Source organism: Streptomyces composti (genome assembly GCF_012034205.1).
Classification (GTDB): domain Bacteria; phylum Actinomycetota; class Actinomycetes; order Streptomycetales; family Streptomycetaceae; genus Streptomyces; species Streptomyces composti.
In genome coordinates, this window is record NZ_JAATEM010000008.1 from 1 (window position 1) to 110,501 (window position 110,501).

Below are 110,501 nucleotides of genomic sequence, written 5' to 3' on the forward strand. Positions count from 1 at the left end.
ATCATGACCCGCTCCTGCAGGAGGCGATCGAGACCATCGACGAAGCGCTCCGGCAGATCTCCTCGGGCGGAGAGGAGCTGCGCCGGACGACCGAGTATCCGCTGCCTCTGTCCGACCTGGGGACGCTGCTGGTCGCGCTGGGCGGCCGCCGGGGCAGAAAGAAGGACTCCGCGAGCAGGGCGCAGGCACGGCGTGATTTCCTGCGCGCCAGAGACGTACTCGCGGATGCGATACGGCTGTTGCCGCCACGGCACCAGTCCCTGCCGAAGATCCAGGCGCAGTACGGTCAGGCCCTCAGAGCCCTCGGCATCCTCGAGGACGACCGACCGCTTCGGCAGCGCGGACTGACTGTCCAGCGCCGGTCGTTGGAGAATGTGCCCGAGGACAGCCCCGACTGGGCGCAGCAGGCGCTGCTGCTCGGAGAGGATTTCGTCGACGAAGCCTGGGCCGCCGCCACGCCCGAGGAGATGAACGAGGCGTTCGACCTGTTCATGCGGGCCGCGAGACAGCCGTCAGGAGCCGCGTCCGTCCGGTGGCAGGCCGCCCTGGACGCAGTCGAGCTTCGTGTGGCGCAGCAGGACTGGAGCTCCGCCCTCCAGGCGTGCACGGCGGCCATCGACGTCCTGCCCCGACTCGCCTGGGGCGGCCTGGGACTGGACGACAAGCTGCGTGCGCTCGGCGACACGTCCCAGACCGTCTCCCTCCTCGCCTCGGTCGCGCTCAACGCCGGCGCACCGGAAAGGGCCCTGGAGATTCTTGAGCACGGACGTGGCCTCCTGCTGTCGCAGGCACTGGACCGGCGCGCGGACCTGGACGCGGTCCGCCGTCATGCACCTGAGCTGGCCGCCCGACTGGCACAGCTCAGTGAGGAGCCGGCCCACGGCGGAGACACGGCCGCCGCGGGGGTGCGGCGCAGACGCCTTCAGTACCGCTGGGAGGAGACGGTCGAGGAGGTACGCCGCCTGCCGGGCCTGGCCGACTTCCTGAAGCCACTGCCGTACCGGGAACTGGTGGCGGTCGCCGAGCACGGTCCGGTCGTGGTCCTCACCTCCAGCCCTCTCCGTTCGGACGCCCTCGTCCTGTACGAGGGCTCGCTCTCCGTGGTGCCGCTGCCCCTGTTCCGCCACACCCGGGCGGTGCGACGTGCCGGGCATCTGTCCCTGCTGCAGCAGGCTTCCCGACGGGACGAGACATCGGGAGCGGCAGACGGGGGTCTCGACGACCTGCGGGACTATCTGACCGACCTGCTCGGCTGGTTGTGGGCGGCCGTGGCCGAGCCCGTGCTGGCGGCGCTGCCGGACAGGTGCCGCGCGGTCCCCGACCCGGCGCGGATCTGGTGGTGCCCCACCGGCGTCTTCAACCACTTGCCGGTACACGCCGCCTCCCGGCTCGACCTGCGCGACCCCGACCACGTCAACCAGGAGAGCCTCGCCGACACCTTCGTCTCCAGCTACACCCCGACCCTGCGCGCCCTGAGGACTGCGCGCCGGGCCGAGGCGGCGCAGCCGTCCACCGCCGCTTCCCCGGTTCTGCTGGTCGGGGTGGGCAGGACGCCACCGGGCTCGCAGTTGCCGCCGATCGCGGACGCCACCGAGGAGATCGAGGAGGTGGCCCGGCTCTTCCCCGCGGATCCGCGGCCGCTGTGCGACGAGGAGGCGACGCGCGACCTCGTGCTCCAGCGGATCCGGGCGGGCGGCTGGTTCCACTTCGCCGGGCACGGTGATCAAGGCGCCGAGGAACCCGACGGCCGTCTGTACCTGTGGGACTGCCGGAGCAGCGGCCCCCTGCTGATGCGGGACATCGCGGGTCTGCGCCTGCAGCGGGCGGAGCTGGCCTATCTGTCGGCCTGCCGCACCCATGTGACCCCGCGGGCCCACTCCGACGAGCCCGTCAGTCTGGCGGGCTCACTCCAGCTCGCCGGCTACCGGCATGTGGTCGCCACCCAGTGGGAGGTGCAGTCCTACCGGGCCAGAAAGGTCGCGGCACGCTTCTACAGGGAGCTTCTGGAAGGGGACGTGGGGAGCGGGGCAACCGCTCCCGCGGCTGCCCGCGCCGCACACGCGCTGCACGTCGCCGTGGGAGAACAGCGGCGGAGATTCCCCGAGCGGGTCGAGGTCTGGGCCTCCTACATCCATCTCGGTGCTTGATCCCCTGATCCTGCGGTGAGTGCCGTCGTGCCGGTGCGGAAGTGCCTGCCGGCCGCGCGGGGCGGAGGGCCCGCCGGAAAAACCGGTTGACGGGCAGGGGCCGCCGCGGACTACCGTGAGCGCGGATCACACGGCCCCCGTCAGGGCTGCCGTACCGGAGCGTCGCGAGGGCGACGCGTGTGCGAGTGAGGAGGTGTCGACAGATGGCCGTCACCGTGCCGGGCGCTGCCCGCATCCAGGAAACCGTCAAGTCCACCTCCGTGGCCGCCGGCTGACTCACCCTTTCCTCCTCCGTGCCCCGCACGAGGCACGGCCGCCGGAGCCACCCTTGTGAAGGGTCACCCGTTGACTTCCAGCTCCAGCCCCATGTCCGTCTCCGGCTCCGGCTCCGGCCGGGGTGCCGGCTCCACCCCCACCGACACCGCCACCGCGCTCGCTCCGTACGGCTGGGACGAGGGGTGGGCCGAGGCGTTCGCCCCGTACTACGCGCAGGGGTTGCTGCCCGGGCGCGTGATCCGCGTAGACCGCGGCCAGTGCGACGTCGTCACCGCCGAGGGGACCGTGCGCGCCGACACGGCCTTCGTCACCCCGCACGACCCGATGCGGGTCGTCTGCACCGGCGACTGGGTCGCCGTCCAGCCCGAGGGCAACCCGTGCCACGTGCGGGCGTACCTGCCCCGCCGCACCGCCTTCGTGCGCTCCACCTCCTCCAGGCGGTCCGAAGGGCAGATCCTCGCCGCCAACGTCGACCACGCCGTGGTCGCCGTCTCCCTCGCCGCCGAACTCGAACTGGCCCGGGTGGAACGCTTCCTCGCCCTCGCCTGGGAGTCCGGGGCGCAGCCGCTGGTCGTCCTCACCAAGGCCGACCTGGTGCCGGACCCGGTCACCCGGTCCCATCTGGTGGCGGACGTCGAGACCAGCGCGCCCGGCGTGCCGGTGTACGCCGTCAGCGCCCGGACCGGGGAGGGCCTGGACGTGCTCGCCGCGGTCGCCGCCGGCGGCACCTCCGTGCTGCTCGGCCAGTCCGGAGCGGGCAAGTCCACCCTCGCCAACGCGCTGCTCGGCGAGGACGTCATGGACGTCCGCGCCGTCCGTGACGCGGACGGCAAGGGCCGGCACACCACGACCACCCGCAACCTGCTCGCCCTGCCCGGCGGCGGCGTCCTCATCGACACACCGGGACTGCGCGGCGTGGGCCTGTACGACGCCGCCACCGGCGTCGGCCAGGTGTTCGCCGAGATCGAGGAGCTCGCCGAGGGGTGCCGCTTCCACGACTGCGCCCACGAGAGCGAGCCCGGCTGCGCCGTCCAGGAGGCCATCGCCGAGGGTGAGCTGCCGCACCGCCGCCTGGAGAGCTACCGCAAGCTGCTCCGCGAGAACCAGCGCATCGTCGCCCAGTCCGACGCCCGGCTCCGGTCGGAGATCCGCAAGGACTGGAAGCGCAAGGACGCGCAGGCCAGGGCGGCGATGGAGTTCAAGCGGGGTGGCCACTGGCGATAGCGGGACGGGAGCCGGGCGGGGCCGGACCCGGGCGAGTTCGGACCCGGGCTGGACTGGACCCGGGCGAGTTCGGACCCGGGCTGGACTGGACCCGGGCGGGTCCGCCGGGCCGCCGGGCTCACTGGGGCCACGTCCATGTCCGATTTCCGCCAGCCGCGGGTCCCCGCAGGGCGGAGACTGGACCCTGTGACGGACGAAACCAGCAGGTACGAGGCGGTACGCAGCCGCGACGGGCGTTTCGACGGCGTGTTCTTCTTCGCCGTCGAGACGACCGGCATCTACTGCCGGCCCAGCTGCCCCGCCACCACCCCGCGACGGCGCAATGTGCGCTTCTTCCCGACCGCCGCCGCCGCGCAGAGCGCCGGATTCCGGGCCTGCCGGCGGTGCCGGCCGGACGCCGTCCCCGGGTCCCCCGAGTGGAATGTGCGCGCCGACGTCGTGGGCCGCGCCATGCGGCTGATCGCCGACGGCGTGGTGGACCGCGAGGGCGTCGCGGGACTCGCTGCGCGGCTCGGCTACAGCCCCCGCCAGATGCAGCGGCAGCTCACCGCCGAGCTGGGCGCCGGGCCGGTCGCGCTGGCCCGGGCACAGCGCGCCCACACCGCGCGGGTCCTGCTGCAGACCACCGGCCTGCCGATCACGGAGATCGCCTTCGCCGCCGGATTCGCCAGCGTGCGGCAGTTCAACGACACCATCCGGGCCGTCTACGCGGCCACCCCCAGCGAACTGCGCGCCGCCGCGTCCGGAACCCCCGGCCGGTCCGCACGCACCACCACCAGGTACGGCCGCCGGGCCACCCCCGAGGCCGGTGTCCCGCTGCGCCTCGCCCACCGCGGCCCCTACTGCGCCGGGCCCGTCTTCGACCTGCTGGAACGGGAGGCCGTACCCGGCGTCGAGGAGGTGAGCGGAGAGCGGGGCGCCCGCACCTACCGGCGCACACTGCGCCTGCCCTACGGCACCGGCATCGCCGCCGTCGAGGAGCCCGGCGAGGCCGGCCGGAGGGGACGCGCCCCGTCCGGTGCCCGTCCCGGCGGCTGGCTCGAGGCGCGCATCCATCTCACCGACCCGCGCGACCTCACCACGGCCGTGCAGCGCCTTCGCCGCCTGTTCGACCTGGACGCCGACCCGTACGCCGTCGACGAACGCCTCGGCGCCGACCCCGGCCTCGCCCCGCTGGTCGCCGCCCGGCCAGGACTCCGGTCACCCGGAGCCGCCGACCCGGAGGAGCTGGCCGTACGGGCCCTGGTGGGCCGCGAGGAGGCCGCGCGGCTGGTCCAGCGGTACGGCAAGGCGCTGGACGCCCCTTGCGGGGGCCTCACCCACCTGTTCCCCGAGCCCGCCGTCCTGGCCGGCGCGGAACCGGACGGCCCCCTGGGCGCGCTCACCGCCGCCCTCGCCGACGGAACCCTGCGCCTCGACCCCGGCGCCGACCGGGAGGCCGCCGAGGCCGCCCTGCGTGCATTGCCGGGCATGGACGGCCCCACCATCGCCGAGATCCGCATGCGCGCCCTCGGCGACCCCGACGTGGCGCCGGACGGCCCGGACGCCACCGACGCCGCCGACGTCCCCGACCGCCGGCGCCCCTGGCGCTCCTACGCCCACCGTCACCTGCGCGCGGCAGCCGAGTCCGCGGCAGCCGAGTCCGCGGCAGCCGAGTCCGCAGCCGGCGAGCCCGCGGCCACAGAGCCCGGGGCCACGACGCCCGCGTCCGCCGAGCCCGCGGCGGCCGGTCGCACGGCACTCGGACACGCGAACGCCGACCTCCCGACCACCGAACCGGAGCACTGATGAGCACCTACTGGACGACCCTCGACAGCCCCCTCGGGCCGCTCCTCCTCACCGCCGGCCCCGACGGCGAGCTGACCTCGCTGTCCCTGCCCGGGCAGCGGAACGCCCCGGCCGTACCGCCCGACGGGCGGCCGGACTCCGGCCCCTTCCGCGAGGCCGAGGAGCAGCTCGGCGCCTACTTCGCCGGCGACCTGAAGGACTTCCGGCTGCCGCTGCGCACCACCGGCACACCCTTCCGGGAGAAGGTCTGGGCCGCCCTCGACGCCATCCCCTACGGCGCCACCACCTCCTACGGCGAGATCGCGGCCCGGATCGGCGCGCCCAGGGCGGCCGTGCGGGCGGTCGGCGGTGCGATCGGCGCGAACCCGCTGCTGATCGTCCGCCCCTGCCACCGCGTGATCGGCGCCGACGGCTCCCTCACCGGATACGCGGGCGGCCTGGAGAACAAGGTGCGGCTGCTGACGCACGAGGGGGTGCTGCAGGCGGCGGCCTGACCACAGACCGCCCCGACGGCCGTCGCCGCCGTCGGGGCGGTCGTCGTCAGCCCCAGAAGACCGCGCCAAGCCAGGCCGCGGTGATCAGCAGGCAGGTGAACAACTCCGTCAGCAGGCTCCAGCCGCCCGCCCGCATCGTGGTGCGCAGCGACACCATCGCCTCGCCGTGGCGGCCCAGACGGATCCGCTCACAGAGGTAGATCCCGGCGAGGAACCCGGGGATCGCGCCCACCACCGGCAACAGCACGAATCCGGCCAGTGAGCCGGCCCCCGCGTACGTCATCATCCGGGCGTCGTCGCCGGCGGGCCACAGGCGCCGGGGCGGCAGGGCCCAGCGGATGACCTGGGAGAGCAGCAGAACCGCCGTCGCGCCCACCAGCACCCACCAGGCGACCGGCCGCGGGTCCTTCAGCGCCCACCACATGACCGCCGCCCACACCAGCCAGGACCCCGGCACTCCGGGCAGCAGCACTCCGCACAGACCGAACAGGATCACCAGTCCGGCCAGCAGGAGTTCCCACGCTCCCATCTGTCCAGGGTGCAGGAGGGTGAGGGGCGGCGCAGAACGGCGACGAACAGCTGTACCGGCCGTCACCCGAGGTGCGGTCCCTGGCCGGGGAAGCGACGGGGATTTTCCGGATGCCCCGTTTTCATCGGGGCTGTGCGGTGGACAATTGGGGGCATGAGCCAGCAGGGGGGAAGGCCCACCGGCCCCGAGGACGACTGGTGGGCGCAGCTGTACGACGACTCCACGGGCGACACGGGCGGCACACCCGCCCCCGACTCCCTGGACGACCGCTTCGCCTCGGCGAAGGTGACTCTGAACGGCCCGCCACCCCCGAGGGACGCCGCCCCTTCACCTCAGCAGGCCACACCACCACTGCCCCCGCCGCGCGCCCCCCGGGAACCCTCGTCCCCGGACGCCACGTCCACCACCACCCACCCGACCGTCCCGCTCACCTCCGCGTCCTCTGCGCCGCTCTCCTCCGTCCCCTCCGGCGCGGCGCCTCCGGCAACACCGGCCGACGCGCCACCGGGCCCCACGCCACCCGACGGCCCGCCGGACGCCCCGTCCCGCGAGGCTTCGTCCGCCGGCCAGCAGGCCCAGGGTTCGCCCCGCACCGCCACCGAGCCGTCCGACCCGTCCGACCCGTCCGAGCCGCCCGGCACGGCCGATACGACGGAGACGACCGAGGCGGCCGACCCGGCCGAGACGACCTCGACGGCCGACCCAGCCGGTACGGCCGACCCGGCCGATACGGGCGGCCCGGCTGATACGGGCGGCCCGGCCGGCAAGGCCGACACGGTCGGCACCCCGCCCGTCCAGGTGCCGTCCCCGGCACCGCCCGCCGGGGCACCGCAGCCGTCACCCGAGGACGCGCCCCAGCCCGTCCCCTCCGGCGCCGCACCCGACACCGGCCCCCGAACGCCCCTTCGTACGGACTACGACCCCCGAACGCCCCCACTCACGAGCACCGACCCGCGCACCGACCCCCGCGATGCCCAGCCCTCGGGCCCGGCGTCGCCACCACCCCCCGCCACCCGTGCCTACGTCGGTTCCCGGCCGCCCACCTACGATCCCGAGCCCACCGCGCTGCCCGCCGCCGATCCCGAGCGGCTGGACGACCTCGTTCCGGACACCGTCCTGGACGGCGCCCGGTACGGGGCGGGCACCTTACGGGCCGCCTCCGTGCGCGGGGACTCCGCCCGGTACCGGGGCGAACCGCGCCGGGACGCGCTGCTCACCGCCCGTTTCGGCAGCGGCGACCAGGCGCTGCTGCTGGTCGCCGTCGCGACCGGTGCCCGGACCGCGCCGCTCGGGCATCGCGCCGCCGCCGAGGCCTGCCGCTGGATCGGCAGAGCGGTCGGCCGCAGTCACCCCCGGCTGGTCGAGGACATAAGAGCCGCCCGGCGCGGCGACCTGAAGTCCGGACTGCAGCGGCTCACCGACCGCAGCCTCGGCCGGCTCCGCGCCGGCGCCGCCGAACAGGGGCTCCAACCGGAGGAGTACACCGCGACCCTGCGCTGCCTGCTCCTGCCCGCCGACCCCGAGTGCCGCACCCGGGTCTTCTTCGGCGTCGGGCCCGGCGGGCTGTTCCGGCTGCGGGACGGGATCTGGCAGGACATCGAACCGCAGGCCGCCGAGGTCAAGGGCGAGCCCGTGCTCGGTTTCGGCTCGCCGCCCGCCGAGACCGCCGAGGGCGACCGTCTCACCATGGACCTCGGCATCCCCACACCCCCGGGCCCGTCCTACGAACCGGCGCCCGAACCACCACGCGAGCCCTACCGATTCCGCACCTCGATAGCCCGCCCGGGTGACACCCTGCTGATGTGCTCTGCCGGGTTCGCCGAACCGCTGCGCGGCGAGGAGGAGCTGCGCGCCCACCTGGCCGCCCGGTGGTCCCACCCCGAACCGCCCGGCCTCGCCGCGTTCCTGGCCGACACCCAGGTGCGGGTCAAGGGTTACGCCGACGACCGTACGGCTGTGGCCGTCTGGGAGGCGTGAGCGTCCGCCATGTGAATTCATGGATTCCATGGCCAAACAGAACGTCGCGGAACAGTTCGTCGACATCCTCACCCGCGCGGGCGTCAAACGCCTGTACGGCGTGGTCGGCGACAGCCTCAACCCCGTCGTCGACGCCGTCCGCCGCAACCCCGCCATCGACTGGGTCCACGTACGGCACGAGGAGACCGCCGCCTTCGCCGCCGGAGCGGAGGCGCAGATCACCGGCCGGCTCGCCGCCTGCGCGGGCTCCTGCGGGCCGGGCAACCTGCACCTCATCAACGGCCTGTACGACGCCAACCGTTCCATGGCGCCGGTGCTCGCCCTGGCCTCCCACATCCCGTCCAGCGAGATCGGGCTCGGCTACTTCCAGGAGACCCACCCCGACCAGCTGTTCAGGGAGTGCAGCCAGTACTGCGAGCTGATCTCCAGCCCGCGGCAGATGCCCCGGCTGCTGCAGACCGCCATCCAGCACGCCATCGGCCGCTCGGGCGTCGCCGTCGTCTCGATGCCCGGCGACATCGCCGACCAGCCCGCACCGGAGCAGACCGGGGCGTCCGCCCTCGTCCCCGCCCGGCCGACCGTCCGCCCCGGCGACGCCGAGATCGACCAGCTGGTCGACATGATCGACGCGGCCGGGAAGGTCACCCTCTTCTGCGGCAGCGGCACCAAGGGCGCCCACGCCGAGGTCATGGAACTCGCCCAGCGCATCAAGTCCCCCGTGGGCCACGCCCTGCGCGGCAAGGAGTGGATCCAGTACAACAACCCCTTCGACGTCGGCATGAGCGGCCTGCTCGGCTACGGCGCCGCGTACGAAGCCACCCACGAGTGCGACCTGCTGATCCTCCTCGGCACCGACTTCCCCTACAACGCCTTCCTCCCCGACGACATCCCCATCGTCCAGGTCGACATCCGGCCTGAGAACCTGGGCCGCCGCTCCCGCCTGGACCTCGCGGTGTGGGGCGACGTACGGGAGACGCTGCGCTGCCTGATCCCCCGGGTCCGTGAGAAGACCGACCGGCGCTTCCTCGACCGGATGCTGAAGAAGCACGCGGACGCCCTGGAGGGGGTGGTGAAGGCCTACACGCGCAAGGTGGAGAAGCATGTGCCGATCCACCCCGAGTACGCGGCCTACGTCCTCGACGAACTCGCCGACGACGACGCCGTGTTCACCGTCGACACCGGCATGTGCAACGTCTGGGCCGCCCGCTACATCTCGCCCAACGGCCGCCGCCGGGTGATCGGTTCCTTCTCCCACGGCTCCATGGCGAACGCGCTGCCCATGGCGATCGGGGCGCAGTTCACCGACCGGGGCCGGCAGATCGTCTCGATGTCCGGCGACGGCGGATTCGCCATGCTCATGGGTGACTTCCTCACCCTCGTCCAGTACGACCTGCCGGTGAAGGTGGTCCTCTTCAACAACTCCTCCCTCTCCATGGTCGAGCTGGAGATGCTGGTCGCCGGCCTCCCGTCCCACGGCACCGCCAACAAGAACCCCGACTTCGCCGCCGTCGCCCGTGCCTGCGGCGCCTACGGCGTCCGCGTGGAGAAACCCAAGGACCTCCCCGGAGCCCTCAAGTCCGCCTTCAAGCACAAGGGCCCCGCTCTCGTGGACATCGTCACCGACCCCAACGCCCTCTCCATCCCACCCAAGATCAGCCGCGAAATGGTCACCGGCTTCGCCCTCTCCGCCTCCAAGATCGTCCTCGACGGCGGAGTAGGCCGCATGCTCCAAATGGCCCGCTCCAACCTGCGCAACGTGCCCCGGCCCTGAAAACCCGTCGTCAAACCCGTCGCCGCCGCCCCGTGGCCACCGCCCACGCCCGGCGCCGTGGTGGGCGCGCCCGCATCAGGCGAGGCCGGCATCCTCCGCAGGCGACGGAACCCCACGGGTGTCACGGGCAGGGACGGTCGTGCTCGCTGGGGTCAGGACTCGAGTCGTGGGTGGCGGCAGTCGGGTGCGCTGGTGTCCGGGTCAGGTGGAGCGCGGGCGCCAGCGGCGGTTCAGGGTGTCGTACTCGTAGTGCGGGAGGCCGTCGACGGCGGAGGTGCGGAACGGGCGGCCGTGGTCGTCGATGCGGACGGTGCCGGTGCGGCCCTGGGAGGACCAGTCCAGCTCCAGGTACCAGCGGCAGTCGCAGGTGCCGGTGCGGGCGGTGACCAGCAGGACCTCCGGCTCCTTGGAGGAGACCCGGTAGGGGAGGCGTACGGCCGGGATCGGGGTGCCGGCGTCGTTGCCGGGGACCGCGCGGGCGACGGGGCGGTCCTTGTCGAGGTCCACGTCGAAGGAGCGGGGCGTCAGTGCGCCGCCGCAGCCCTGGTCCATGGCGTACGCGTTGCCCGCCACCGGCTCGGCCCGGCCGGCGACACGGACCCGCAGCGCGGTCAGGACGACCGCGGCCTCGGACTTGCCCTGGACGGACACCTCCACCTGGGTCTTCCCGCCGTGCACCGCTCCCTGCGCGGCCGCCCAGGCGGGGGCGTCCTGCGCGGCGGGCGGCGGCGGGACCTTGGCGGGCGGCTTGCCGATGACGTAGTCGTGCCCGCAGCCGCCTTCCCAGACGTGGGAGTCGAGGGTCCAGACGAGCGGGGAGCCGGCCGAGCCGCCGCCGGGGGCGTTCCGGGCGGTTCCGCCGTCCTCCGAGGCGGGGGAGGAGGGCTTGGTTCCCGGGCGGAGCCCACCGTCCTCGGTGCCCCGGCCGCTGGCGGAGTTCTCGGCGGGGGAGCCGGAATCGGCCGTGGAGGGGGACGCCGACCGGCCGTGCCGCGGGCCGGTCGCGGTGCTGCCGGCCGTCGGCCCGTCGGTGGCCCGGACGCCCTGGGAGGCCGGGCGCTTTCCCGCGTCGGGCAGGGCGGAGAGGCTGCCCACGACGGCCAGGACGGCACAGACGGCGGCGACCAGGACGCGCTTGCGGCGGTACCAGCGACGTCGTCCGGGAGCGGCGCCGTGTGGTGCCTCGGCACGGTCCGACGACGGGCGGCGGGTGGTGGAGGCGGTGGGGGTGAGAGGGCCCTGGACCACGCCGTCCAGGACGTGGCCGGTGCCCTGCGCAGGCTCGGGTGCGGGGGCGTCCGCGGGGGCGGGGGGCGGGGTGTCGGTGTCCGCCGGGGGCCGGGGGCTCGTCGGCCCGGCGCCTGTCTGTTCGGAGCCTTCCTGTCCGGAGCGCTTCGGTTCGGGGTCCTCGGGCGCGGAGGGGACGTCGGGTGCCGGTTCCGGGCGGTCGGTCGCCGCCTCCGGCCGCTCCGTGGCCGGGGCGTCCGCCTCCGGGGCGGAGCGGGGCGGCTCGCCGGCCGGTCCCGGTTCCGTGGTCGTGCGCTGCTGCCGGTCGCCCGTCCCGGCCGTGCCCGTACCGCCGGAGCCCTGCGCGGCGGCCGTCGCGGATCCGCCGTTGCCGCGGGGGCGCCGGCGGGCCGCCGTGGCGCTGAGCCAGCGGCGGTGGAGTTCGAGGCGTTCCTCGGGGCTCGCCCCGCACAGCGCGGCGAAGCGTTCGATGGGGGCGAAGTCGACCGGCACCGCCTCACCGGCGCAGTAGCGGTGCAGGGTGGAGGTGTTCATGCCGAGGCGGCGGGCCAGCGAGCCGTAGCTGCGGTCCGTCCGTTCCTTCAGCTCCCGGAGCAGCGCCGCGAAGCCGGTCACCTCGTCCTGGCCGCCGCCCTGTGCCGACACCGTCACCCTGCCTCTCGTCGCCTCACGTTCACCCGTTCGCGGGGTCCCAGAGCCTGGAACGGCATCCCAGGCACCCCATATATCTGCACGTCAGACGGGCTGGGATGGTTCCATGCCCGCCGAAACGCCACCGCCGCTTGCACCGGCCGCCCGGGACGTCCGATGCTCATGGCACCTGGCCGCGCCGCACCGACGGCCACCGGACGGACCGCACCGGCCGTCGCGGTGACCCCGGTCCGCGCGCACCACGGGGACCCTACGGTCCCCGCACCGCGCGCCGCGGTCATTTCCGTCGATCCACGCACTCCGTACGGGGGACACGTATGACCAACCGCACCCGGGCCCGGGCTCTCGCCGCGCTCGCCGTAGCCGCCCTCGCCGCCGGCACCGCGCTCACCGCGGGGACCGCACCGGCCGGAGCCGCCTCGGCCAAGAGCAAGCAGCCGCGGTTCCTCTCGGCGTCCCAGCTGCCGCCGCACCCGTCGTCGAGCTGGACCGCCGGCCCTGTGACCGACGGCTTCCCCGAGCAGCTCGCCTACTGCCTGGGCGAGGGCGTGCCCGCCTACGACTACCGGCACCGCCTGTTCCACACCGACCTCGACACCCAGGCCGTGCAGGTCACCACCGTCACCGGCTCGGCCGCCAAGGGCAAGGCGCTGGCCGACCACCTGGCCAAGGTGATCCGCGGCTGCGCGGACCGGCTGGAGCAGCAGTACCCGGACGTCGAGGCCGAGGGCCGCTACTACGGCGCGCTGAAGGTCGAGGAGGGCGCCAAGGTCTTCGGCCTGCAGACCAAGACCTCCTACGGCGCCGCGGACATCAACCTGCTGTCCGTCGGCCGGGACGGCCGGACCGTGACGATCGTCGGCTGGGGCCAGATGGGCGGCTTCAAGGACGCCCCCGTGGCCGCCTTCAAGAAGACGACGAAGACCGCCGTCAACAAGCTCTACTGACGGACTCTGCTGACGGCGAGCGCCGAAGGCTCTGCTGACGGCGAGAGCCGGCGGCCCACCGCACACCCCCACGACCACCGCGAGGAGCCGGGGTCGTCCTCCCGCCACGGGGGTCGGGAGGACGACCCCGCGCAGACCGGTGGCCGTCGCACTTCGGCCAACAACCGTCCGTGACCACCCCGGCATGCGTGCCGCCCCGCCGACGGGGCATGGATTCCCGTGTACGTGTTCGAGACGCCGGGGGAGCCGAACGGCACACGGACGGGGGGTCATGACGAGTCAGGTGCGAGAGGGCAGGCCCGGCACGGGCGGTTCCTCGGTGAGAAGGGGGCAGGACCGGCCCGGTGGACGACGGGGCCCGGCGGCCCAGCTCCGGCGCAGACTGGGGCGCGCCGACCTACGGGCCGTGCCCGAGTCCCGCCGGGCGCTGCGCGAGCTGCTGCGGCACTGGGGCCGGCCCGGCCGGTCGGAGATCGCGGAGCTGCTCACCAGCGAGCTGGTCACCAACGCCCTGGTGCACACCGACCGCGAGGCGGTCCTGACGGCCACCGTGGGGCCGCGCCGGCTGCGCGTGGAGGTGCGGGACTTCGTGGCACGCGAGCCCCGGCCGTGCGTACCGGGCGCCGGCGACGGCACGCACGGCCGGGGCCTCGTTCTGCTGGAGTCCCTGGCCGATCAGTGGGGGGTACGGCCGCACGCCGTGGGCAAGGCCGTCTGGTTCGAACTCGGTGCCGACGCCGCCTGAGGGACCCGCGGTCACGCGCACGTGGGGACGCGGGGTCAGCCGAACTGCTGCTCCAGGTCCTTCAGCTTGCGCTCCAGGGAGTCCAGCCGCGGCAGCGCCTGCGTGTCGTCCTCCGCGGTCAGATCCACGGTCGTCACCGGGTCACTGCTGCCGCGCACCGGCGCGAGGGAGGGCCGGGTGCGCATGGGCAGGGGCTCCGGCGCGGATATGGCAGGCTCCGCCGTGACCACCTCGTCGTCCCGCTCCACGGTCGCGGTCGCCGTCTCCAGCTGACGCCCGCCACGGCCCACGAAACCGCGGTGCCCGCGGCTGATGGCCTTCAGCTGGGCCCGTTCCACCCGCTCCTGCTCCCGCCTGCGCCGGCGGGCCTCCTGCTTCTGCCGCTGGTCCTCGCGGACCTCCTCGACCGCCTCGTCGAGGCTGCGCACGCCCTCCAGCAGCATCAGTGACCAGGCGCGGTAGGTCTCCCGGGGAGCCCGCAGCCAGCGCACGATCCGGATCTGCGGCAAGGGGCGCGGCACCAGGCCCTGTTCGCGCAGGGCCGCCCGGCGGGTCTGCTTCAGCGCGCGGTCGAACAGCACCGCCGCGGACAGCGACATGCCCGCGAAGAAGTGCGGGGCGCCCGCGTGCCCGGCACCGCGCGGCGCGTGCACCCAGTTGAACCAGGCCGCCGCGAACGCGAACGTCCATACGAGTATGCGTGAGCCGAGGGCCGCGTCGCCGTGGCTGGCCTCGCGCACGGCGAGCACCGAGCAGAACATGGCCGCTCCGTCCAGGCCGAAGGGGACGAGGTACTGCCAGCCGCCCGACAGGCCGAGGTTCTGTTCACCGAAGCCGACCAGGCCGTGGAAGGAGAGAGCCGCGGCCACTGCCGCACAGCAGAACAGCAGGACATAGGAGACGGTGCCGTAGATGGCCTCCTTGCGCCTGCGGCGCTCCTCGCTGCGTTCCCACGAGTCCTCCACGCTCGTGTCCTTGACCGAGGAGCGCTTGCCGCGCGCCAGCACCGCCACCGCCGCCAGCATGCCCAGGAGCAGCACGGCGCCCGGAAGCAGCCAGTTCAGCGATATGTCGGTCAGTCTCATCTAGGGGTCCCTTGCATTGGGATAGGGCGTAACGCCCGTCATAGTGGCCCAATCCCCACAGCTCTCAGGGTGTTTCGGGGCAACAGGCCGCCAAGGAGGGGCAAGGGGCCCTCCCAGACGCCTCGAGTCTCGAACTCCCGCTTGAAATGCGGCAGTTGTGTTCGAACAACGGTGACCGTGCGAGTGGTTCGTGCGGCGGATGGTTGCGGTGGCCACGGTGATGCGTGAGGCCGCCTGCGGGTGAGCGGGAAGCCGTCAGGGAGTGACGCGGAGACTGTGCGGAGGCGATGCGGGAGACTGCACGGAGGGATGCGGGAAGCCGTCCGGAGGGGGCGGTCAGCCGGCCTTCGCCAGCTCCCGTGCCGGGGTCCGCCGGGGCGCACAGGTGCGCGGGCAGGTGGCGCACACCTCGTCCGGGCGCAGCGTGTAGAACATGCAGCAGCTGACCCGGTCGCGGGTGTGCGCGGTCTCACCCGCCGGGCCGGTGGCCGGGCGGAAGGCCGCGGCGCCCACGTACGGCTTGGTCGTGCCCGGCAGCAGCAGCTCCAGCTCGCGCCGCGCCCGCTCCTCCTCGCCGAGCAGCTGGGCCACGTACCACAGGCTCTCCACGACCTCGTCGGTCGCCATGCCCCACAGGGCCCGGCCGCGCCGCCGCATCCGGGGGCCGAAGGCGGTCAGCACGGGTTCGAGGTGCTCGGAGACCGCCGCTCGCACCTCGGCGCGCAGCGCGTGCTCGTCCGGGACGACGCGGGCGCCGGGCAGGTCCGCGGCCGGGTCGCCGGGCAGGCAGGCGAAGCCGGCCGGGCGCACCGCCATGCGGCCGACGGCGAGGCCGGGCGCGGTGCGGTCGAAGGAGACATGCGTCACGGGGTAGCGCGGCACCCGGCGCAGCAGGAACCACGGCACGGTGATCAGCAGACAGGCCGGCCAGGCGTAGCGGTGCAGCCCGAAGCTGGCCACCACGTCGGGGCGGGCCCGCACGCCGTAGTCGCGCCGCACCTGGCTGTCGTCCCAGCTCAGAAAGCTCTCCAGATCCGCACCGCCCGCGGCGAGCCCGGCCGCGGAGACCCAGCCGCCGCCGGCCGGCGCCTCCTCGTCCGCGCGCAGCTCGGTGACGGCGAGGGCCGGGAAGGCCGCGGCCAGACGGTCGTAGGCGTCCGTGACGGCCGAACCGGGCACAGGCATGGGACCACCCATTCACACATCGTGGGACCGAGTCGTTGCACGAGCCGGACAAGGTAAGGCTCACCTTACCCAAACTCGGTGAGGTGTGAACCGGAGGGTCCGGTCGCTTAGGGTGCTTGACGGACGGACAGCAACCCGCCGTAATGGCCCGAAGTACCGATACGTCCGCCGTCCGTCCCCCCAGCCCGCCGTCCCGTCCGTAGCCGTCAGGAGGCCCCCGTGAAGCAGGGCACCCAGGGCTCCGCCGAGCCCGGCATGCGCCGCGCGCGGGTGCCCGCCCAGCCCGGACGGGAGGACGTGGACCGGTCCTACCGGCAGCACCGGCCCGAACGCCGGACCGGCCAGACGCAGACGGCCGGACCCGGGCACGACACGGCGGCCCGCGGAGAGCACACTCACAGCGAACCGGCACCGGTGCGGCCCGCCACCCGGCCCGTGGTGCAGCGCACCTCGGTCCGGGAGCAGATCCTCACCGCACTGCGCACCGCGCTGGTGAGCGGGGAGCTGCGGCCCGGCGAGGTCTACTCGGCGCCCGCGCTCGGCGAGCGGTTCGGCGTCTCCGCGACGCCCGTGCGCGAGGCGATGCAGCAGCTCGCGCTCGAGGGCGCCGTCGAAGTCGTCCCGAACCGGGGATTCCGGGTCGTCGAGCGGGACCGCCGGGAGCTGGCCGAGCTGGCGGAGGTCAGGGCGCTGATCGAAGTCCCGGTGATGCTGCGGCTGGCCCGCTCCGTCCCGGCCGAGCGGTGGGCCGAGCTGCGGCCCCTCGCCGAGGCGACGGTCCGCGCGGCCTCCTCCGGCTGCCGGGCGACGTACGCGGAGACCGACCGTGCCTTCCACCGCGCGGTGCTGTCCCTGGCCGGCAACGAGCAGCTGGTCCGCATCGCCGAGGACCTGCACCGCCGCGCCCAGTGGCCCCTGGCCGGCACCGCCCCCGGCGCCCGCAGCCGCGCCGATCTCATAGCCGACGCCCACGAACACACGGCCCTCCTGGACGCCCTGATCGCCGGCGACGCCGACCTCATCCGCGCCCTGGTGGAAGAACACTTCACCGGCGCCCGCTGACGCCGGGACGGCAGCCGGGCGGACCGCAACCTTCTCGCGGGTGCGGGAGCCCGCGGCGCGATCCGCCCAGGCGGTCCGCGAGTCCCCTCCCGGGGGCGCGGGGAACTCTGCGAGCCCCCCTACGCGCCCGCCACCCGGCCGGGCGCCGGAACCGCCCCTACGCGCTGGCCGCGCCCTCCGCCGGAGGCGCCTGCACCTGAGCCGGAACCTCCCCCAACTGCCCCGCCAGCCACGTCGGCACACCCCCCAGCAGCCGGAACAACCGCCGCGCCTCGTCCCGCAGCCTGGACGCCTCCGGCTCCTTCTCCGTGTCCGCCAGCGACACCAGCGCCGGCGCCGTCCCGACCAGGTACCCGAGCTCCTCCCGGATCCGCAGCGACTCCGCGAACCCGTGCCGCGCCTCCGCCAACTCCCCCTCCCGCAACGCCAGCCCCGCGAGATGCCGCCAGGTGGCCGACAGCAGCAGCGGATCCGCATGCGCCGTGGCCCCCGCGTGCGCCCGGCGGTAGGCCGCCCGCGCCGCCTGCGGCGACCGCGTCAGGTTCTCGGCGATCAGCCCCCGCCGGAAGTCCAGCAGCGCTCTGCCCGCCGCCCCCGGCGCGATCAGCGCCGCCGCCCTGCCGAGAGCCGCCCGCGCCTCGTCGGCCCGGTCGCGGACCTGGAACAGGGTCGCCGCGTAGGCCAAGTACCCGCGTTCACAAGCGGCCGCACCCCGCTCGTCGTCGGTGTGGGCCATCGCCTCCGCCGTCCGCAGCGCGTCCTCCGCCTCCTCCCAGCCGGTCTCGGTGTACAGGCACCGCTCCACCAGCAGGGACGCCCGCTGCAGGGCGGCGGCCGGAGTGGTCGGCGTGATCATGGCGGCGGCGTCGGCCCAGCAGGCGCGCGAGCGCAGCCGCCATACCGCGGTCTGGAGGGGATCGTCTTCGGCGGTCGTTCCGTTACCAGACATGGCGGTATGCGCCACGTTGCCCTCCCCGAGCACGCCATCGAGCTGTTGAGTGGTGGCCGCATCTCAGCACGAACAACATGGCTCGGCCAAGAGGGTGGGTGAAGGATTTCACAAAGTCATGGGGCAAGGACCCGGAACGCGGAAGCGGGCCGGGTGGCGCACTGGATCACTCGCGCCCCTCGGCCCGCCCCTGCCCCGCCAACTCCCCCCTCAGCAGGGCCCGACCGGGATGTACCCGGCGTCCGGGAGACCCGGCACAGCGGCCGCGGGATGCTCCTGCCCGCGCCGTGTCCGCTGGTCGGTCCCCAGGATGCCGGGCGCGCGGGACCGCGGCCTTGTCCGTGCGCGCACCGTTGTTGACAATGCGTGCAGGAATGTTGATCCGAGGGATGCCAGGGGATCACAGGGACGCCGGGCCAGGCATGTGACCGAAGGTCAGCTCGACCGCGGGCACCGGCCCGTGCCAGGTGCCGGGCGGGCACGGACGAGCGGGGGGCTACGGGGACCGGAATGCTGGTGACGGAGTTCAGCACGCAGGCCGTGGCGCCGCCCGAGCGGTTCGCGCTGTTCGAGGAGGTCTCCGCGGGCACCCACCTGCGCAACCTCCTGCGCAGCGACGACCGGGAGGATTTCCGCGCCCGGCTGCGCGTGGTCGACCTGGGGGAACTGCAGCTGTCCGCGCAGTCCTTCCCGCATCTGGAGGTCGTGCGGACGGCCGAGCAGATCCGGCGCGCCGACCCCGAGGTATACATGATCAACTGCGTCCTCCACGGGCAGGCCGGGCTGTCCCACACGGGCCGTCACACCACGCCCCGCGTGGGCGACCTCGTGGTGCTGGACAGCAGCCGTCCCTTCGAGGCCCACCGCCGCACCGTCCCGGACGGCTGGTCCCAGCTGACGGTGCAGCTGCCGCACCGGATGCTGCCGCTGCCGGAAAGGACGGTGCGGCAGGTGCTCGCGCTTCCGATCGACGGCCGCAGCGGCATGGGCGGGGTGTTCGCCCGCTGGCTCGGTGATCTCAACGCGCGCGCCGACGAGTTCACCGCGGCCGACGTCCCCGCCCTCACCTCGGTCATCCTGGACCTCCTGGCCTCCGTCATCGCCGGCTGCCTTCAGGCCGAGGAACGGCTGAGCCCGAAGACCCGCAGGACGGCGCTGCGGGCCCGGATCCAAGCGTTCGTCGAGCGGCACCTCGCCGACCCGGACCTGACGCCCCGGGCCGTCGCGGAGGCCCACCACATCTCGCTGCGCCACCTGCAGCAGCTGTTCGCCGAGGACGGCACCTCCCCGGCGGCCTGGATCCGCCACCGCCGCCTGGAACGCTGCCGCCGCGACCTGGCCGACCCCGGCCTGGACGCCCGCCCGGTCCAGGCCATAGCCGCCCGCTGGGGGTTCACCGACCCGGCCCACTTCAGCCGCCTCTTCCGCGCCGCCTACGGGATGCCACCGCGGGAGTACCGGACCATGACGGGCGCACGGCGGAACCGGCGGGCGGACACCTGAACCCGGCGGCGGGCGCCCCGCGGCTCAGCTCATCCGCAGCGCCAGGAAGAAGTCCAGCTTGTCCTCCAGGCGGGACAGGTCACGTCCCGTCAGCTGCTCGATCCGGCCCACCCGGTACCGCAGCGTGTTGACGTGCAGGTGCAGCCGCGAGGCACACCGGGTCCAGGAGCCGTCGCAGTCCAGGAACGCCTCCAGCGTGGAGATCAGCTCCGCGCGGTGACGCTGGTCGTACTCGCGCAGCGGGTCGAGCAGCCGGGCGGTGAAGGCCCGGCGCACGTCGTCCGGCACGAAGGGCAGCAGCAGCACGTGGGAGGCCAGCTCCTGGTGGCCCGCCGCGCAGACCCGGCCCGGGCGCGCCGCCGCCACCCGCCGCGCGTGCCGCGCCTCCTCCAGCGCACCGCGCAGCCCCTCCGCCGAGTGCACGGCCGCGCTGACGCCGAGCGTGAGCCTGCCGTCGCCGTCGAGGCCGGCCGACAGCGGGCCCCGCACGGCCTCGAGCAGCACGTCCGCGGGCACGCCCTGCTCGGAGCCGTCGTGCTCGCCGGTCACCGCGGGCAGCGGGACCAGGGCGATCGCCTCCTCGCCGCTGTGCGCGACCGCGATCCGGTCGGAGGGCTCGGGCCCGGTGGCCGACGGGTCGACCAGGATCTCCTCCAGCAGTGCCTGGGCCACCGCCTGGCCCTCGAGCTGCGCGTCGTCCCACTCCACGCGGGCCACGACCACCTGCCAGTGCGGTGCCGCGCCGAGACCGGGCAGCAGCACGGGCGCCGCCACGCGCAGCCGGGCGGCGATCTCGGCCGGCGGCGCGCCCGTCTGCACCAGCTCGAGCACCTCCTGCGCCAGCCGCCGCCGCACCGTGCGGGCGGCGTCCCGGCGGTCGCGCTCCACCGCGATCAGCTGGGTGACCCCGTGCAGCAGGTCCAGGCGCTCCTCGGCCCACTCCCCGGCGTCCGCCTCGACCGCGAGCAGCCAGTCCGACAGCATCGTCTCGCGCACATCCCGGGCGGGCTGCGGGTCGCGTCCGGTGCTGCGCACCGGGAACAGGCTGTACGTGGTCGGCCCGAGCGTGACCCGGTGCGGCCCCCGCCGCCCGGTGCGGGCGGCGGCCAGCTGCTCCGTCGCCAGCCGCGCGCACACCTCCGGGGGCAGCGCAGGGCCGGCCTCCTTGGCGCCGGCGATCAGCCGACCGGTCGGCGACAGCACCCAGGCCCGCAGGTCCAGGTCGGAGCGGAGCAGGTCGAGCACCACGTCGGGACCGCCGCCCGCGGGGCCGGAGGTCATCATCCGCCGGTGCCGGTCCACCACGGCCGCCAGGTCCCCGGCCCGCTCGCCCGACACCTGCCGCACCACGTGCTCGGTGATCGTCGCGAACGCCACCGACTCGTGCACCGCGAACAGCGGCAGCCGGTGCCGGGCGCAGGCCACCACCAGGTCGTCCGGGATCTCGTTGAGCTCCGCCTCGCCCGCCGCCAGCGCCGCCACCCCGGACTGCACCAGGATGCGGACGAACGGCTCGGAGTCCGCTGCGTCACGGCGCCAGGCGAGGCCGGTGAGCACCAGCTCCCCGCCCGAGAGGTAGCGGCTGGGGTCGCGGAGGTCGGTGGTCATCACACCGCGCACGGTGCGGTCCAGTTCCTCCTCGCCGCCGAGCAGCTTCAGGCCCAGCGCGTCGGTCTCCAGCAGTGCGCGCAGCCGCATTCTCGTCGCCGCCGTTCCTTGTCTCGATGTCTACGCTGAAACGTCAGGGGTCTTCCACGGATCCTCGGGCCGGATCTCCGGAGCCCGGGTCGGTCTCCGGAGATCCGGGGCTCCGGAAATGGCCCGTCGGTGGCTGAGCAGCGCTGCCGGCCGTCTCCAGGACTGTGTCCTCAGCTTTCCGGGGAAAAGCGGGAGGCCGTCGGGGCCTCCTTTCATATGAATCTACAAGATGTCCCGGCTGGCCAGCCAACTCCTTCATGTTTTCCGTGACTGACCCGTGCGGACACACGGCGGTGTACTGAGTCCGATCCGAGTGAACAGCACATGAACGAGCCGCCCCCCACCGCAGGCGGAGTGGCTCGATTCTTACGCCCCATATTCCAGATCACGGGTGCAGTACCGGGCCGTCCCCCGGGTCTGGCACCTCCCAAATCCCGGCACGCCACACCGCCGGGTGCCCCTATGAACCTTGGGAGACGGCACCATGACCCAGCAGTCCGTGGAGCCCAGGACCACCGCCGAGGACGCGGGCGCGGGAACCCGCGTCCCGGCCGGCCGGTCCTGGCTCGACCGGTACTTCCACATCACGCACCGAGGATCGACGGTCGCACGGGAAGTGCGCGGCGGCATCACCACCTTCATGGCGATGGCCTACATCCTCCTGCTCAACCCGCTGATCCTTTCCGGTGAGGACGCCGCGGGCAACACCCTCGGACACACCGCGGTGATCACGGCCACCGCGTTCGCCGCCGCCCTCACCACCCTGCTGATGGGATTCGTCGGCAAGGTGCCGCTCGCCCTCGCCGCCGGCCTGTCCGTCTCCGGAGTGCTCGCCGGCCAGGTCGTGCCCCAGATGACCTGGCCGCAGGCCATGGGCATGTGCGTGATGTACGGCGCGGTGATCATGCTGCTGGTGGTCACCGGCCTGCGCGAGATGATCATGAACGCGATACCGCTCGCCCTGAAGCACGGCATCACCATGGGCATCGGACTGTTCATCGCCCTGATCGGCCTGGTGAAGGCCGGATTCGTGCAGGAGAACCCGGCCCCCGGCGGCGGCCCCGTCGTGCTCGGCCCCGACGGTGAACTCGCCGGCTGGCCGGTGCTGCTGTTCGCCGTCACCCTGCTCGCCATCTTCATGCTCCAGGCCCGAGGCGTCCCCGGCGCCATCCTGATCGGCATCGTCGGCGGCACGGTCCTCGCCGTTGCCCTCAACGCCTTCGGCGTCATCGACCCCAAGCAGTGGGTCGGCGGGGCGCCCGAGCTGCACGGCAGCGCGGTCTCCATGCCCGACTTCTCGGTCTTCGGCCAGGTCGAGTTCGGCGGCTGGGGAGAGGTCGGCGCGATGACCGTCGGCCTGATCGTCTTCACCCTGGTCCTCGCCGGGTTCTTCGACGCCATGGCCACGATCATCGGCGTCGGCACCGAGGCCAGGCTCGCCGACGACAAGGGCCGCATGCCCGGCCTGTCCAAGGCGCTGTTCATCGACGGCGCGGGCGGCGCGATCGGCGGCGTCTCGGGCGCCTCAGGCCAGACCGTCTTCGTCGAGTCGGCCACCGGCGTCGGCGAGGGCGCCCGCACCGGCCTGTCCGCCGTGGTCACCGGGCTCTTCTTCGCCGCCTGCCTGTTCTTCACCCCGCTCACCGCGATCGTGCCGGGCGAGGTCGCCGCGGCGGCGCTGGTGGTGATCGGCGCCATGATGATGATGAACGCCCGGCACGTCGACTGGGCCGACCGCGCCACCGCCATCCCGGTCTTCCTCACGGTCGTCCTGATGCCGTTCACCTACACCATCACCACGGGCGTGGCCGCGGGCGTCATCTCCTACGTCGCCATCAAGGTCGCCCAGGGCAAGGCACGGGAGATCGGGGCGTTCATGTGGGGTCTGACCGTGATCTTCCTGATCTACTTCGCGCTCAACCCGATCGAGAGCTGGCTCGGCGTCCACTGACCGGCCGGCCGGCTCGCCGGCCGTGCTCACCGCCGCCGCCCAGGGGAGGCGGCGGCGGTACGGACCGCCTGCCTCGGCGGACGCGCCGGCTTCAGGAGGCCCGGGCGATGGCGGCGATGGCCCCGCCCACCTCGTCCAGCAGGCTGCCGAGCGCGTCCGCCAGCTCGTCCTGCTGCCGGGGGTTCTGGCGGGCCGTGAGCGTCTGCATGCGCAGCACCGGGTTGACCAGGAACTGATGCAGCGGCTTCGCCGCCGCCGCCACGTCGTGCAGCAGATCCTTCACCCGGCCGAGGGCGCCCGCCCCCGCCGCCGGCGGCGCCTCCATCTGGGCCCGGGTCAGCTCGGTCCGCAGCTGCTGGGCCCTGCGCCGCACGAACAGGACCACCTCCGGCTGGAGCTCGCCGAACGACAGACCGGACACCTGCCGCGTCGGCCGTTCGAGGGTGGTCCAGATCTCCTTCAGAACGTCCACGACGAGCCGCCCACCGGCCGGGTCCGGAACCAGGGCGGGCGCGGACACCGCCACGGCATCCGGCTCGGTCCGCTGCGACACCACCGAGACCCTGGGCGCGGCACCGGATCGGGACGCCTTTTCCCGCGATCCCCCTCCCGGCTCGCCCGGGATCACCACTTCGGGGGATCCGGAACGCTCCGCACCCGCGAGATCCAGATACGCCCCGCACGCGTGCGCCGCGAGTCGGAAGAACCACGCACGGTCGCCGTCCGGGTACCGCTCGCGCCCGGTGAACATCAGGGCACACGCCTGCAACGCCAGCAGCCACTGAGCACGCCACGCCTGGGTGACCCGCCGGGTGGCCGCCCAGTCGGTCAGCTGCGTGCGCACCCCGACGACCAGCGCGGCCAGCCCTTGCGGAATCAGCAGCCCCGCGCACCGGGACTCCGCCTCCGCACCGGTGCCGGTGAGGGCGCCCACCAGTTCGGCGCGGGCCTCCTCGGACAGATGAGGCAGGTAGTGGTCGGCGATCAGGCACAGCAGCAGGTGCACGGGGTCGCGCGCCAGGAGCGCACCCTCGCTGAACCGGGACAGGTCGATGAGCCAGAAGGCGTCCTCCGGGGCGTCGTCGCGCACCGGCACCATGATGTTGCCCGGATGCAGGTCGCCGTGCCCCCTTCCCCGGGCGGCGAGCTTGACCGGCAGCCGGACCAGCGGCGAACCGTCGCCCAGCGCCAGGGGATTGGGCAGCACCGGGCCGCGGTCCTCCGCCGCGAACCAGACGCAGTCGTGCACCCCGTCACCGAAGCGGCTCCTGACCCAGGTGCGCAGCGGGCCGTCCTCCTCGCAGCGCGCACCGAGGAGCTCCCGCACGAAGGCGGCGGCCGTCAGGCCCTGGTCGATCTGCGGATCCTCGGGATTCCAGCCGCTCAGCAGCCCCTTGACGATCTGCGCCGCGAGGCCGGGCAGGCGTGCGCTGCGGCCGAGCGCCGCGAGCGTGACCGTCGGGTCCTTGCCGTCCCCGGCGGGCTCCTGAAACATGACCCAGTACTCGCCGAGGCGCCAGGGCCTGCCCGCAAGTCCGACCAGGTGCCGGCCGACGAATTCGGCGTTGCCCGGGAGGCCGCTGCGCAGCGCGGCCTTGTGGTTGCGCGGCTCGGCCTGCGCGTCCGGTGAGGGAGCCACCAGCTTGATGATGCGCATGCCCCCGGTCTGCCCCTGGTCCAGCTCCCGGAGGAAGGCCGACACCAGCCGGCCGCCGCTCTGCCCGGTCTCCAGCAGCTCCGGGTCCACCAGCTCGAGTTCGTTGGCGTGCAGCCAGTCGCCGAGGGCCCGGTCGACCTCGGGCAGGCCGAAGACCCGTAAGGCGTGCGGCGACTGGGACGGGAAGCATTCCATGAACCCAGTATGACCGGAGTGCCCGCATGGTCCGGATCTGTGTCCGGCGCGGGCCCGCGGATGTGATATTCCATCCCGTTGGGACGGCAGAGGGGGACCAACGTGGCACGGCTCGAGGGAAGTCGGCGCATGCGCCGCGCGCTCCGCTCCGGCGAGATCGACGCCGGAACGCTGTGCGACCTCATCACGGAACGCGGCACGGACGACGGGCAACCACCCCAGCGCTACCAGGGCTTGCGCGTCACGGGCGCACTGCGTCTGGACCGCCGTCGCATCACCACCGCGCTCTCCCTCGTCGACTGCGTCTTCGAGGAGCCCGTCGACCTGACCGAACTCACCGTCCCCGCACTGGATCTCTCCGGCTCCACCCTCCCCGCCCTGCGAGCCGACCGCCTCACCGTCGACGGCGAACTCCGCCTGGCCGGCACGAGGGCGGGCGACGGCACCGCGGGCCCCCGCCCCATGACCGACCCGACCGACTCCCGCACCGGGCGACGCGCACCGCGCCGCCTCCATGAGGACTCGGCCACCGCCGCCGTACGCCTGGCCGACGCGCACATCGCGGGCAACCTCGTCGCCCAGGGGCTCACCGTCGCCGACGGCAGCCCCTGGTCACTGCTGGCGCCCCGCCTCACCGTGGGCGGTTCGCTGCACGGCCGCGGCCTGACCGCCAACGGCGCCCTCCACCTGCGCGACGCCCGCGTCACCCACGCCGTCAATCTGCACGCCGCCGACGTGGGCGGCATCGACGCCACCGGGGTCGTCTGCACCGGCTTCTACGCCGACTGGGGCTTTCGCAGCACCGGCCAGGTGCTGTTGCGCGCGGCCGAGGTCGCCGGGGTGGTCACCTTCCACGACGCCGTCCTGGCCGCGCCCGCCGGCTCCCTGCTGTGCGGGCGGCTCCGCGTCCCGCGGCTGCGCCTCGACCTGCGCGAACCGCCCGCGGGCAAGGTGGTGCTGCAGGACGCAGCCGTCGACGTCCTGGTGGACTCCGAGGCCACCTGGCCCGCCCCCGGTTCCCTCTCCCTGGAGGGCTTCACCTATCAGCGCCTCGAGACCGGACAACCCGTCGCCCTCCGCGCCCGCATCTCCTGGCTCACCCGCGACCCGCGGGCCGGCGCCCGCGCCTTCGAGCAGCTCGCGAGATCGTACGAGAGCGGCGGCGACGAACGCTCGGCCCGCGCGGTGCGGCACGCCAAGGAGCGACACCTCAGCCGCAACGACCGCCTCACCGGCCGGATCTGGGGCCTGCTGCAGGACGTCCTCTTCGGCTACGGCTACGCGCCCCGGCGGGCGCTGCTGTGGCTGCTGTCCCTCGTCGCCCTGGGCTCCGCCTGGTTCGCCACCCATCCGCCGCGCCCGGTCGGCGGAGACCCCGAACGCGCCTGGGACCCCGTCCTCTACAGCCTCGACCTGCTCGTCCCCGTCGCGAGCCTCGGCCACCGCGGCGCCTGGGACCCCACGGGCCCGAGCAAGGCCGTCGCGCTCTTCCTGGTCGTCTCCGGCTGGGTCCTGGCCACAGCCGTGATCGCCGGCGCCCGCAGGGTGCTGGGCCGGAGCTGACCTTTCGCGCACAAGCCACCACAGAACGGGTGGCAGCCGGTACGCTCGACGCGGCCCGTCGCCCCCGTGGTGCATCAGGCGGTGCCGGGTGTCTGGCTGCCCGGCTACGAGGAACAGCGGCACTACTGGGAAGGCATGTTCATCGAGATGACGGAACGCTGCCTCCGGCACCGGGCGTGGGTCGCCGAACGGCAGCGACCCGGCTCACGCGTCTGACCGCATGTCAGCGGCACGCCGCCGCAGTCACATCGGCTCCGGACCCGGCCGCTGATCGAGCTGGTGGTCCGCCCACACGTACGTCTCCGGCAGCAAGCCGGCGACGGGACGGTGCGTCGGGCGTTGCCGTTGCCGACGACGACCTTCAGGGACGGGAAGTAGTCGAGGAGGACCTGGCGGCAGCGACCGCAGGGCGGGACGACGCCGCGGTCGCGGTCGCCCACGGCGACGACGGTGGTGAGCTCGTGGGCGCCCTGGGCGGCCGCCGCGCCGATGAGGACCAGCTCGGCGCAGGGGCCGCCCGTGAAGTGGTAGGCGTTCACGGCGGTGATGATCCGGCCGTCGGCGGCGCGGGCCGCGGCCGCCATCGTGTGGTTGTCGCCGCGGCAGCGGGTGCGGGCGATGTGCGCGGCTGCCTGGACGAGTTCGTGGTCGACGGGGTGCGGCGGCTGCGGCTGGGGCTGCGGCTGGGAATGGTCGGTCAACTCTCTGCCTTCGTACGGGTGTCGTGCGGACGTTCCGCTCACGGCTGTCGCAGCAGCCGGTTCACCGTGCGCCCGAACACCCGGCGGCCCGCGCGGGCCAGGACCGGGTCCAGCGCGCCGGGGACCGCGCGCACCCACATCTGCTCGCGCCAGACCACGCGGGCCCGGCCGCCGGGACCCGGCCGCACCTCCAGCTCGGCCCAGCCCCTGACGATCCGTCCGCGCTTCTCCAGACGGCACCGGCCGGGCAGGTCGCCCTGGGGCGGCCGCCAGACGGTCACCTCCATGGGGTCGTCGAAGGCGAGCGGGCCGATCCCCGTGCGGGCCACGATGCGGGTGCCCTCGCCGGTGGGCGGGGGAGTGGTGACGGTGACCCGGGTCAGGGGGACCGCTTCGCCGTGCCGGTGCCACCGGGTGAGCCTGCGCCAGGCCTCGTCGAGGGGGAGCGGCACGGTGCGCTGGAGCTGGAATTCGGCCACATGAAGATCTTATGGAATCCGCCCCGGCCCGCTGCCCGCCCGTTCGGCCGTCACCCGGTCGGCGCAGTCACCGGCGCGGAAGCGGCCCGCGGTGCGGGTCGCTCGCGCGGGTGCGCGTGGGCCGCCTACCCCGCTCGGCGGGCCGTGAGCGCCTCCACCAGGCGGTCGGCACCGTCCGCCGCCCGGCCCTCGCGGAAGGCGTCGCGGGCCTGGCGCGCGGCCACGCGGCCCGAGGTCAGGCACCAGTCCCACCAGCGTTCCAGCCGCCGTTCCGTGAGCTCCTCGACGGGCACCAGAGCGGGCCAGCCGCACACCCGGGCCTGCGCCGTCACCGTCGCCCCGCCCGCCACCGGGTCGATGGCCAGGACCGGCGTGCCGACCCGCAGCGCCAGCACCAGGCCCTGCAGCTGGTCGGTGACCACCAGATCGAGCCGCGCCAGCACCGACTGGACCTGGGCGGGCGTCGCGCTCAGATGCCAGTCGCGGGTGTCCAGCCGGGTGTCCAGCTCCAGCCGGGCACAGTCCTTGCCGGCCAGCCAGCGCGTCACCTCCCGGGCGACCTGCTCGTGCCGCCGCTGCTCTCCGTACTCCTGCTCGCCGTGGGTGAGGATCACGCCCACCACGGGCCGGGCCGGGGCGGCCGGAGCGCGGGCCGCCAGATCCTCCGTCGGCTGCACGTCCGGGGCGTCGCGTGCCAGCACCCGGTGGAACCCGCGCACCGCCTCCGCACCCGGGTCGATCACCGAGGCCCCCACCGCGATCCGCGTACAGTGCGCGAACCGCCGGTGCAGCTCCTCGATCTGTGGCCCCTCGAGCGGGCCGCACACGAACACCAGATGCGAGTAGTCGCGCGGTCGCACATCGTCCAGATGCCGGGCCTCGGGCCGGAAGCCGGGGCTCCATGCCACGTCGTACGGGATCCCGGCGCCCCGCAGCACCTCCTCCACCCGCTGCAGCGCCAGCACGTCCCCGGCGGTCGCCTCCCCGTCCCGGAAGCTGAACCACCCGGTCAGCAGGACCCGCTTCGGTCCCATGAGCTCACTCACCTGCACAATGCACCCCGAGTGCCCCACCCGCCCCCGCCGCAACCGTCCTCCGGCCACGGACCGCCGGACCGGAAGCGGTGGCGCCCGGGGCCGGGATCGGGGGGAACGAGTTCTGCGTCCCGCGCAGCGATTCCGACCGGGCCGAGCAGGAGCCGCCGCGTACGACGGCCGCTGAAGCGGGCTGCCGAACCCCGGGCCGCTCAGCCCAGGGCCGCAGGACTGCTGACCCCAGGACTGCTGACCTCAGGGCTGCTCAGGGGCGGCCCGGGCCGGGGCTACTGCCGGGGGCCGGAGCGCTCTCCAGGACGGGACTGCCCCTGCGGGCCCGGCCGCCCCTGCTGGCCAGGCCCGCCCTGAGGAGCGGGCTGCCCCTGGGGACGGCGGCCGGGGAAGGGCTGCTGGGGACGCCGGCCGGCGGGAGGCTGCTGCGGGCCTCGGCCGGCGGGGGGCTGCTGGGGGTGTTGATCGGTGGGGGACTGCTGCTGAGGGCGGGGACCGCTGCGGGGCTGGTCCTGAGGGCCGCGCCCGTCGGGGGACTGCTGCTGCGGACCGCGCCCGTCCGGCGACTGCTGCGACTGCCGCGGGCCGGGCCCGTCCTGCGACTGCTGCGAGCCGGGCCCGCCGAAGGGCTGCTCCTGGGTGCCGCGCCCGTCGACGTGCTGCTGGGGACCGGGACCGGCGGGGGACTGCTGCCGGCGCTCGTGAACCGCGAAGGGCTGGTGGGGGCGGTGGTGGCCGGAGAGGGCCTCGTGGGCCTCACGCTGCGTGCGCTCGGCGACCTCTCGGGTCTCGGTGAGGACGTCGCCGAGTTCGCGCACCAGGCTCTCGTAGACGGGCAGGCGGTCGGAGGCCGAGGGAGGGCGTGTCACAGAGCTTGGTCCTTCGTGTGGGAGGTCGTTCCGATCATGGGCGCCACCGAGGGCCCTAGAGATTCAGCGTCCCGCGGAGCCCCGGATGTCACGGGCGTTGCGAGATGTCCCGGAAACGGGCACACACTCTCCACTTCTCGTCCTCTCGCCCTCCCGTCGCGGCTCATGGCGGTTCCCTGCACCCCTCGTTGCGGACGGAATCTGACCGCGAGCGGCGCTAGCGTGCCGCCATGACCCAGACGAAGCGCACCGCGGGCCCGGCTGGCGGCCCCGTACTCGGCACCCGCGCCCTCAACCGGGCCACCCTCGCCCGCCAGCTCCTGCTGACCCGGTCGCCGATGTCCGCGAAGGAAGCGGTGGAGCATCTCGTCGGACTGCAGGCCCAGGAGGTGAAGCCGCCGTACCACGCGCTCACGGCCCGCCTGGAGAACTTCCGGCCCGAGGAGCTCTCCGGGCTGCTGGAGCGCCGCGAGGCGGTGCGCATCGTCACCCTGCGCTCCACCATCCATCTGCACACACCGGACGACTGCATGACGCTGCGCCCCCTGGTGCAGCCGGTGCGCGACCGGGAGATCGGCATCTTCCGCAAGGGACTGACCGGCGTCGACCTGGAGCGGCTGGCCGCGCTCGCCCGCGCCTTCGTGGAGGAGGAGCCGCGCACCATGAAGCAGCTGCGGGAGATGCTCAACGCCGAGTGGCCGGACGCCGACCCGCAGGCGCTCGCCATCGCCGCCCGCTGCACCCTCCCGCTCGTCCAGGTCACCCCGCGCGGCATGTGGGGCCGCAGCGCCCAGGTCGCCCTCACCACCGCCGAGCACTGGCTGGACCGCCCCACGGAGCCCGCCGCCCCGCCGGACACCGTCGTGCTGCGCTACCTGGCCGCCTTCGGGCCGGCCTCGGTGAAGGACATGCAGACCTGGTCGGGGCTCACCCGGATGCGCCCGGTCTTCGAACGGCTCCGCCCGCGGCTGCTCACCTTCCGCGACGAGAACGGCGTCGAGCTGTTCGACCTGCCCGGCGCGCCCCGCCCCGAGCCGGACACCCCGGCGCCGCCGCGCTTCCTGCCCGAGTTCGACAACCTGATGCTCTCGCACGCCGACCGCACCCGGGTGATCCCGCCCGCCGACCGCCGCAGCACCTGGCAGGCGAACACCTTCTACTGCCCGCTCCTGGTCGACGGCTTCCTCGCGGGCGTGTGGCGCATCATCGACCGATCTCTCGTCATCGAGCCGTTCCGTGAGCTCCCGAAGGCCGTGCGCGAGGAGGTCCTGGAGGAGGGCGCCCGCATGCTGGACATCCTCTACCAGGGATCCTCCTACGACATCCGCTTCGGCACGGTGCGCGCGCAGGTGGCGCCTCGGTGACAACGGCGGCGAGCGGGAACGGCTGCGCCCGGCGACAGCGGACCGCGGGGACCGGGCGGGAACGGCCGGCGGGCCCTCAGTCCGCCCGCCCCGTGACCGCCACCGACACTCCCAGGCCGATCATCGTGCAGCCGCCCGCGCCGCCGATCAGGGACAGGCGCCGGTCCGAGCGGGCGACCCAGGCGCGGGCGGCCGAGGCCGTCAGCCCCCACAGGGTGTCCGTGACCAGGCCGATGAGGATCGGCATCAGGCCCAGCACCAGCATCTGTGCGGGCACATGCCCCGCCGAGTGGTCGACGAACTGCGGCAGCACGGCGGCGAAGAACACCACGCCCTTCGGGTTGGTCGCGCCGACCAGGATCCCGTCGAGCACGGTCCGCAGATCCCCGCGCGCCGGCCGGCCGCCGGCTGCCGTGATCTGCTCGGTCCCCAGCTTCCTGCGGTGCCGCAGCGCCTGGACACCGAGGTACACCAGATACGCGGCCCCGGCGAACTTCACCGCCAGATAGACCGTCACCGAGCGCTCCACGACCGAGCCGACGCCCAGGGCGACCGCCACGACCAGCAGATAGGAGCCGATGACATTGCCGAGGACGGTCGCCAGCGCGGTGCGCCGGCCATGGGCGAGCGCCCGGCCGATCACGAACAGCACGCTCGGCCCGGGTATCACGATCACCAGCACGGACATCGCCGCGAAGGCGGCGAGGCGTTCCGGGGACACCATGTACGGGATTGAAGCACGGGCGGGGGTGTGCTCGTCAGTGCCGTGCGGCGACATCGTCGTGCGCAGCCGCGTGCGGCGCAGCGGCACCCACGGGACGAGCATTGGAGAGGGGGCGTTGCGGGCTGCTCGTGGAAGCCCGCAACGCCCCCTGGTCCTGGCCCGGGAGGCAGCTGCCTCCCGGGAAACCGGTGGGACCTACGAGTTGACCTGGGCGGTCACCTGCGCGGAGAAGGTGGTCAGCCGGGTGTAGACGCCGGGGGAGCCGGCCGCCGCGCAGCCGTCGCCCCAGGAGGTGATGCCGGCCAGCCGGCCGCCTATCAGCAGCGGGCCGCCGCTGTCGCCCTGGCAGGCGTCCACGCCGCCGGAGTCGTACCCGGCGCACACCATGTCGCTGCTGACGTAGCGCGAGCCGTAGGAGCCGCTGCAGCTGGAGTCGGAGACGGTCGGCACGGTCGCGGTGCGCAGCTGGTTGGAGGAGCTGCCGCCGGAGGAGGTGGTGCCCCAGCCGAGGATGCGGGCGGTGGTGCCCGGTGCGTACACGGAGGTGTCCGAGGAGGAGACGTACGGGGCCGTGGCGTACGGCATCGAGGTGGACAGCGTCAGCACGGCCACGTCGTCGCCGCGGGTGACGCTGCGGTAGTCGGGGTGGATCCAGATCTTGCTGACCCTCGCCACCGTGCCGTCGGTGCCGTTGCGGTAGGTGCGCCCGCCGACCACCCGCACGCTGCTGGTGGTCTCGCCGACCATGCAGTGCGCGGCCGTGACCACCTTGGTGGGAGCCACCAGGGTGCCGCCGCAGAACTGGCGCTGCGAGGAGTCGGTGATCTGCATCATGAACGGGTACGCCGACGTGGTGGTCGTCGTACCGCCGACGATCGGCTGGGGAGCGGCGCCGGCGGCCGGGGCGGTGAACAGCGCGGTGGCGGCGGCCGCGGCGGTCGCGGCGGCGAGGGCGGCGGTGCGTCTGGCACGCGTGAGGCGGGACATGGGTCTCCTCATGGGTTGCCGGTGGGGGGTCGCACGGGGTGGGGGTGGAGCACGAGGGCCTGGTTCACCGGCCCTCGTGTGCCCGGGCGAGCGGCACGCACTTACGCTACGACCCGGAGCGTGGCGCCCCAATGAGGGACTCCCCTAAGGGAGTTGTGGAGGGAAAACCCTATGTCCCGCCGGGCGGCGCGCGGTGTTCGGGTCCCGGCCACGGGTGACGGACGCCCGGACTCCCGGGCCGACGGACGCACGGACGGACGCCCGGACTCCCGGGCTGACGGACGCACGGACGGACGCCCGGACTCCCGGGCTGACGGACACACGGACGGACGCCCGGACTCCCGGGCCGACGGACGCACGGGTGCCCGGGCGCGGGCGATCCGTCCATGACCGGGGTCTCTTCGCTGAGCAGACGTCAGGTCAGCTTCCGGCCGCGTGAGTTGGCGGGCCCGGCGCCGGACACCGGAACGGCCCCGGACCTCACTTCGTGTTGCGCCCCGCCGCCAGCCGGACGATGTCCACCCGGGAGCGGATGCCCAGCTTGCGGTACACCCGGGTGAGGGTCGCCTCCACGGTCTTGACGCTGATGAACAGGCGCGCGGCGATCTCCCGGTTGGTCGCTCCCTCCATCACCAGCGCGGCCACCTGGCGTTCCATGGCGGCGAGACCGTCCAGCGCGGCCGGGGCAGCGGCCGGTGCCGCCTCCGGCTCCGGCGGGCCCGCTGCGGCCGCCGCCTCCACCTGGCGCAGCCAGGGCAGCGCGCGGCAGCGCCGGAACAGGCGAGCCGCCTCGTCGTAGGCCCGCGGGCCCGGGCGGCGGGAGCGCAGCCGGGCCAGCGCGAAGGCCGCCCGCGCCTCCTCCAGGCCGTAGCCCAGCTTGCCGAGCCGGTCCCGGGCGGAGGCCAACTGCGCCTCGGCGGCGTCGTGTTCGCCGCGTGCGGCGCGCACCAGCGCCTCGGCGCGGTCGAGCACGGCGAGCACGCCCGCCCGGTCCAGTCGCAGGGCGTGCACCCGGGTGAGGTTGATCAGCTCCTGGGCCTCGCCCGGCTCGCCGATCCGCACCAGCGCCTCGGCGAGGTCGCCGTGCCAGCGGCCGCGGGCCGGGTCGCTGATGCCCATGCCCTGCTCCAGCTCCCGCACCCGCCTGAGCGAACGCACCGCCGCCGCCGCGTCCCCGCAGACCAGCTGGGCGTAGCCGAGCGCGGCCAGCGCCCGCGAGAGGTACATCTGGTCGCCGTCGACCTCGGCGTGGTCGGCCGCCTCGCGGGCCAGTGCCAGCGCGCGGTCCACGTCCCCGCCGGACGCCTCGGCGAGCGAGGCCAGCATCGCGGAGGCGCCCTCGCCGATGCCGGAGTCGCGGGCCAGGCGCAGGCTCTCCCTGGCCAGGTCCAGGGCCCGGCCGCAGTGCCCGGAGCGCAGCTCGGTGTCGGCCAGGAAGCGCAGGAAGTGCACCTCGCTCTCGACCATGCCGCGCCGCCGCGCCTCGCGCAGCAGGGCGGTGATGGACATCCGGGCCTGGGGCAGCTGGTCGCTCATCAGCAGCCAGCGGAAGCGGGCCATGCCGGCGCCGTTGTGGTGGCAGGCGACGTACGGGTCCTGCGGCTCGCGCAGGGCCCGCTTGATGGTGACGGGGGCGTCGGGGTGGCCCATCAGCGTCTCGGTGGACGCCTGGAAGGCCAGCGACATCAGCTCGGTGCGCCGGTCCCCGCCCCGCGCCGCCAGCTCCGCCGCGTGCGCGGCCTCCCGGCGCGCCTTGTCGAAGTCGCCGTCGACGACCAGTTCCCGCCAGGCCAGCTGGTAGTGGACCAGCGCCAGCAGCCGCGGGTCGTCGCCCGCGTCGGCCAGCACCTGCGGGAACACCGCGTCGACCTCGCCGAGCGCCTGCCCGGCCGCCTCGATGACCACCATCCAGGCCCGCACCCGCTCCGCCGGCACGGTGGCCCGGGTGAGCACCTCGCGGGCGATGTCCCGCGCCAGGTCGGCCTCGCCCGCGGTGATCGCGTCCTCCGCGGCCTGCAGCCGCCGCTCGTCCGGTCCCGGTGAGCTGCCGGCGGGCGTGTGCCGGGCGGCCAGCAGCCCCAGCGAGGCGGCCACCGAGGGCGCACCGCGGTCCCGGGCCAGTGCGGCGGCCTCCGCGAGCCGGGCCGCCACCTCCGGGTCGGTGCCGGTGGTCGCCAGTGCCAGATGCCGGGCCCGCTCGATCGGGTCGGAGGCGGCCCTGGACAGTGCGGTGTGCACCGCCCGCCGCTCGTGCGCCGGGGCCTCCGCGTACAGGGCCGCCGAGATCAGCGGGTGCGCGAACCGCAGCGCCGGCTCCTCCGGGTCGGTGGCGAGCAGACCCAGCGCGGCGGCCTGCGCGGTCTCCGCCTCGGCGTTCTCCCGGCCCGCCGCGTGCAGCAGCGCCAGCGTGGGCCGGGCGCCCGCGCTGGCCACCAGCAGCGTGCGGCGTGCCTCCGCCGAGAGCAGCTCCAGGCGGCTGAGGACCAGGGCGCGCAGCGAGGTCGGCACCGGCAGCGGCTCGCCCGGCCGGGGCCTGGTGGGGCTCTCCGCGAGGGCGCGGCCCAGCTCGAGCGCGAACAGCGGGTTGCCGCCGCTGGTGCGGTGGATGTCGCGGGCCGTGGAGCGGGACAGGCCGGTGTAGCCGCGGTGGTCCAGCAGCGCCGAGACCTGGGCGCGGGTGAACGGGCCCAGCCGCACGGCCAGCGTGTCCGGCGGGCAGGACCGCAGGTGCCGGTCGTACTCCTCGTCCTCGGTGCGCACCGCGCACAGCATCTGCACCGGTGTGCCGCCGAGCCGCCGGGCGGCGAAGCCGAGCAGCTCGGCGCTGGCCGAGTCCAGCCACTGCAGATCGTCGGCGACCACCAGCACGGGACCGTCGGCGGCGAGCGCGCGCAGCGCGGACAGCACCGCGAGGCGCAGCGCGAGACCGTCCCGCTGCAGTGTGGACTCGCGGCCGGTGAGCGCCGACTCCAGGGCGGTGCGCTGGGCGGCGGGCAGCCGCGGGGCGACCCGGTCCAGGACGAGACCGAACAGGTCGGCCAGCGCCAGGAACGGCAGATGCGATTCGGACTCGGTGGCCGAGCAGCGCAACACGGTGCGCGGCGCGGCGGCGTTTTCCGCCGCAAGTGCCCGCAGCACGGTCGATTTTCCTATTCCGGCGGGGCCGTGCAGCAGCACGCTGCCGCCGCGGGCCAGCTGCTCGCGGGCGTCGGAGAACAGCTCCTCCCGCCCGATGACCAGGTCGGGGCGGCTCCTGGCAGGCTCCTGGAAGTCCCGTCGCACGGTCACCGCTCCCCTCCGTGTGGCGTGTCCCGGCCAATATTAGGCAACGGGCTGTTTATTTCGGACGGACGGTCTCGTGAGGGAAATAACAGCGGCCGCCGCAACGGTAAATCCAAAACGCTCGTCGGCGGTAATCACGACCGTGCAACGATCGCGGACGGAAATCGCCGCAAACCTACGGCAACCACCCGGCCCGGCGGGCCGCCACGACGGCCTGGCCGCGGGTGCGGGCGCCCAGCTTCCGCATCGCGGAGCGCAGATACGCCTTGACGGTTTCGGCCGTCACGCCCAACTGCCGTGCGGCCGCCGCATTGGTCGCGCCGGCCGCCACACAGGCCAGCACGTCCAGCTCGCGCGGCGCCAGCCGCACCGGCGCCGCGGGGTCCGGCCCGGCCGTCAGCAGGGAGCAGGCCTGCAGCAGCTCGGCCCGCAGCGCCGGGTCCGCGATCCGCGGGGCGAGCGCCCGCAGCGCCGCGTGCGCCTCCCGCACCTGCTCCCAGGCGGCCCCGGACGCCGAGTCCGGCCCCGGCTGCGGGCGGGCCGCCGCCAGCAGCTCACCGGCCTCCTCCCGCACCACCAGCGCCTGCTCCACGTCCCGCGCTGCCTGCACGGCCAGCCCCAGCACCCGGTCGCCGAGCGGCTGCGCCGCGCGCAGCGCCCCGTAGAGCACGCCCCGCACCCGCCGCCGCACCACCACCGGGACGGCCACCACCGCGCGCAGGCCCTCGGCGGAGACGGGGCCGTCGTACTCGTGGCTGATCTGCCGGGACGACGAGTAGTCGGTCACCGCGCACGGGCGGGCCAGCGCCAGCGCCTTGCCGCCCAGGCCGTTGCCCGCGGTCACCGCGAGCGAGCTCAGCGCGGGCGTGGCCGTGCCGCTGAGCTCGCTGATGCGCACCTGCTGCCGTCCGGGCTCCACCAGGCCGCCGAAGGCCACCGGCAGGCCGGTCGTACGCCGCAGCCTGGCGAGCGCACCGCGGATCTCGGCCGCACCGTCGACCGCCGTCATCCGGTCAGCTGTCACCTGTTCGCCCCTCCACCGCGGCTTCCTGCGGGCGCACCCCCCCTTTCGGGGGTAGTGAGACCTGCATCACGGATTACACGATGGCGGCGAGCCGCTCGGCAAGGCTCCGGGACAGGCCGGGGAGAGTCCGGGACCGAAGGAGGACACATGACGGCGACGGAGGAGTTCCGCAGGGCCAGGGACTTCCTGCTGGAACACCGGGAGGACTACGCCACGGCCTACGAGCAGTTCCGCTGGCCCCGGCCGGAACGGTTCAACTGGGCGCTGGACTGGTTCGACGTGATCGCCGACGGCAACGACCGCACGGCGCTCCACCTCGTCGAGGAGGACGGCAGCCGGACCCGGCTGTCCTTCGCCGACCTCGCCCGCCGCTCCGACCAGGTCGCCAACTGGCTGCGCGACCAGGGGGTGACCGCCGAGGACCGGGTCCTGGTGATGCTCGGCAACCAGGCGGAGCTGTGGGAGACCGCTCTCGCCGCGATGAAGCTGCGCGCCGTCGTCATCCCGGCCACCCCGCTGCTCGGTCCCGCCGACCTCAGGGACCGCGTCGACCGGGGCCGGGTCCGGCATGTGATCGTGCGCGCCGCCGACACCGCCAAGTTCGACCAGGTGCCCGGCGACTACACCCGCGTCGCCGTGGGCGAGGGGGCCGGCGACGGCTGGCTGCCGTACGCCGACGCCTACGGCTCCGCCGAGCACTTCGCGCCGGACGGGCCGACCCTCGCCGACGACCCGCTGATGCTGTACTTCACCTCGGGCACCACCGCGCGGCCGAAACTCGTCGAGCACACGCATGTGTCGTACCCGATCGGCCATCTCGCGACGATGTACTGGATCGGCCTGAGGCCCGGCGACGTGCACCTCAACATCTCCTCGCCCGGCTGGGCCAAGCACGCCTGGTCCAATCTCTTCGCCCCGTGGAACGCCGAGGCGACCGTCTTCCTGCACAACTACACCCGCTTCGACGCGGCCCGCCTGATGGCCGAGATGGACAAGGCCGGCGTCACCACCTTCTGCGCCCCGCCGACCGTGTGGCGCATGCTCATCCAGGCCGACCTCACCCAGCTGAGCACCCCGCCCCGGGAGGTCGTCGCCGCGGGCGAACCGCTCAACCCCGAGGTCATCGAGCAGGTGCGGCGGGCCTGGGGCGTGACCATCCGGGACGGCTTCGGGCAGACCGAGACCGCCGTGCAGGTCTCCAACAGCCCCGGCCAGGTCCTCAAGACCGGCTCCATGGGCCGCCCCAGCCCCGGCTACCGCATCGAGCTGCTCGACCCCGTCTCCGGCGCGCCCGGAGCCCACGAGGGCGAGATCGCCATCGACCTGTCCCAGCGCCCGGTGGGCCTGATGACCGGCTACCACGGCGACCCCGAGCGCACCGCGGAGGCGATGGCCGGCGGCTACTACCGCACCGGCGACATCGGCTCCCGCGACGCCGACGGCTACATCACCTATGTGGGGCGCGCCGACGACGTGTTCAAGGCGTCTGCACCAGGTGCAATTTCTTTCCGATTGGAACTAGCCGCCTGACCTGCACAAACACCGAGGCCCCCGCGAGTCGGGGGCCTTTGTCGTGGGAGGAACCGTGTCCGAACCGGACTGGAAGGCCGCCCTGCGGGCGGATCTGGGCGAGGCGTTCGACGCTGCCATGCCCCACATCGAGGCCGCCTTCAAGCGGGGCTTCGACAGGGGCAGGAGCCGGGCCGGCTACCGCGTGCTCCGGGAGAACGAGCGGCTACGCCGCGAGCTGGAGCTTGCGCACGGAGAGAGAAAGGAGGAGCCGTGCAGAACGGACACTGCTGGTGCGGCAGGCCCTACCCCTGCCTCGCCCACGGAAGCGGGCGATGACTCGTGATCGTCCTCACCCGCCTTCAGAAAGTGATCATCGTGGCCGCCTTCACGGCGGCCTTCGTCATGTCAGGGGTGCCGCACTGGTGGTGAAGCACAGAGTGAATTCGTGGAAGAGCCACCTGACCTCATTCGGGTGGTCGGTGGCCTCCGGCGTCGTCGGGTCGGGCATCGGCCTTCTGGCCGCAGCCCTCTATCTGCGCGTGCGGGGATGGTGATGGTGCTCTATGACCCGCACCGCCGATGGGCGCACCGCGGCATCTGCCGCTGGGAAGACCGCGCCCTCTTCTTCGCCGAGGGCGGCATGCCCCATCGCCGCCCGGCGGAGAACGTCCAGAAGCTCTGGGACCAGGCCAAGGAAATCTGTGCCATGTGCCCGGTGCTCGCCGAGTGCCAGCGAGACACGCTCGGTGAGGAATACGGCGTGTACGGCGGGCGTGATCCCTACGAGCGCTGGCGCATTCGGAAGGTGATGAACCGGTCCATCGTCCGATGGCCGGAGGAACGGCGCCTCGCCTGGGCGAAAGAGATCTACTTCCTGCGCAAGGAGCTGGGCATGGGCTGGCGGGCGATCCAGACCCGGACCGGGATGCCGGAATCGGCCGCACAGACCCTCTACGCCCTCTGGAAGGACCGCCTGGCCGAGGAGAAGGAGAAGGCGGCCAAGGCCGACATCATCGACCTTGACCTTCCCGAGCCGGAGCCGGCCAAGCCGGATTTCCCCGAGCGCCCCGGACGACGCCACGCATGGGTCCGCAATCACGGGCTCATCGCCGACGGCTGGTACCGGGGCGAAACACCGGACGGCCAATGGATCAATCTCACCGTCTTCAGCGGCCGGGGTCAGGTGCACAAGTGGTTCCGCAAGGACGACGTGCACCTGTACCGCCCGCAGGCGGTGGTCATTCTCAACTACGCCGAAAGGCCGGACGATCATGACCTCACCGCCTGAGCTGAGGTTGCCCGACCACATCTCTCATTCGTCCCGTGAGGCCCTGGAGCGCTGCGCCAAGCAGTACTTCCTGACCCGCGTGGCGAAAGCCCCGCAGACGCCCGCCCTGTGGCTGGCAGGGGGGTCCGCGGTGCATGAGGCGACCGAGAACTACGACCTTCTGGCCTTCGCGGGAATGCTGGAGGACTTCCAGGCCGAAGAGGTCTGGAACGCCTTCTTCGACTCGCAGTTGGCCGAGGCCCGAGAAAGGGAGGAGAACGAGAATCTGTGGCGCCAGGCCGCCACCGAGCCCATCGAGGTCTGGCGCCGCATGGGCCTGCAATTCGTGCAGGCGTACGTGGACTGGCGCGAGCGTAGCCCGTGGGAGATCTGGACGACACCCGACGGGTTCCCCGCCATCGAGCTGGATGTGTCGGGCAAGCTGCCCGGCTGCGACGTCGAGATCAAGGCGTACCTTGACCGGGTCTTCTGGGACCCGGTGCTCAAGCGGCTCGTGATCGTCGATCTGAAGACGAGCAAGAGGCCGCCCAAGACGCCGGCCCAGTTCGAGACGTACGCGGCCCTGCTGAAGGCCAAGTACGACGTCCAGGCGGACCTGGGCGCGGCCTTCATGAACCGCAGGGGCACGCTCGGCGCGCCCTTCGACCTGTCCGGCGTGACGCCTCAGGCCGTGGGCGCCGTCTACGGCGAGGCGTGGCGGCAGATCCAGGGCTACATGGCTGCCGGGAACTTCCCGGCCGACACCTCGGACTGCTTCCTGTGCGACGTGAAGGCCGCCTGCCACGCCCAGAACGGGCCGCTGGCCCACCTCTACGACCCGGCGTCGCCGGGCTACCCCATTCCCTTCTGAGGAGGACTCATGGCCGACAGGAGTGCCAAGGACAAGGCCATGGCCGCAGAGCTGAAGAAGCGCGGCGTGCAGCGCACCACCGGCATGTGCCCCATGGGCTGCGGCCGTGCGCTGCCCAACGGGGGCGGGGCCCTGGTGGTGCACCTGGGCCACTGCCGCGGGCGTACGAAGCGTGCTGCCTGACTGTGACTGTGGCGCCTGCTGCGAGCAGTGCGGCCACGAGCCCGACTGCATCCGCAACGAGCCTCGGGAGGACGATGCCGATTCTTAGCCTCTGCACGGGCTATGGAGGGCTGGACATGGCCGTGGAGGCCCTGACCGGTGACAAGGTCGCTTACGTCGCGGAGAACGACGAAGCGGCCTCTCTTGTGCTCGCGCACCACTGGCCCGAGGTGCCCAACCTCGGGGACATCACCACGTACGACTTCACGCAACTGGCCGGCGAGGTGGACATCATCACCGCCGGCTTCAGTTGTCAGGACATCTCCAACGCCGGAGGCAGAGAGGGGATCAATGGCAGCAAGTCCAAGATCTGGAAAGACGTCTGCCGGGCCGTACGCGATATTCGACCTCGCTACGCGTTCCTGGAGAACGTTGCGGCGATCCGCTCGCGGGGCCTCGACGTCGTCGCTGAAGACCTGGCCAGCGTCGGGTATGACCTCTGGTGGACGACTCTTCGAGCTTCCGACGTGGGAGCCGCCCACATCCGCTACCGGTGGTTCGGTATTGCCGTTCCCCACGCCGAAGGCGTCCGACGGCCCCCATGGAGGGCCGAACCAACGCAGCAGCAAGGGGAAGTACGACGCTCTGCCGGGGATGGTGGTCAACCTTCTGCCGACCCCGATCGCCCGAGACTGGAAGCCCGGGACGCTGACGCTGGGCACCAGGGGCCGCCCGCTGGGGGAAGTCGTCCTGCTGCTGAAGACCCCTACGGCCCAGCTCGGGACGAACGGGGCAGCGCAGCACCCGGACAAGAGGCGAGGGGGGGGCACGGACCGACCCTTGACGACGAAGTCTCCTTCCTTCTTCCCCACGCCCACGGCGGCGGACGGGAGGGGAGGGCCGGGGACGAGCCCGAACCGGAAGGGCGGGATGAACCTTCGGACGGCAGTTACTCACCTGCCGAATGGTGGGGGGAGTACCTGCCCGCTATCCGTAGATGGGAAAAACTGAGCGGGGTTCCCGCCCCCGCTCCCACAGAGATTGGACCCCGAGGAGGCCGCCGATTGGCGGCCCCTTTTGCTGAGTGGCTGATGGGCGTACCCGGCCATGTCACCGGGGTCCCGGGCCTGGATCGGGCCCAGCAACTCCACAAGATCGGCAACGGCGCCATGCCGCAGCAGGCGTACGTGGCGTACGAGCACATCTTCAACCTGATGAAAGAGGCCGTGTGACCGACACCCCTGACTCTGTTGATGTTGATGTTGAGGCCGAGGGCTGGGACGAGCCGCAGGCCACCTACCCGGAGTTTCCGGCGAACCCCCACAACCACCGCTACACCATCTCGATGAACGCCCAGGGCCCGATGCTGGTGATCCGGGCGAACACTGGGGAGGAGATCAAGGCGGCCTCCGAGGAACTGGAGGACGCCGCCGTGGGCGCGGCCATCGGCCGCGCGTGGTCCGCGTTCAAGGCCGGTGCGGCCCTCGGGAACGGTCTGGGAGCCACGCCCGTCCAGGGCCCGCCGGCGGCCCCGCAGGCGCCCACGCCGCCCCCGTTCGGGCCGAACGTGAGCGTGCCGCAGGCGCCGGGCTACCAGGGCCCGCCGGTGCCCCCTCCTCCGCCGCCCGCTCCGGCGGCGCACAACAACGCGGCTGAGTTCTCTCAGGCCGGCTGGTACCGGCTGAACGTCCCGTTCAAGCAGAAGAGCACCTTTGACGGCATCGTGGCGCAGTACCAACTGCGCAAGGGCCGCCCGTCCGAGGGCGGGCAGGTGTCGTTCAACAAGGCGGACAAGAGCTGGTACGTGGACCCGCAGTACGCGGGCGCCTTCAGCCAGTTCAACCCCGTGCCTGCGTAGGGTCCCGTGCTCACGCTCTCACGGTCGGTGAAGCGGGCGGCCAGCGGCAAGGAGCCGTTGCCGCCCGCTTTCGCTTCGTGGGCAGCGCACGGGATACGGCCCCGGCGGGCGTCGGTGTCGATGCTCGCCGGGGTCCCCGGCACCCACAAGACACGGATCATGCTCAACGCCGTGGTCAACATGGGCGTGTCCACGCTCGCGTTCTCCACGGACTCCGATCAGGACACGATCAGCTCTCGCCTGCTGGCGAGGGCGACGGGTACGCCGACGTCGGTCACCGAGGAGTGGCTGAGGACGGAGCCGGACAAGTGCGCCCGGCTGCTGGCTCAGTACGACTTCATCCGCTGGGACTTCCGTCCCGATCCGACCATGGATGACATCTGGCTGGGGCTGTACGCCTACCACGAGACGGAGGGGCGCTACCCGGACCAGACGGTGATCGACATTGCCTCCGACGTCGGGCACGACGCCGGGGACGAGTGGGCGTCTCTGCGGGACCTGATGCGCCAGGCGAAGGTCATTGCCCGGGAGACCGGGACGCATCTGTGGCTGGTGCACCACTGCTCCGACTCGCCGAACACCAAGCGGCCGTGTCCGCGCCGTTCGGACATCCATGGCAAGGTCGCCGCCATTCCCGAGCTGATCGTCACCGTCGGCATGGACAACTCAGGCGGCCTGTACGCCGCGCCGGTGAAGAACCGACACGCCAAGGCATCGGCGGATGCCGAGATCCGTATCCCCATGACGCTGAACGCGGAGACGTCCTACGTCGGGGACTACGTGCCCCAGACCCCCGCCTACGGGGGCTGGAGCGCAGGAGAGGAGGACTGGGGTTGAGACACATAGTCATGTGGTCCGGCGGGATCACATCGTGGGCAACGGCCCGCATCATCGTTGAACGTCACGGCCCAGATGCCGTGACGTTCTTGTTTGCGGACACCAACGCGGAAGACGAAGACCTCTACCGCTTCAACGAGGAGGCCGCCGCCAAGCTGGGCGGCCAGGTCGTACGCGTGGCAGATCCGCGGGAGCGGGACCCCTGGGACGTCTTTGAAGACGAACGCTATCTAGGGAACACCCGCCTGGCCCCCTGCTCGAAGCTGCTCAAGCAGGCACCCGCACGACGCTGGGTCGCCGACAACACCACTCCGGAGGACGCCACCCTTTACATCGGCATTGACTGGACAGAGACCCACCGCATCCCGGCGAACCGGGCTGGCTGGGCGCCCTGGCCTGTTGAGTATCCATTGACTGAACCGCCCTACCGAGACAAAGACTTCTGGATCGAGGAGGCCCGCAGGGCTGGCCTGGAGCCCACCAGGATGTATGACCTTGGCTTCAGCCATGCGAATTGCGGGGGAGCCTGCGTCAGAGCGGGGCAGGGCCAGTGGGCCCATCTCCTGAAGGTCTTCCCTGAGCGCTACGCCTACGCGGAAGCGCGAGAGGAGCGACTGCGCCAGAAGCTCGGCAAGGACGTCTCGATCCTGCGAGATCGCCGGGGCGGAACGCTCAAGCCGTTGACTCTCAAGGCGTTCAGGGAACGCATCGAGGCCCAGGAGGCCGATGTGGACGCCGACGACATCGGCGGGTGCGGATGCTTCACGGAGGCCGCATGACCTGCCGCTACTTCCACCGCTGGAGCGAGTGGAGCACCGAGTACGAGGAATGCCCGGACGGCGAGATGGGGGTCTACGAGTACAGGTCCCGCCGCTGCAAACGGCGGGGCTGCGACATGATCGAGGAGGACTTCCGATGCGTGTCATTGTCACCGGAAGTCGTGCGTGGCCGGACCCGGTGAGGGTCGCCCACGAGCTGAACAAGCTCTACCTACAGCACGGCCCGTTCGTGCTCGTGCACGGCGCCTGCGCCACCGGCGCGGACGCTGCCGCCCACCACTGGTACGAGACGGCCGGCGAAGACCTCGGCTGCATCGAGGTCCGCTATCCGGCCGACTGGGAGCAGTACGGCAAGAAGGCCGGGCCTATCCGCAACAAGGAGATGGTCAGCAAGGGTGCTGACCTTGTGCTGGCGTTCCCGCTGCCCGGCGGCAGCGGGACACAGATGACGATGGAACTGGCCCGCGAAGCGGGCATCCCGGTGCAGGAGTTCGTCCATGACCGACACACACACGGGCCTGCCGCATGACCTGCCGCTGGCCAAGGTCCGGATCTACAAGCAGGGCGTCTGGTGGTACTGGGAGCACCCCTGTGTCTGGCGTCCGGCGTCCACGCCGTACAACAGCTACCCCTGCGTCTCGCACGCCACGGCTCTGCAAGGGGCGTTGAGGCATCTGGAGCGGTGTGCATGACCGCGTCCAAGAAGAAGGGCACGGCCGCCGAGCGCGAGGTTGTGAACTTTCTGAAGATCTGGTGGCCCGCCGCTGAGCGGCGGGCCCTGTCCGGCAACAAGGACAAGGGCGACGTCGCCGGGATACCCGGCGTGGTCGTGGAGGTGAAGGCGGCCAGCCGCCTGGAGCTGGCCAAGTGGCAGCGCGAGACGTACGCGGAGTTGGCCAACGCCGGCGTGTCCGCCTGCGTGCTGGTGGTGAAGCGGGCGTACAAGGCCGTCGGCCAGTGGGACGCGTACGTTCCCGCGGATCAGATCCCTTCCGTGCTCCGCTGGGGCGGAGAGCAGGCCGTGACGAAGGACGGGTGTGTATGGGTGCGTATGGATCTTCTGCTCGCCGCCACGCTCTTGAAGGCCAACGGGTACTGATGCCGCTTGCGCCGATCCTCGCCCACTACGGCGTAGACCTCCATGAGGGGCGGTGGGGCAACGAGATGGTGTGCTGCCCCGTCCACGGCGAGCGCCGGGCCTCCATGTCCGTCTCCGTGCAGAAGGGCCTGTTCCACTGCTTCGCCTGCGGCGCCTCGGGCGACGCCGTAAAGCTCGTCAAGTTGATGGAGGGGTGCGACTTTGCAGACGCTCTCCGCCGAGCAGAGGAGATTCTTCGAGCAGGCGGCCACGACCTACCGAGCCGATCTCGCGGCCGATACCGCCGCCCAGGGCTATCTGACGAGCCGGGGGCTGGGCGGCGCACTCGATACGTTCCGCCTGGGCGTCGTGAGGCGCCCGCTGGTCGGCCATGAGCAGTACCAGGGACGCCTGGCGATCCCGTACCTGACCCCTGCGGGGGTCGTGAACATGCGTTTCCGCTGCCTCCAGCCGCACGACTGCAAGGCCGTGGACTGCCCCAAGTACCTGTCCGCCGACGGGGCGGGGACCAACCTCTACAACGTCCTGGATCTGAAGAAGGACTCGCCCTTCATCGTCGTGTGTGAGGGCGAGATCGACGCCATGTCCTTCTCTCTGGCCGGCATCCCGGCCGTGGGCGTGCCCGGCGTGGACGCCTGGCAGAAGCATTTCGCCCGCTGCCTGGAGGACTTCGAGGTCATCTACAGCGCCGGGGACGGCGACAAGGCGGGGTCCAAGTTCAACAGCCTTCTGTCCCGCGAGGTCAAGGCCCGTCCATTGCGCTTCCCGCGAGGCATGGACGCCAATGCTCTGTACGTAAAGGAGGGAGCCGGTGGGCTCCGACGACTCATCGAAGGATGACCGCTGCATCTGCGGGCACATCCGCTTCCGCCATGAGCGGGAGGGCTCGCAGGATACGCACTGCTCGCATCCGTCGTGCGCCTGCACGCAATACCACCAGGACGACCCCCGGACCAAGCCCTGCACGTGCGGGCCGGACGAAGCATGCGGTGACCCGCGCACCAAAGAGCCCCAGTGTCCCCCGGCTTGCTCCGAGGGGCACACGTACAGCGGTAGCTGCGTGCAGCGGGCCTACGGCCCGGGAGAGCCCCCGCTGACGCCGGAGGAGGAAGGGGAGGCACCGGAGGACAGCGCCCCGTCGGAACCGCCCCCGCCCCAGCCGCCGAGGCGGCCACCGTTCGCCGTGAACTACTCCGTGCAGGGCCACCTGTACCAGCTCGCCGTCCCCGGTGACGCCACGGTGACGGCCGTGGACGGGGCCCTGGTCATCCAGCACCACTGGGGCCCGGTCTCCGGGATCGTCAAGGTGCTGCCGATCATCAGTGAGGAGAGCCATGCCGCTGAGGCTGACCAGTAAGGGAGCCGTCCGCTTCAGTTGGGCGGACGAGACGATGGAGGCCATCTGGACCCTGCGGCCGGAGGACACGCAGGACGAGCTGATGTCCAAGATGAAGCAGATTGTGGCCTTCATCGAGAGCCAGGGCCCCAAGGCGCCCCTGCCGGAGCGCACGCCGGGCCTGGCCCTGGAGATGACCAAGATGGCCCACCCGGCGCCACCGGGCAACGGGTGGGCGGCCATGGTGCCGCCGGAGCTGCCCGAGGACCGCAAGGGCGAGTGGGAGCTGATGCCGTCGGAGGAACAGGACAATGGCTGACCGCGAGTTCTTCATCACCGATCCGGACAGGACGGCGAAGGAGTATCCCAACCTGGAGCAGGCCGACAGGGCGGCCCGTGCCCTGATCGAGGACGGAGAGAGCGAGGTCTTCGTCATCCGCTGCACGGCCACCAGGCTGCGCCGCTACCAGCGGCAGGTGTCCGTGGCCGTCGAGGACGTCACCCGCCCGGCGTAGCATGTGGAGGCCGTCCCGGCCTCCCGGCTTCATCACCCGGGCACCTCTCCTCGGGACAGCAAAGAGCCCACCCCTTCGGGGGTGGGCTCTTTTGTTTGCCCGCAGGGGACCTTGCGGGCAACTGCTGCCGTCTTCGACGATACCGGACGCCACTGACAGATGGGTCAGTCCGTGACTGATCCCTTCCCGACCGCCTTGCGTACGGCTTCCTCGATGCGCTTGGTCAGTACACCGTTGGTGTTCTCGTGGATCTCGTGCAGGACTTCGTCCTGCTTGCCCAGGCGGCCCTGGAGGATCACCACGGCCAGCACAGGGCCGATCAGGGTCACGTATTCGGCCGTCGGCTCGCCGCCGATGGCGAGGCCCACATAGCCGGCCACGCAGATGGCGAAGACGATCACCTGCATCAGTCGGTCGCTCATTCGTCCTCCCTCAAAGACGGGTGCTTCAGCCTGTCCAGGACCTCGGCCGTGGCCCTGTCCAGGACGCCTGTCACCGGGAGGCGGAAGAGCTTCTGCACGCCCCGCAGAGCCGCTTTCGTGGCGTCGTCCATCGCCCCGGTCACATCGAGGTTCAGAGCCCGCTGTGCGGTCCTCACGGCCTCTCTCTCGCCCTCGTTGGCGGGGGCGATGATCACCCGGTCAGGGGGCCAGTTCGTCATCACACCACCACGTCCGCGATCGTCCGAAGCTCCACCCACAACACCCCGCCGTACACGGACTGGTTCGCGCCCGGCTGAGCCGCCTGCTCGAACCGGTAGTCGTCGATGACCACCAGGTCCGATGTGCCGTTGCGCAAGTCCTGCCAGGCCACCGCGTCACCGCGGGCGAAGATCTGCTCAAAGGCCGCCAGGCGGTCAAAGGTGCGCCCCTCGTAGCCGACGCGCTGGCCGGACTGCGTGGTCTCGAAGTCCCAGCAGGCCAGGGGCACGGTGATGATGCGCTGGCGCACGGCGCCGGGCATGGCCTTGAGCTGCCAGGCGTTGACCTCACCACCCTTGGTGGTGTCGGTGCCCGAGCGCATGAGCGTCAGCTTGAGCTGCACCCACTCCGTGGCCGACGACGGGGCGGGCATGACCACGTTCTCGATCGTCGTGGAGCCGCCCTGCGACACGGTAAGGATCGAGGTCTCGCCACCGCCCGGATCGAGCACCGCCACGCCCACAGAGCCCCACAGGGGGCTGGGCGTGCGCACGGTGGCGAACTTGAAGATCTTCGGTTCGAGCGTGTTGAAGCGGACCCGGCCCGTGGTCAGGTAGCCGGAGGGCTCGAGCGTGGAGGCGGACTCGAGATAGGCGCCCTGGCCGGCCACGGCCAGGACCATGCGGTCACTGTTGCCGAAGTTGGTCACGCCGGTGACCTCGCCCGCGACATGCGCTTGCAGGTCCGTGGCGTAGGCGAAGCGCACCGAGGGGGAGATGTCCCCGCCCTGGAGAGGCTGGCCCAGGTCCACCCGGTACAGGCCCGAGCTGCCCTCGATGCCGTTCGTCGCGGCGACGAAGAAGAATCGATCGTAGGCCGCGATGGCCTTGACACCGCTGCTGTTCTCGATCAGCAGCGGCCCGTACTGGATGTCACCGTTGTCGTCTATCTGGCCCACGCGGAAGCCGCGGTTGGTGCCGATGCCGACGAACGCGCCCAGGTAGGTGGTCAGGGCGTGCACGATCTCCCCGCGGGGGAGCTGGGCGGCAAGGATGCCGCCGGAGGACAGCGTGGGTACCGAGCCGGAGGTGTCCAGGCCGAACTTCAGGATCTCGCCCTGGCTGCCGGCGTTCCCGGCCGCGTAGATGGCGTTGGTGCCCTCGGCAAAGCAGGTGAAGGTGAAGGCAGGGTTGAGGTGCGTGAACTTCGCCGTGGGCAGGGCGGGCGGAGTCCCGCCCACCAGCTCGTACACCTTGTTGTCGATGGCCGCCATCAGGCGGCCCTTCACCCACGCGATGACCACGTTCACCGAGCCGGTGTCCCACAGCTTCGCCCCGGCGCTGTTGCCCGCGCCGGAGTAGATCCCGACGTCATCGGCCGCGTAGTAGTTCGTGCCGTCGCTCGTCAGGGAGCGGATGGTGTTCGCTCCGCCCCACGTGATCGTCGTGGTGGTCGTGCCGTCATCGCTCTTCAGGGCGGTGCCTACGGCCGACCAGAAGCGGTCCGTGCCGTCGTTCCAGCCCACCACGTGGTGGGGGTTGGCGGTGCCGTCGGCCACGCGCAGCGCCGTGGTGCGCAGCAGCGTCAGGCGGCCGTTCACCCACGGGTTGACGCCCACCGACTCGTGGAAACGGATGGCGTACTGGTTGTCGTTGGACGGGTCCTGGTACAGGACGCCGGCGCCGCCGATGAACGACGACTGAGAGCGCAGCCACCAGGACGCAAGAGACTGCTCACCAGGGATGGTCTGCTGGTCCACCTGCTCCTTGCGCACCGGCGCGCCGGAGCGGGTCATGCGGCGTTCGTCGTTGATGGCCGACAGCCAGGGCATGCCGCCCAGCGCGAAGTGGTACTGCACCCCGTCCAGGCCGAAGGTCGTGGCCGCGGCCGTCGTCCGCCCGGAGAGGGCGAACGGTATACGGCTGACGATGCCGGCCATCTACTCCTCCCGGTACCAGCCCTGAATGGTGATCAGGGTGCCCACTTGCAGGTCGGAGCCGTCCATGCTGCCGCCGTCGTACAGGCGGATGCGGTCGAAGACGTTGCCGGAGCCGCCCAGGAACGTCATCAGGGTGGCCGCGCCGACGGCCGGCGTCGGCCCCTCGATGTTCACCGGCATCACCTGGCGGATGCTGCGGTCGATGTTGCTCGGGGCGGAGATGGTGAGCGTGTCAGTGCCGGAGCCCGCTCCGGAGACCGAGATGTAGATGGTCAGGAAGACGAGCTTGCCGATCTTCCAGTAGTAGCCGGCCCTGTTGCTGTAGGTGGCGCCGCCGGCGTTGCCGACGGTGGGGGTGTAGGTGGTCCAGGTGGGCCCGCCCACCACGGTCAGGCCGCCGTTGACGTAGAAGTCGTCATCGGTGCGCAGCACGTTGGCGCCGGCCCTGTACAGGTTGGTGTCCACCGTTCCGGCGCCGGAGCCCCACCAGTGGCGGCCGTCGGCCTGGATGAACATGCGGGCGGCGGAGTCGCCGGCCTGCCGGGTCTCCCACTGCGAGTCAGTGGCCACGGTGCGGGTGCCGCGGAACAGGTTCTGGTGCACGATTTCGCCGGTCACCGTCATGGACGTGGTGGTGCCGGAGAACGTGGTGTTCGCCGAGAAGGTGGGGTTGCCGGAGAACGTGGGGTTCCCGGAGAAGGTGGGCGAGCCCGTGAAGGTGCCCGTCAGAGCGCCGCCCCCGGACAGGGACACCGCGCCGGAGAACGTGGGCGTGCCGGAGAGGGTGCCGCTGAGGGCGGCACCGTTGATCACCGGGGCGGTGAGCGTCTTGTTCGTCAGTGTCTGCGTGGACGTGGCGCCCACCAGGGCGCCGGTGACGCCGTGCACGTCCGTCGTGGCGGCCTCATGGGTGCGGAAGTCCGTCAGGTCCACGGCGTTGACCACATGCCGCACCACGGCCCCGAGACTGTGGCTCTGGGCGGAGGTGCCGCCGAAACCGCGTTCGATGGTCAGCGAGGTCCCGGCCACGCCGGTGACCTTCACCAGCTCCTCCGTGGCCGCCCCGTAGTCCACGGCCAGGACGTACGGCGTGGAGCCGGGGAAACCGGTGGTGGCGTCCACGGTCATGGTCGTGGCCGCGCCGGAGATGCTGCCGGTCAGCGTCGTCTGGATCGCCGTGTTCGAGTAGTTGTAGGCGTTGGCCATCACGACCCCTGGAAGTAGGCGTAGTTGGGGATCTCCGCGCGCTGGATCGCCTTCTCCTGCTCCAGGCGCTCCGCGTACAGCGAGGCGAAGAGCTGCGCTGTCTTCGTGGCGCTGGTGGGCGGCACGAGCGGGGCCCGCTCGGTGGTCTCCACGGACTGGAGCTGGAGCCGTGCGGCCTCAAGGGCCGGGACCAGGCGCTTGCACGCGCCGTAGACCACCAGGTCCGTGCACCGCTCGGGATAGCCGGTCAGGGTGAAGTCGTCCGTGCCCGCGGACAGTGTGGAGGGCTGCTTGACGTACACCACCTTGATCGGCTGGCCCGGGGTGACGAAGTCGAAGATCTGAATGGACTTGCCCGACGGGAACACGGAGGTGCGCGCCTCGGGGTTGTAGCGCCAGTTCGGCATGGGCGTGGCGGCCTGGGACGGGCCGATGGTCTGGCCGACCAGGTACCAGACGTCGTCCACGTCCGCGGGCAGCTCGTATTCGACCACCGGGGCCAATTTGGTGATCTCCGTGGAGTCGAAGACGACCAGATCCGGGTACAGGCCCCGGATCGTGTCATTGATCGCCTTCTTGATCCTCGCCCTGGGGAAGGCGGGGTTGGAGGTCACTATGGCGTGCTGGTCGTGCGCGGCCGGTGTGGTGCCCTCGTAGCCGCGCCCGTTGCCCAGGCCCATCACGGAGACCACGCCCGACTGGGCGTCGTACGCCTTGACCAGGATCAGTTCGTCGTCGATCTCCACCAGGCCGCGGGAGAGGTTCTGCACCGTGCCGGGATCGCACGTGAAAGTGGTGTCCGTGTCCGACATGGCCACGGCCAGCTCACTGACCGACTCCTGGTTCATGGAGTAGCCCAGAAGCTGCTGGCGCACCTCGTTGACGAGCTGATCGAAGGTGGTCATCTCACATCGCCTCTACTCCGGCGGGCAGGGGAGCAGCCGCCGAGAAGTCGCGGCCGTAGGCCGCGCCGGCGGCGTCCGAGGCCCGCAGGGCGGCCTCGATCTGGTGGGCCTTGGTGCCGTCGGGCTGAATGCCCTGCGCCCGCGCAGAGCGGTACATGGCCAGCTCCTGGTCCCACTTCTTCTGTTCGGTGGCGTCGCCTCCGCCGATGCCGCAGTACGCCACACGCAGATTCGCCGCACGGGCGCACTCGCCCCACGTGCGGTGGTCCTGGGTCGGGCAGCCGGTGCGGCACATCAGTGGCGTCCCGGCTCCTGCATGCCCTCGGCACGCACGGCGCAGCCCTGCGTGGTGGCCTCCAGGATCATCCGCTCGTCCTGGTTGGTCACGGTGCTGGTGCCGCCGTCGCCCTTGGGGCAGACCTTCTCGTATTCCTGGCTGTAGCCGTATCCGGCCATGACCGCTCCTTACGCGGGTTCCAGCAGCAGCCAGCCGACGGTGGACGTGTCGGTGCCGGAGCTGGAGGTGATGGTGAAGCCGGCGCCGGCGGTGCGTGCCGACACCCGCAGGAATCCGGGCGTGCCGCCCGGGGTCTGGCATGTGAGGAAGATCCTCGTATTCGCCGTCACGGAGGTGTTGTTCACGGTGACCGTTCCGGCCGTGAGTGTGGCCACGCCCATGCGGGGTGCCGTGCCGCCCTCGGAGATGGCGATACCGGCATTGCCGGTGCCCAGGCGCAGGGCGTTGGGCTGGTTGCCGAAGATGGAGAACTGGCCACCGGACTGGCCCGAGCCCATGGCGAAGAAGCCGGGCGTTTCGATGGCGCCCGCGCCGCTGCGGTACATCTCGGCATCGGTGGCGCCGGTGCCCGAGCCGAACTTCAGGTGGCCGTTGGCGGCCACTTCGACCAGGGCGCCCGTGCCGCCGTTGCGCAGGTGCAGCAGCGGGCCCGTGGTGCCGCCCGAGGTGGAGGTGAGGAAGATTCCCTGGGCGGCCGTGCCGGTGCCTGCCAGGTCGATGGACAGGGCGGACGCGTTGGCGTCCGTCCCGGTGCCGGTGTGCGTGACCTTGATGGTGCCGCGGCCGGTCTCCTGGCCGCTCACGCCCAGCGCACTGTGGGCGGTGTTGTTGCTCGCCACGTTCAGGGCGGAGCTGGCGGAGCCCGTGCCCTGGTGGTTGATCGAGACCGCATGCGAGGTGCCGGTGTACTCCGCGTAGATCGCCGCCTGATTGAACGTCGCGGAATTCACCCGGCTCACGATCAGGTGGCCGCTCGGGGCCGCCTGTTCGGAGTAGACGACGATGCCCGCGCCGGTGCTGGACGTGTTGGTGACGTTCAGAGCGCCGCCGACAGAGCTGGACGCCGCCGCATTCGCGGTCGGTGTGATGCGTAGCTGTGCCGTGGAGGCGCGGCGCAGCGAGGTGTCCGCGCTCGCCGAACCGCTGGAGAAGAACAGATCGCCGTCCGCCTGGACCTGGAGGCGGTCCACGCTGTCCCCGGACACCCGCGTGGCCAGCGCCGTGTCATTGGCGCTGGCGCGGGTGCTGGTGAGGCCCGCGAACGTGGCCACGGCCCCGCTGACCGTGAGGGCGTCGTCCGCCGTGAGCGTCCCGGTGACGGCCAGGGGGCCCTGGACGGCCAGGGCATCACTCAAGGTGCCGCCCGTGAGCGGCAGCTTGGCGTCCACGGCCGCCTGAAGCTCGTCCAGGGCGGCGTTGAGGACTTCTCCCCACCCCTCGGACCCGAGTTCCGGCTTCGTGACCATCACACGCCTCCGTACGGCCCGTCGCCGTAGCCGCCGGCCCCGTAGGTGCCGGCAGGCAAGGAGAAGTTGGCTGAGGTGACGCCCACACCGGCGTTGATCAGCGCCGTCTTCGTGGCGTCGTCCACCTCGTACTCATGGCCACCCATGTAGAAGGTGACCGCAGCGGCGATCTCGTCCTGGGTGGGGAACCGCAGGGCGCGATACGTGCCCTGCGGCAGCTCCTGGATCGAGATGCCGCGGGCCAACTTGACGCGCAGGAAAAGCGGGTCGTCCCAGGACGCCGGCCCCTCATCGACTGTGGGGGGCCGGAACGTCCAGGTAGCCATGGTCAGTCCGTCGTGATCTGAATGAGCGCGACATGACTCCACGGGAACGCGTACTTCGTCGAGGAGACCTCCGCCTCGATGTACGCATCCGTGAGGTTCGTGACCGTAGCCGTGCCGGTGGTGCTGTAGTTCCCAGGCGAGTTCTCGTAGGTCACAGAGACCTGGGAACCTTCGCGAAGGTGCTGAGCCATCACACAGTCCCTTACGCGAAGTTGATGGAAGAGGTCGTCTCGGCGCGGATCAGCGCCTCGTTCCTGTAAATCTTCCAGCCGGCCACTCCGTACCAGCCCAGAGGCCGGAACCGCGCAAGCTTGTCCACGATGGGACCGGCCACGATGTGGAACTCGTCCGCCACGGCCTCCGCCAGGGCCTGCTGGCCCGCGTAGTACGTACGGAAACGACGCACCGTGTTGTCACCGGTACCGGCGTCCACGGCGTTGAAGCAACGCGGGGACTCGATGTAGAAGGCGCCCTCGTACGCGCCGATCTCACCGGCCCAGATGTTCCCGGCCGCGCTGTAGTTGTGCGGGTCACGCCAGGCCGCCTGACCGGTCTCCGCCCGCAGGTCGTGGGAGACCTCCGGGTGGATGGCGCACCAGTACAGCGAGCCCTTACGCGGCACGGCCTTGTTCGCGCGGAGCTTCGCCGTCGCCAGGCGGGCAATCGCGCTGTTGAAGGTGTCCGTGGTCACCATGGTCGTGGCCGCCGGGGTGGACACGGTGCCGTTGGTGACGTACGAGACGGTGCCCGCCTTGCGCTGAATCACGTTCGTGCCCGAGCGCAGCTCGGTCTGCACGATCGTGTCCACCGAGTCGGCCATGTTGTAGGCGACGATGTTCGCGATCGCCGGGTCAACGTCCGTCAGCGAGTACAGGAACAGCTTCCGGGTGCGCAGCACCGGGTTGCCGTACTCGTTGAGCGTGATGGTGACCGTGGTGGGGTTGCCCAGGGCCACGGAGTCCGGGTCAGTGGTCTCCGTCAGGGCGGAGGTGGCCACCGCCAGGTCCTGGAAGCGCTCCAGGACGATGGAGCCGCCGGGGCCGGTCTGATTCACGGGGCGCTTGTCGGCGACAGCCCGGAACATGGGCTGCGATCGAAGCGCGAATTCGAAAGTCTTGTCGTACGCGGTCTGTACCGCGTTGGACATCGCTGAAGTGTCGGTGTACGCGTTAGCCATGGCCTCTCACCCCCCAGTGGGGTGCCGTAGGGACAGGGAGAGGTCAGGAGGCGGCGCCAGTGCCCCAGTCGTAGGGGTTGCCGTGAGCCTGCATCAGCTTGGCGAAGTCTTCGTAGCTGGGTGCGGCCTTCAGGGCCTGCGCCAGCTCGTTGTCCGTGCCCTGCGGAGGGGCCACGCCCTGCGTGCCCTGCTCCTGCATGCGCTGCATCTGCTCCTGACCGTCAGCCGGAACGGTGGACGGGGGCGGGCCCTGCGGGGCCGGCTCGCCCGGCTGCTCGCCCCCCTCGGGGGTGAGCTTGGCCAGGGCGGCGCCATTCGCCGTCAGCCACTCGTCCAGCTTGTCGGGCTCGCCCTGGAACAGGCTCGCGGCCTGCGGTGCGTAGCCCTTCGCCCTGAGCGCTTCAGCCACGGCCTGCTGCTTCTTCTCGGCCTTCAGCCGCTCGTTCTCCGCCTGAATGGCCTTCAGCTGTTCAGAGACCTTGTCCATGTACTCGCGGAACCACTTGGGGCCCTGCTGCACGGACTGCTGCTCTCCAGCTCCCGACAGGTCGTCGGGGTCGAAGTCGCCGAAGCTGTATTCGCTCATGCGCGTACTCCCATTCATCCCTTGCGCGGCCTGCTCACCCCCCGGGGAAGGGGTTCGCGCTCCACGGCTACCGGGCTTGCTCGGGACGGGGCCGGCCGATCCGTCAGTGCACGACTGTAAACCGAACATGTTCACATCTGCGAGTCGGTGGCGCCCAGGGTGCCCCGCTGCTACAACACGGCCATGAGAAACGTGCTCTTCCTGGTCGGGCTGCTCCTCTTCGCCCTCGCCTGCGTGGCCGCACGCAGCGCCTACATGCACGGCTGGGACGTCTTTGAACTGCTGATCTCGGGCGGCCTCCTGGCCGGCTCTGTGGCCGTTCTGCGCAAGGCGGGAACGCTCATGGACAGCACAAAGCCCCCGCGCTGAGCGACGGGGGCTGAGGCAGTCTGCGCGCTGGGCGACGCATTACGTCTGAGAATACCCCGCGTTGAGGCCCTGCACGGTGGCCCCACGGCCACCGGCGAACAGTGCGCGTTCCTGGGACTTCAGGCGCTTGCCCTTCTCGGCCGCGGACTCGCCGCCCACCGACGCGGCAGCACCCGGCGTGAAGATCTCCTGTTCGGCCTCGCGCTGGGACCAGGTGGACCCGTACCGGCCGGCGATGCCCAGCATGGCTTCGAAGCCCTCGGAGATCCGGGCGTACGCCTCCTCGGCCTCCTCCGGCGTGATCCCGAGCGTGGCGTAGCCCTCCAGGTCCAGCACGTTCGCCGCGAAGCCCCGGCGGATGGCGGCTGCGCCGATGGCGCCCGCGGCGGCCTGCTTCTTCAGGATCGGCTCCGCCTTCTTCCGGTCCAGGAAGTACGCGGCAAGGTCGGCCTCACCAATGCCGTACATCTGCCACAGGGCCCGCTTGTACTCGGGGTTGGCCTGGCTGGTGGCGGCCACCGCCATGTCCACCCGCGACTTGATCTCGGTCGGCGAGACGTCGTCGGCAATCCACCGGGTGAAATCGGCGGGATTGTCGTAGAAGCCCTTGGGCAGCCCGGCCGCAGACAGGATCTGCCGGTACGCCTGCTCCGTGGCCAGGTAGTCCGCCGGGCTCAGCACCGGCAGACCGGCCTTCGCCCTTGCCTCGTTCGCGGCGAAACGAGCCTTGTACTCCTTGGTGTCCTGAAGATGGATGGCGATGGTGTCGGCGCCGAAGCCGAGCTTGACATAGTCGAAGATCTTCTTCGCCAGGCCCTCCAGGCCGTAGCTCTTGAACAGGGACGTCAGCGCCATGTACGCATCGCGCTGCTCACCCCACAACAGCTTGTCGTACTGGCCCTTGGCCTCGTAGATGTCCTGCTGATAGGTCGTCTGCTTCGCCTGGGACTTCTTCTGCTGCGACGCCTGCGACTTGGCCCGTGCCTGGTAGGTCTTCAGCTCGGCCGTGAGCTTGGCCTTGCGCGACTTCGACAGCCCCTTGATCTTGAGCTGCCCCTGAAGCGACTTGATCTTGGTGTTGGTGGCCTTGAGCTGGGCGGCCACCTTCGCTTCGTTGGCCTTCTCCTTCTTCATGGCGGCCTCGGCCTTGGCCAGGGCCGCCGCGTCCACCTGGTCCGGGACGGGAATGTCGATCTCGCCCCGGAACTCTTCGGGGACGTTCTGCTCAACCGGCGTACTCATCAGTAGCTCACCCCGAAGTCCTGCAAGATCTTGTGCGCCACGGTGAACATGGACTCACGGGCGTTGTTCGTCTTCCGCCACCGCGGATCGTTCTTGACGGCCTTCTCGAACTCCCACAGGGGGAAGTTCGCCCCGCCGTGACCGCCGGACATCGCGTTGTAGACCAGCTTCTCGTTCAGGTCCACATCACTCTCCGGCAGCTCCAGAAGCTGCGCCACCGACTTGATGTACGGGGCCGCAAGATCGAGAACATTCTGCCCGGCGCGGATCTGCTCCGCGTACGGCGCGTAGCGGGCCGCGGCCTGCCGGCGGATCGTCTCCTCCACGTTCTGCATCGTCGTCTTGCCCGAGACGACGTCCTTGGCCCGCTTCGCGTACCAAGAGGTGGAGTACTTCATGCCGTTGAGGTAGGCGATCTCGTGCATTTCGTCGAACGCTTCGCCGGCCTCACCCCACATGCCGCCGGAGTGGACGGACACCTTCGTGCCCATCCAGTCCTTGATCCGCGCGTCGGTCCAGCCGAGCGCCGTCTTCTTGTAGACGGCATCCTTGAGCAGCTTGGACGCCTTGCCGCCCTTGATCTGATTGCCCAGGCCGACAGCCACCGCGAGCTGGTTGACCGCGTACGTGGCCGCGGACTGCTGTTGCTTCCACGTGGCCGGGTCGGTGTACTTCGTGGTGAGGTACTTCCGCAGCGTGCTGCTCTGGTTCTTCCACCACTTGGAATTCTTCAGCGCCGCCTGGAAACGGGCGGCGCTCCAGCTCCCGGCCACGGCCTTGTTGAACAGGCTGCGCAGCTCCTTCGAGCTATTGATCAGCGAAGCGGACAGCCCGTACTGCTCCATCAGCTCCTCTCGGCTCAGTGCCACCTTGACCGGCCCTCCGCTCGTATAGCCGCCCCCGCCGCTTGCGCCCACTCCGATCTTCTGGCCCCGGTAGCTGCCCATCCGGCTGACCACCGAATTGACGTACTGGTACACGGGCGGGTTGCCGTACGTCTTGTTCGGGTTGGGCTGGCCCGAATACCACATGGCAGCGGCGCCACGGGCGCCGTACTTGCGGTAGTAGCCGCCCAGCACACCCCGCACCACCGCGTCCTGGGCGGCCGGGTTGTTCAGGAACTGCTGCGGGGTCAGCCGCTTGCCGTAGTACTTCGCCGTCCACGGGCCCACGTTCGGCGCAAGCACCTGGTAGCGGCCGTACGCGCGCCCGTACGGCGTGGGCGGGCCGACGGCCCGGTAGTTGCCGCCGGACTCCTGCATGGTGATGGACCACAGGAACGCCTCGAAGCCCGCGTCAGCCATCTCAGAACCCCAAGCCCATGTCAGCCAGCACCTGGCGGCCGATGTTCATGGTCTTCTCAGCCACGCCGGGCGTCTTGCGCCACCGCGGGTCGTTGCGCACGAGCATGGTGAACTCGTGCAGGGACATCGGCTCCGGCTCGCCCTTCTCGTTCGCCCGGTTGAGCGCGGCCTTGATCTTCGGGGTGAAGACGTTGACATCCGTCTCGGGCAGACCCAGTTCCTCGGCCAGAATCTGGACGTAGGGCTGCGCCAGATCCTGGATCGACGCCCCGGCCTTGATCTGCTCCGCGAACGCCGGATACAGGCCGATGGACTGCTCACGGATGGACGCCTGGATCTTCTCCATGGTCGTCAGGCCGCGGACCAGGTACTGGGCGTTGTTGAGCACGGACTGTTCCGTGACGGAGACGCCGTACTTGTACGCCTCCTCCTTGATCGCCTTCGCTGCGGCGCCGGCCATGCCGCCAAGGGTCTGCTCCGAGGTGAACTTCACGTACTGACCCAGGAAGTTCTGCACCTGGGCGTCGTTCCAGCCGAAATGCACCATGTTCTTGGCCAGCTTCTCGACGTTCTTGTCCGAGAGGATCGCGCCGGCCTTCACCGCGAGCTGCTTGGCCGCCACCCGGGCGGCCTCCATCTGCGCCTTGTAGGTGGCGGGGTCCGTCTTCTGGAGCACCTGCGCCTGACGGGCCGTCTCGCTGTTCTTCTTCCACCACTTGCTGTTCTTGATCTCGGCCTGGAACTTCTCCGGCGACCACTGCTTCTCAACGGCTTGGTTGAGCATCTTCCACAGCTCGGGCTGCGACTTGAAGAACGAGTACGACATGCCGTACGTCTCGGCCAGCTCGTGCGCATCGAGCCGGGGGGCCACCTCTTCGGCGAAGCCTCCGCCGGAGGACGGCGAGGCGGACACGCCGGAGACCCGGCGCCCGCCCATCCACCGGTCCATGTAGTAGCCGTCAGCCAGCGAACTGATCTTCACCGGCTGCCCGGTGCGGGCGGAGTGGATGAACTTGCCGCCACCGATGTAGACACCCACATGGTCCGGACCCTTACGGGACCGGTCGGTGTCGAAGAACACCAGGTCACCCGGCCGAAGCTTGTTCACCGGCACCGACGCACCCACATTGATCATGTTGTAGGTGGTGCGCGGCAGTGTGATGCCGTGCTTGCCGAACGCCCAATACACCAGCCCCGAGCAGTCGAAGCCCGTGTTCGGGCTGGAGCCGCCCCAGGCGTACTGAACGCCCAGCGCCGAGCGCAGCGTCTCGACGATGTCCTCACCGCGCGCCATGGCCTACTCCGGTGCTCCGAACACCAGGGACTCCAGCGCGTTCTGGTAGGTGGTCACCGCCTGGAAGACCCCGTATTCCTTCTTCTTCTTGATCTGCTGCTCGCCGATGTACGCCCTCGCCTCAGCCGTGAGACCGCCGGACTGCTGCGTGGAGGAGCTGACGGGCTGGCCGGTCTCCAGGTCGTACTGGGTCGTCGTGGTGGACACCACCGGGTTGGCCTGCTCCGCCTGGTGCAGGGCGGAGGCGAACGCGCCCAGCTCCCCGGCGCCGGGGTCGCGGCCCATCATGTCCTGGAACAGGCGGGTGGCCACCGCGCGGGCGGTGTCCGGGTCGGTCAGATCCACCCGCGTGTCCACCTGCTGCGCCTTGCCGCCGCCCAGGTAGGTTCCGGGGCCGACGTAGCGGCGCTCACCGGTGACGGTGTTGATCTCGAACACGCCGGCCTGCTTCCACGCGTTGGCGCCGCCGTGCGCCTTCACGTAGGAGGCCATCAGGTCGATCGGGGAGACCTTCTTCCCGGCCTTGCCGTACTGACCGGCCTCCTTCACGAGCTTCTTCCACAGGGCCGCCCCCTCCATGGGGCCGTCCCCGAGCTTGAGCAGCCCGCTCAGGATGCCCTGGTCCACGAAAGCCTTCTGCTGCCTGCTGGACCACTTGTAGTACTCCTGCTCGGCCTCCCCGGTGGACATCCATATGTCCTTCGTGCCGTACATCTTCCGGCCGCGGGGCAGGGCCTGCCCGCTCGACTTGTCGATGCCACCCTTGGTGTACCGGGTGGAGCCCATGTAGACCTTGCCGCCCGCATCGGCGGCAGCACCGGACCCGATGGCCTGCTTCAGGGCCTTCAGGAACGGATCGTCATTGGCGCTGCTCGATACGAGTGCCATTACTCCTCCAGCTCCAGGTCCACGTTCATGTCCCGGCTCAGGTACCGGTGGTACAGGTCCCCGAACGAGGTGTCGGACTCCACCAGCGCGTCCACGATCCGCCGCCACGCCAGGCGCAGGTCCGCATTCGACTTGGCGCCCAACCAGGCGGAGCCGCCGGCCTTGTCCCTCTCGCCGAGCACCGTCACGATCGCCCGGCGGTAGCCCAGGTACTCCTTCAGACGTCGCAGGTCCGACCGGCTCTTGAGCTTGGCCAGGTCGCTGTTGGCCACGGTCGTCAGGCCCAGGATCAGCCGGTCATGCCGCTTGGGGTCGATCGTGTAGTAGTCCTTCGACCAGTGCTCGTTGTAGAACCGGTTCTTGTTTCCGTCGGGCAGGAGCGGGTCCCCGAGCAACTTGGCGATGTTCGACCGCATCGCCTTGAACTCCTCCGCCCCCTCGTCCTCGAAGGAGTCGAAGCCCGCCTTGTGGAGCATGGCGGTCACCAGGTTGTTGTACTTGGTGAACTTCGCCCAGCCCAGCCGGCGCTGGTTCTCCGCCATGGCCTCGTCCGCGCTCATGCGCGTGCGCTGCATCTCCGCCCCGCCGGGGATGAGCGGGACGGAGAGCTGGTAGGCGTACGCCTCGGGCGAGAACGGCCCGTTGCCCTCGGGGCCGATGATCAGTGCGGCCAGCTCCGGGGCCTTCGCGATGACGTCGGCGTACTTCTGCGACAGCTCCACCGCCTTCTGAGTGGCGGGGATGCCGCCCTCGTTCTCCGTGGTCGCCTGGGCGAACACGAAGTAGCTCTCGCCGAACCGCTCGAGGAACTCTTCATCCGCCGTGAGCGGGTCCTTGCGCCGCAGAGCGTTGTACTGGTCCCGGAAGAACTGGTACTTGTCGGGCTTCTGCGTGGCGAAGGGCTGCGTCCACGCCGACACCGCGGAGAACAGCCAGTAGTCACGGGTCATGTCGGCGATCTCCTTCGCCGACGGCATGGGCTTGCGCATGTTGGCGTGCTCGTAGGCCGCCCGCTGCATGATGTGCAGCTTGATCCGCTGATACCGCTCATCGCTGGTGTCGAACGCGGTCAGGAAGTTCCGCGCGTACAGCGGCAGGCTCTGCTGCACCAGCGTGTCCCCGATGCCGCCCGGGGTGGGCCCGTAGGGCAGGACGCCCATGTGCCGCAGCAGCTCGGCCTGCTTCGGCTTGTCCTTCACCAGCAGCGAGGCGGGGATGCTCACCACCGGGCCGGTACCCGGGTTGAACCACGGGTCGCCCTGCGTGATCAGGTGCATGGAGTCCTGCGAGATCCGCCAGTTGCCGGAGGAGTCCATGCCCCACGCCTTGCCGATCGGCCCGTCCGCGATGAACTTGGGCACCCGCGCCATGATGTACCGCTCGGTCTTCGGCACGAGCCTGGGGACCAGCTTCTTCTGCTTCTCGTCCCACACCATGGCCGTGCCGTCCCGGCCGATCCGGTTGCCGTCGGCGTCCTGCATCCACCCCACGGAGATGGGGGCGTTGAAGAACATGCTGGCGTAGCCAACCGTCTGCGGCCGGTCGGCGATGATGCGCGCCCAGCGCTGCCACGCCTCCGTGGTGGCCGCGAAGAACGGGCTCATGAAGCGCAGCGCGTGCGCGGCATCCGAGCGGTGGGCGATGTCGAAGACGAGCTTGCGGGTGTCCTTCAGCGCCAGGCGCCGGGCCGTCTCCGCGATCCGGTCGGCGTCCTTCTGCGTGACCTTCACACCCTGCTTCAGCTCCTGCGACACCAGCGCGCGGGCGTGCCCCTCGTAGAGCTGGTTGAACAGCGGATGACGCGACATGCGGTCGGCCGGGATGGAGGCCGCCCACTTGTACCACCAGTCGATCACCCGGTCCGTGGCACGGGAGACGTGGTTGGACCCGGCCAGGGCCTCCCCGAGCTGGTGCGAGTGCACGTACTGCGGGCGCTGGCCCGTCTTGGCCAGCTCCGTCAGGTAATCGACGTCGGCCTCACCCTTCAGGGCGGCCTCGCGCACCCCGGACATCGCGGGCATGTACTCGTCCACCTCATGCCACACCGCAGCCGCGATGCGCTCCGGGGTGTCGTACTTGATGCCCAGCCGCTGACGGTAGCGGCGCCCCGCCGCCGTCTTCGTCAGCCAGTCGGTCATTTCCTCGATGGACTTGCCCTGCACCGCCATACGGGCGAACTCGTCCTGCATGATCTGGTGGTTGATGGCCTTGTGCCACGCCTGCACGAACAGGTTCTCCGTGCCTGGATACGAGATCGGCGCGGCAGCCTTGGTGCTGGCGGCCCGCTGAAGGTTGGAGTGGATGAGCTGCTTGTTCCGCTGGAGCAGGGTCCGCAGCGAGTCGTCCGAGCTGATCAGCTTCATGTAGTACTCGCCCTTTTCACCCGCGAGGGCGGGGGGCAGCTCGATGCCGCCGACCGACACCGGCCGGTCGAGCTGCGACGCCTGACGGAAGCTCCTCTCGCGCAGCGTCTTGGCCGCCTCGGCTGCAACCACCTGCGTCTCCCGCCCGGCCAGCAGCTCGTCCATCTGCTCTTCCAGGGCGGTCAGCCGCTCCCGGCGAGCCGGCGAGTGCGTGGCAAGGCGCCGCTCCGCCGTGGCCACCTCGCGGTCCAGCTTGGCCACGAGCTGCTGCATGGCCTTGTACTTCGCCGGGTCCGCAGCCTCGTCCATCGCCTCCAGGCGGGTGCGGGCCTTCGTCGCGCGGGCGCGGGCCTTGCCCAGGTCGGTGCGGTACACCGCGTCCGCCCGCTCGAAGCTCGTACGGATACGGTCCAGCTCGGGCTGAAGTGCCTTGATCTCCTCGTCCGCGAACTTGATGCCCTCGCGGGCCACGGCCTCCTGGCCCTCGTAGAAGGACGGCTTCTTCCAGTGGTAGAGGTTCGTGGCCAGGTTCTTGACGCCGTACCCGGCGCGCACGGCCATGGCCGCGGCCCCGAGACGGGCCGTCTGTCCCAGCAGGTCGTCCGACAGGACGCGGGGGATGTAGCCCAGGCGGAACAGGGTCGCGAACTTCCACAGATGCGACACGTAGTCCAGGCCGTCCACGATCCAGTCGGGATTGCCGATGCGGGCCGTGCGCAGCGCCTTCAGCGCGCTGGAGTGCCGGGCCAGCGTCTTGTCCAGCATCCCCAGGTCGATCAGGATGTGGTCGTTGGCCAGCTTCGTGACCATGTTGGGGTGGATCTTCAGGCGGCCGTCCTTGCCCGCGAAGATGTCCACCGACTGCTTCTCGTCACCGAAGTTGGCGCCCGAGTAGCGGCGCAGCTCCTCCTGGCCGTGGGTGATCTGGCTCCTGTACTGCCGGTACAGGGCCATGCCTTCATCATGGGAGAAGCCGTGCTTCTCGGCGACCTTGGTCACGCCCAGGCCCTGGATCTCGTCCAGCAGCTCCAGGCGCTCGCCCTCCGTGCTCGTCTTGAGGTACCGGTTCAGCAGGTCCGCGCGGATGTCCGGGCCGATGCCCGGGATGCGGGCGATGTGCCCGCGCAGCTCGTCAATGGCCTCCGGGTGCAGATCGTCAATGGCGATCATGCCGTTGGGGTGGGACTCGGCGAAGGAACGGATGAACGTGGCGGAGCTGCCGAACATGTCGTTGGCGTAGATGCGTGCCTTGGCGACCTTCCCGACCTGGCGGGATGTCGTGCCCAGCGCCGGCCCCGTGCGGAACAGCTTCTGGTTCGCCGTGCGCGCGTAGGCGCGGGAGGCGGAGAACCGGGTGAGGTTCAGCGCGTCCAGCTCGCCGTAGTGCTTCAGTGCCTCCTCATAGCGGGCCACCAGATCGTCATCCTTGGCGATCTTGGCCCGCAGGTCTTCTACGTGGTCGCGGATCATCCGCTCGGCGCCGGGGCTGATCCGGCCCGACAGGCTGGGCAGCGTCTCCAGCTCCAGTTTGCTGATCCGCTCGTCCACCGCGCTCATGCGCAGCTCGGCCGCCGCGTTCTCGGCCTGGAGGCGGGCTCGGGCCTCGGCGTCGCCCAGCGTGGTGCGCAGGAAGAGATTCACCTCTTCCGGGCTCTTGAGCTTGCTGATGATGCTGCCCGCCCGCGGCCCCAGCGCGGACTTCTTGAACATGCTCAAGTTGTTGATGAGCTGCGGGTTGTCCTTGTTCTCCCAGATGAAGTCCTGGACCTTGGCCATGCGGGAGCTGGCCATCATCTTCTCGATGTCGTCGGCCGACCAGCCCTCGCGCGGGCGCGGGGTGACCATGTACTTGCGGCGGGCGGCACCGATCGCCTTACCGCCCAGGACCGCAGGATCCAGCCACCAGCGGGCCGCGAAGTCGGACGCGCCGGAGGAGAAGGAGAACAGCTCGTTGTCCCGGCGCAACTGCTCCACGGCGCGGTTGCCGACGACCGGCATACCGACCTTCTTCAGCAGCTCCTGCTGCTCGTCCTCCGAAAGATCCTTCCACCCGGGCGGCAAGTACGCCTCCGCCGGTGTGGCGTACAGGGGGCGGCCGGCCATCAGCTCCTCGGCCGACGCCGGCCCCATCTCCGCGCCGGTGATCTGCTCCGCCTGCGAGTACGCGCGGGCGGTGAACGCCTGCCCGGGGGAGATGTGCTCGGCCGCCCGCCAGGCCCTCGCCCACTCCGACGCCGACAGAAGCCGACCGAAGTCGCGTTCCTGGGCGGAGGAGCCCATCAGGATGGACGTGGACAGCGGCTGGCTGATCGCGTTGTCGTACAGCCACGTCAGCCCGTGCATGGCGCGCTCGATCGGCTTGGAGCCGGGGCGCAGGATGTACCCCTCGATCGCCCGGCCGGTCCACGACTTGCCCTCTTCCTCGTCATCGTCCATGACGGCGTCCAGGCCCGCCCCCAGATAGGTGCCGACGATCGGCACCATGGGCAGCCCGTCCCGGACGTTCTTGAGGAGGTCGCCGAAGTCCATCAGACCTCCGGCTCAGTGAAAGACAGCTCCGAGGGGTAGACGTCGATGGGCGTGGCCGACGCCTGCATGCCGTAGGCCAGCCCGTATCCGATGTAGTTGGCGTTCGGGCCGTTGAGCGCGAAGTCCACGGCCAGGGCCGGGGCGTCCTCGAAGAAGTTCAGGTAGTTCCCCAGCGTCGTCCACCAGTTCATGCCATCCCCTTGAGCTGCCGCACGAAGTTGCGGGCCGCCTTGCTGGAACCCGGCTGGTTCGCCATGTGCTCGAACACCGGCAGCCACGCCACCAGCCGCCGCAGATCCTCGTCCGGCTGGTTCGGCAGCCCCAGCACCTCCAGCCCCGGCCCGTCACCGGACGGGGCACCGGCCGTGACCGGCTCGTCCGGCATCTGCGACGGCATGTCGAACCCGATCAGGTCCGCCGTCAGGTCGGCAGGCTCCGGAGCCCCGACGTCACCGCCCGGGGACTCCGACAGGGGGGCAGACTGCTGCAAGTTCTCCAGCTCCTGCCGCTCCCCGTACTTGCCCCCGGAGGGGACACGGACGGGCTGCGAAGGCCCGCCATCGGTGCGCCGGCTCAGCGCACCCGGCCCGCTGACGGGGGCCGGGTTGCTCGGCCTCTGGTATCCGCCGCGGGCCATGACTCAGTGCGCCTTGTTCTTGTCGTTGCTGCCAGTGGTCGGGCGGCCCGGCTGAAGCGAGGTGCTGTTCCAGCTCCCCGTGTTCGGCGCGGTGTCGCTGGCGCCGCCCTGCGACTTGCCCGCGTTGGTGCCCTGCATCGGCATCTGGGTGTGCGGGCCGATCATGCCGCCCTTCAGGCCCTCCATCGGCTTGGAGCTTCCCTCGTGGAACGGGTCGCCCGCGAATCCTTCGGCCATCACTTCTCCCTCTTGTGTCCGGCCGCGCAGTACTTGGGCTTGGCGCCCTTGCCCGACCACTTCTTCCTGGGCTGCGAGCATCCGTCGTGCTCGCAGACGTCGCCCGGCGCCTCGAAGGCCGCCGGGGGCTGCGGGTTGGCCTCGGCGGCGGCCACGCGCGCCTGAAGGCCCGGGATCGGGCATCCGATCCAGTGCGTGGTGACGCCGTTCTCGGGCTCACGCCCGCAGTTCGAGCACCGCTGGGCGGTCATGCCGGGACGCTCCTCTTCACTGAGGCGGAGGCCATGGGCCGTCCGCTGCTGGTGAGCCCGGCGAGAAGGCTCATGACGTCAGGCTTGCCGCCAGGGCCCATCTGCGCCTGGCCCGGCGCGATACCACCCGGCATGCCCGTGGACGGGTTGATCCCATAGGGCACCCCGGCCCCACCCTCGCCAGAGGCCGGGGTGCCTGGGGGAGCCCCGGCCGCGGACGTGGACGGCTCGGGCTGGGGCTCCGGACTGAAGGCCGTCAGGATCGCCTCATGCATGGGCATCTTTTCCCGGAGGTCGATCAGCTTGGCGGCGTTGGTGAGCAGCATGGTCGGGTCCATGCCCTGCTGGGCCATGATCCCGATGGACGACAGCAGGGCGAACACACCCTGCTTGAGGGCATCGGTGGTCTGCTCCTTGTCCACCTCGGCCTGAAGCTGCGCCACGTCCACGTCCATGGGCAACTGCCGCTGGACGAAGTCCCGCGAGACGAGCTGGTCTCCGCGGAGCTGAAGCAGGAAGATCAGCGCCTGGTTCGGGTTCATCCCCGAGGCGAAACCGTAGGAGACGGACACCCGGTAGTTGCCCTTGATGTCCTTCGCCGGCGTGTAGAACTCCTCGAACGGCGTGCCGTTGATGACACCCGAGATGGACTTCCTGGCGTCCGGCCAGTACTTCTCGTCCATCTCGAAGCACAGCTCAAGAGCGCGCTCCAGGGCGTCACCGATGATGAGCTGACCGGTGGCGACCTGGATGTCATAGCCGCCGTTGAGGGCGTCCACGCCCCGCCCCGTGATGATTGAAGCGTCAACATCACCGGTGGCCGACGCCGGTGTACGGGTGCCCTTCATGACCTCGGCGGCCAGAAGCTGGTCCTGCGCCCACGCGGTCTGGGGCAGGTCGGTGCCCACCCGGCGGATCTTCTCCGGGCTGTTGGTGCGGATCACCGCATCGTCGCCGAAGGGGATCTTCTGCACGTCAGTGGGGATGGCCAGCGGCGCCCGGACCGTCTGCTGCGTCGCCTGGAGCCCGAGCATCGCCACACGGTTGCGGGCCAGCATCGGCCAGACCACGTCATCGAACTGGCCGCGGTCCTGGTCGTCCCACGTCGGCTTGCGGGCGATCACCACCGGGACCTTGCCGAACCTGTTCGGCACGTTCATCAGGACCAGGTTCTTGCGCTCCGGCATGTAGAGGACGTAATCGTCCTTGTCGCAGTACTTGACCACCTCAAGCTCTGTGTCGCCGGTGACCTGGCGGCCAAAGGGCTGATCCTTGCCCAGGATCTGGTCCGCGTGCTCGGGGAACTTCGACGCCAGACGCCGCGCGCTCTCGCGCCACACCTTCGTGTAGGAGATGACCTTGCCGCCCAGGTCGAACTGGGCGTAGTGCTTCATCGGGTTGTCGATGCGCAAGCGCGGGCGGCCGGCCTGGAAGTCCGGCTCCACCACGATCGGCATGGCCCCGTACGTCAGGTACCAGTCGCAGCCGGTGGGCATCTGCCGCTTCAGGCCCGAGTCGATGATGTACGAGTAGGCGATCTTCGTGCGCTTGGCGACGAACTTCTTCTGCCGCTCGGAGGTGACCACGCCCGGCGCGCAGTTCAGCGAAGGCAGCGGCGCCAGGTTCTCGGCGAGCTGCCGGGCCGTGGTGTCCAGGATGTTGGCCGTGATCGGGCGCGGCCAGGCATCGGGCATCGACCCCGGCGCAATGTTGTCGATCTTCTGCGCACGGGCGTCGAAGACCGTCTGATGCCGGGCGTCCCGTTCCTGGCTGTCACGGCGCAGGGCCTCCACCCGGGCCGCGACCTTCGCTATGTCCGCCATGACCACCTCCTGCGGAAGAAAGGTACAGCCTCTACTTCACCTTTGCTTCCAAGGCTTCCACGCGCTTGGCCAAGGATTCCAAGGTCAGCTTGGCCTTCGTGGTCACACCGCCCCACTTACCGGCCGGCTTCGCCAGGCACGCGGCGATGTCCGAGCGCAGCTTCGACATGGCGAACCCGCGAGGATCGACCTTGCCCGGCTGCCACTCCAGATGACCGATCACTGACTTCTGCTTCCAGCCGTGCGCACGCAGCAGCGCCGCCGCCGCCTTGACCATCGCCACGTACTGCTTCGACGGCCACGGGTCCTTGCCGTCGCCCAGGTTCTCGCACTCGAACCCGTAAAAATGCCGGTTGCCGTCCGTCTTCGCCTCGTTCGCCGCCGGAGGGTTCGTCATGTACGACTCGGCCACCACCGCACGGAAGACATCGTCGTCCCCCAGGCCGGCGTGGTTCGTGCGACCGTACCCCACCACATGCACATGCCCGCTCTTGCAGATCACGCCATGGCACAGCGGCCCCGGCAGCGACGCATACCCCTTCCGGCAGATCTCCACCGTAGCGTCATGACCCTTGGTCACCGTGTGATGGATCATCACCCCGTTGACCGGCCCCCACGCACCCTTGTGGTTCCGGTTGTGGTGCTCCGGCGACTTGCCGTCGGTCTTCTCCTCGAACACCGTCAGGCCCTCGGACTTCAGGGCCGCGATGAACTCCTTGTAGCTGAGTGGTGGTGCCACGTCCTACTCCTTCACCACGTGGTGGCGCCGTCCCAGGCGCCAGCGCCCTGCTGCTGCAAGGCGAAGTCGATATCCACGACCATCTGTCCGGCCGCGTCGCGCTCCGAGGTGAACTCCGAGTTGTTCACGTGCCAGCCGGAGAAGTCGGAGACCATCAGCTCCCGGCAGCGAATCTCCGCGAACCACAGGGCCATCACGGTGTCCGTGAGACCCTTCGTCTCCGGAAACCACGAGCACAACTGCTCGATCAGCGCACGCACACCCTCCGACTGCGTCTGAGACGGCAGCCGGATCAGATTGCGGCCCTCGCGCCACCCCTCGAACAGCGGCGCCATCGAGGAGACACCGAAGTCCGGGTCCCACTTGTTCGTGTTCGTGTGATGCGGGCTGATCAAACACCCGCGCGCCGCCAGGTACGAGCGGATCAGCTGATCCTGCGTGATCGACGCCTGATAGGCGTTCTTCTCCACCCGCCACTCGGAGATGCCGTACCGCTCCGTCAGCCGCTCGATCTCCGAACGCATCTCATGCGGCGGCATCCCCCGCTTGTTCACCACATCGAGCACCCACCGCACCCCCGTGCGGCGATCCAGGCCCACCACGACCATCGCCGTGCACCCGGCGGCGGCCGGGTCCAGCCCGGCGATCACCACCAGGCCGTCCATGCCGTACCGGCGGTGCTGCGACTGCCCGTCGAACATCCGGCCCGGATACCGGGCCCGGTCCACGCAGCCCTGGACGTCCTCCATCTTGAACACCGCATCGTCGGCCACCTGGTCCTGCATGTAGACCATCGACCAGTTCCGCGGAGACATCTTCCGGCGCTTCTTCGCCAGAGCCGGACCGTCCCACATCGGCCACAAGCCGTTCTCGTCCTGCTGCACGAGCTTGCGGGCCGCGATCGTGACCGGCGGCCGGTTCGTCTTCGGCCACAGCGTCACCCAGTCCTTCGGATCGTCCGCGTACTCCAGGACCGCAGGCTGCGTCAGATACGTCCACGGAGACTGACCCTCGGCGTAGTACTGCGGCTTCAAGATCTCCGAGTACAGGTCCACCGTCTCCATGCGCGTACCGATCAGCAGCATGCGCCCGCCGGCGTCCGCCACACGCGAGCCGACCTGGTTCTGAATCCACGTGATCTGCTGCTCGAACTGCTGGTGATTGGTGTGGTCCACGCAGTCATCCATGATCGCCAGATCACAGCGCGAACCGTAGATGTGGCCCCCGATACCCACGGCCTGCACCGTCGGGTCCTTCTCACCGGCCGTACGCCCGGCCACGTAGATACGGTCCGCCGTCCACGACGCCGCACCCTCGGCGAAGCCCCCCGGCGGACCGAACGCCTGCTGAAGCTCCAAGTACGCCTCGGACTCCGCCAAGCGCTCCTTGATGGACAGCAGGAACTTCTTCGCCATGTCCTGGGTCTTGGAGATCAGCAGGATGCGCACGTTCGGGTCCTGGCAGATCCTCCACACCACGTAGTTCACGGTCAGCGTCGTGGACTTCGCGTGCTCCGGCGGCGTGTTCACCAAGATCTGGTCATCGTCGCCGCGGATGAACCGCTGCCGCGGGTGCAGATCCCGCGGCTCCCGCCCCTCCAACAGGTCGAACCACTGCAAGTGATGCCAGAACAGGCGCGTGTTCAGGTACTTCTCACAGAACTCCGGGAAGTCCGGCACCTCCTTGGGCCCCTGCGCCCGCTCGATCTGCGCCTGCAACGCCCGGTCGATCAGATCCCGGTAGTCCGGGTCCGTCTTGCGGTAGTACTCGTGCGTCTTGCGCGTCACGCCGGCCTGGCGGCAGCCCTCGGCGATCGTGTGCCCCATGCGCACGGTCGCCACGATGATCTGCTTGCGCTCCTTGGACGACGCCTTCGAGATCCGGCGGTCCCGCGGGGAGCCGCCGTACAGCTTGCCGTCCTTGTTCACCGTCAGGCGGGCCACGTCCACCTCCCCGCTCATGGGCCCCCTGGGGGCCTGACCGGGCGGGGAGGCTACGACCGACCAGGGCATTTCTGCGAACCAAGCCTTATTGACGAAATGTCTCACAAGGAGGCTGCGGAAACCCTGATCAGGCAATCTTCCGAATGCCGCGGGTGTGCCCGCGCTTACGGCCGCCGGTGTACCGGCGGGAAGCGCCCGGCGAAGGCGACTTGCCACGCCGCCAGGTGCTCGGCTTGCGACCGGCGAATTCCACCCCCTCCAGAATCCGCGTACGCGCCCGGCCGTCCGCCCGAGCAGCCTCGGCGCATCCCCTATGGGCCCAGTAGGTTTCGCGGCGGCCCAGCTCCTGCCCCACAGCGATCGGGCGGCAGCAGACCGGACAGCGGCCCGGGTACCGGGCCTTCACAGCTCCTCCTCGAGGAAGCCCCGGCGATCCCGGTCCACGAGGAACTTGATGTACTCCGACATGGCCATTCCCCGGCGTGCCGCCTGCTCGCGCAGCAACTGCCGCTGCGATGGGTACATGTAGACGCTCAGCTTCACCAAAGGTTCGGGCCCGTCAGGGCCCTGCACGACGCTCGCCATGTCGGCGGAAGCTACGACAGGTACTGACGGTTCTACGAACCTCAACCAAGGTTCGGGTTGCGAACGAGGCTTGACAACCCTATATTGAATGCGCACAGCTGCGCCGCCTAGCGCCTCACGGCGGCGCCGAAAGCTCACGAAGGCCCACCCTCCACGGTGGGCCTTAAGCATGCCGAGCCGGTCTCAACCGGCTCCCAAGCTGGGGACTTTGCCACCGATATCTGGGCGGAGACCAGAGATCGGGGGCCGAGGCGGGTTTAACAGTCCCGGGTCATACCGGGACAAACCCGCAGGTCAGGAGGGGTCGAGGCCCCCTCCAGGGGGCTCCTCGGCCCCCGATCATGCGAGGCGGACACAGCCTCGCTCGCCTCACAGGCTCGCTCGCTGGTCACGCATACGCATGTATGTGCCGCACAGGCACATACACAAGCAGCCGTGCACCACTGCCGTGGTGCACACACGGTGAGCCCACTGACGTGGGCTCACAGCTGTCGCACACCCACTGGTGTGGGTGTGCAGCCGTGCGTGTGAGCAGTGGCTCACACGGCGTTCCTGGCCGTGTTCGGTAGGCCGTTGGCCTACCTCACCCGCCTGCTCGTCTCAGCCGCTCCAGCGGCTGTCTGTGCCGTCCCGGACAGGCTGCCGCCTGTCCCGTCCGGCACAGCTCTGGCCGTCCGTCAGACGGCCGTCTGTGCCCCTGTCGGGGCACCGCTGCGGCTGCGTCCCCGAGGGCATCCGGACGCAGCCGCTCTCGCGCGCACGCGCGCGTGCGTACGCGTACACGCGCATGCCGGCGCGCGCGCATACGCGCGCACGCGCGAGCCGGCCGATCACTTCGGCCGGGATTGATCATCTTCCGCTTATCACTCTGCGTCATGCTCCCCTCACTGCTCACCCGTCGCAGGGTGAGCGCCCCGTTACGGGGCGTTGAGCAGTGAGGCATGCCTGAACCGGCATGCCGCGACGTGCGGTTGTGCGTCGCGCACCCCGTGCGCGTGCAGTGCGCCCCGTGCGCGCCGTGGGCATCAGGCCACGCCTTCACATGCCCTCCACATTCCTCGTGATCACGTTCCGCTACCCGTCAGTGAGTCGCTGGAGGGTTGAAGCAACAACCTTGCAGAAGCGAGGCAACCCTCATAAGTGCAGGTGGGAGGGTGTCTCTAAAAAATCTTGAAGAAATTTTCCGAGACCCTATTGACTCATCCGTGGGTCACGGGCACTGTAGGCATCCCTACCGGGGACCGAGCGGAAGCGGAGAAACCGGGATTGATCGCGCGACCGACCTTCACCGGTCGGTCACTTGAACATCCGGACCTCACCTTGTGGGTGAGAGCGGGCGGCCGGGGAGGCCAGAACATCTCCGGGCAGTGCTGCGGAGAGCAGCGGTGCGAGCGACCACCACAGGTGATCGGTTCCGAGCGCGGGTGAGGCATAGCCCCCGCAGATGCTCCTGATGTCACCTAGGCGCGACGACCACCAAGGCCCCGGCACTGTGACCGCGTAAGGGCCCCCCAAGGGGCACCTGCGAGAGACAGACAGGGTTGGTTGAGCCCGCAGCACTGTCACTCGTCATGCGGGCAGGGAGAGACGGCCGCTGCGATGGCAGGCGGCCGGAGATGGATCAAGCTGGAGTATGCGTAGGTCGTGCGTGATCGCCGCACCTCGGGATAGACCAGCACCCCTTGGGGTGAGTCTGGCAATGGACCCACGCAAGATCTCAGTTCCCGTTGTGAGTCAACCCCCTGCCCGCTTGATGAGTTCATCAAATGATCATGAGCCGGTCCACTGGGGGCCGGCCTTACTCATGATCATTTCCGACATGATCAATGGAGAGGCTGATCATGGGAATTACCTTGACCGCGCCGTGCGTGTGGTGCGGCGCTCTGGCGACGCAGAGCGTCCCGGATGGCCCGTGGACCGCCTTCGTGTGCGACTGGCACGCAAAGGCGCACTATGCGCACATCGTGCAGCCTGTCACGGAGTACACGAGCGACTCCGGGTGCGTGTACCGCCTTGACTACGAGTTGGGCGACGGTTTCGCACTCCGCGAAGAGCGCGTCAACGCCGACGTCACGGTGTGGAAGCTGTACCGGGGCGCGTACATCGGTAGCTACAAGACGCGTGAGAACGCACTGCGCCGTGTAGAGCGCAGCAAGGCGCGTGACGTGCGCCTCGCACTGGAGCACGTGGCGAGGACCACGGGTGAGAGTGTCGAATCACTGAGCGATCGGCTGATCGCTCACGACTGGAGCGAGGCACAGGCATGCCGACGGGGCATCGTGAGCGGAATGATCACGTGGCCCTACCCGCAGGACGAATGCCCCGTCGGCACCGTGCCGTGGCGCACGGTGGTCGAAGACTTCAAGCGTGCGGGAATGACGGAGTTCATCACCACCACACGGTTCGGAGTCCTGTGGCTGAACTCTGAGTGACCCTGCCGGAGTATCGAGCGGACCCCCGTGGCACCGGGGGTCCGTTGGCTTGCTCTTACAGGGAGAGCACGTGCGCGCGGGTGGCACCCCGTGCGCATGTCCACACCGATCAGTCAGGAGAGGCACTGATCATGGGTATCAACAACAACGGTCCCGAGTCCTACGGCACCATCTGGGTCTGCCGGTGCTGCATGCTCACGCACGCCAACGGCGAGTGCTGCGCAGACAGTGAGCACGGCGGCGACGGGTGCGAACCCCTGTCGTCCATCGAGCCGCCGTACACCGTGGCCATGGGCATGGCCTACGAAGAGCACGCCGAGGACTGCCTGTTTCACACCATGGGCAGTGACGCGCCCGGCGACTACGAGTGCGACTGCGAGACGAACACCTTCAGCACGTCGCAGTGCGAGGGGTGCGGTTCGTGCCTGCACGGTGAGCGTCACGCCATGACGCTGTTCAAGAACTGACCATCCGCAGCAGCATCGGACGGCCGTACTCGTGACGGCCGTCCTCTTGTTCCTACGGATGGGAGCACATGGCCACCGGTGGCACCCGGTGGCCATGCCAAGTGATCACCATGGAGAGGCAGTGATCATGATGAGCGTGACCCTGGACAAGATGCAGCCGCAGAGCGGCTACACGCCCTGTGCATGCCGTGACTGCATGGACGTCACGGTGTCCAGCGACGTCACCAAGCCGGAGCTGTGCGAGGCGTGCGCCGAAGCGGGGTGCACCAACCACAGCAACCTGCCCGGATTCATGACGGGATACGGACTCGGCTACGAGTGCCAGCGCGACGACACTTACGAGTCCTGATCATGGACAGGCCGGTCCAGGACAAGATCATTGCCCGGGCCCGTGACGCGTATCGCGAGTGGGCCGCACGGCCCTGGTACGTCAAGGTCTGGGACCGTATCTGCTCGGAGGCGGGCTACATCGCGTTCCGCCTGAAGAAGCACTGATCATCCGCCGGAGCAGTGGGCCGGCTCACCCCCGGGGTGAGCCGTGCCCATGCTCTTACAGATGAGAGCACAACGGCCCCCGTGGCACCGGGGGCCGTTGCATACGGCGCCACCCAACTTTGGAGAGGCAGGAAGCGCCATGGAGAACGGTAGCAAGCGAGTCACCGCAACGGTTGTCGAGGCCATCGCCAGGCATGCCGAGACGTTCACGAGCGGAGCGTTTCGGTACCTGGGCACCGGTGGCGACATCGGCGACGGGGCTCGGTACATCGACGGCATGCGTCAGCAGGTCTGGGTGGGCCGTGGGGCCTCTCGCCAGGCGGCGGCGTACTACGTGGGCGCCTTGCTCGGTTGGGCCCGTCAGACGGGCACGCTGATCCCGGACGACGTCCGCGAGTACTGCCAGTCTGTACAGGAGACATACCAGTACGACCGCAAGGCCATGGAGTGGCAGAAGCAGGGCGAGAGCGACGCCATCGCTCGCGCCAGCGTGCTGGACGGGGGCGAGTGACCATGCCGCTCTTCGACGTCACGTACCACCGCCTCGTGTCCGACAGCACCAAGGGCAGCGACCGTCAGACCGTGGACCAAGCCATGATCGGCATCGGGGATGCCGTGGTGGCCGGCTTCAGCGTCACCCGCTACGCCATCGAGGACCGTGACGGAAAGTCGGTCACGGTCGTGACCGTGACCAGTCCGCACGGTGTCCTGTTCGGCTGCTACGAGTTCACGAAGGTGGCGTGATCATGAACGCACTGGAGCTGCGCTACGCCATCTTCAAGGCTCTCTCGGGTCTGAATCAGCCGGCTTCGATTCGGTCTGTGAGGCTGGTGAACGCCACCCTCACGCAACCGGAATGGTTCATCGAAGTCATCACCGATGACCCGCGCGATCCTGACGACGCCCGCCAGTATCGCGTGAAAGTTGAGGAGATCGTCTGACCCTGTCACCCCAAGTCGCCGGGCGCCCTGTCCACCCCCAGCAGGGTGCCCGGTCCGTCTCCCGGCGCCATTGCCCCAACCGTGGCGCCGGACCCATGGGGCCGGCCGTGAGCCCCCGGCCCCCGCTCAGCCCCCGCGCACCGGTCCCCCCTGCCAGGCGCGGGGGCTGAGCCCCTTCCCTGGCGTCCGTGCGAGCGGAAGTCCGCACACCCGCGCTCAGCCTCTCCAAGGGTGTGCGGGCCTCGGTCCGCACGGGCCAACCACACCGCCATGTCGTCTACGGAGAGGTAAGAGCATGGCTGACAACCCGTTCAGCGGGATCACTGCCGATCAAGTGCTTGCGATGGTGCAGGAGGCGCACACGCAGGCAGCAACCGCCCTCAGCCAGGAGGAGGCCGCCCGCACGGCCGTGATGAGCCTTCTGGCGCAGGTGGGCGGAACCACCGTCGGTGAGAAGGATCTCATCTTCGAGGGCAGCAAGTTCGTCCTCCCCGAGCAGTACGAAGGGAAGATCGGTGAGGCGATCGACTTCCTGGACCGGTACCGCAAGCAGCAGGGCAAGACGCACGAGTACAGCAAGATCTTCCGGTACCGGCCGTACGACGTGGCGCACGCGCTCACGCTCGCACTTCAGGAAGTCTTTGGCTCCACCGGCATGGGCGAGTCCTGGACCGACATGTTCGGCCAGGAGCACCCGCCCCAGTTCATCGAGGTCCCCACCGGCGTGAACACGTCCGTTCAGGTCCCCTGGGACCTGGTGGCCATGCCCATCCTGGGTCCCGAGGCGACCATCGAGGTGGGCTACACCCGTGACCGCGATCTCGGGATGCTCGGCAAGCTCAGCATCCGTGCCCCGCGCGGGGTGAAGGCGCAGGTCGAGGGCCTGTTCAAGGTCATCGAAAAGCACCTGTCGGTGTCCTCCCTCTACAAGGGGAAGGCGCTGATCGGCGGCGACGCGCTGGTGCCGGCCTTCCTGGACGTCAGGAAGGTCAACCCGGCCCATGTGATCTACTCGGACGACGTGCTTCAGCAGCTCAACACCAACATATGGGCGCTGATCGAACACACCGACCTGATGCGGGAGCTGGGGGAGGTGCTGAAGCGGGCCGTCCTGCTGGAAGGCCCGTACGGCACCGGCAAGTCCCTGGCCGCGTTCCTCACCGCACAGAAGTGCGTCGAGCACGGCTGGACGTTCCTCTTCGTCAAGCCCGGTGACGACCTGGACGCTGCCATGCGCACCGCCCAGCTCTACGCGCCGGCGGTCGTGTTCTTCGAGGACATCGACGTGATCGGCGAGGCCGGCGACCCGGCCCGCGTGTCCAAGCTTCTGGACTCCTTCGACGGCATCGGCGCCAAGGGCGCCGAGGTGGTGGCCATCCTGACCACCAACCGCAAGGACAAGATCCACAAGGGCATGCTCCGCCCGGGGCGCCTGGACGCGGTCATCTCCATCAACTACCTGGATCAGGCGGGGGTGGAGAAGCTGATCAAGGCGCATGTCCCGGCGGACATGCTCCGGGTCATGGACTACGGCAAGGTCTTCGAGGCGTTCGCCGACTTCACGCCGGCGTTCGCCAAGGAGGCCATCAGCCGGGCCAAGCGGTACGCGATCGCCCGTGAGGGCGGCAAGCCTCGCTTCCTGACCACGTCCGACTTCATCGGCGCCGCCAACTCCTTGAAGCCGCAGCTCGACCTCATGCACGCGGCCGAGGAGGAGAAGGCCACGCCGACCGTGGACAAGGCTTTCCGCGAAGTCGTGGCCGACGTCATCGACGCCATGCGCCCCGTGGACTCCGACGGGGGCGCGGCGCAGATCTACGGAGCGGAGGAGGACGTGGCCGGCTTCGAAGTCGATCGCGAGGAACTGCCCGCCTGACACCTGGGGGGCCTGCTGAACCCAGGCCCCCCAGGTCTTACACCCCGAAGGGGGGTTGAACATGTGTGACAAGTGCGAGGTGCAGCACGGTGTGGCCGCGCTGGAAGCGCTCGCCAACGGCGAGGACATCCCGGAGGCGCCCGAGTCGGACGTCGAGGTGCAGAAGGTGCCGGTGTGCCTGCCCTTCCCGGTGATGATCACCGTCTCGGACACCGGCTTCGCCGGGATCATCACCAACGATCTGGGCGCCTCTGTGATCCAGGGCTTCCTTAAGTCCATCGGGCATCACCCCGACGACTGCCCACGGCACCACCACTGACCCCTGGCCGCCCTGCGGATGAAGTCGGGCCGCGGGGCGGTCGGGCAAACCCCAGCGCCGAGGCATGGAGAAGCCCCCCTGAGTCGGGGTCACTCAGGGGGGCTTCATTGACCCGCCCCGACAGCGGCAGCCGCTGCCAACGGGGACCCTGCTGCCGAGGCGGGCGTCTTACGGCAGGCGCAGCTTCGAGCGCTCGTTCTGGGCGAGCAGCTTCGCCTGCATACGCTCCGTCGGCTTGGCCATACGGATCTTGTCGCACGTGGTCTTCCACGGCCCGAACCGTGGATGCAGAGACTTGATCGTCACGTCATTGCCGTCCACGTAGGTGACCACGCCGATGTCGTTGCGTTCCTCATCGACAACGATCTGATTGAGCTTCACCTCATAGGGATGCATACCCGCAGCCCCTCCTCTGCCCTCATCCGTGTGCTCAGATCATTGATCGGCACAGGGGACGCGTGACGGCGCAAACGCATGACGTAGCCGACACTTCCGCGCTACGTTCGAAGTGTCAGAAACGTCAGGGAGAGGCGACGTTGAACACCGCATTACGCCGTGCTATGGCGGAGAAGGACGTACGTTCAGGACAGCTCGCACGCCGCTTGGGGGTCTCCCGGGAGACGGTGGAACGATGGATCACAGACGCTGATCGCGTTCCCCACGCCCGGACCCGGGCGGACGTGAGCGAGTACCTGGGGGTACCGGAAGAGATGCTGTGGCCCAAGGCGGTGAAGACCGCTGTCAAGACAGGGCCGGACAGAGAGATTGTCTCGGTCTACCCGTACCGGTCTGCCTGCCCCAAGGCGGTGTGGGCGGAGCTGGTGGAGCGGGCGAAGGAACAGATCCTGTTCGCCGGCTACACCAATTACTTCATTTTCCTGGAGCAACCGCACTTCCACCTGACCCTCCAGCGGAAGCTGGAGCAGGGCGTCAGGGTGCGCTTCCTGCTCGGCGACCCGGAGTCGCCCACGACCCGCGCCCGGGAGGCCATCGAAGACACGCCTCTGAGCGTGTCTACACGCATCAGAATCGCCCTGGACAACCTGGGCAGGGTCCCGGCCCGCGAGGGCCTGGAGGTGCGCTACAGCGCCCCGGAGGACGCCACCAACCACGTCGGTCTGTCGGTCTTCCGGTTCGACCATGACGCGCTGGTATGCCCGCACCTGGCCCGGCTCGTCGGCCACGACTCACCGATGATGCACCTGCGCAAGCGCGACGAACAGGGCATGTTCGACCGCTTCGCGGAGCATGCCGAAGAACTGTGGGACCGGGCCGTACCGGCCTGACCCACCCCAGACCGAAGCCCCCGGGATACCGCCGTTCCCCGGGGGCTTCGTCATGCCTACGGCCCATAGCCCAAGGGGAGAGGCACGCGCCTTAAAAGCGCTGGTCAGTGCGGGTTCAAGTCCCGCTGGGCCGACCACCGCCGGAGTGATGACCGGCGGCAACCCGAGGAGAGAAACGAGTCTGCATGAACACCAAGGAGAGGCATGGCCAAGACCACGATTGAGCCCAAGGAGCTGACACCGGCTGCGGACCCGTATCCGCTGCCCACCTTCCCGCAGGTGCTCGAAGTCAGTCAGGAGATGGCATCCTCATGGCTGACCCACCGCCGGGGACACCCCAAGCTCCGCCCGCTGTCCGCGAGCGTGTCTGCGAAGTACCAGGACCTGATGGAGGCCGGCCGCTGGCGCGAGGCCACCCCCGAGGGGCTGGTCTTCGACACCGAGGGCTACATCATCTCCGCCCAGCACCGGCTGAAGGCGCTCGCCAACGCCTCCGAGAAGGCCCTGAAGAAGCACTACGGGCGGCCCTACCTGCTCTTCTGGATCTTCCCCGAGCAGCCCAGGGACATCGCCGGATACCTTGATCAGGGTTTCCGCCGCACAGCGGCCCATCTGCTGGTGGGCACGCCGTACGCCTCCTCCGTGGCCTCGGGCGCCAAGCACCTGGCCGCGCTCGCCGACGGCGACCGCTACGGCATGCCCCGCTTCAACCGGGTCACGGTCCCCGAGATCGTGGAGACCGTGCGGGAATGGCCGGAGCTGGAGCGCTGGCCCGCAGAAGCACACGCCATCTGGTCGGCCACCGGCATTCCGGTTGGCGTCCATCTGGCGGTGCTCGCCCAGGCGGCCCGCACCGAGCACGTGGACAAGATCCCGGCATGGCTGGAGGGCCTGCGCACCGGCGCCAACCTCTCCGTCAGGGACCCCCGGCTACTGCTGCGGGAGAAGTTCCACGGAGGCTTCGTCAGCATCGCCCGCATTCCCCGGCGCGACCAGATCTGCGCCGTGATCACCAAGGCGTGGAACGCGTACGTCACCGGCGAGACGCTGTCCGCCGTCGGCCTGCGGCAGCGGGCCGGGGAGCTGTTCCCCAAGGTCGCAGACTTCGAGTTCGAGAAGAAGGGGAGGACTGTCTGATGGCCGTGTCCCGGCAGATGCGCAAGGCGTGGGGCTCCAAGCTGGAGACCCTGACGGAGAAGGCCCAGAAGGCCAGGGAAGACCTGCTCGTCGGCATCTACCAGGCCCGCCAGGCCGGCCTGAGCCAGGCCGACGTGGCGTACAGCATCGGTGGCGTGTCGCCCACCGGCATCAAGGCCAAGGAGGAGAAGGGCCGCGAGATCTACGAGCGGCGCAAGGGGGGCTCCAGTCCGTCGTGAGGTTTCTCAACCCCCACACATTCCGCCGTGGCTCGTACGTCGCCTTAAAGCCCCGTAGGGGCCGGACGACGGTGACGTACGCCAAGGTTATCGAGCACGTCTCCCCGTCCGCCGTGCGAGTGGTCATCACGGCGGACAGCGGAGGCCGACGGCAGGGCGACACGTACACGGCCCCACTCGGGTGCGTGTCACCCCGCCACCGTGGACAGCACCGCAAACCGGCCCCACGAAGACCCCGGATATGGGGGTGGTGGGGCCGGTGACCGGCTGTGTCTTACACCGATCACCTGCACGACCAGGGGTGCCCGCATTCGGTTAAGTTTTCGGCAGGGGTCATCTTCAGGAGGACAGGCGCCTGATCTGACTCCCACACTGAAAGCCGCTGCCACCGAACACTGAATGAGGGGACCCTGGCCATGCCGCCCAAGAGGAAAGTTGACTTGCCGGACCACGTCAGAGCTGCGGTCCTGGAGGACGTTGCAATCACCTACCGGACCGCCTTGGATGCCGACGAGAACTCCAAGGTGCGCATTCATCTCGCCCTGGAGCAGGGCGTCACGACCCGTGAGCTTGAGGAAGAGCTGGGCGTGCCGCAGCAGACCATCAGCCGCTGGGGCCGCCAGGGCAAGGAGGCACTGGAACGCCGGAGGGAGGCGAGAGCAAAGCGTGAGTCGGGAGGTCAGCCGACTGGTGAAGATCCTGTCAGACCCGGAGAACCGGGACCGGTCGGCTGAAGAGATAGCCCAGCTCTGCATAGACGAGCTGGACGCCCTCCGGTCCACCACTCACCGCCTGGCCGTCGTCGGCCAGATCTCCTACGGGCCCCAGGAACCACTTCACACAGTGGTCCTGGGGCCCTTCCGCTCCCCGCTGCTGCTCAAGGACGAAGAGCGCTTCGAAGAGGCCCTGAAGAGGCCATGCACCGCTGCCCGGGAAGCCGGGCAGCATCTGGCCTGGGACTCCAAGACGGGCACCGGCCAGGGTCGCTTCATGCTGGCCCCGGCCTTCGCCAGGCCCCGCGACGCCTGGGACTTCTACCGCCCGCCCAAGCAGCAGGACATGCAGCACATCACCGAATCCATCGCCCGGTGGCGCCCCGGCCTGTGGGCCGAGGAGTACGAGCGGGGCTCGTAAGGAGGGCCCATGCAGGACGGGAAGGACATCCCCGCCGAAGAGGCCGGCCAGTGGCTACGGCAGAACAACCCTGACATCCGCATCACATGGGAGACCGCCGAAGAACACGACGAAGACGCCTACCGGCGCCTGTTGAAGCTGCTGTTCAGCCCCGGCTGACAGCGGCCTTGCGTAAGCTGACGACGACAGAACGACCCCGGGAGGGCCTGAGAAACGCTCCCGGGGTCGTCCATACGCCAGTCGGTAAGGGACTGACATGACCAAGACTCTCACGCCCAAGAAGCAGAGGCTGCTTCAGGCCATCGACGCCGAGTTGCAAGTGCCCGAACCCGGGCAGCTCCGGGCCGTCGCCTACCTCCGGGTGTCCACCGAGGACCAGAGGAAGGGCTACGGCATCAGCTACACCGGCAAGCGCGTCGTCAAGCACATCGCCACCAAGGGCTGGGCCCTGGTGGACGTCTTCGCAGACGAGGGCGTGAGCGGGACCCTGGACCACACCAAGCGGCCCGACCTGCGAGAGCTGATGGCTCTCGCCCGGCAGACACCCCGACCCTTTGACGTGGTGGTCGTACAGGAAGAGCGCGCCATCGGCCGACGCGACAAGGCGTTCTGGCCCTGGGTATGGAAGCTCGAAGACGACTACGGGATCTTCACCGCGGTCGTCAAGGGCAACTACGACAACACCACCGATGAAGGCCGCTCGCGCATGCGCAAGGCGCAGGACCGGGCCGAGGACGAGCTGATCACCCTTCGCGACCGCACCCAGGGCGGAGTCCAGGAGAAAGCGGAGGCAGGCGGCCACGTCGGAGGCGTGGCCCCGTACGGCTACCGCATCGAGAACAAGGGAATCCTCGGCGAATCCCGCCTCGTCCTGGACAAGGACGGGGAGAACTGCGCCTATGACATCCTGCACCGGGCTTACCGCCGCATCGTGCACGACGGGAAGACGCCGGGCGAGGTGGAGGCCGAGTTCAACGCAGAAGGCATTCCCGGCCCCGTGCGGCCCTACTGGCCGAGGGGATCTCTCCGGCACATCCTGACCGGTCAGGCCGTACAGAAAGCCGTCCGCGTCTTCCGGGACCCGAAAGGCCCCAAAACCCGGCTGGACAACAATGGCCTCCCCATTTTCGGGCAGACCATCACCATCAAGCTGGACCCCATCTTCACCGAAGAGCAGCTTGCCCGCCTGAATCGGGCACTGGCCCGAGGCGCCCGCGGGCCCCGCACATCCGAAGATGCGGTACACCCCCTCACCGGGCATCTGATCAGCAAATGCGGAAAGCACCGCATCGGTGCGAGCGGCACGGGCCGGGCCAAGGCCCGGGTGTACCGCTGCACCGGCAACAAGCCGAAGCCCGGCGAGAAGAAGTGCGGCTGCCGACAGGTCGATGCACAGGCGCTCGAAAATCGCGTCTGGTCGGCCATCTGCCAGCTTCTCGAAGACCCTGACCGGCTTCATCAGATGGCTCAGGACTGGGTGGACATGATGATGGCCGGCGGCATGGACTACGAGGCCCGCATCAAGGAACTTGACGAGCTGATCGAGGAGCAGGAAGAAACCATCGACGCGACCACGCTCGCTGTCATCCGCCGGTCGCAGCGCAAAGGGCTGGGCCCGGAGGCCACACAGGAGGCCGTGGAGCGCGCCACGCGCGAGCTGGAAGAGAACTTGGCCGGCCTGGAAAAGCTCCGGGACGAAGCGCGCCAGTGGCAGGAGGAAAGCAAGCGCACCGAGGAGCGAGCCCGCGATCTGCGGCGGCTCGCTGACGTGGCCCGGGTGCGCCTGCATTCCATGGACGCCCGCGAGCAGGAGGAGATTATGGACCTTCTGGATTTGCGGGTGACGATCCTGGGAGACGCGCGGCGCAAGACGCGCAGCGATGACCAGATCAGCAATTGGTTCCGCGAGCGTGAGCGTGTCGTTCCGACGCTCACGGATGAGGCGTGGGCTCTGTGCCAGCCCATCCTGGCCTCCCGCCCGGGGCGCAAGCCGACCGATCCGCGAGCCCTGCTCGATGCCCTGCTGATGAAGGCTCGCACGGGGTGCGCATGGTCCGAAGTGCCCTACGGGAACGTGGCCAGCATCTGGAAGCGCTGGCACCACAGCGGGCTGTGGGAGGAGCTGATGGAGGCGCTGGCCGGTGTTCCCGGGGAGCCGCCGCACGACGCCATCGCGGTGCCCCCGCTGCGCATTGAGGGCCGCGTTGACCCGCGACTCATCATTAGCGAAGATGATGCACCTAGCGAGGACGACCCGTTCAAGGCCAGTGACTACAAGATCAGCCCCTTCGAGCTGGAGTCGGCGCTGCTCGAGCACGAGGCGGTGGCCGAGGCGGCCGTGGTGCCCGCGCCGGACGAGCTGCGGCTCGCCGTGCCGAAGGCGTACATCGTGCTCGCGGAGGGCTGGGAGCCGGGGCCCGACACCGCGAAGGTGCTGTTCGAGCACTCCCGCGAGGTGCTCGCCCCCTACAAGCGGATCCGCCGGCTGGAGTTCGGCGCGCTGCCCAAGACCGTCTCCGGCAAGATCCGGCGCATCGAGCTGCGCGAGGCGACGGCGGCCGGTTCGGACAACGAGTACCGCGAGGAGGACTTCCGGTGAGCGCCCTCTCCTACACCCACGGCACCGGCGGCACGGCACTGCTGGGCGACACCATCGGCGCCAATCTGGACCGCGCCGTGGCCGCCTGGCCGGACCGCGAGGCCCTGGTCGACGTGCCGTCCGGGCGGCGCTGGACCTACGCCGAGTTCGCCGCGCGGGTCGACGAGCTGGCGTCCGCGCTGCTCAACTCCGGCATCGCCAAGGGCGACCGGGTGGGCATCTGGGCGGTCAACTGCCCCGAGTGGGTGTTCGTGCAGTACGCCACCGCCCGCATCGGCGCCGTCATGGTGAACATCAACCCGGCCTACCGCACCCACGAGGTCGAGTACGTCCTCAGGCAGTCCGGCGTCCGGATGCTCATCGCCTCCCTCAGCCACAAGACCAGCGACTACCGGGCCATGGCGGAGGACGTGCGCGGCCGGTGCCCCGAGCTGCGCGAGGTCGTCCACATCGGCGACCCCAGCTGGGACGCGCTGGTCGCCCGCGCCACCCCGGACCCCGCCTGGCCGGAGCTGTCCTGCGACGACCCCATCAACATCCAGTACACCTCGGGCACCACCGGCTTCCCCAAGGGCGCCACCCTCTCCCACCACAACATCCTCAACAACGGTTACTTCGTGGGGGAGTTGATCGCCTACAGCGAGCAGGACCGGGTCTGCATCCCGGTGCCCTTCTACCACTGCTTCGGCATGGTGATGGGCAACCTCGCGGCCACCTCCCACGGCGCCTGCATGGTCATCCCCGCCCCGTCCTTCGACCCGGCGGCCACCCTGCGCGCCGTCCAGCAGGAGCGCTGCACCTCGCTGTACGGGGTGCCCACCATGTTCATCGCGGAGCTCAACCTGCCCGACTTCGCGGACTACGACCTGACCTCCCTGCGCACCGGCATCATGGCGGGCTCGCCCTGCCCGGTGGAGGTGATGAAGCGGGTGGTCGCCGAGATGCACATGGCGGAGGTGTCCATCTGCTACGGCATGACCGAGACCTCCCCGGTGTCCCTGCAGACCCGGCGCGACGACGACCTGGAGCACCGCACCGGCACCGTCGGCCGCGTCCTGCCGCACATCGAGGTCAAGATCGTGGACCCGGCCACCGGCAACACTCAACCCCGCGGCACCGCGGGTGAGTTGTGCACCCGTGGCTACAGCGTGATGCTCGGCTACTGGGAGGAGCCGGAGAAGACCGCCGAGGCGATCGACGCCGGCCGCTGGATGCACACCGGGGACCTCGCGGTGATGCGGGAGGACGGGTACGTCGAGATCGTCGGCCGCATCAAGGACATGATCATCCGCGGCGGGGAGAACATCTACCCGCGCGAGATCGAGGAGTTCCTCTACGGCCACCCGAAGATCCGGGACGTGCAGGTCGTCGGCGTCCCGCACGAACGGTACGGCGAGGAGGTCCTGGCCTGTGTCATCCCCCGTGACCCGGCCGACCCGCCCGCCCTGGAGGAGGTCCGCGCCTTCTGCGAGGGCCGCCTGGCCCACTACAAGGTGCCCAGCCGCCTTGCGATCCTGGACTCCTTCCCGATGACGGTCTCGGGCAAGGTGCGCAAGGTCGAGCTGCGCGAGAAGTACGCCGGTCAGGCCGCCGGCTAGCCGGCACCCGGGCCCCGGGAACGCAGCATCAGGTGCCGGTGCCGGTGCCGGTGCCGGTGCCGGTCGGCCGCCGCATGCAGACCCGGGGCCAGCGGTCCAGACCGGTCCGCGCCTCATGGGCGCGGATCTCCCGCAGCCCGTCGGTGAGTTCGCCGTCCGCGAGGGTGCGGAAGCCGAGGCGCGCGTAGTACGGCGCGTTCCACGGCACCTCGGCGAAGGTGGTCAGCGTGAGACCGGCCAGCCCTTCCTCGCGCGCTCGCTCGGCGGCGTAGGCGAGCAGTTCTCGGCCCACACCCCGGCGGGCGGCCCGGGGATGCACCGAGACCTGCTCGACGTGCAGCGCCCCGTCCACGGGCTCGGCCATCAGATACGCGTCGGCCGTGTCCGCGCCGGCCCCGTCGTCCAGCACACCGACGGCCACCCAGAGCCGCCCGGCCCGCCGGTACCCCTCCAGCACATCGATCCCGGGCGGCTCGTCCTCGGCGACCCGATCCATCCCGAGCCCCCGGAAGGCCTCACCGGCCGCCCGCTCGATCTCCTGAAGCCGGCCCAGGTCACCAGGTCCGGCGGGACGTATGCGCATCCGCCGAGTATCGCCCCGGTCGGCCCTGGCCGCCCCTCGTTTTGCGCATGCTCGCATCCGTCGCGCGCGTCCCCCCCCACCCGGTTCGGCGTGCCCCGCACCCGTGCTGCTCACGCAGGACCTCTGCTCACGCCCCGCTGCCGTCCAGCTGGTCCGCCGGGGGGTTGACGGGGGTGACCGCGCCGCTGCGCTCGAGGAGGAAGAGGGGGATGCCGAGGGTGCCGGCGCGGGCGTGGGACTCCTTGGTGTAGCCGGTGACGGAGAAGTAGAGACAGCCGGCCGACTCCGTCATGGCGGTCAGCCAGAGGCACTCCACGTCGCGCAGGGTGGCCGGGCGGGCGGAGGGGTCGACATGGGCGAGGACGCCGCGTCCGGCCAGTCCGATGCCGGAGGGCGGGCGGTGGTCCGCGCGGCGGATGCCGGCGTAGCCGAGCCGGTGCAGGTAGAGCACGACGGCGGTGACCGCGTCGCGTGCCGTGCGGATGGTCACGGAGGGCAGGGCCGGGCGCCGAGGGGCGTCGGCCGTCACCGGGATGCGCAGCACCGTCCCGCAGGGGCAGCCCAGCTCGGGGCGGGGCCACTGTCCGCGCCGCCCGCAGCTGCCGCAGAGCACCGTGATCCAGTCCTCCTGCCAGGCCCGGTGTTCGACCCGGGTGGGCTCGCCGTCCGCGTCCAGCGGGGGGACGACCGGCGCGCCGCAGGCGCAGGGGTACGAGGGTGCCGTGTAACGGTGCGCGCGCCGGCACTCGGGGCAGCGCACCGCCAGGCTCTGGGACATGGCCCACTCCTGGATGTCTCTCGGCTCGGGGCAGCGCCCCCATGGTGCTCCACAGCCCGGGTGCCTGTCCGGCGCTTGGCCGCTCTCTTGACGGGCTTCCGCTCGCCCGCCTACATTTCTTTCAGATCGTAGAAACTAGTTTCCGCAATACGGAATTGTGGAAGCTCCGGACGTGCACGGAGACAGCTCACCGCGTGGGCGCGACGGGAGTGCGAATCCGATGGCCGAAGCAGGAGTACTCGATGGCTCGAATGACCGCTGCCCGCGCGGCAGTTGAGATCCTCAAGCGCGAGGGCGTCACCGACGCGTTCGGTGTCCCCGGCGCGGCGATCAACCCGTTCTACGCGGCGCTCAAGACCTCCGGCGGGATCACCCACACCCTCGCCCGCCATGTGGAGGGGGCCTCGCACATGGCCGAGGGCTACACCCGGACGCACCCCGGCAACATCGGCGTGTGCATCGGCACCTCGGGACCGGCCGGCACCGACATGATCACCGGCCTCTACTCGGCGACCGGCGACTCCATCCCGATCCTGTGCATCACCGGCCAGGCACCGACCGCGGTGATCCACAAGGAGGACTTCCAGGCCGTCGACATCGCCTCGATCGCCAAGCCGGTCACCAAGATGGCCGTCACCGTCCTGGAGGCCGCACAGGTCCCCGGCGTCTTCCAGCAGGCCTTCCACCTGATGCGCTCCGGCCGGCCGGGACCGGTGCTGATCGACCTGCCGATCGACGTCCAGATGACCGAGATCGAGTTCGACCCCGGCACCTACGAGCCGCTGCCGGTCTACAAGCCCGCCGCGACCCGCGCGCAGATCGAGAAGGCGATCGGCATGCTGAACGCCGCCGAGCGTCCGCTGATCGTCGCGGGCGGCGGCATCATCAACGCCGACGCGGCCGATCTGCTCGTGGAGTTCGCCGAACTGACGGGCACTCCGGTCGTGCCCACCCTGATGGGCTGGGGCGTCCTGCCCGACGACCACGAGCTCAACGCCGGCATGGTCGGCCTGCAGACCTCCCACCGCTACGGCAACGCCACCTTCCTGGAGTCCGACTTCGTCCTGGGCATCGGCAACCGCTGGGCCAACCGCCACACCGGCAAGCTGGACGTCTACACCGCCGGACGGAAGTTCGTGCACGTCGACATCGAGCCCACCCAGATCGGCAAGATCTTCGCCCCGGACTACGGCATCACCTCCGACGCCAAGGCCGCGCTGGAGCTGTTCGTCGAGGTCGCCAGGGAGCTCAAGGCGGCCGGCACCCTGCCCGACCGCTCCGCCTGGGCCGCCGCCGCGCAGGAGCGCAAGGCGAAGCTCCAGCGGCGCACCCACTTCGACGACATCCCGATCAAGCCGCAGCGCGTCTACGAGGAGATGAACAAGGCCTTCGGCCCCGAGACCCGCTACGTCTCCACCATCGGCCTCTCCCAGATCGCCGGCGCGCAGATGCTGCACGTCTACCGCCCCCGGCACTGGATCAACTGCGGCCAGGCGGGCCCGCTCGGCTGGACCGTGCCGGCCGCGCTCGGCGTCGCCAAGGCCGACCCCGGGGCGCAGGTCGTCGCCCTCTCCGGTGACTACGACTTCCAGTTCATGATCGAGGAACTGGCGGTCGGCGCCCAGCACAAGATCCCCTACGTCCACGTCCTGGTGAACAACTCCTACCTGGGTCTGATCCGCCAGGCACAGCGGGCCTTCGACATCGACTTCCAGGTCAAGCTGGAGTTCGAGAACATCAACGCGCCCGAGCTGGGCGTCTACGGTGTCGACCACGTCAAGGTCGCCGAGGGCCTCGGCTGCAAGGCGATCCGGGTGACCGACCCGAACGAGCTGGGCGACGCCCTGGAGCAGGCCAAGAAGCTCGCCGCCGAGCACCGCGTCCCGGTCGTCGTCGAGGCCATCCTGGAGCGCGTCACCAACATCTCCATGTCGGGCACCAACGACATCTCCGACGTGGTGGAGTTCGAGGAGCTGGCGACCCGGCCCGAGCACGCGCCGACGGCGATCAAGCCGCTGAAGGTCTGACCCACGCGGTCAGGAGCGAGGGGCGGTCCCGCACGGGGCCGCCCCTCACTGCCGTCTCCGTCCCCGCACACGCGCGTCAGTCCCCTCCGCCCCGGCCGCCCCCGCCGCAGTGGTACAGGCTCCCGCCGCTGCCCCCTGGGGTGGTGGCGGAGCATCCCCCGGTCCCGCACCTCGGCCCGCGGCACCAGACCGGCCCGCAGGGCGAACCGCGGCACCAGCATCCGCAGCGCCGGCTCGCCGTGCAGGGCGACGGCGAGCAGCCTGGCGTGGTCCGGCAGGCCGCGCCGACTCGCCGGCAGGGGGGATGCCTCGCGCAGCGCGCGCAGCCGCCCGCGGGCCGCCCGGGTCGCCCGGAGCAGCGGCCCGCCCACCAGGCCCGCCGCCGCGAGACCCGCGCGCACCTCGGCGACCGCCCACGGCACCACGGGGTCGCGCACCAACTCCGGCAGATCGCACGGCTCATGGAGGCGCTGGTACACGGCGCTCTCCAGATACGGGGCCCGCCAGTCACTCCCCACGAGTCGTCCGGGGCGCCCGCCCTCGAGGCGCCTGGCAGCCCTTCGCCGTCGGACGGCTGCCCGCCGCCGGCCGCGGTCCACGTCCACTGCGGCGCCTCGGGCGGCGGATCGAGGGGGACTCCGGGCGGCGGCAGCTCCGGCAGCGCGTCGCCCGCCTCGGACTCGACGGCCGGCATGGTCCCCGGGGCGCCCGCCACCACCGCGCCCCGCAGATACAGGCAGACGACGCGGCGACCGTGACCGCGGCGCGCGGGCCGTCGCGCAGCAGGGCGAGCTCGTGGGGCGTGCGGTGTACTCCGGAAAGCGGGTTCATGACGGCACCCCCCTCGTGCCCCTCGGACACGGAGCCCGCCGCCCCCGTGTCGGCGGGTTCCGTGTGCGGGAAGTGTGCCCGCCCGCGGGGGCGCCCCAAGCCTCGCCGGCCCGGTTCAGAGGTTGATTTGAGCATGCCGTAGGCGGGCTACGACGCCTGGCGTAGGCGCGCGCCCGCTGCCACCGGCGTCATCGGCCCGGCGCCCGGGTCCGCCGCCCCCGGCCCTCCTCGGCTGCCGCCCCTCAGTGCTGGTGGTGCTCGTGCTGCCTCGCATGCGGCTGCCCGTGGTGCTCGTGGTGCTCCGAGAGACCCGGCCACTCGTCGGGCCCGCCGCCCTGCCATTCGATGAAGTCGGCGTCCTCGAGGTCGGTGACGTACAGATCGGCCAGCCGGAGGATCTCGCTCACGTCGTCGGCATGCGTGGCGAGTCCCAGGGTCCGGTCACCCGTGGTGACCCTCCGGGAGCCGTCCATGGCAGGGGGATGCACCACGATGTGCGGATGCTCCGTCGGATGTGCCATGCCCCCAGACTGCTGCGCACCGCGCCGTTCCGCACGCCGGGCCGCGGCGGCCGCCGGGAACGACGAGAGCGCCCCGGACGCGGGACCGTCCGCGTCCGGGGCGCTCGCCCGATGAGGCCGTGAGGGTCGTCGTACGGCGGCCCCGGGCTTCTGATGCCGTCCGGCGGTGCGAGGCCGGCGCGACGGTACATTCGCGCCGCCGGACGGTGCCATGGGGGATCGGGACCGCGGCGGGTGCGACGGCACCGGAGGTTCCTCCCCTCAGGTCGAAGGAGGAGACTCCCGGGGCCTGCACCACCGCACTGGCTCGCACGCCGCCGCGGTCCTCGCCCTGCCCGCCGTACCGGTCGACCACCCCTCATCCGGGTCGCCGGCACGGCGGGTCCGTGCGTCCGGTGCCGGGCCTCCCCGCCGGCCCCCGGACGCAGTTCGTGGGGTCAGTCCTCGCGCAGGGCGCGGACCGCCTCCTCCACGCGCCGGCCGTACTCGGGGTCGGCGGCGTGGAAGTGGGCCAGGTTCTTCTCGATCACGTCGTCACGGCTGACCTGGGAGAGGCTGCCGGCGATGTTGGCGACCAGGCGGTTCTTCTCCTCGGCGGACATCAGCCGGTAGAGCTCACCGGCCTGGAAGAAGTCGTCGTCCTTGGTGTGCTGCGGGGCGGCGTGGGTGCCGGTGTGGCCGGACACGGCGAGCGGCGCCGACAGCGGGCGGCCGGTCTCGACCGGGCCGTCGTAGGAGTTGGGCTCGTAGTTCTTGGCGTGGCGGCCCTGGGAGTTGGCCGCCATGAAGCCGTCCCGCCCGTAGTTGTTCGCGCCGCCGGGCACGTTCCTCGGGGCGTTGATCGCGAGCTGGGTGTGGTTGACGCCGAGGCGGTAGCGGTGTGCGTCGGCGTAGGCGAACAGGCGGCCCTGGAGCATCTTGTCGGGCGAGGGGCCGATGCCGGGCACGAAGTTGTTCGGTGAGAACGCGGCCTGCTCGACCTCGGCGAAGATGTTGTCCGGGTTGCGGTCGAGGACGAGGCGGCCCACCCGGTGCAGCGGGTAGTCCTTGTGCGGCCACACCTTGGTCACGTCGAACGGGTTGAAGCGGTAGTCCGCGGCCTCGTCGGCCGGCATCAGCTGCACGTACAGCGTCCAGGACGGGTGCACTCCGCGCTCGATGGCCTGCAGAAGGTCCGTCTGGTGCGAGGTGGGGTCCTGGCCGGCGGTCTCCGCCGCCTGCTCGCTGCTCAGGCAGCGGATCCCCTGGTTGGTCTTGAAGTGGTACTTGACGAAGAAGGCGTCGCCCTTGCTGTTGGTCCACTGGTAGGTGTGCGAGCCGTAGCCGTTCATGTGGCGGTACGAGGCCGGGATGCCGCGGTCGCCGAAGAGCCAGGTCACCTGGTGCGTGGCCTCGGGGGAGTGGGCCCAGAAGTCCCAGACGTTGTCCGGCTCCTGACGGCCCGTGAAGGGGTCGCGCTTCTGCGAGTGGATGAAGTCGGGGAACTTGATCGGGTCCTTGATGAAGAACACCGGGGTGTTGTTCCCGACGAGGTCGTAGTTGCCCTCGCGGGTGTAGAACTTGACGGCGAATCCACGGGGGTCGCGCACCGCGTCGGCGCCGCCGAGCGAGTCGGCCACGGTGGAGAAGCGCACGAACACCTCGGTGCGCTTGCCGACGGTGTCCAGGAACTCGGCGCAGGTGTAGTCGGTGACGTCCTCGGTCACCTCGAAGTGGCCGTGGGCGCCGGACCCGCGGGCGTGCACCACTCGCTCCGGGATGCGCTCGCGGTTGAAGCGGGCGAGCTTCTCCAGCAGGTGCTGGTCCTGCAGCAGCAGCGGGCCGCCGATGCCGGCGGAGGCGGAATTCTGGTTGTCGGCGACCGGGGCGCCGGACTCGGTGGTGAGCACGCGCTTCGACATCGTGGACCTTCCATGCGAGGGGCAGCGGAAAGCTGTTTCCGCTTTGTGGAGCCTAGGTTCGTGACGATCGGGGCGTCAACAGTTTGTTGAAGTGGTGGGCAGGCGTGGTTCCCGGACGGCGCCGGCGCCATGGGCGCGACAGGGACAGGTGTCGGCGCCGGCGCCGCCCGGAGATCGGGGTGCGGCCGGTCAGACCTGGGCGCCGGAGAGGCGCTCGACCGAGCGCAGCAGCGCGGAGTGGTCCAGGCCGCCGTCGCCCTGGGCGCGCAGGCTGGCGACCAGCTGGGCCACCACGGAGCCGACGGGCAGGGCCGCGCCGACGCTGCGGGCGGCGTCGGTGACGATGCCCATGTCCTTGTGGTGCAGGTCGATGCGGAAGCCGGGCTTGAAGTCGCGGTTGAGGAAGTTGTCCTTCTTCCGCGTCAGCACGGTGGAGCCGGCCAGGCCGCCGTTGAGGACGTCCAGCGCGGCCCTGAGGTCCACACCGGACTTCTCCAGGAAGACCACGGCCTCGGCGCACGCCTGGATGTTGACGGCGACGATCAGCTGGTTGGCGGCCTTCACGGTCTGGCCCGAGCCGTGCGGGCCGCACAGCACGATGGTCCTGCCGAGCGCCTCGAAGATGGGCTTGGCCTCGTCGAAGTCGGCCTGCTCGCCGCCGACCATGATGGACAGCACGGCCTCGATGGCGCCGGCCTCGCCGCCGGACACGGGCGCGTCCAGGACCCGGATGCCCTTGTCCTTGGCCGCCGCGGCCAGGTCGATGGAGGTCTGCGGGGTGATCGAGGACATGTCGATCAGCAGGGTGCCGGGCCTGGCGTTCTCCAGAATGCCGTCCGGGCCGTAGGCGACCGCCTCGACCTGCGGGGAGGCCGGGACCATCGTGATGACGACATCGGCGTCCTTCACGGCCTCGGCGACCGAGGAGGCGGGGGTTCCGCCCGCGGCGGCCAGCCGGTCCAGCTTCTCCTGCTCCAGGGTGTAGCCGGTGACCCGGTAGCCGGCCTTGATCAGGTTCTCGGACATGGGGGAGCCCATGATGCCGAGGCCGATCCAGGCGATCTTCGGAAGTGTGCTCATGGGGGTGCCTCTCTGGGACTGCTGGGTCTGCGTGTCGGTACGGGGCCGGCGGGCGGCCGGCCCTCTCGGAAGCGCCCTCAGCGGGCGGCGCGCTGCCCGGCCGGCAGCCAGTCGAAGGACGCGGCGCTGCCGCGGTCGCCGGGCTTGTACTCCAGGCCGACCCAGCCCTCGTAGCCCGCCTTGCGCAGCTGCTCCAGCAGGTCCTCGAGCGGCAGAGCGCCCGTGCCCGGGGCGCCGCGGCCGGGGCTGTCGGCGATCTGCACATGGCCGGTCTTCGCGGCGTACTGCTCGATCACCGACGGCAGGTCCTCGCCGTTCATGGCCAGGTGGTAGAGGTCCATCAGGAAGCGCGCGTTGTCCAGGCCGGTCGCCGCGTTCACCTTGTCCACCACGCCGACGGCGGCGGCCGCCGACACCAGCGGATAGAGCGGCGACTCGGGCTTGTTCAGCGCCTCGATCAGCAGGATCGCGCCGATCCGGTCGGCCGCCCGGGCGGCGAGGACGAGGTTCTCCAGGGCGAGCGCGTCCTGCTCGGCCGGATCGGCTCCCTCGACGCGGTTGCCGTACAGGGCGTTGAGCGCAGTGCAGCCGAGCGACCGCGCGAAGTCCGCGGCCACGTCGATGTTGGCGCGGAACCGCTCCGACTCCTCGCCTGGCAGTGACAGGGCGCCCCGGTCGGGGCCCGGCAGCCTGCCGGCGTAGAAGTTCAGCCCGGTGAGCCGGACTCCGGCGTCCTCGATCGCCGCGCGCAGCGCGTCGAGTTCGGACTGTTCGGGGGTGGGTGTGTCGGTCCAGGGCCACCACAGCTCGACCGCGGTGAAGCCGGCCGCGGCGGCGGCCGCGGGGCGCTCCAGGAGCGGGAGTTCCGTGAAGAGGATCGACAGGTTGACGTTGAAGCGCTGGTCTGCGAATCCCATCGGTCGCCGCGCTCCCTTCCGTTGAGCGATTTCCGTATGACGGAAGTTCGTTTCTGCTTAACGGAAGATTGCCTGGAGGGTTCGCGGCTTGTCAAGAGGGGTCGGCGTGCAGAGGTGCCGCGCGTTAGGTTGAGCGCGTGCGATTGAGAGTGGAGTTCACGACCGAGCCCTTCGACCTGGACGAGGCCCCCCGGCACGCGGTGGTGGCCCGTGAGGTGGTCGAGGCGGCCGACCTCGACGCCGTGGACGTCGGTCCCTTCGGCAACACCGCCGAGGGGTCCGCGGACGCGGTGCTCGGCGCCGTGGACGCGCTGCTGCGCCGCACCCTCGCGGCGGGCGCGACCCGGGTCACCCTCCAGGTCAATGTCATCGGGGAGGACCAGGGATGAGCGGTGCGGGTGACGAGCCGTTCATCGCGGCCGTCAAGCCACTGGTCGACGCCATCGGCGGGCAGCTGATCCCGCCCGACGAGGCCGGCGTCGACGACGTGGTCCTGCAGTGGGAGGGTGCCGACGTCGTCGCCGTGCGTCTGCCCCAGCTCGCGGACTCGCTCGACCACATCCTGGCCGCTCTGGAGCGCCGCAAGGGCAAGCCGCTCGCCGATCTGGACCGCCGGTCGAAGCAGGAGATCGTACGCAATCTGGAGGCGCGCGGCGCCTTCGCGGTGCGCCACGGAGTGGAGACCGTGGCCAGCGCGCTCGGCGTCAGCCGGTTCACCGTCTACAACTACCTCAACCGCGAGAAGGGCTCCTGACCAGCGCTTTCGTGGAGCTGCCGCGGGCCGTCGCCCCCCGTGCGGGCGACGGCCCGCGCGGCTTGTGGCGCATCCTGGAACCGGCGCGTGACGGACTCGCAGGTGTTCCCCGGAATTTTCAACAAAGTGTTGACGTGCTGCCCGTGGCGGCGTTCACTATCGGCACGCCCGTTCAGCACAAGGCCACGGAGGCTCCCGTGACGTCCACATCCACGCCGCCGGGCCTGGCCCGCTTCAACGCCCTCGAGGAGTCCGCAGCCCGCGCCGCGCTCCACGAGGTGTGTGCCGCCACGGCGTGGGTCCGGCACCTGCTCGCCCACCGCCCCTACGCCGGCCCCGAGGAGCTGTACACCGCCAGCGACGCCGCCATGGCCGAGCTGACCACGGCGGACCTCGAGGAGGCGATGGCCGGCCACCCGCCCATCGGCCGCCCCAAGCCAGGCGATCCCACCTCCTCCCGCGAACAGGCCGGCATGGCCGGCGCCCCGGAGGAGCTCAAGGCGGAGATGCTCGAACTCAACCTGGCCTACCAGGAGAAGTTCGGCCATGTGTTCCTGATCTGCGCCACCGGCCGGACCGGCGAGCAGATGCGGGACGCCCTGAAGGAACGCATCGGCAACGCGCCGGAGCAGGAGCGCGAGATCGTCCGCACCGAACTGGGGAAGATCAACCGCATCCGCCTCGCCCGACTCGTCGAACAGGACTGACCACGCATGAGCACCGAGACCACCGCTTCCGTGTCCACGCACATCCTGGACACCAGCGCCGGCCGCCCCGCCGAGGGCGTCGCCGTCCGCCTCCTCGCGCTGCGGGGCGCCGCCCGCTACGGGCAGGGAGGCGAATGGCAGGCGCTCGGCGGCTCCGTGACCGACGCGGACGGGCGGTGCAAGGACCTCCCGGCACTGCCGGAGGGCACCACCCACGTACGGCTCGACTTCGCCGTCGAACCGTACTTCGAGAAGAAGAAGCAAGCCGAGGCGCAGCAGGACGCCCCCGCGATTCGGGACAGCGGTGCGTTCTTCCCCGAGGTCGTGATCACCTTCGCGGTCACCCCCGGCGAGCACTACCACGTACCGCTGCTGCTCAACCCGTTCGGCTACTCCGTTTACCGAGGGAGCTAGCTATGCCGACCATCCTGGGACAGAACCAGTACGGCAAGGCCGAGAACCGAGTCGTCAAGATCACGCGGGACGGCGCCACCCACCACATCAAGGACCTCAACGTCTCCGTCTCCCTGTCCGGCGACATGGAGGAGGTCCACTACTCCGGCTCCAACGCCAACGTGCTGCCGACCGACACCACCAAGAACACGGTGTACGCGTTCGCCAAGGAGTACGGCATCGAGTCCGCCGAGCAGTTCGGCATCCACCTCGCGCGGCACTTCGTCACCAGCCAGGAGCCGATCCACCGGGCCCGCATCCGTATCGAGGAGTACGCCTGGGAGCGGATCGAGACCTCCGACGCCAACAGCAAGTTCATCGGCGCCGACGAGGTCAAGCACTCCTTCGTCCGCAAGGGCCAGGAGATCCGCACCACCCAGGTCACCTTCGACGGAGAGAAGTGGGAGGTCATCTCCGGTCTGAAGGACCTGACGGTGATGAACTCCACCAACTCCGAGTTCTGGGGCTACATCAAGGACAAGTACACCACCCTCAAGGAGGCCTACGACCGCATCCTGGCCACCGAGGTCTCCGGCAAGTGGCGGTTCAACTGGACCGACGACGAGCAGAAGATGCCCAACTGGGAGAAGTCCTACGAGCAGGTCAGGAAGCACCTGCTGCAGGCCTTCGCCGAGACGTACTCGCTGTCGCTGCAGCAGACGCTGTACCAGATGGGCGCCCGCGTCATCAACAACCGCAGTGAGATCGACGAGGTGCGCTTCTCCCTCCCGAACAAGCACCACTTCCTGGTGGACCTGGAGCCGTTCGGGCTGAAGAACGACAACGAGGTGTACTTCGCCGCGGACCGCCCCTACGGCCTGATCGAGGCCACCATCCTGCGGGACGGCTGCGAGGCGCGGATCCCGGTGGACCTCACCAACCTCTGACGCCGCATCCTCTCGGCACCGCGGCCGGGGAGACACCCGACCGGTCTCCCCGGCCCCGTCAAGGCTTCCAGGGTCCTGCCGTGCCCTGCCCGTGAACAGGACGAGACAGCAAGGGACACACCATGGCAGCAGCCCCGCGCACCGTGATCGAGCACTGCGCGATCGCGACCGTCGACGCCGAGGACACCGAGTACGCCTCCGGCCACCTGGTCCTCGCCGGCGATCGCATCGAGTCCCTCGGCGCCGGCCCGGCACCCGCGGACCTGCAGAACGTCGTCCGCCGCATCGACGCCTCCGGGCACCTGGCCACCCCCGGCCTGGTCAACACCCACCACCACTTCTACCAGTGGCTCACCCGGGGCCTGGCCACCGACCACAACCTGTTCGACTGGCTCGTCGCCCTCTACCCCGTCTGGGCACGCATCGACGAACCGATGGTGCACGCGGCCGCCCAGGGCTCGCTCGCCATGATGGCCCGCGGCGGCGTCACCACCGCCATGGACCACCACTACGTCTTCCCGCGCGGCTCCGGCGACCTGTCCGGCGCGATCGTCGCCGCCGCCCGTGACATGGGTGTGCGCCTCACCCTCGCCCGGGGCTCCATGGACCGCGGCGAACAGGACGGCGGCCTGCCCCCCGACTTCGCCGTCGAGACCCTCGACCAGGCCCTCACCGCCACCGAGGAGACCGTCGCCCGGCACCACGACCCCTCCTCCGACGCGATGACGCAGGTCGCCGTCGCCCCCTGCTCGCCCTTCTCCGTCTCCACCGAACTGCTGCGCCAGTCCGCCGGACTGGCCCGCCGGCTCGGGGTGCGCCTGCACACCCACGGCTCGGAGACCGTGGAGGAGGAGAAGTACTGCCACGACCAGTTCGGCATGGGCCCCACCGACTACTTCGAGTCCACCGGCTGGCTCGGCGAGGACGTGTGGATGGCGCACTGCGTCCACATGAACGACTCCGACATCGCCGCCTTCGCCCGCACCGGTACCGGCGTCGCCCACTGCCCCTCCTCCAACGCTCGCCTGGCCGCGGGGATCGCCCGCGTCCCGGACCTGCTCGCCGCCGGCGTCCCCGTCGGCCTGGGCGTGGACGGCACCGCCTCCAACGAGTCCGGCGAACTCCACACCGAACTGCGCAACGCCCTGCTGATCAACCGCCTCGGCCGGCACCGCGAGGCCGCGCTCACCGCACGGCAGGCACTCAGGCTCGGCACCCACGGCGGCGCCCGAGTGCTCGGCCGCGCAGGCGAGATCGGCTCCCTGGAAGCCGGCAAGCTCGCCGACCTGGTGCTGTGGCGGATCGACACCCTCGCCCACTCCTCCATCGCCGACCCGGTCGCCGCACTGGTGCTCGGCGCCCCCGCCCCGGTCACCGCCTCCTTCGTCGGCGGCCGGCAGATCGTCGAGAACGGCCGGCTGCTCACCGCCGACGAGCACACGATCGCCCGTACCACCCGTACGGAAGCGCAGCGACTGGCACGGATCGCCGCGCAGAACTGAACACCGAGACCACCGGCCGGGAGGGACGGCTCCCGGCCGGTACCGCGGACCCGAGCGGGGCCCGCGGCGGCCGTCTCCGGGACGCGCGTGATGATCGAGCACGCGCGTCCCGGAACGGCCACCCTCCCCGCACCCGGGACACCCAGATGCGACCCATCCTGGCCCCGGCGCGGCTGCTCCGTCCTCCAGGTTCCTCCCCGACTCCGGCTCCGCCCGGGCGGGAAGGCACCCCACGCCCGCCCCGCACGACCTCCCTGACACCCGCGTCAGAGCCGACGCGCACCCGACCGGAGGAGAGCCGCAGTGGCCGACCACCCCGTAGACGAGACGCTTCCACCCCTGAAGATGGCGACCACCGGCCTGCAGCATGTGGCCGCCATGTACGCGGGAGTCGTCGCCCCGCCCCTGATCGTCGGCGCGGCCATAGGCCTGTCCGCCACCGACCTGACCTTCCTCACCGGCGCCTGCCTGTTCACCGCGGGCCTCGCCACCCTGCTGCAGACCATCGGCATCTGGAAGATCGGCGCCCGGCTGCCCTTCGTCAACGGCGTCACCTTCGCCGGGGTCGCCCCCATGACCGCCGTCGTCGCCGCCACCCCCGACAAGGACGACGCCCTGCCGGTCATCTTCGGCGCGGTCATCGTCGCCGGACTCCTCGGCTTCCTCGCGGCGCCCTTCTTCAGCAAGGCGGTCCGCTTCTTCCCGCCGGTCGTCACCGGCACCGTCATCACCCTGATCGGCGTATCCCTGCTGCCCGTCGCCTTCGGCTGGGCGCAGGGCCCCGACCCCTCCGCCGGCGACTTCGGCTCGGCCACCAACCTCACCCTGGCCGCCGTCACCCTCGTCATCGTGCTGGTGCTGCGCCGCTTCACCCGGGGCTTCGTCAAGCAGATCGCCGTACTGCTCGGCCTGGTCGCCGGCACGCTCGTCGCCCTCCCCTTCGGCGTCACCGACTTCTCCCCGGTCGCCGACTCGGCCGTCGTCGGCTTTCCCACCCCGTTCCACTTCGGCACCCCGCAGTTCCAGCTCGCCGCGATCGTCTCGCTGTGCGTGGTGATGGTCGTCTCCATGACCGAGTCCACCGCCGACATGCTCGCCCTGGGCGAGATCGTCGACCGCCCCGCCGACGAGAAGACCATCGCGGCCGGCCTGCGCGCCGACACCCTCGGCTCCGCCCTCGCCCCGGTGTTCAACGGCTTCATGTGCAGCGCCTTCGCCCAGAACATCGGCCTGGTGGCGATGACCAGGATCCGCAGCCGCTATGTCGTGGCCACCGGGGGCGGCTTCCTCGTCCTGATGGGCCTGTGCCCCGTGGCCGCCTCCCTGATCGCCGTCGTCCCGCGCCCGGTCCTCGGCGGCGCCGGCGTGGTCCTGTTCGGCTCGGTCGCCGCCAGCGGCATCCAGACCCTGGTCCGCGCGGGCCTGGAGAAGGACAACAACATCCTGATCGTGGCCGTCTCGCTCGCCGTCGGGATCATCCCGATCAGCGCGCCGCAGTTCTACCACGCCTTCCCGGAGACGGCCCGCATCGTCCTCGACTCCGGCATCTCCACCGGCTGCGTGGTCGCCGTCCTGCTGAACCTCGTCTTCAACCACATCGGAAACGGCCGCCGCGAGGCCGCCGAGGTCACCCATCCCATGGATCCCGTGGATCCCGTGGATCCCGTGAATTCCGTGGATCCTGTGGAGACGGGCGTCGCCTCCTCCGAGGAGGCGGGGGCCCGATCCACGAGGACGGACGAGGAGATCACCGGCTCGGCGAAGAGGGCCCGCTCCACGCCATGAGGTCCGCCGGCAGCTCCGCCTGCCCGATGAACCCGCACCATCGCCCGGCCCGGCACCCTCGGTGCCGGGCCGGGCGCGGCCGGGCCCGCTGACCGCCGGCGCCTCCGGCACGAACGCGTCGCTGACCGGCTTCGGCTCCCGGTGGAACATCCGCTCCCGGATGTCTCCTACAGCCCGAACAGCGCCGGATTCCCGGCCAGCTCGCGGAACACCTTGTCCGGCTCCGCGACCAGCCTGCGCTCCCTGAGGTCCAGCAGCCCGCCCACCGCGGTGATCTCGGCGGACACCGTGCCGTCCGTCTTGGTGATGGCCTGCTCGATGCTGAACGTCTTGCCGCCGCCCCAGGTGAACACGCAGCTCACATCGACCTCGTCACCGGCGAGCAGCTCCCTGCGGAACTTGATCGTCGTCTCCAGCGCGACCGGCCCCACCCCGTGCGCCTGCAACCCCGCCTGGGTGATCCCCGCCTCCTGGAGCAGCGTCCAGCGGGCGTGCTCCGCGTAGTTGAGATACACGGCCTGGTTGAGGTGGCCCTGCACATCGGTCTCGTAACCCCGGACGGTCACCCGTACGGTGAACGGCTTGCTCACTGCGTCCCCTCACGCTGCTGTGCTCGACTGACCTGCCCGACGATCCTGACACGCCCCCTCAGACACGACGCGGCGAGGCCAGCACGTACCGCACCCGCGTCCTCGGGTCGGTGTACTCCCCGGCCTGCCAGCCGGCCCGCTCCAGCGTCGCCGCGCAGGCGCGCAGCTCGGTGCCGTCGGGCGCGTACACCGCGACCGCCTCCGGCTGCGGCGTCTCCCGCACCCGGTAGCCGTCACCCTCCGGCCCGGCCGGCCGGTGCCCGGCCGCCTCCAGCGCCAGCGCGGCGGCCTGCACCAGATGCGCACGCTCCCACGGGCAGGGCCGGTCCGTGGCACCGTCCGGGTGGGTCATGCGCCGCAGCTCCAGCATCCCCTGCCAGGCACTGCGCACCTCCCGCCGCCGCGCCGGCCCCGGCTCGGGGGCCGTCTCCTCACCCCCGGTCCGCGCGGTGAACACCCCGCCGGAAGCAGCGGGCCTCTCGGACGGCTCGGGCACCTGCTCGGGCTCCTTCTCCCGGATCCGGTGCCCGGCCGGTGTCAGGAAGTAGTCGTGCGGCGGCCGCGGATGCCGGAACGCCAGCCCGTTGCGGACCAGCGGCGCCAGCTGCGCCTCGGTGCCCTTCAGCCGCCCGGTGACCGGATCGGCGCTCTCGATCACCCGCCGCTGCGCGGCGGTCGGCGGTCGCGACACGGCACGCTCCTTCCCTTCCCCGAGGGCGCCCGGAAACGAGGCCCCACCGGCTCGGAGCCTACGACCGGGCACCGACAGTCCGGCCCGATCCGGCCCGCGGCGACCGGCGCGCGGGTGAGCTTGATCTCATGGGCGCCCGGCCGCGGGAGAGGGGCCCTGACGCGTGACCGGTTCGTGCCATGATGGATCCGCAGGTTCGCATACCTGCACGTCGGAAGGCCGACACAGCACAGCGAGGAGATCGCCATGGCCACCGGTTCCGCAGACAGCCCTGCGACTCTCTACGGGCCCGTGTCGCTCGTTCTCGGTGTGCTCGCGCTGCTCGCCGCGGTGTTCGCCGGCTTCATCGGGATCGCCTTCCCGCTCCTGTTCGGCTGCCTCGCCGTCACCTTCGCCCTGCTCGGCCTGGGGCGCAGGCTCAACCGGCGGCAGTGCTTCATCGGCCTCGTCCTGGGGGCCCTGAGCGTGGTCTACCCGATCGTCGCCACCGCTTTCGTGACCGTCTGAGTTCGCCGACTGCCTGAATTCGCCGACCGCCTGAGTTCGACCGCCTGACGCGGCGCCGCCCGCGGTCTTGGCGACCGGTGCCCCTGGCTGCCCTCGGCCGGCCTTCTGGGATGTCATGCACCTGGCATTGATGGCACTTTCGGGCACTGCCCGACGGGGCACTGCCCAAGGAGACACTTACGCCCCAACGGCCGTCCTTCCTAGGGTCATTGGCATGTCCTCTGCCCGAGGGAAGGCCGTGGCGGTCAGCCACATCGCACGGCCGTCGACGCCGTAGGCCTCACTCCGGCATCGTCCGCCGCCGCGCGCCTGCCCGGACCGAACCTCTGGCAGCGCGCCGCGCGTTCAGCCCCCTTCATCCGCGCCGACCGGGCGTGCCTTCGCCTGCCGCACAGCGGCGGCGGATGTCCCCCGGTCACGCGGGCCGGGGCCGTGAGGCCCGCAGCGCCCGGGCAGCGAGGTGCGGGAACCGCCCGCGCCCATCGGACCAGCAGTGGCACGCAGAGTACGGAAGGACCACACATGCACCTTTCTCGTTCCGCCAGAACGGCAGCCCTGTCCCTGGCGCCGCTCACGCTTCTCGCGGGCGGGGTCAACGCGGCTGCCGCACCGCAGCCCGACCCCCGGCCCGACACGGCCGCGTTCTCCCTGTCCGCCGTGTCCTCCGACGGGCTGAAGGACGTGACCGGCGTCGGCGAGAACAGCGCCCAGGGCAGGATGCTGGCCGCGCAGGGGTTCGGCGTGATGCGGGCGGACTCGGGGGAGACCGCCGTCGTCGACCGCTCCTCGGCCCGGGAGGGGATCGTCGCCGCAGCCGGGAGCTCCTTCGTGGAACTCTCCTGGAAGGCGTACGCTCCCGACGCCCGCTATGTGGTGACCCGCGACGGCAAGGAGATCGCACGCCTGGCCGCAGGCGAGGAGTCCTTCCGCGACACGGACGTGGCACCGGGCACGGACTACCACTACCAGGTCGCGCCGGAACTGCCGGAGACCGGAGCCCCGGGAGCGAGGCTGTGGGGCATGAACGTCTCCGTCCCGGCCGCCGGGTCGGCCGGTGCTCTGCGTGAGCACGCCGTCTCCCTGGCCGCCGCCGCGGGCGTCGCCAAGACCTCCACCCTCTCGTGGATCGCCTTCATCCCGCAGAAGCGCATCGACGCTCCCGTCGCCGGCTGTGACTACGGCCGCAAGTTCCAGTTCGGTGGCGACGGGCGGAGCAAGTTCGACTGGAAGTCGGACAAGTACCGCACGGCCCTGCACGCCACCGTCACCTGGAAGACGAAGAAGGTGCAGGGCAGCAAGCACATCAAACCGACCACTGTGTATGTGAAGAAGACCGGCAAGAAGGTCGCCACCAAGACGGCCACCACCAAGCACATGTCGGTCAAGAAGCTCGGGTCCGGCGCCAACTACGTCGACATCCGCATGAACCTGCACGCCACCAACCCGTTCTGCAAGGGCCTCGGCGGCGTCAAGGGCGCCATCGACGGAGCCCTGACGATGAACCTCACCAAGAGCGGCAACTACACCATCCGCTCGGGCAAGCACCGCCTGATGCCCAATCACCACATCTACATCTACGACGGCGGCAAGGTCACCAACGTCTACACGAGGAAGTACGCCGACCCCAAGTGCCTCGTCGGCTCGATAGCCTGCCCGCAGGCCGATCTGACGGGCCGTTACGGCAAGTTCTGACGCACGCGGCCGCGGAGATCCGGCGCCCGGATACCGGTGTGCTCCTGTCGGAGCGGGCGGCTAGGTTGGGTCTTGATCGCCGGTGCCACCAGACCACGGGGGTCTGCTGGAGCGGAACCGCGATCAGGAAGGACCACCATGACCAAGCGGTCCGACGGGGGATTCGCACCATGTCCGTACCTGCGTACGGGACATGATCCCGGCTTCGGGGTGTGGCGGCTGGAGAGCCTGACCAGCCGGGAGAGGGAAGTCCTCCTTCTCCTGGGCACAGGGCTGGGCAACCGCGAGCTGGCACGCCGGCTGGGCATCGCCGAACGGACGGTGAAGGCGCACATCGCGAACATCGTGGAGAAGACCGGGCAGGAAACACGGACGCAGGCCGCGATCGTGTCCGCACTCGCCCACGAGGCGCTGTGCTCGGACGACGCGTGCACGCGACACCTTGCCGGAGGTACCGGGCGGCGCCGGCCGGCAGCCGCGTGACCACAGCCTTGCGCCCGCACTCGACCAGTGCGGGCGCAAGGCCGTTCGCGCCGCCGTCGGCACCCGGGGGACACGCCCCCTCGCCGAGGACTCGTGGGGCGACGTCACCCGTGCGTCAGTCCGGCTGGATGCACTGCGCCGTCTGCTTGATCGGGGCGACAAGCGCGGACAGCTCGACGAGTGCGGCATCGGGAGCGCTCGCCGACCCGGTGAAGGTGACCTCCGTGGCCGGGCTGCGGCCGTAGGTGGTGATCACCTTCCCGCCCTCGGTGCTCCTCTTTTCGTGCAGCACCCAGTCGACTCCGTCGGCGGCGAAACACGGGTCGGTGGTGGGGCCGGGTTCCGGCACACCGCAGCGCAGGACGATCTCGTTGTCCCCCCAGACGACCACGCCGGGTATGCCCGTGCTGTGGTGCGGTTTTCCGGCCAGTCGGTCCGGGGCCTCGTCGACCATACGGGCGCACTGGGCATTCTCAGCCCGGGCGCCCGGACGGATGTCGTAGTGCGGGTCCTTCGCCGCGATGAAAGCGAGCGCCGCGACGACGGCGAGGGCCGCGGCTGCCAGGGGCAGAGTCGTGCTTTTTCTGGGGATGCTCAACGGTCCGTTTCCCGGCGAGTGAGGGCAGTGGTCGGACGCCACGCTATGGCATCCGCCATCGCCGACCGCACCCTGGCCGGGGCTTCTGCCCTCTCGGGCAATGACCTTTTGGCCACCTCCCCAACGGACCTGGCGACGGGGCGACTTCGAATCTAGCTTCGAGTGCGTCGTCCGCCTTTCCGGTCCTTCCATGAGGGAGTATTTGATGCGTAAAACAGTCGGGTCGTTGGCCATGGTCGCGATAGCCGCGGGCTCGATGACGGTCCTGTCCGCGCCCGCGCACGCTGCCGCCCCGGCGAAAAAGGATCCGTATGCGCACACGCGTCTCGAGCGCGTCTGGGCGCCCGGCAAGTGTCTGTCGATGGGCGGCAGCAAGAAGAACAACGCACGCCTCGTTCTCGGTAAGTGCGCCAAGAGCGACAAGACGCAGCGCTGGACACTGAAACGGCTGTCCAAGAACAGCTCGGTGTTCACCATCAAGAACGACAAGTCGGGGAAGTGCCTGGCCGTGGGCGCCAAGAGCCGCCTGGTGCAGTACACCTGCACTTCCGCCAAGAAGAACCACCAGTGGGCGCTGGGCGGTTCGAAGCTCTACAGCAAGGCGAACGGAAAGGTCATCGCCTCGAACTCGACGAAGGCCGGCTCCTACCCCTACCTGGAGAAGAGCGGGGCTTCCGACAAGGCGCGCGTCCGCCAGGAGTGGGGCCTGTCCTGATCCCTGACGGGCAGCCGGGCGCCCGGAGGGGGAGGCGGCAGCCGTTGGCACCGCCCCTCCCCGGGGCGGGACGCGCTGACCGGGATGCGATGCTGACCCGCATGAGGAGAACGCGAGCCGCAACCGTGGCCGCCCTGCTGCTCGCCGGGTCGGCGGCCTGCTCGGCGCCCGCCCCCGCGCCGGAGGCCGAGACGCCCGCGGCCTCCCCCCTGAAGCGGTACGCGCCCGCGAAGCGGGTGGCGATGCCGGAGCTGTCGGGGGAGAGCGTGGACGGCGGCCGGGTGAGCATCGAGGAACTGCGCGGCAAGGTCGTGGTGGTGAACGCCTGGGCGTCCTGGTGCGGGCCGTGCCGAGCGGAGGCGCCCGGTCTCTCGCGGGTGCACAAGGAGCTGTACGGCAAGGGCCTGCGGGTGGTGGGGGTGAACGCCGACACCTCGCTCGCCGACGCCCGCGCCTTCGAGAAGGAGGCGAAGCTCGCCTATCCGAGCCTGCACGACCCGAAGGGGCGTCAGCTGCTGCGGCTGCCGAAGGGCATGGTGAATGTCAGCGCCTATCCGTTCACCATCGTGGTCGACCGGGAGGGGCGGATCGCGGCGGCGCGCATCGGGGCGATCGGGGAGAAGGAGCTGAAGCGGGTCGTCGCGCCGTTGCTGCCGTAGCGGGCGTTCCTGCCGCCGCAGAGGCCGCGCTCATTCATCCGGTGCCCGGCGCACCACCCTGAAGCCCGTGTTCCCGCTGGAGCTGTCCGGGGAGTTGCCCATGCGGGCCGAGGTGCGGTAGCGGAGGCAGTACGACTCGTGGCACATGTGGGAGCCGCCCTTGAGGACGCGCGCGCCGGGGGCGAACGGGTCCGCGCACCACTCCCAGACGTTGCCCGTCATGTTGAACAGGCCGTAGGCGTTGGGCGGGAAGGCGTCCACCGGGCAGGTGCCGCGGTAGCCGTCGGCGGCCGTGTTGTGGGCCGGGAAGCCGCCCCGGAAGATGTTCATGCGGAACTCGCCTCCGGGGTCGCGCTCGTCCCCCCACGGATACGGCTTGCCCTCGAGGCCGCCGCGCGCGGCGTACTCCCACTCGGCCTCGGTGGGGAGCCGAACGCCCGCCCAGGCGCAGTAGGCCAGGGCGTCGTGGTACGAGACGTGCACCACCGGATGGTCCCAGCGGCCGTCGAGACCGGAGGCGGGGCCCTCGGGGCGGCGCCAGTGGGCACCGTGGACCTGACGCCACCACGGGGCGGTGGCCGCCGCACGGGTCGGCGGGAAGTCGTCGGGGAGGAAACCGCCGAAGACGAACGACCAGCCGTGGCGTTCGGCGTCCGTGCGATGGCCGGTGGCCTCGGCGAAGGCCGCGAACTCCGCGTTGGTGACGGCCGTGGCGGCGACGGCGAAGGCGTCGACCGCCGCCTGGCGCGCCGGGCCCTCGCGGTCCGCGGGGTACGGGGAGTCGTCGCTGCCCATGAGGAAGCGGCCGCCGGGCAGCTCCCGCCAGCCTCCGTGCGGCTGCACGGAGGCTGGCCGGGGCCCGGCAGGACGGGCAGCGGCCCGCCCGGCCGGGGGCTGCGCCCCCACCGGGCGCGCCGGGGCGCAGCAGGCCGGGCGGGGGCCGTCGGCCCCGGGGCGGACCGGGCGGTGATCGCCGGCTCGGGGGATCGCCGCCGGCCCGGTGCCGCCGGCCGGACGGGGCTCAGGAGCCTGCGGGACCGGAGGCCGCTCGGTCATCGGGCCGCCGGAGACGGGTCGGTGCGGCCCAGGTCGACCACGGCGTAGGCGAAACCGGCCGCGTGCACCAGGCCGTGCCGCAGCTCCACCCCGGACGTCTCGACGGCCTCGGCGGCGGTGAGACGCCCCGCGATGTCCTCGGGGAGGGCGAAGTGCGCCGGTTCCCGGCGGGGGTTGACCACGATCAGGTACCGCCCGCCGCGCACATGCACCAAGGGGTAGCCGGCATGCAGCATCCGCACGTCACCGCCGGTGCCCAGGTCGGGTGAGGAGGCACGCAGCGCGATGAGGCGGCGCACCAGGTTGAGCAGGGATCCGGGGTCCTGGCGCTGGGCGGCGACCGTGGGGCGGCCGGGATCCGGGTCGATGGGCAGGTAGAGGCGTTCCGGGTCGGCGGTGGAGAAGCCGGCGCCGGCGGTGGAGTCCCACTGCATCGGAGTGCGTGAGCCGGCCCGGTTGTAGCGGGGGCCGAGGACGCTGCCCTCGTGCGGCGGGAGCCCGGGGACGTAGCGCATGCCGATCTCGTCGCCGTAGTAGACGGCCGGGAGGGTCGGCCAGGTGAGCTGGAAGACGAAGGCGGCGGGCAGTTGCTCCGCGGTGCGCGGCCCGCAGGCGAGGCGGGAGAAGTCGTGGTTGGAGGTGGGCAGGGCGATGAAGCCGCCGCGGCCGCCGGCCGAGATCGCCCGGGTGGCCGTGCGCCAGCCGTCGAGGAAGGTGTCCAGGGACCCGGTGCCCTCGGCGCCGAAGTAGGGGTCCAGCGGTTCCCAGTTCTCGTTGACGGTGCCGGTGTTGTTGTTCCACAGCGAGCGCAGTTTGAGCCCGTCGTCCTGGGCGCCGAACTGCAGGAAGAAGTCGGCGTGGAAGCCGGCCGGGACGGAGACGGCCGGGTCGCCCCACTCGGACAGCAGCGCGGCGTGCGGGTGCCGCTTGTCCAGCCAGTCGCGCATCTCGCTCCACAGGCGGGCCGACTCGGCGTGACCGGGATCGTCCTTGACCAGGGAGGCGGCCATGTCGACGCGGAAGCCGGCCAGGCCCAGCTCCAGCCAGTGCTCCATGATCTCGCGCAGGGCGCGGCGGTTGGCGCGCGGACCCTCGGCGTCGACGGGCTGCCGCCAGGGCTCGTCCGGGTGAGGGCGGGCGTAGCCGAAGTTGAGGGCGGGCTGGCTGGGGAAGAAGTTCGGCAGGTACCAGCCGGGCCGGGTGCCGGGAGAGGGCACGAAGCCGTCGGCGGGGCGGCTTTCGGCGTCCGCCCAGATGTACCGGTGATCCGTGGGGTCGTCGGCGGAGGCCGTGAACCACGGGTGCTCGTCGGAGGTGTGACCGGCCACCAGGTCGAGCAGCACCCGGATGCCGCGGCGCCGGGCGCTGTCCACCAGGCGGGCCAGGTCGTCGTTGGTGCCGTAGCGGGGGGCGACGGTGAAGTAGTCGGAGACGTCGTAGCCGGCGTCCCGGAAGGGCGAGGCGAAGCACGGGTTGAGCCAGACGGTGTTCACGCCGAGCCACTCGAGATGGTCGAGCCGCTGCTCGATGCCGGCGAAGTCGCCGATGCCGTCGCCGTCGGAGTCCGCGAAGCTCTGCGGATAGATCTGGTAGAGGACGGCGTCGGCCAGCCACTCGCCGGCCGGGCGTGCGTCATGACCGAAGTCCGGGGTCTTCATGGGGCGTCGTCCCTTCGGGAGGCGTCGGCGGCGTCGGCTGCGACGCGGACCGCGGTGCCCGCCGGTGCCGGCGCGGGCAGTACGCCCTCCGGCGTGTCGCCGAAGTGGCGCTGCAGTGCCGCCAGCCGGGTCGTCAGGTCCTGGACCACGTCCGCGTACTCCGGGTCGTGGTACCGGTTGTGCAGCTCGTGCGGGTCCCGGGTGAGGTCGAACAGCTCCCAGGCGGGCTCGCGCGGCGCGTCCTGGGCCCCGTCGGCGCCCGAGCCGTGGCCCGGGTAGTGGATCAGCTTGTGGGTCCGGGTGCGGATGCCGTAGCAGGCCTGGACGTTGTGGCAGACGTCCAGGTGCATGTAGTAGCGGTAGTAGACCGCGTCCCGCCAGTCGCCGGGGTCCTCTCCCTTGACGAGGGGGACGAGGGAGCGGCCCTGCATGCGGGCGTGCGAGGGCAGGCCCGCCATGTCCAGCAGGGTGGGGGCGTAGTCGATGTTCGCCACCAGC

Annotated in this window: 110 protein-coding genes, 1 tRNA gene and 6 pseudogenes (1 of these 117 running past the window's edge); 64 read left to right on the forward strand and 53 right to left on the reverse strand. The window is 70.7% G+C overall.

Annotation, left to right across the window (positions count from 1 at the left end; translation table 11 throughout):
• The 4 genes from HCJ93_RS08080 to HCJ93_RS08095 all read left to right on the forward strand — a co-directional run.
• The coding region (locus HCJ93_RS08080; protein ID WP_167992489.1) for a CHAT domain-containing protein at positions 1 to 2,147 on the forward strand (2,147 nt) is incomplete at its 5' end.
• A gap of 366 nt (positions 2,148 to 2,513) precedes the next feature.
• Entirely contained in the window at positions 2,514 to 3,647 is a 1,134-nt protein-coding gene (rsgA, locus tag HCJ93_RS08085; protein ID WP_167992800.1) for a ribosome small subunit-dependent GTPase A, read from the forward strand.
• A 135-nt stretch (positions 3,648 to 3,782) separates the two neighbouring features.
• Positions 3,783 to 5,435, forward strand: a complete 1,653-nt coding sequence (locus HCJ93_RS08090; RefSeq protein ID WP_206317126.1) for a DNA-3-methyladenine glycosylase 2 family protein — start codon at positions 3,783 to 3,785, stop codon at positions 5,433 to 5,435.
• The gene (locus tag HCJ93_RS08095) at positions 5,435 to 5,929 is read left to right on the forward strand and encodes a methylated-DNA--[protein]-cysteine S-methyltransferase (RefSeq protein ID WP_167992493.1); all 495 of its coding nucleotides are present in this window, start codon (positions 5,435 to 5,437) and stop codon (positions 5,927 to 5,929) included. Before HCJ93_RS08090 ends, HCJ93_RS08095 begins: the two co-directional genes overlap by 1 nt.
• Before the next feature lie 46 nt (positions 5,930 to 5,975).
• Here HCJ93_RS08095 and HCJ93_RS08100 read toward each other — a convergent pair whose 3' ends face one another.
• A complete protein-coding gene (locus HCJ93_RS08100) occupies positions 5,976 to 6,458 on the reverse strand; it encodes a DUF456 domain-containing protein (RefSeq protein ID WP_167992495.1) in 483 nt (160 codons plus the stop codon).
• Positions 6,459 to 6,611: 153 nt separating this feature from the next.
• Between HCJ93_RS08100 and HCJ93_RS08105 the strand changes: the two genes are divergently transcribed.
• Together HCJ93_RS08105 and HCJ93_RS08110 are read left to right on the forward strand one after the other, a co-directional pair.
• Entirely contained in the window at positions 6,612 to 8,435 is a 1,824-nt protein-coding gene (locus HCJ93_RS08105; protein WP_167992496.1) for a protein phosphatase 2C domain-containing protein, read from the forward strand.
• A 28-nt stretch (positions 8,436 to 8,463) separates the two neighbouring features.
• A complete protein-coding gene (locus tag HCJ93_RS08110) occupies positions 8,464 to 10,206 on the forward strand; it encodes a pyruvate dehydrogenase (protein ID WP_167992498.1) in 1,743 nt (580 codons plus the stop codon).
• A gap of 201 nt (positions 10,207 to 10,407) precedes the next feature.
• Here HCJ93_RS08110 and HCJ93_RS08115 read toward each other — a convergent pair whose 3' ends face one another.
• The gene (locus HCJ93_RS08115) at positions 10,408 to 12,105 is read right to left on the reverse strand and encodes a helix-turn-helix domain-containing protein (RefSeq protein WP_309141339.1); all 1,698 of its coding nucleotides are present in this window, start codon (positions 12,103 to 12,105) and stop codon (positions 10,408 to 10,410) included.
• Between the two features lie 317 nt (positions 12,106 to 12,422).
• On the opposite strand from HCJ93_RS08115, the gene HCJ93_RS08120 reads away from it, so the two are divergent.
• Positions 12,423 to 13,052, forward strand: a complete 630-nt coding sequence (locus HCJ93_RS08120) for a hypothetical protein (RefSeq protein WP_167992500.1) — start codon at positions 12,423 to 12,425, stop codon at positions 13,050 to 13,052.
• Between the two features lie 271 nt (positions 13,053 to 13,323).
• Positions 13,324 to 13,797: an ATP-binding protein gene (locus tag HCJ93_RS08125; RefSeq protein ID WP_167992502.1), complete on the forward strand. Its 474-nt coding sequence runs from the start codon at positions 13,324 to 13,326 to the stop codon at positions 13,795 to 13,797.
• A 35-nt stretch (positions 13,798 to 13,832) separates the two neighbouring features.
• Here the strand turns inward: HCJ93_RS08125 and HCJ93_RS08130 are convergent, their stop codons facing one another.
• Together HCJ93_RS08130 and HCJ93_RS08135 are read right to left on the reverse strand one after the other, a co-directional pair.
• A complete protein-coding gene (locus tag HCJ93_RS08130) occupies positions 13,833 to 14,882 on the reverse strand; it encodes a DUF2637 domain-containing protein (protein ID WP_167992503.1) in 1,050 nt (349 codons plus the stop codon).
• Between the two features lie 336 nt (positions 14,883 to 15,218).
• Positions 15,219 to 16,067 carry a (2Fe-2S)-binding protein gene (locus tag HCJ93_RS08135; RefSeq protein ID WP_167992505.1) on the reverse strand — a complete coding sequence of 283 codons (849 nt, stop codon included), beginning with the start codon at positions 16,065 to 16,067 and terminating at the stop codon, positions 15,219 to 15,221.
• Between the two features lie 219 nt (positions 16,068 to 16,286).
• On the opposite strand from HCJ93_RS08135, the gene HCJ93_RS08140 reads away from it, so the two are divergent.
• Entirely contained in the window at positions 16,287 to 17,129 is an 843-nt protein-coding gene (locus tag HCJ93_RS08140) for a GntR family transcriptional regulator (protein WP_309141340.1), read from the forward strand.
• Positions 17,130 to 17,286: 157 nt separating this feature from the next.
• Here the strand turns inward: HCJ93_RS08140 and HCJ93_RS08145 are convergent, their stop codons facing one another.
• On the reverse strand, positions 17,287 to 18,078 hold the full coding sequence (locus HCJ93_RS08145) for a hypothetical protein (protein ID WP_167992508.1): 792 nt from the start codon (positions 18,076 to 18,078) through the stop codon (positions 17,287 to 17,289).
• A gap of 510 nt (positions 18,079 to 18,588) precedes the next feature.
• On the opposite strand from HCJ93_RS08145, the gene HCJ93_RS08150 reads away from it, so the two are divergent.
• Positions 18,589 to 19,581: a helix-turn-helix domain-containing protein gene (locus HCJ93_RS08150; protein WP_167992510.1), complete on the forward strand. Its 993-nt coding sequence runs from the start codon at positions 18,589 to 18,591 to the stop codon at positions 19,579 to 19,581.
• Positions 19,582 to 19,605: 24 nt separating this feature from the next.
• Here HCJ93_RS08150 and HCJ93_RS08155 read toward each other — a convergent pair whose 3' ends face one another.
• Positions 19,606 to 21,279, reverse strand: a complete 1,674-nt coding sequence (locus HCJ93_RS08155; RefSeq protein ID WP_167992511.1) for a PucR family transcriptional regulator — start codon at positions 21,277 to 21,279, stop codon at positions 19,606 to 19,608.
• Positions 21,280 to 21,763: 484 nt separating this feature from the next.
• Between HCJ93_RS08155 and HCJ93_RS08160 the strand changes: the two genes are divergently transcribed.
• On the forward strand, positions 21,764 to 23,230 hold the full coding sequence (locus tag HCJ93_RS08160) for an NCS2 family permease (protein ID WP_167992514.1): 1,467 nt from the start codon (positions 21,764 to 21,766) through the stop codon (positions 23,228 to 23,230).
• A 91-nt stretch (positions 23,231 to 23,321) separates the two neighbouring features.
• On the opposite strand, the gene HCJ93_RS08165 is transcribed toward HCJ93_RS08160, so the two are convergent.
• Positions 23,322 to 25,082, reverse strand: coding sequence for a hypothetical protein (locus HCJ93_RS08165; protein ID WP_167992516.1), 1,761 nt, complete (start codon positions 25,080 to 25,082; stop codon positions 23,322 to 23,324).
• Positions 25,083 to 25,211: 129 nt separating this feature from the next.
• On the opposite strand from HCJ93_RS08165, the gene HCJ93_RS08170 reads away from it, so the two are divergent.
• A complete protein-coding gene (locus tag HCJ93_RS08170; RefSeq protein WP_167992517.1) occupies positions 25,212 to 26,645 on the forward strand; it encodes a hypothetical protein in 1,434 nt (477 codons plus the stop codon).
• Between the two features lie 66 nt (positions 26,646 to 26,711).
• Positions 26,712 to 26,861: a hypothetical protein gene (locus HCJ93_RS08175; RefSeq protein ID WP_167992519.1), complete on the forward strand. Its 150-nt coding sequence runs from the start codon at positions 26,712 to 26,714 to the stop codon at positions 26,859 to 26,861.
• A gap of 27 nt (positions 26,862 to 26,888) precedes the next feature.
• Here the strand turns inward: HCJ93_RS08175 and HCJ93_RS08180 are convergent.
• The 4 genes and pseudogenes from HCJ93_RS08180 to HCJ93_RS08195 form a co-directional block, all read right to left on the reverse strand.
• A pseudogene (locus HCJ93_RS08180) lies at positions 26,889 to 27,346 on the reverse strand (cytidine deaminase family protein).
• 38 nt (positions 27,347 to 27,384) lie between these two features.
• Positions 27,385 to 27,825 (reverse strand): SRPBCC family protein, encoded by a 441-nt coding sequence (locus tag HCJ93_RS08185; protein ID WP_167992520.1) that lies wholly within the window; start codon positions 27,823 to 27,825, stop codon positions 27,385 to 27,387.
• A 125-nt stretch (positions 27,826 to 27,950) separates the two neighbouring features.
• Positions 27,951 to 28,859: a glycosyltransferase family protein gene (locus HCJ93_RS08190; protein WP_167992522.1), complete on the reverse strand. Its 909-nt coding sequence runs from the start codon at positions 28,857 to 28,859 to the stop codon at positions 27,951 to 27,953.
• A 287-nt stretch (positions 28,860 to 29,146) separates the two neighbouring features.
• A complete protein-coding gene (locus HCJ93_RS08195) occupies positions 29,147 to 29,740 on the reverse strand; it encodes a hypothetical protein (protein WP_167992523.1) in 594 nt (197 codons plus the stop codon).
• Between the two features lie 230 nt (positions 29,741 to 29,970).
• Between HCJ93_RS08195 and HCJ93_RS08200 the strand changes: the two genes are divergently transcribed.
• The gene (locus HCJ93_RS08200) at positions 29,971 to 31,104 is read left to right on the forward strand and encodes a winged helix DNA-binding domain-containing protein (protein ID WP_167992525.1); all 1,134 of its coding nucleotides are present in this window, start codon (positions 29,971 to 29,973) and stop codon (positions 31,102 to 31,104) included.
• A gap of 76 nt (positions 31,105 to 31,180) precedes the next feature.
• Here HCJ93_RS08200 and HCJ93_RS08205 read toward each other — a convergent pair whose 3' ends face one another.
• The 4 genes from HCJ93_RS08205 to HCJ93_RS08220 form a co-directional block, all read right to left on the reverse strand.
• The gene (locus HCJ93_RS08205; RefSeq protein WP_167992526.1) at positions 31,181 to 31,828 is read right to left on the reverse strand and encodes a LysE family translocator; all 648 of its coding nucleotides are present in this window, start codon (positions 31,826 to 31,828) and stop codon (positions 31,181 to 31,183) included.
• Between the two features lie 195 nt (positions 31,829 to 32,023).
• On the reverse strand, positions 32,024 to 32,815 hold the full coding sequence (locus tag HCJ93_RS08210; RefSeq protein WP_167992528.1) for a S1 family peptidase: 792 nt from the start codon (positions 32,813 to 32,815) through the stop codon (positions 32,024 to 32,026).
• A gap of 480 nt (positions 32,816 to 33,295) precedes the next feature.
• Positions 33,296 to 36,103 carry an AAA family ATPase gene (locus HCJ93_RS08215; protein ID WP_167992530.1) on the reverse strand — a complete coding sequence of 936 codons (2,808 nt, stop codon included), beginning with the start codon at positions 36,101 to 36,103 and terminating at the stop codon, positions 33,296 to 33,298.
• Positions 36,104 to 36,272: 169 nt separating this feature from the next.
• Positions 36,273 to 37,106: a helix-turn-helix domain-containing protein gene (locus HCJ93_RS08220; RefSeq protein ID WP_167992804.1), complete on the reverse strand. Its 834-nt coding sequence runs from the start codon at positions 37,104 to 37,106 to the stop codon at positions 36,273 to 36,275.
• Positions 37,107 to 37,268: 162 nt separating this feature from the next.
• Between HCJ93_RS08220 and HCJ93_RS08225 the strand changes: the two are divergent.
• The 17 genes and pseudogenes from HCJ93_RS08225 to HCJ93_RS08305 form a co-directional block, all read left to right on the forward strand.
• Positions 37,269 to 38,645 (forward strand): annotated as a pseudogene (locus tag HCJ93_RS08225) (AMP-binding protein); the annotation flags it as partial.
• A 61-nt stretch (positions 38,646 to 38,706) separates the two neighbouring features.
• Positions 38,707 to 38,976 (forward strand): hypothetical protein, encoded by a 270-nt coding sequence (locus HCJ93_RS08230; protein WP_167992531.1) that lies wholly within the window; start codon positions 38,707 to 38,709, stop codon positions 38,974 to 38,976.
• Between the two features lie 210 nt (positions 38,977 to 39,186).
• On the forward strand, positions 39,187 to 39,921 hold the full coding sequence (locus tag HCJ93_RS08235; protein WP_167992533.1) for a WhiB family transcriptional regulator: 735 nt from the start codon (positions 39,187 to 39,189) through the stop codon (positions 39,919 to 39,921).
• Positions 39,905 to 40,771, forward strand: a complete 867-nt coding sequence (locus HCJ93_RS08240) for a RecB family exonuclease (protein ID WP_167992535.1) — start codon at positions 39,905 to 39,907, stop codon at positions 40,769 to 40,771. Before HCJ93_RS08235 ends, HCJ93_RS08240 begins: the two co-directional genes overlap by 17 nt.
• A 9-nt stretch (positions 40,772 to 40,780) precedes the next feature.
• The gene (locus tag HCJ93_RS08245) at positions 40,781 to 40,954 is read left to right on the forward strand and encodes a hypothetical protein (protein ID WP_167992537.1); all 174 of its coding nucleotides are present in this window, start codon (positions 40,781 to 40,783) and stop codon (positions 40,952 to 40,954) included.
• 74 nt (positions 40,955 to 41,028) lie between these two features.
• Positions 41,029 to 42,165 carry a DNA cytosine methyltransferase gene (locus tag HCJ93_RS08250; RefSeq protein WP_167992539.1) on the forward strand — a complete coding sequence of 379 codons (1,137 nt, stop codon included), beginning with the start codon at positions 41,029 to 41,031 and terminating at the stop codon, positions 42,163 to 42,165.
• On the forward strand, positions 42,162 to 42,791 hold the full coding sequence (locus tag HCJ93_RS08255) for a hypothetical protein (RefSeq protein ID WP_167992540.1): 630 nt from the start codon (positions 42,162 to 42,164) through the stop codon (positions 42,789 to 42,791). The genes HCJ93_RS08250 and HCJ93_RS08255 overlap by 4 nt, the downstream gene beginning before the upstream one ends.
• Positions 42,792 to 42,911: 120 nt before the next feature.
• Complete coding sequence (locus HCJ93_RS08260) at positions 42,912 to 43,628, forward strand: P-loop NTPase family protein (protein ID WP_167992542.1); 717 nt, start codon at positions 42,912 to 42,914, stop codon at positions 43,626 to 43,628.
• Positions 43,625 to 44,407 (forward strand): phosphoadenosine phosphosulfate reductase domain-containing protein, encoded by a 783-nt coding sequence (locus tag HCJ93_RS08265; protein WP_206317127.1) that lies wholly within the window; start codon positions 43,625 to 43,627, stop codon positions 44,405 to 44,407. Before HCJ93_RS08260 ends, HCJ93_RS08265 begins: the two co-directional genes overlap by 4 nt.
• Before the next feature lie 136 nt (positions 44,408 to 44,543).
• Positions 44,544 to 44,936: an SLOG family protein gene (locus HCJ93_RS08270; RefSeq protein ID WP_167992544.1), complete on the forward strand. Its 393-nt coding sequence runs from the start codon at positions 44,544 to 44,546 to the stop codon at positions 44,934 to 44,936.
• The gene (locus HCJ93_RS08275) at positions 44,905 to 45,099 is read left to right on the forward strand and encodes a hypothetical protein (protein WP_167992545.1); all 195 of its coding nucleotides are present in this window, start codon (positions 44,905 to 44,907) and stop codon (positions 45,097 to 45,099) included. The genes HCJ93_RS08270 and HCJ93_RS08275 overlap by 32 nt, the downstream gene beginning before the upstream one ends.
• The gene (locus HCJ93_RS08280) at positions 45,096 to 45,506 is read left to right on the forward strand and encodes a hypothetical protein (protein ID WP_167992547.1); all 411 of its coding nucleotides are present in this window, start codon (positions 45,096 to 45,098) and stop codon (positions 45,504 to 45,506) included. The genes HCJ93_RS08275 and HCJ93_RS08280 overlap by 4 nt, the downstream gene beginning before the upstream one ends.
• A gap of 104 nt (positions 45,507 to 45,610) precedes the next feature.
• Positions 45,611 to 45,673, forward strand: a pseudogene (locus tag HCJ93_RS30110) (CHC2 zinc finger domain-containing protein); the annotation flags it as partial.
• A gap of 34 nt (positions 45,674 to 45,707) precedes the next feature.
• Complete coding sequence (locus HCJ93_RS08290; protein WP_240967503.1) at positions 45,708 to 46,346, forward strand: toprim domain-containing protein; 639 nt, start codon at positions 45,708 to 45,710, stop codon at positions 46,344 to 46,346.
• Between the two features lie 343 nt (positions 46,347 to 46,689).
• The gene (locus HCJ93_RS08295) at positions 46,690 to 46,863 is read left to right on the forward strand and encodes a hypothetical protein (protein WP_167992551.1); all 174 of its coding nucleotides are present in this window, start codon (positions 46,690 to 46,692) and stop codon (positions 46,861 to 46,863) included.
• Positions 46,841 to 47,161, forward strand: coding sequence for a hypothetical protein (locus HCJ93_RS08300; protein WP_167992552.1), 321 nt, complete (start codon positions 46,841 to 46,843; stop codon positions 47,159 to 47,161). The genes HCJ93_RS08295 and HCJ93_RS08300 overlap by 23 nt, the downstream gene beginning before the upstream one ends.
• Complete coding sequence (locus HCJ93_RS08305; RefSeq protein ID WP_167992553.1) at positions 47,154 to 47,357, forward strand: hypothetical protein; 204 nt, start codon at positions 47,154 to 47,156, stop codon at positions 47,355 to 47,357. The genes HCJ93_RS08300 and HCJ93_RS08305 overlap by 8 nt, the downstream gene beginning before the upstream one ends.
• 164 nt (positions 47,358 to 47,521) lie before the next feature.
• On the opposite strand, the gene HCJ93_RS08310 is transcribed toward HCJ93_RS08305, so the two are convergent.
• The 12 genes from HCJ93_RS08310 to HCJ93_RS08365 are packed head-to-tail and all read right to left on the reverse strand — an operon-like array spanning position 47,522 to position 55,901.
• Complete coding sequence (locus HCJ93_RS08310; RefSeq protein ID WP_167992554.1) at positions 47,522 to 47,779, reverse strand: hypothetical protein; 258 nt, start codon at positions 47,777 to 47,779, stop codon at positions 47,522 to 47,524.
• Positions 47,776 to 48,018: a peptidoglycan-binding domain-containing protein gene (locus tag HCJ93_RS08315; protein ID WP_167992555.1), complete on the reverse strand. Its 243-nt coding sequence runs from the start codon at positions 48,016 to 48,018 to the stop codon at positions 47,776 to 47,778. The genes HCJ93_RS08310 and HCJ93_RS08315 overlap by 4 nt, the downstream gene beginning before the upstream one ends.
• A complete protein-coding gene (locus HCJ93_RS08320; RefSeq protein WP_167992556.1) occupies positions 48,018 to 49,937 on the reverse strand; it encodes a hypothetical protein in 1,920 nt (639 codons plus the stop codon). The genes HCJ93_RS08315 and HCJ93_RS08320 overlap by 1 nt, the downstream gene beginning before the upstream one ends.
• Positions 49,938 to 51,143 (reverse strand): hypothetical protein, encoded by a 1,206-nt coding sequence (locus HCJ93_RS08325; protein WP_167992557.1) that lies wholly within the window; start codon positions 51,141 to 51,143, stop codon positions 49,938 to 49,940.
• Positions 51,143 to 52,048 (reverse strand): phage adaptor protein, encoded by a 906-nt coding sequence (locus HCJ93_RS08330; protein ID WP_167992558.1) that lies wholly within the window; start codon positions 52,046 to 52,048, stop codon positions 51,143 to 51,145. The genes HCJ93_RS08325 and HCJ93_RS08330 overlap by 1 nt, the downstream gene beginning before the upstream one ends.
• Before the next feature lies 1 nt (position 52,049).
• Positions 52,050 to 52,343, reverse strand: a complete 294-nt coding sequence (locus HCJ93_RS08335) for a hypothetical protein (protein WP_167992560.1) — start codon at positions 52,341 to 52,343, stop codon at positions 52,050 to 52,052.
• The gene (locus tag HCJ93_RS08340; RefSeq protein ID WP_167992561.1) at positions 52,343 to 52,504 is read right to left on the reverse strand and encodes a hypothetical protein; all 162 of its coding nucleotides are present in this window, start codon (positions 52,502 to 52,504) and stop codon (positions 52,343 to 52,345) included. The genes HCJ93_RS08335 and HCJ93_RS08340 overlap by 1 nt, the downstream gene beginning before the upstream one ends.
• A 9-nt stretch (positions 52,505 to 52,513) precedes the next feature.
• Positions 52,514 to 53,812, reverse strand: a complete 1,299-nt coding sequence (locus tag HCJ93_RS29345; RefSeq protein WP_240967504.1) for a hypothetical protein — start codon at positions 53,810 to 53,812, stop codon at positions 52,514 to 52,516.
• Positions 53,812 to 54,138, reverse strand: a complete 327-nt coding sequence (locus HCJ93_RS08350) for a hypothetical protein (protein WP_167992563.1) — start codon at positions 54,136 to 54,138, stop codon at positions 53,812 to 53,814. Before HCJ93_RS08350 ends, HCJ93_RS29345 begins: the two co-directional genes overlap by 1 nt.
• 2 nt (positions 54,139 to 54,140) lie before the next feature.
• Positions 54,141 to 54,293: a hypothetical protein gene (locus HCJ93_RS08355; RefSeq protein WP_167992564.1), complete on the reverse strand. Its 153-nt coding sequence runs from the start codon at positions 54,291 to 54,293 to the stop codon at positions 54,141 to 54,143.
• Positions 54,294 to 54,340: 47 nt separating this feature from the next.
• Positions 54,341 to 55,315: a N4-gp56 family major capsid protein gene (locus HCJ93_RS08360; protein WP_277350689.1), complete on the reverse strand. Its 975-nt coding sequence runs from the start codon at positions 55,313 to 55,315 to the stop codon at positions 54,341 to 54,343.
• A 43-nt stretch (positions 55,316 to 55,358) separates the two neighbouring features.
• Complete coding sequence (locus tag HCJ93_RS08365; RefSeq protein ID WP_167992573.1) at positions 55,359 to 55,901, reverse strand: hypothetical protein; 543 nt, start codon at positions 55,899 to 55,901, stop codon at positions 55,359 to 55,361.
• Positions 55,902 to 56,084: 183 nt separating this feature from the next.
• On the opposite strand from HCJ93_RS08365, the gene HCJ93_RS08370 reads away from it, so the two are divergent.
• Positions 56,085 to 56,270: a hypothetical protein gene (locus HCJ93_RS08370; RefSeq protein WP_167992575.1), complete on the forward strand. Its 186-nt coding sequence runs from the start codon at positions 56,085 to 56,087 to the stop codon at positions 56,268 to 56,270.
• A 39-nt stretch (positions 56,271 to 56,309) separates the two neighbouring features.
• On the opposite strand, the gene HCJ93_RS08375 is transcribed toward HCJ93_RS08370, so the two are convergent.
• The 13 genes and pseudogenes from HCJ93_RS08375 to HCJ93_RS29845 form a co-directional block, all read right to left on the reverse strand.
• A complete protein-coding gene (locus HCJ93_RS08375; protein ID WP_167992576.1) occupies positions 56,310 to 57,512 on the reverse strand; it encodes a hypothetical protein in 1,203 nt (400 codons plus the stop codon).
• On the reverse strand, positions 57,512 to 58,816 hold the full coding sequence (locus HCJ93_RS08380) for a hypothetical protein (protein ID WP_167992578.1): 1,305 nt from the start codon (positions 58,814 to 58,816) through the stop codon (positions 57,512 to 57,514). Before HCJ93_RS08380 ends, HCJ93_RS08375 begins: the two co-directional genes overlap by 1 nt.
• 1 nt (position 58,817) lies before the next feature.
• Entirely contained in the window at positions 58,818 to 60,110 is a 1,293-nt protein-coding gene (locus HCJ93_RS08385; protein ID WP_167992579.1) for a C40 family peptidase, read from the reverse strand.
• A 3-nt stretch (positions 60,111 to 60,113) separates the two neighbouring features.
• Positions 60,114 to 60,998, reverse strand: coding sequence for a hypothetical protein (locus tag HCJ93_RS08390; RefSeq protein ID WP_167992581.1), 885 nt, complete (start codon positions 60,996 to 60,998; stop codon positions 60,114 to 60,116).
• Positions 60,998 to 65,890, reverse strand: coding sequence for a hypothetical protein (locus tag HCJ93_RS08395; RefSeq protein ID WP_167992583.1), 4,893 nt, complete (start codon positions 65,888 to 65,890; stop codon positions 60,998 to 61,000). The genes HCJ93_RS08390 and HCJ93_RS08395 overlap by 1 nt, the downstream gene beginning before the upstream one ends.
• Positions 65,890 to 66,081, reverse strand: coding sequence for a hypothetical protein (locus tag HCJ93_RS08400; RefSeq protein WP_167992585.1), 192 nt, complete (start codon positions 66,079 to 66,081; stop codon positions 65,890 to 65,892). Before HCJ93_RS08400 ends, HCJ93_RS08395 begins: the two co-directional genes overlap by 1 nt.
• Positions 66,078 to 66,380 carry a hypothetical protein gene (locus HCJ93_RS08405; RefSeq protein ID WP_167992586.1) on the reverse strand — a complete coding sequence of 101 codons (303 nt, stop codon included), beginning with the start codon at positions 66,378 to 66,380 and terminating at the stop codon, positions 66,078 to 66,080. Before HCJ93_RS08405 ends, HCJ93_RS08400 begins: the two co-directional genes overlap by 4 nt.
• A gap of 150 nt (positions 66,381 to 66,530) precedes the next feature.
• Entirely contained in the window at positions 66,531 to 66,764 is a 234-nt protein-coding gene (locus HCJ93_RS08410; RefSeq protein WP_167992588.1) for a hypothetical protein, read from the reverse strand.
• A complete protein-coding gene (locus HCJ93_RS08415) occupies positions 66,764 to 67,015 on the reverse strand; it encodes a hypothetical protein (protein WP_167992589.1) in 252 nt (83 codons plus the stop codon). Before HCJ93_RS08415 ends, HCJ93_RS08410 begins: the two co-directional genes overlap by 1 nt.
• Positions 67,012 to 68,838 carry a hypothetical protein gene (locus tag HCJ93_RS08420; protein WP_167992591.1) on the reverse strand — a complete coding sequence of 609 codons (1,827 nt, stop codon included), beginning with the start codon at positions 68,836 to 68,838 and terminating at the stop codon, positions 67,012 to 67,014. Before HCJ93_RS08420 ends, HCJ93_RS08415 begins: the two co-directional genes overlap by 4 nt.
• Before the next feature lie 145 nt (positions 68,839 to 68,983).
• Positions 68,984 to 69,577 (reverse strand): annotated as a pseudogene (locus tag HCJ93_RS08425) (N-acetylmuramoyl-L-alanine amidase); the annotation flags it as partial.
• A gap of 11 nt (positions 69,578 to 69,588) precedes the next feature.
• Positions 69,589 to 71,538 carry a phage terminase large subunit family protein gene (locus tag HCJ93_RS08430; protein ID WP_167992595.1) on the reverse strand — a complete coding sequence of 650 codons (1,950 nt, stop codon included), beginning with the start codon at positions 71,536 to 71,538 and terminating at the stop codon, positions 69,589 to 69,591.
• 384 nt (positions 71,539 to 71,922) lie between these two features.
• Positions 71,923 to 72,045 carry a hypothetical protein gene (locus HCJ93_RS29845; protein ID WP_277350690.1) on the reverse strand — a complete coding sequence of 41 codons (123 nt, stop codon included), beginning with the start codon at positions 72,043 to 72,045 and terminating at the stop codon, positions 71,923 to 71,925.
• 1,886 nt (positions 72,046 to 73,931) lie between these two features.
• Between HCJ93_RS29845 and HCJ93_RS08435 the strand changes: the two genes are divergently transcribed.
• The 9 genes from HCJ93_RS08435 (at position 73,932) to HCJ93_RS08475 (ending at position 78,635) form a co-directional block, all read left to right on the forward strand.
• Positions 73,932 to 74,537 carry a hypothetical protein gene (locus tag HCJ93_RS08435; protein ID WP_167992596.1) on the forward strand — a complete coding sequence of 202 codons (606 nt, stop codon included), beginning with the start codon at positions 73,932 to 73,934 and terminating at the stop codon, positions 74,535 to 74,537.
• A 131-nt stretch (positions 74,538 to 74,668) separates the two neighbouring features.
• On the forward strand, positions 74,669 to 75,004 hold the full coding sequence (locus HCJ93_RS08440) for a hypothetical protein (protein WP_167992598.1): 336 nt from the start codon (positions 74,669 to 74,671) through the stop codon (positions 75,002 to 75,004).
• Between the two features lie 127 nt (positions 75,005 to 75,131).
• Positions 75,132 to 75,353 (forward strand): hypothetical protein, encoded by a 222-nt coding sequence (locus HCJ93_RS08445; protein WP_167992600.1) that lies wholly within the window; start codon positions 75,132 to 75,134, stop codon positions 75,351 to 75,353.
• A 2-nt stretch (positions 75,354 to 75,355) separates the two neighbouring features.
• Positions 75,356 to 75,499, forward strand: coding sequence for a hypothetical protein (locus tag HCJ93_RS08450; protein ID WP_167992601.1), 144 nt, complete (start codon positions 75,356 to 75,358; stop codon positions 75,497 to 75,499).
• Positions 75,500 to 75,638: 139 nt separating this feature from the next.
• Positions 75,639 to 76,010 (forward strand): hypothetical protein, encoded by a 372-nt coding sequence (locus HCJ93_RS08455; protein ID WP_167992603.1) that lies wholly within the window; start codon positions 75,639 to 75,641, stop codon positions 76,008 to 76,010.
• 35 nt (positions 76,011 to 76,045) lie between these two features.
• Complete coding sequence (locus HCJ93_RS08460; RefSeq protein WP_167992605.1) at positions 76,046 to 76,243, forward strand: hypothetical protein; 198 nt, start codon at positions 76,046 to 76,048, stop codon at positions 76,241 to 76,243.
• Positions 76,244 to 76,245: 2 nt separating this feature from the next.
• Complete coding sequence (locus tag HCJ93_RS08465) at positions 76,246 to 76,440, forward strand: hypothetical protein (RefSeq protein ID WP_167992606.1); 195 nt, start codon at positions 76,246 to 76,248, stop codon at positions 76,438 to 76,440.
• 295 nt (positions 76,441 to 76,735) lie between these two features.
• Positions 76,736 to 78,316 carry an AAA family ATPase gene (locus tag HCJ93_RS08470; protein ID WP_167992608.1) on the forward strand — a complete coding sequence of 527 codons (1,581 nt, stop codon included), beginning with the start codon at positions 76,736 to 76,738 and terminating at the stop codon, positions 78,314 to 78,316.
• A 61-nt stretch (positions 78,317 to 78,377) separates the two neighbouring features.
• The gene (locus HCJ93_RS08475; protein WP_167992610.1) at positions 78,378 to 78,635 is read left to right on the forward strand and encodes a hypothetical protein; all 258 of its coding nucleotides are present in this window, start codon (positions 78,378 to 78,380) and stop codon (positions 78,633 to 78,635) included.
• 168 nt (positions 78,636 to 78,803) lie between these two features.
• Here HCJ93_RS08475 and HCJ93_RS08480 read toward each other — a convergent pair whose 3' ends face one another.
• Positions 78,804 to 79,031 carry a hypothetical protein gene (locus HCJ93_RS08480; RefSeq protein ID WP_167992611.1) on the reverse strand — a complete coding sequence of 76 codons (228 nt, stop codon included), beginning with the start codon at positions 79,029 to 79,031 and terminating at the stop codon, positions 78,804 to 78,806.
• 284 nt (positions 79,032 to 79,315) lie between these two features.
• On the opposite strand from HCJ93_RS08480, the gene HCJ93_RS08485 reads away from it, so the two are divergent.
• From HCJ93_RS08485 to HCJ93_RS08525, 10 genes and pseudogenes are all read left to right on the forward strand, one after another.
• On the forward strand, positions 79,316 to 79,921 hold the full coding sequence (locus tag HCJ93_RS08485) for a phospholipase D-like domain-containing protein (protein ID WP_309141341.1): 606 nt from the start codon (positions 79,316 to 79,318) through the stop codon (positions 79,919 to 79,921).
• 59 nt (positions 79,922 to 79,980) lie between these two features.
• Positions 79,981 to 80,058, forward strand: a tRNA-Leu gene (locus tag HCJ93_RS08490).
• Between the two features lie 67 nt (positions 80,059 to 80,125).
• Positions 80,126 to 81,058: a hypothetical protein gene (locus HCJ93_RS08495; RefSeq protein WP_167992615.1), complete on the forward strand. Its 933-nt coding sequence runs from the start codon at positions 80,126 to 80,128 to the stop codon at positions 81,056 to 81,058.
• Complete coding sequence (locus HCJ93_RS08500; RefSeq protein WP_167992617.1) at positions 81,058 to 81,297, forward strand: hypothetical protein; 240 nt, start codon at positions 81,058 to 81,060, stop codon at positions 81,295 to 81,297. Before HCJ93_RS08495 ends, HCJ93_RS08500 begins: the two co-directional genes overlap by 1 nt.
• 440 nt (positions 81,298 to 81,737) lie before the next feature.
• Positions 81,738 to 82,031, forward strand: coding sequence for a helix-turn-helix transcriptional regulator (locus HCJ93_RS08505; RefSeq protein WP_167992618.1), 294 nt, complete (start codon positions 81,738 to 81,740; stop codon positions 82,029 to 82,031).
• On the forward strand, positions 81,988 to 82,431 hold the full coding sequence (locus HCJ93_RS08510; protein WP_167992620.1) for a hypothetical protein: 444 nt from the start codon (positions 81,988 to 81,990) through the stop codon (positions 82,429 to 82,431). The genes HCJ93_RS08505 and HCJ93_RS08510 overlap by 44 nt, the downstream gene beginning before the upstream one ends.
• Positions 82,432 to 82,440: 9 nt before the next feature.
• The gene (locus tag HCJ93_RS08515) at positions 82,441 to 82,590 is read left to right on the forward strand and encodes a hypothetical protein (protein ID WP_167992622.1); all 150 of its coding nucleotides are present in this window, start codon (positions 82,441 to 82,443) and stop codon (positions 82,588 to 82,590) included.
• Between the two features lie 97 nt (positions 82,591 to 82,687).
• Positions 82,688 to 84,547: pseudogene (locus tag HCJ93_RS08520) on the forward strand (recombinase family protein); the annotation flags it as partial.
• 132 nt (positions 84,548 to 84,679) lie between these two features.
• Positions 84,680 to 85,030, forward strand: a pseudogene (locus HCJ93_RS29350) (AMP-binding enzyme); the annotation flags it as partial.
• A complete protein-coding gene (locus HCJ93_RS08525; RefSeq protein WP_167992625.1) occupies positions 85,027 to 86,628 on the forward strand; it encodes an AMP-binding protein in 1,602 nt (533 codons plus the stop codon). The pseudogene HCJ93_RS29350 and the gene HCJ93_RS08525, both read left to right, overlap by 4 nt.
• 28 nt (positions 86,629 to 86,656) lie before the next feature.
• On the opposite strand, the gene HCJ93_RS08530 is transcribed toward HCJ93_RS08525, so the two are convergent.
• Together HCJ93_RS08530 and HCJ93_RS08535 are read right to left on the reverse strand one after the other, a co-directional pair.
• Complete coding sequence (locus tag HCJ93_RS08530; RefSeq protein ID WP_167992627.1) at positions 86,657 to 87,211, reverse strand: GNAT family N-acetyltransferase; 555 nt, start codon at positions 87,209 to 87,211, stop codon at positions 86,657 to 86,659.
• A 127-nt stretch (positions 87,212 to 87,338) separates the two neighbouring features.
• Complete coding sequence (locus tag HCJ93_RS08535; RefSeq protein WP_167992628.1) at positions 87,339 to 87,989, reverse strand: hypothetical protein; 651 nt, start codon at positions 87,987 to 87,989, stop codon at positions 87,339 to 87,341.
• A 242-nt stretch (positions 87,990 to 88,231) separates the two neighbouring features.
• Between HCJ93_RS08535 and gcl the strand changes: the two genes are divergently transcribed.
• Entirely contained in the window at positions 88,232 to 90,016 is a 1,785-nt protein-coding gene (gene gcl / locus HCJ93_RS08540; RefSeq protein ID WP_167992630.1) for a glyoxylate carboligase, read from the forward strand.
• A gap of 1,073 nt (positions 90,017 to 91,089) precedes the next feature.
• Here gcl and HCJ93_RS08545 read toward each other — a convergent pair.
• The 4 genes from HCJ93_RS08545 to HCJ93_RS08560 form a co-directional block, all read right to left on the reverse strand.
• Positions 91,090 to 91,368: a hypothetical protein gene (locus HCJ93_RS08545; protein ID WP_167992632.1), complete on the reverse strand. Its 279-nt coding sequence runs from the start codon at positions 91,366 to 91,368 to the stop codon at positions 91,090 to 91,092.
• A gap of 437 nt (positions 91,369 to 91,805) precedes the next feature.
• Positions 91,806 to 93,269, reverse strand: a complete 1,464-nt coding sequence (locus tag HCJ93_RS08550) for a catalase (protein ID WP_167992633.1) — start codon at positions 93,267 to 93,269, stop codon at positions 91,806 to 91,808.
• A 189-nt stretch (positions 93,270 to 93,458) separates the two neighbouring features.
• Positions 93,459 to 94,349 (reverse strand): 2-hydroxy-3-oxopropionate reductase, encoded by an 891-nt coding sequence (locus tag HCJ93_RS08555; protein WP_167992635.1) that lies wholly within the window; start codon positions 94,347 to 94,349, stop codon positions 93,459 to 93,461.
• Between the two features lie 77 nt (positions 94,350 to 94,426).
• Positions 94,427 to 95,266 carry a TIM barrel protein gene (locus HCJ93_RS08560; protein ID WP_167992637.1) on the reverse strand — a complete coding sequence of 280 codons (840 nt, stop codon included), beginning with the start codon at positions 95,264 to 95,266 and terminating at the stop codon, positions 94,427 to 94,429.
• Positions 95,267 to 95,403: 137 nt separating this feature from the next.
• Between HCJ93_RS08560 and HCJ93_RS08565 the strand changes: the two genes are divergently transcribed.
• The 7 genes from HCJ93_RS08565 (at position 95,404) to HCJ93_RS08595 (ending at position 101,354) form a co-directional block, all read left to right on the forward strand.
• Positions 95,404 to 95,655, forward strand: a complete 252-nt coding sequence (locus HCJ93_RS08565; protein ID WP_167992639.1) for a hypothetical protein — start codon at positions 95,404 to 95,406, stop codon at positions 95,653 to 95,655.
• Entirely contained in the window at positions 95,652 to 96,020 is a 369-nt protein-coding gene (locus tag HCJ93_RS08570) for a helix-turn-helix domain-containing protein (RefSeq protein ID WP_167992640.1), read from the forward strand. The genes HCJ93_RS08565 and HCJ93_RS08570 overlap by 4 nt, the downstream gene beginning before the upstream one ends.
• Positions 96,021 to 96,217: 197 nt before the next feature.
• Positions 96,218 to 96,727, forward strand: coding sequence for a 2-oxo-4-hydroxy-4-carboxy-5-ureidoimidazoline decarboxylase (uraD, locus tag HCJ93_RS08575; RefSeq protein WP_167992642.1), 510 nt, complete (start codon positions 96,218 to 96,220; stop codon positions 96,725 to 96,727).
• 6 nt (positions 96,728 to 96,733) lie between these two features.
• Entirely contained in the window at positions 96,734 to 97,141 is a 408-nt protein-coding gene (gene uraH, locus HCJ93_RS08580) for a hydroxyisourate hydrolase (RefSeq protein ID WP_167992650.1), read from the forward strand.
• A 2-nt stretch (positions 97,142 to 97,143) separates the two neighbouring features.
• On the forward strand, positions 97,144 to 98,067 hold the full coding sequence (pucL, locus tag HCJ93_RS08585) for a factor-independent urate hydroxylase (RefSeq protein WP_167992652.1): 924 nt from the start codon (positions 97,144 to 97,146) through the stop codon (positions 98,065 to 98,067).
• Between the two features lie 122 nt (positions 98,068 to 98,189).
• Positions 98,190 to 99,569 carry an 8-oxoguanine deaminase gene (locus HCJ93_RS08590; RefSeq protein ID WP_167992654.1) on the forward strand — a complete coding sequence of 460 codons (1,380 nt, stop codon included), beginning with the start codon at positions 98,190 to 98,192 and terminating at the stop codon, positions 99,567 to 99,569.
• 303 nt (positions 99,570 to 99,872) lie between these two features.
• Positions 99,873 to 101,354: a nucleobase:cation symporter-2 family protein gene (locus tag HCJ93_RS08595; RefSeq protein WP_309141342.1), complete on the forward strand. Its 1,482-nt coding sequence runs from the start codon at positions 99,873 to 99,875 to the stop codon at positions 101,352 to 101,354.
• A 167-nt stretch (positions 101,355 to 101,521) separates the two neighbouring features.
• Here HCJ93_RS08595 and HCJ93_RS08600 read toward each other — a convergent pair whose 3' ends face one another.
• Together HCJ93_RS08600 and HCJ93_RS08605 are read right to left on the reverse strand one after the other, a co-directional pair.
• On the reverse strand, positions 101,522 to 101,944 hold the full coding sequence (locus HCJ93_RS08600; protein ID WP_167992655.1) for an acyl-CoA thioesterase: 423 nt from the start codon (positions 101,942 to 101,944) through the stop codon (positions 101,522 to 101,524).
• A 58-nt stretch (positions 101,945 to 102,002) separates the two neighbouring features.
• Entirely contained in the window at positions 102,003 to 102,635 is a 633-nt protein-coding gene (locus HCJ93_RS08605; RefSeq protein ID WP_167992657.1) for a hypothetical protein, read from the reverse strand.
• A 246-nt stretch (positions 102,636 to 102,881) separates the two neighbouring features.
• On the opposite strand from HCJ93_RS08605, the gene HCJ93_RS08610 reads away from it, so the two are divergent.
• The 3 genes from HCJ93_RS08610 (at position 102,882) to HCJ93_RS08620 (ending at position 105,317) form a co-directional block, all read left to right on the forward strand.
• Positions 102,882 to 103,142, forward strand: a complete 261-nt coding sequence (locus tag HCJ93_RS08610) for a hypothetical protein (RefSeq protein ID WP_167992659.1) — start codon at positions 102,882 to 102,884, stop codon at positions 103,140 to 103,142.
• Between the two features lie 522 nt (positions 103,143 to 103,664).
• Positions 103,665 to 104,834, forward strand: coding sequence for a fibronectin type III domain-containing protein (locus HCJ93_RS08615; RefSeq protein WP_167992661.1), 1,170 nt, complete (start codon positions 103,665 to 103,667; stop codon positions 104,832 to 104,834).
• 138 nt (positions 104,835 to 104,972) lie between these two features.
• Entirely contained in the window at positions 104,973 to 105,317 is a 345-nt protein-coding gene (locus HCJ93_RS08620) for a helix-turn-helix domain-containing protein (protein ID WP_167992663.1), read from the forward strand.
• A 115-nt stretch (positions 105,318 to 105,432) separates the two neighbouring features.
• Here HCJ93_RS08620 and HCJ93_RS08625 read toward each other — a convergent pair whose 3' ends face one another.
• Complete coding sequence (locus HCJ93_RS08625; protein WP_167992664.1) at positions 105,433 to 105,915, reverse strand: DUF3515 family protein; 483 nt, start codon at positions 105,913 to 105,915, stop codon at positions 105,433 to 105,435.
• A gap of 205 nt (positions 105,916 to 106,120) precedes the next feature.
• Between HCJ93_RS08625 and HCJ93_RS08630 the strand changes: the two genes are divergently transcribed.
• Both HCJ93_RS08630 and HCJ93_RS08635 read left to right on the forward strand, forming a co-directional pair.
• A complete protein-coding gene (locus HCJ93_RS08630) occupies positions 106,121 to 106,630 on the forward strand; it encodes an RICIN domain-containing protein (RefSeq protein ID WP_167992666.1) in 510 nt (169 codons plus the stop codon).
• 101 nt (positions 106,631 to 106,731) lie between these two features.
• Positions 106,732 to 107,289 (forward strand): TlpA family protein disulfide reductase, encoded by a 558-nt coding sequence (locus HCJ93_RS08635; RefSeq protein WP_167992668.1) that lies wholly within the window; start codon positions 106,732 to 106,734, stop codon positions 107,287 to 107,289.
• Positions 107,290 to 107,319: 30 nt separating this feature from the next.
• On the opposite strand, the gene HCJ93_RS08640 is transcribed toward HCJ93_RS08635, so the two are convergent.
• From HCJ93_RS08640 to HCJ93_RS08650, 3 genes are all read right to left on the reverse strand, one after another.
• Entirely contained in the window at positions 107,320 to 108,276 is a 957-nt protein-coding gene (locus HCJ93_RS08640; RefSeq protein ID WP_373563567.1) for an SUMF1/EgtB/PvdO family nonheme iron enzyme, read from the reverse strand.
• Between the two features lie 65 nt (positions 108,277 to 108,341).
• A complete protein-coding gene (locus HCJ93_RS08645; protein WP_167992672.1) occupies positions 108,342 to 110,003 on the reverse strand; it encodes an alpha-amylase family glycosyl hydrolase in 1,662 nt (553 codons plus the stop codon).
• Positions 110,000 to 110,501, reverse strand: partial view of a sulfatase family protein gene (locus HCJ93_RS08650; RefSeq protein ID WP_167992674.1) — the 3' end only. 995 nt of this gene lie beyond the right edge of the window; the window shows 502 of its 1,497 coding nt (coding positions 996-1,497); the start codon falls outside the window, past its right edge; the stop codon is at positions 110,000 to 110,002. The genes HCJ93_RS08645 and HCJ93_RS08650 overlap by 4 nt, the downstream gene beginning before the upstream one ends.

What these genes read in the sequence shown, in the direction of transcription:
- HCJ93_RS29845 (WP_277350690.1), bottom strand. Translation starts at nt 72,045, where the DNA reads ATGTACCCATCGCAGCGGCAGTTGCTGCGCGAGCAGGCGGCACGCCGG.
- HCJ93_RS08465 (WP_167992606.1), top strand. Translation starts at nt 76,246, where the DNA reads ATGAACGCACTGGAGCTGCGCTACGCCATCTTCAAGGCTCTCTCGGGT.
- HCJ93_RS08235 (WP_167992533.1), top strand. Translation starts at nt 39,187, where the DNA reads ATGGTGCTCTATGACCCGCACCGCCGATGGGCGCACCGCGGCATCTGC.
- HCJ93_RS08275 (WP_167992545.1), top strand. Translation starts at nt 44,905, where the DNA reads ATGACCGACACACACACGGGCCTGCCGCATGACCTGCCGCTGGCCAAG.
- HCJ93_RS08165 (WP_167992516.1), bottom strand. Translation starts at nt 25,082, where the DNA reads ATGGAATGCTTCCCGTCCCAGTCGCCGCACGCCTTACGGGTCTTCGGC.
- HCJ93_RS08590 (WP_167992654.1), top strand. Translation starts at nt 98,190, where the DNA reads ATGGCAGCAGCCCCGCGCACCGTGATCGAGCACTGCGCGATCGCGACC.
- HCJ93_RS08555 (WP_167992635.1), bottom strand. Translation starts at nt 94,349, where the DNA reads ATGAGCACACTTCCGAAGATCGCCTGGATCGGCCTCGGCATCATGGGC.
- HCJ93_RS08360 (WP_277350689.1), bottom strand. Translation starts at nt 55,315, where the DNA reads ATGGCTAACGCGTACACCGACACTTCAGCGATGTCCAACGCGGTACAG.
- HCJ93_RS08610 (WP_167992659.1), top strand. Translation starts at nt 102,882, where the DNA reads ATGGCCACCGGTTCCGCAGACAGCCCTGCGACTCTCTACGGGCCCGTG.
- HCJ93_RS08445 (WP_167992600.1), top strand. Translation starts at nt 75,132, where the DNA reads ATGATGAGCGTGACCCTGGACAAGATGCAGCCGCAGAGCGGCTACACG.
- HCJ93_RS08160 (WP_167992514.1), top strand. Translation starts at nt 21,764, where the DNA reads ATGACCCAGCAGTCCGTGGAGCCCAGGACCACCGCCGAGGACGCGGGC.
- HCJ93_RS08330 (WP_167992558.1), bottom strand. Translation starts at nt 52,048, where the DNA reads ATGACCACCTTCGATCAGCTCGTCAACGAGGTGCGCCAGCAGCTTCTG.
- HCJ93_RS08495 (WP_167992615.1), top strand. Translation starts at nt 80,126, where the DNA reads ATGGCCAAGACCACGATTGAGCCCAAGGAGCTGACACCGGCTGCGGAC.
- HCJ93_RS08125 (WP_167992502.1), top strand. Translation starts at nt 13,324, where the DNA reads ATGACGAGTCAGGTGCGAGAGGGCAGGCCCGGCACGGGCGGTTCCTCG.
- HCJ93_RS08515 (WP_167992622.1), top strand. Translation starts at nt 82,441, where the DNA reads ATGCAGGACGGGAAGGACATCCCCGCCGAAGAGGCCGGCCAGTGGCTA.
- HCJ93_RS08645 (WP_167992672.1), bottom strand. Translation starts at nt 110,003, where the DNA reads ATGAAGACCCCGGACTTCGGTCATGACGCACGCCCGGCCGGCGAGTGG.
- HCJ93_RS08150 (WP_167992510.1), top strand. Translation starts at nt 18,589, where the DNA reads ATGCTGGTGACGGAGTTCAGCACGCAGGCCGTGGCGCCGCCCGAGCGG.
- HCJ93_RS08190 (WP_167992522.1), bottom strand. Translation starts at nt 28,859, where the DNA reads ATGGGACCGAAGCGGGTCCTGCTGACCGGGTGGTTCAGCTTCCGGGAC.
- HCJ93_RS08250 (WP_167992539.1), top strand. Translation starts at nt 41,029, where the DNA reads ATGCCGATTCTTAGCCTCTGCACGGGCTATGGAGGGCTGGACATGGCC.
- HCJ93_RS08170 (WP_167992517.1), top strand. Translation starts at nt 25,212, where the DNA reads ATGCGCCGCGCGCTCCGCTCCGGCGAGATCGACGCCGGAACGCTGTGC.
- HCJ93_RS08155 (WP_167992511.1), bottom strand. Translation starts at nt 21,279, where the DNA reads ATGCGGCTGCGCGCACTGCTGGAGACCGACGCGCTGGGCCTGAAGCTG.
- HCJ93_RS08365 (WP_167992573.1), bottom strand. Translation starts at nt 55,901, where the DNA reads ATGAGCGAATACAGCTTCGGCGACTTCGACCCCGACGACCTGTCGGGA.
- HCJ93_RS08535 (WP_167992628.1), bottom strand. Translation starts at nt 87,989, where the DNA reads ATGTCCCAGAGCCTGGCGGTGCGCTGCCCCGAGTGCCGGCGCGCGCAC.
- HCJ93_RS08615 (WP_167992661.1), top strand. Translation starts at nt 103,665, where the DNA reads ATGCACCTTTCTCGTTCCGCCAGAACGGCAGCCCTGTCCCTGGCGCCG.
- HCJ93_RS08545 (WP_167992632.1), bottom strand. Translation starts at nt 91,368, where the DNA reads ATGGCACATCCGACGGAGCATCCGCACATCGTGGTGCATCCCCCTGCC.
- HCJ93_RS08220 (WP_167992804.1), bottom strand. Translation starts at nt 37,106, where the DNA reads ATGACGGCGGTCGACGGTGCGGCCGAGATCCGCGGTGCGCTCGCCAGG.
- HCJ93_RS08200 (WP_167992525.1), top strand. Translation starts at nt 29,971, where the DNA reads ATGACCCAGACGAAGCGCACCGCGGGCCCGGCTGGCGGCCCCGTACTC.
- HCJ93_RS08560 (WP_167992637.1), bottom strand. Translation starts at nt 95,266, where the DNA reads ATGGGATTCGCAGACCAGCGCTTCAACGTCAACCTGTCGATCCTCTTC.
- HCJ93_RS08370 (WP_167992575.1), top strand. Translation starts at nt 56,085, where the DNA reads ATGAGAAACGTGCTCTTCCTGGTCGGGCTGCTCCTCTTCGCCCTCGCC.
- HCJ93_RS08130 (WP_167992503.1), bottom strand. Translation starts at nt 14,882, where the DNA reads ATGAGACTGACCGACATATCGCTGAACTGGCTGCTTCCGGGCGCCGTG.
- HCJ93_RS08210 (WP_167992528.1), bottom strand. Translation starts at nt 32,815, where the DNA reads ATGTCCCGCCTCACGCGTGCCAGACGCACCGCCGCCCTCGCCGCCGCG.
- HCJ93_RS08120 (WP_167992500.1), top strand. Translation starts at nt 12,423, where the DNA reads ATGACCAACCGCACCCGGGCCCGGGCTCTCGCCGCGCTCGCCGTAGCC.
- HCJ93_RS08410 (WP_167992588.1), bottom strand. Translation starts at nt 66,764, where the DNA reads ATGGCCGAAGGATTCGCGGGCGACCCGTTCCACGAGGGAAGCTCCAAG.
- HCJ93_RS08315 (WP_167992555.1), bottom strand. Translation starts at nt 48,018, where the DNA reads ATGACGAACTGGCCCCCTGACCGGGTGATCATCGCCCCCGCCAACGAG.
- HCJ93_RS08245 (WP_167992537.1), top strand. Translation starts at nt 40,781, where the DNA reads ATGGCCGACAGGAGTGCCAAGGACAAGGCCATGGCCGCAGAGCTGAAG.
- HCJ93_RS08470 (WP_167992608.1), top strand. Translation starts at nt 76,736, where the DNA reads ATGGCTGACAACCCGTTCAGCGGGATCACTGCCGATCAAGTGCTTGCG.
- HCJ93_RS08630 (WP_167992666.1), top strand. Translation starts at nt 106,121, where the DNA reads ATGCGTAAAACAGTCGGGTCGTTGGCCATGGTCGCGATAGCCGCGGGC.
- HCJ93_RS08100 (WP_167992495.1), bottom strand. Translation starts at nt 6,458, where the DNA reads ATGGGAGCGTGGGAACTCCTGCTGGCCGGACTGGTGATCCTGTTCGGT.
- rsgA (WP_167992800.1), top strand. Translation starts at nt 2,514, where the DNA reads ATGTCCGTCTCCGGCTCCGGCTCCGGCCGGGGTGCCGGCTCCACCCCC.
- HCJ93_RS08260 (WP_167992542.1), top strand. Translation starts at nt 42,912, where the DNA reads ATGCTCGCCGGGGTCCCCGGCACCCACAAGACACGGATCATGCTCAAC.
- HCJ93_RS08320 (WP_167992556.1), bottom strand. Translation starts at nt 49,937, where the DNA reads ATGGCCGGCATCGTCAGCCGTATACCGTTCGCCCTCTCCGGGCGGACG.
- HCJ93_RS08335 (WP_167992560.1), bottom strand. Translation starts at nt 52,343, where the DNA reads ATGTGCCGCACCGGCTGCCCGACCCAGGACCACCGCACGTGGGGCGAG.
- HCJ93_RS08400 (WP_167992585.1), bottom strand. Translation starts at nt 66,081, where the DNA reads ATGAACTGGTGGACGACGCTGGGGAACTACCTGAACTTCTTCGAGGAC.
- HCJ93_RS08095 (WP_167992493.1), top strand. Translation starts at nt 5,435, where the DNA reads ATGAGCACCTACTGGACGACCCTCGACAGCCCCCTCGGGCCGCTCCTC.
- pucL (WP_167992652.1), top strand. Translation starts at nt 97,144, where the DNA reads ATGCCGACCATCCTGGGACAGAACCAGTACGGCAAGGCCGAGAACCGA.
- uraH (WP_167992650.1), top strand. Translation starts at nt 96,734, where the DNA reads ATGAGCACCGAGACCACCGCTTCCGTGTCCACGCACATCCTGGACACC.
- HCJ93_RS08620 (WP_167992663.1), top strand. Translation starts at nt 104,973, where the DNA reads ATGACCAAGCGGTCCGACGGGGGATTCGCACCATGTCCGTACCTGCGT.
- HCJ93_RS08090 (WP_206317126.1), top strand. Translation starts at nt 3,783, where the DNA reads ATGTCCGATTTCCGCCAGCCGCGGGTCCCCGCAGGGCGGAGACTGGAC.
- HCJ93_RS08105 (WP_167992496.1), top strand. Translation starts at nt 6,612, where the DNA reads ATGAGCCAGCAGGGGGGAAGGCCCACCGGCCCCGAGGACGACTGGTGG.
- gcl (WP_167992630.1), top strand. Translation starts at nt 88,232, where the DNA reads ATGGCTCGAATGACCGCTGCCCGCGCGGCAGTTGAGATCCTCAAGCGC.
- HCJ93_RS08435 (WP_167992596.1), top strand. Translation starts at nt 73,932, where the DNA reads ATGGAGAGGCTGATCATGGGAATTACCTTGACCGCGCCGTGCGTGTGG.
- HCJ93_RS08325 (WP_167992557.1), bottom strand. Translation starts at nt 51,143, where the DNA reads ATGGCCAACGCCTACAACTACTCGAACACGGCGATCCAGACGACGCTG.
- HCJ93_RS08305 (WP_167992553.1), top strand. Translation starts at nt 47,154, where the DNA reads ATGGCTGACCGCGAGTTCTTCATCACCGATCCGGACAGGACGGCGAAG.
- HCJ93_RS29345 (WP_240967504.1), bottom strand. Translation starts at nt 53,812, where the DNA reads ATGGTCACGAAGCCGGAACTCGGGTCCGAGGGGTGGGGAGAAGTCCTC.
- HCJ93_RS08350 (WP_167992563.1), bottom strand. Translation starts at nt 54,138, where the DNA reads ATGGCTACCTGGACGTTCCGGCCCCCCACAGTCGATGAGGGGCCGGCG.
- HCJ93_RS08635 (WP_167992668.1), top strand. Translation starts at nt 106,732, where the DNA reads ATGAGGAGAACGCGAGCCGCAACCGTGGCCGCCCTGCTGCTCGCCGGG.
- HCJ93_RS08310 (WP_167992554.1), bottom strand. Translation starts at nt 47,779, where the DNA reads ATGAGCGACCGACTGATGCAGGTGATCGTCTTCGCCATCTGCGTGGCC.
- HCJ93_RS08375 (WP_167992576.1), bottom strand. Translation starts at nt 57,512, where the DNA reads ATGAGTACGCCGGTTGAGCAGAACGTCCCCGAAGAGTTCCGGGGCGAG.
- HCJ93_RS08270 (WP_167992544.1), top strand. Translation starts at nt 44,544, where the DNA reads ATGCGTGTCATTGTCACCGGAAGTCGTGCGTGGCCGGACCCGGTGAGG.
- HCJ93_RS08340 (WP_167992561.1), bottom strand. Translation starts at nt 52,504, where the DNA reads ATGGCCGGATACGGCTACAGCCAGGAATACGAGAAGGTCTGCCCCAAG.
- HCJ93_RS08450 (WP_167992601.1), top strand. Translation starts at nt 75,356, where the DNA reads ATGGACAGGCCGGTCCAGGACAAGATCATTGCCCGGGCCCGTGACGCG.
- HCJ93_RS08395 (WP_167992583.1), bottom strand. Translation starts at nt 65,890, where the DNA reads ATGGACTTCGGCGACCTCCTCAAGAACGTCCGGGACGGGCTGCCCATG.
- HCJ93_RS08240 (WP_167992535.1), top strand. Translation starts at nt 39,905, where the DNA reads ATGACCTCACCGCCTGAGCTGAGGTTGCCCGACCACATCTCTCATTCG.
- HCJ93_RS08145 (WP_167992508.1), bottom strand. Translation starts at nt 18,078, where the DNA reads ATGTCTGGTAACGGAACGACCGCCGAAGACGATCCCCTCCAGACCGCG.
- HCJ93_RS08385 (WP_167992579.1), bottom strand. Translation starts at nt 60,110, where the DNA reads ATGGCGCGCGGTGAGGACATCGTCGAGACGCTGCGCTCGGCGCTGGGC.
- HCJ93_RS08280 (WP_167992547.1), top strand. Translation starts at nt 45,096, where the DNA reads ATGACCGCGTCCAAGAAGAAGGGCACGGCCGCCGAGCGCGAGGTTGTG.
- HCJ93_RS08480 (WP_167992611.1), bottom strand. Translation starts at nt 79,031, where the DNA reads ATGCATCCCTATGAGGTGAAGCTCAATCAGATCGTTGTCGATGAGGAA.
- HCJ93_RS08500 (WP_167992617.1), top strand. Translation starts at nt 81,058, where the DNA reads ATGGCCGTGTCCCGGCAGATGCGCAAGGCGTGGGGCTCCAAGCTGGAG.
- HCJ93_RS08455 (WP_167992603.1), top strand. Translation starts at nt 75,639, where the DNA reads ATGGAGAACGGTAGCAAGCGAGTCACCGCAACGGTTGTCGAGGCCATC.
- HCJ93_RS08420 (WP_167992591.1), bottom strand. Translation starts at nt 68,838, where the DNA reads ATGGCGGACATAGCGAAGGTCGCGGCCCGGGTGGAGGCCCTGCGCCGT.
- HCJ93_RS08110 (WP_167992498.1), top strand. Translation starts at nt 8,464, where the DNA reads ATGGCCAAACAGAACGTCGCGGAACAGTTCGTCGACATCCTCACCCGC.
- HCJ93_RS08300 (WP_167992552.1), top strand. Translation starts at nt 46,841, where the DNA reads ATGCCGCTGAGGCTGACCAGTAAGGGAGCCGTCCGCTTCAGTTGGGCG.
- HCJ93_RS08205 (WP_167992526.1), bottom strand. Translation starts at nt 31,828, where the DNA reads ATGGTGTCCCCGGAACGCCTCGCCGCCTTCGCGGCGATGTCCGTGCTG.
- HCJ93_RS08570 (WP_167992640.1), top strand. Translation starts at nt 95,652, where the DNA reads ATGAGCGGTGCGGGTGACGAGCCGTTCATCGCGGCCGTCAAGCCACTG.
- HCJ93_RS08530 (WP_167992627.1), bottom strand. Translation starts at nt 87,211, where the DNA reads ATGCGCATACGTCCCGCCGGACCTGGTGACCTGGGCCGGCTTCAGGAG.
- HCJ93_RS08475 (WP_167992610.1), top strand. Translation starts at nt 78,378, where the DNA reads ATGTGTGACAAGTGCGAGGTGCAGCACGGTGTGGCCGCGCTGGAAGCG.
- HCJ93_RS08550 (WP_167992633.1), bottom strand. Translation starts at nt 93,269, where the DNA reads ATGTCGAAGCGCGTGCTCACCACCGAGTCCGGCGCCCCGGTCGCCGAC.
- HCJ93_RS08415 (WP_167992589.1), bottom strand. Translation starts at nt 67,015, where the DNA reads ATGACCGCCCAGCGGTGCTCGAACTGCGGGCGTGAGCCCGAGAACGGC.
- HCJ93_RS08135 (WP_167992505.1), bottom strand. Translation starts at nt 16,067, where the DNA reads ATGCCTGTGCCCGGTTCGGCCGTCACGGACGCCTACGACCGTCTGGCC.
- HCJ93_RS08440 (WP_167992598.1), top strand. Translation starts at nt 74,669, where the DNA reads ATGGGTATCAACAACAACGGTCCCGAGTCCTACGGCACCATCTGGGTC.
- HCJ93_RS08380 (WP_167992578.1), bottom strand. Translation starts at nt 58,816, where the DNA reads ATGGCTGACGCGGGCTTCGAGGCGTTCCTGTGGTCCATCACCATGCAG.
- HCJ93_RS08430 (WP_167992595.1), bottom strand. Translation starts at nt 71,538, where the DNA reads ATGAGCGGGGAGGTGGACGTGGCCCGCCTGACGGTGAACAAGGACGGC.
- HCJ93_RS08390 (WP_167992581.1), bottom strand. Translation starts at nt 60,998, where the DNA reads ATGGCACTCGTATCGAGCAGCGCCAATGACGATCCGTTCCTGAAGGCC.